At 61.3% G+C, this 114571-nt stretch carries 106 protein-coding genes (2 of these 106 only partly in view); 65 read left to right on the top strand and 41 right to left on the bottom strand.

What is annotated here, in order from left to right; genetic code table 11:
* A protein-coding gene (locus tag KCX70_RS09765; RefSeq protein WP_212620042.1) for an MATE family efflux transporter crosses the window boundary here: on the bottom strand, positions 1-437 show its start. The gene continues 961 nt to the left of window position 1, outside the view; 437 of the gene's 1398 nt are visible here — the first part of the coding sequence; the start codon lies at positions 435-437; its stop codon lies beyond the left edge, outside the window.
* 121 nt (positions 438-558) lie between these two features.
* On the opposite strand from KCX70_RS09765, the gene pdxB reads away from it, so the two are divergent.
* From pdxB to KCX70_RS09805, 8 genes are all read left to right on the top strand, one after another.
* Positions 559-1704: a 4-phosphoerythronate dehydrogenase PdxB gene (gene pdxB, locus KCX70_RS09770; RefSeq protein ID WP_212620043.1), complete on the top strand. Its 1146-nt coding sequence runs from the start codon at positions 559-561 to the stop codon at positions 1702-1704.
* 112 nt (positions 1705-1816) lie between these two features.
* The gene (gene dnaX / locus KCX70_RS09775) at positions 1817-3859 is read left to right on the top strand and encodes a DNA polymerase III subunit gamma/tau (protein ID WP_212620044.1); all 2043 of its coding nucleotides are present in this window, start codon (positions 1817-1819) and stop codon (positions 3857-3859) included.
* 15 nt (positions 3860-3874) lie between these two features.
* Positions 3875-4201: a YbaB/EbfC family nucleoid-associated protein gene (locus tag KCX70_RS09780; protein WP_021207923.1), complete on the top strand. Its 327-nt coding sequence runs from the start codon at positions 3875-3877 to the stop codon at positions 4199-4201.
* A gap of 448 nt (positions 4202-4649) precedes the next feature.
* Positions 4650-5249 (top strand): recombination mediator RecR, encoded by a 600-nt coding sequence (gene recR / locus KCX70_RS09785; RefSeq protein WP_212620045.1) that lies wholly within the window; start codon positions 4650-4652, stop codon positions 5247-5249.
* Positions 5250-5415: 166 nt separating this feature from the next.
* Complete coding sequence (locus KCX70_RS09790) at positions 5416-6405, top strand: ABC transporter substrate-binding protein (protein WP_102850840.1); 990 nt, start codon at positions 5416-5418, stop codon at positions 6403-6405.
* A gap of 95 nt (positions 6406-6500) precedes the next feature.
* Positions 6501-7244: an ABC transporter ATP-binding protein gene (locus KCX70_RS09795; protein WP_212620046.1), complete on the top strand. Its 744-nt coding sequence runs from the start codon at positions 6501-6503 to the stop codon at positions 7242-7244.
* Entirely contained in the window at positions 7244-8017 is a 774-nt protein-coding gene (locus tag KCX70_RS09800; protein WP_021207919.1) for an ABC transporter permease, read from the top strand. The genes KCX70_RS09795 and KCX70_RS09800 overlap by 1 nt, the downstream gene beginning before the upstream one ends.
* A gap of 8 nt (positions 8018-8025) precedes the next feature.
* Positions 8026-8733, top strand: a complete 708-nt coding sequence (locus KCX70_RS09805) for an amino acid ABC transporter substrate-binding protein (protein ID WP_212620047.1) — start codon at positions 8026-8028, stop codon at positions 8731-8733.
* 14 nt (positions 8734-8747) lie between these two features.
* Here the strand turns inward: KCX70_RS09805 and KCX70_RS09810 are convergent, their stop codons facing one another.
* From KCX70_RS09810 to hemN, 4 genes are all read right to left on the bottom strand, one after another.
* Positions 8748-9344, bottom strand: a complete 597-nt coding sequence (locus KCX70_RS09810; protein WP_212620314.1) for an SCO family protein — start codon at positions 9342-9344, stop codon at positions 8748-8750.
* Positions 9345-9363: 19 nt separating this feature from the next.
* On the bottom strand, positions 9364-9912 hold the full coding sequence (locus KCX70_RS09815; RefSeq protein WP_021207916.1) for an adenine phosphoribosyltransferase: 549 nt from the start codon (positions 9910-9912) through the stop codon (positions 9364-9366).
* 17 nt (positions 9913-9929) lie between these two features.
* Entirely contained in the window at positions 9930-10664 is a 735-nt protein-coding gene (gene fnr, locus KCX70_RS09820; RefSeq protein ID WP_102850835.1) for a fumarate/nitrate reduction transcriptional regulator Fnr, read from the bottom strand.
* Positions 10665-10758: 94 nt separating this feature from the next.
* On the bottom strand, positions 10759-12141 hold the full coding sequence (gene hemN / locus KCX70_RS09825) for an oxygen-independent coproporphyrinogen III oxidase (protein WP_212620048.1): 1383 nt from the start codon (positions 12139-12141) through the stop codon (positions 10759-10761).
* A gap of 192 nt (positions 12142-12333) precedes the next feature.
* On the opposite strand from hemN, the gene nadE reads away from it, so the two are divergent.
* The gene (gene nadE / locus KCX70_RS09830; protein ID WP_212620049.1) at positions 12334-13161 is read left to right on the top strand and encodes an ammonia-dependent NAD(+) synthetase; all 828 of its coding nucleotides are present in this window, start codon (positions 12334-12336) and stop codon (positions 13159-13161) included.
* 54 nt (positions 13162-13215) lie between these two features.
* Here the strand turns inward: nadE and KCX70_RS09835 are convergent, their stop codons facing one another.
* The 12 genes from KCX70_RS09835 to ccoN (KCX70_RS09890) form a co-directional block, all read right to left on the bottom strand.
* Complete coding sequence (locus KCX70_RS09835) at positions 13216-13944, bottom strand: sulfite exporter TauE/SafE family protein (protein ID WP_212620050.1); 729 nt, start codon at positions 13942-13944, stop codon at positions 13216-13218.
* Positions 13937-14143, bottom strand: a complete 207-nt coding sequence (gene ccoS / locus KCX70_RS09840; protein WP_021207911.1) for a cbb3-type cytochrome oxidase assembly protein CcoS — start codon at positions 14141-14143, stop codon at positions 13937-13939. Before ccoS ends, KCX70_RS09835 begins: the two co-directional genes overlap by 8 nt.
* A gap of 56 nt (positions 14144-14199) precedes the next feature.
* Positions 14200-16620: a heavy metal translocating P-type ATPase gene (locus KCX70_RS09845; RefSeq protein ID WP_212620051.1), complete on the bottom strand. Its 2421-nt coding sequence runs from the start codon at positions 16618-16620 to the stop codon at positions 14200-14202.
* A 7-nt stretch (positions 16621-16627) separates the two neighbouring features.
* The gene (locus KCX70_RS09850) at positions 16628-17131 is read right to left on the bottom strand and encodes a FixH family protein (protein ID WP_212620052.1); all 504 of its coding nucleotides are present in this window, start codon (positions 17129-17131) and stop codon (positions 16628-16630) included.
* Positions 17132-17142: 11 nt separating this feature from the next.
* Positions 17143-18555, bottom strand: coding sequence for a cytochrome c oxidase accessory protein CcoG (gene ccoG / locus KCX70_RS09855; protein ID WP_021207908.1), 1413 nt, complete (start codon positions 18553-18555; stop codon positions 17143-17145).
* Between the two features lie 136 nt (positions 18556-18691).
* Positions 18692-19609 (bottom strand): cytochrome-c oxidase, cbb3-type subunit III, encoded by a 918-nt coding sequence (gene ccoP / locus KCX70_RS09860; RefSeq protein ID WP_212620053.1) that lies wholly within the window; start codon positions 19607-19609, stop codon positions 18692-18694.
* The gene (locus KCX70_RS09865; protein WP_021207906.1) at positions 19610-19792 is read right to left on the bottom strand and encodes a CcoQ/FixQ family Cbb3-type cytochrome c oxidase assembly chaperone; all 183 of its coding nucleotides are present in this window, start codon (positions 19790-19792) and stop codon (positions 19610-19612) included.
* A 6-nt stretch (positions 19793-19798) separates the two neighbouring features.
* A complete protein-coding gene (gene ccoO, locus KCX70_RS09870; RefSeq protein WP_021207905.1) occupies positions 19799-20410 on the bottom strand; it encodes a cytochrome-c oxidase, cbb3-type subunit II in 612 nt (203 codons plus the stop codon).
* A 12-nt stretch (positions 20411-20422) separates the two neighbouring features.
* Positions 20423-21850, bottom strand: coding sequence for a cytochrome-c oxidase, cbb3-type subunit I (gene ccoN / locus KCX70_RS09875; protein ID WP_102850827.1), 1428 nt, complete (start codon positions 21848-21850; stop codon positions 20423-20425).
* A 357-nt stretch (positions 21851-22207) separates the two neighbouring features.
* On the bottom strand, positions 22208-23143 hold the full coding sequence (gene ccoP, locus KCX70_RS09880; protein ID WP_021207903.1) for a cytochrome-c oxidase, cbb3-type subunit III: 936 nt from the start codon (positions 23141-23143) through the stop codon (positions 22208-22210).
* Positions 23144-23242: 99 nt separating this feature from the next.
* Positions 23243-23854: a cytochrome-c oxidase, cbb3-type subunit II gene (gene ccoO / locus KCX70_RS09885; RefSeq protein WP_212620054.1), complete on the bottom strand. Its 612-nt coding sequence runs from the start codon at positions 23852-23854 to the stop codon at positions 23243-23245.
* 10 nt (positions 23855-23864) lie between these two features.
* Positions 23865-25289, bottom strand: a complete 1425-nt coding sequence (gene ccoN, locus KCX70_RS09890) for a cytochrome-c oxidase, cbb3-type subunit I (RefSeq protein WP_021207901.1) — start codon at positions 25287-25289, stop codon at positions 23865-23867.
* Between the two features lie 83 nt (positions 25290-25372).
* On the opposite strand from ccoN (KCX70_RS09890), the gene KCX70_RS09895 reads away from it, so the two are divergent.
* Positions 25373-26071, top strand: a complete 699-nt coding sequence (locus tag KCX70_RS09895; protein ID WP_021207900.1) for an alpha/beta family hydrolase — start codon at positions 25373-25375, stop codon at positions 26069-26071.
* Between the two features lie 38 nt (positions 26072-26109).
* Here KCX70_RS09895 and KCX70_RS09900 read toward each other — a convergent pair whose 3' ends face one another.
* A complete protein-coding gene (locus tag KCX70_RS09900) occupies positions 26110-27678 on the bottom strand; it encodes a methyl-accepting chemotaxis protein (RefSeq protein WP_212620055.1) in 1569 nt (522 codons plus the stop codon).
* Between the two features lie 230 nt (positions 27679-27908).
* Positions 27909-30584, bottom strand: a complete 2676-nt coding sequence (acnA, locus tag KCX70_RS09905; RefSeq protein WP_212620056.1) for an aconitate hydratase AcnA — start codon at positions 30582-30584, stop codon at positions 27909-27911.
* 294 nt (positions 30585-30878) lie between these two features.
* On the opposite strand from acnA, the gene rlmM reads away from it, so the two are divergent.
* Together rlmM and tusA are read left to right on the top strand one after the other, a co-directional pair.
* Positions 30879-31928 (top strand): 23S rRNA (cytidine(2498)-2'-O)-methyltransferase RlmM, encoded by a 1050-nt coding sequence (gene rlmM, locus KCX70_RS09910; RefSeq protein WP_212620057.1) that lies wholly within the window; start codon positions 30879-30881, stop codon positions 31926-31928.
* Between the two features lie 64 nt (positions 31929-31992).
* Positions 31993-32244: a sulfurtransferase TusA gene (tusA, locus tag KCX70_RS09915; RefSeq protein ID WP_102850821.1), complete on the top strand. Its 252-nt coding sequence runs from the start codon at positions 31993-31995 to the stop codon at positions 32242-32244.
* A 166-nt stretch (positions 32245-32410) separates the two neighbouring features.
* On the opposite strand, the gene KCX70_RS09920 is transcribed toward tusA, so the two are convergent.
* The 3 genes from KCX70_RS09920 to coxB are packed head-to-tail and all read right to left on the bottom strand — an operon-like array spanning position 32411 to position 36191.
* Entirely contained in the window at positions 32411-32770 is a 360-nt protein-coding gene (locus KCX70_RS09920) for a hypothetical protein (RefSeq protein WP_021207895.1), read from the bottom strand.
* Positions 32770-35301, bottom strand: coding sequence for a cytochrome c oxidase subunit I (gene ctaD / locus KCX70_RS09925; RefSeq protein WP_212620058.1), 2532 nt, complete (start codon positions 35299-35301; stop codon positions 32770-32772). The genes KCX70_RS09920 and ctaD overlap by 1 nt, the downstream gene beginning before the upstream one ends.
* A complete protein-coding gene (gene coxB, locus KCX70_RS09930) occupies positions 35298-36191 on the bottom strand; it encodes a cytochrome c oxidase subunit II (protein WP_212620315.1) in 894 nt (297 codons plus the stop codon). Before coxB ends, ctaD begins: the two co-directional genes overlap by 4 nt.
* 147 nt (positions 36192-36338) lie before the next feature.
* Between coxB and KCX70_RS09935 the strand changes: the two genes are divergently transcribed.
* Positions 36339-36803: a DUF2231 domain-containing protein gene (locus KCX70_RS09935; RefSeq protein ID WP_212620059.1), complete on the top strand. Its 465-nt coding sequence runs from the start codon at positions 36339-36341 to the stop codon at positions 36801-36803.
* A 67-nt stretch (positions 36804-36870) separates the two neighbouring features.
* On the opposite strand, the gene KCX70_RS09940 is transcribed toward KCX70_RS09935, so the two are convergent.
* Both KCX70_RS09940 and KCX70_RS09945 read right to left on the bottom strand, forming a co-directional pair.
* Positions 36871-37284 (bottom strand): CopD family protein, encoded by a 414-nt coding sequence (locus KCX70_RS09940; RefSeq protein WP_021207891.1) that lies wholly within the window; start codon positions 37282-37284, stop codon positions 36871-36873.
* A 136-nt stretch (positions 37285-37420) separates the two neighbouring features.
* A complete protein-coding gene (locus KCX70_RS09945; RefSeq protein ID WP_212620060.1) occupies positions 37421-38269 on the bottom strand; it encodes an ion transporter in 849 nt (282 codons plus the stop codon).
* A gap of 243 nt (positions 38270-38512) precedes the next feature.
* Here KCX70_RS09945 and moaA point away from each other — a divergent pair, with 243 nt between their 5' ends.
* The 9 genes from moaA to KCX70_RS09990 all read left to right on the top strand — a co-directional run bounded on the left by moaA (position 38513) and on the right by KCX70_RS09990 (position 52146).
* Positions 38513-39508: a GTP 3',8-cyclase MoaA gene (gene moaA / locus KCX70_RS09950; RefSeq protein WP_102846024.1), complete on the top strand. Its 996-nt coding sequence runs from the start codon at positions 38513-38515 to the stop codon at positions 39506-39508.
* A 360-nt stretch (positions 39509-39868) separates the two neighbouring features.
* On the top strand, positions 39869-43357 hold the full coding sequence (gene smc, locus KCX70_RS09955) for a chromosome segregation protein SMC (RefSeq protein ID WP_212620061.1): 3489 nt from the start codon (positions 39869-39871) through the stop codon (positions 43355-43357).
* Positions 43358-43537: 180 nt separating this feature from the next.
* On the top strand, positions 43538-44359 hold the full coding sequence (gene zipA, locus KCX70_RS09960) for a cell division protein ZipA (protein ID WP_212620062.1): 822 nt from the start codon (positions 43538-43540) through the stop codon (positions 44357-44359).
* 469 nt (positions 44360-44828) lie between these two features.
* Entirely contained in the window at positions 44829-47195 is a 2367-nt protein-coding gene (ligA, locus tag KCX70_RS09965; RefSeq protein WP_212620063.1) for an NAD-dependent DNA ligase LigA, read from the top strand.
* Positions 47196-47812: 617 nt separating this feature from the next.
* Positions 47813-49342, top strand: coding sequence for a flagellin (locus tag KCX70_RS09970; protein WP_212620064.1), 1530 nt, complete (start codon positions 47813-47815; stop codon positions 49340-49342).
* Between the two features lie 69 nt (positions 49343-49411).
* Complete coding sequence (locus tag KCX70_RS09975) at positions 49412-49765, top strand: flagellar protein FlaG (RefSeq protein ID WP_212620065.1); 354 nt, start codon at positions 49412-49414, stop codon at positions 49763-49765.
* Between the two features lie 57 nt (positions 49766-49822).
* Positions 49823-51268: a flagellar filament capping protein FliD gene (gene fliD, locus KCX70_RS09980; protein ID WP_212620066.1), complete on the top strand. Its 1446-nt coding sequence runs from the start codon at positions 49823-49825 to the stop codon at positions 51266-51268.
* Between the two features lie 131 nt (positions 51269-51399).
* Complete coding sequence (gene fliS, locus KCX70_RS09985; RefSeq protein WP_212620067.1) at positions 51400-51786, top strand: flagellar export chaperone FliS; 387 nt, start codon at positions 51400-51402, stop codon at positions 51784-51786.
* A gap of 66 nt (positions 51787-51852) precedes the next feature.
* On the top strand, positions 51853-52146 hold the full coding sequence (locus KCX70_RS09990) for a flagellar protein FliT (RefSeq protein WP_212620068.1): 294 nt from the start codon (positions 51853-51855) through the stop codon (positions 52144-52146).
* Positions 52147-52306: 160 nt separating this feature from the next.
* On the opposite strand, the gene KCX70_RS09995 is transcribed toward KCX70_RS09990, so the two are convergent.
* Entirely contained in the window at positions 52307-52588 is a 282-nt protein-coding gene (locus KCX70_RS09995; protein WP_021207880.1) for a pyrimidine/purine nucleoside phosphorylase, read from the bottom strand.
* Positions 52589-52692: 104 nt separating this feature from the next.
* Positions 52693-53034 (bottom strand): DMT family protein, encoded by a 342-nt coding sequence (locus tag KCX70_RS10000; RefSeq protein ID WP_212620069.1) that lies wholly within the window; start codon positions 53032-53034, stop codon positions 52693-52695.
* A 144-nt stretch (positions 53035-53178) separates the two neighbouring features.
* Between KCX70_RS10000 and KCX70_RS23285 the strand changes: the two genes are divergently transcribed.
* On the top strand, positions 53179-53430 hold the full coding sequence (locus KCX70_RS23285) for a YkgJ family cysteine cluster protein (protein WP_249121736.1): 252 nt from the start codon (positions 53179-53181) through the stop codon (positions 53428-53430).
* A gap of 394 nt (positions 53431-53824) precedes the next feature.
* On the opposite strand, the gene gltA is transcribed toward KCX70_RS23285, so the two are convergent.
* The gene (gltA, locus tag KCX70_RS10005; RefSeq protein ID WP_021207878.1) at positions 53825-55096 is read right to left on the bottom strand and encodes a citrate synthase; all 1272 of its coding nucleotides are present in this window, start codon (positions 55094-55096) and stop codon (positions 53825-53827) included.
* Between the two features lie 363 nt (positions 55097-55459).
* Between gltA and sdhC the strand changes: the two genes are divergently transcribed.
* The 18 genes from sdhC (at position 55460) to sstT (ending at position 78013) form a co-directional block, all read left to right on the top strand.
* The gene (gene sdhC, locus KCX70_RS10010; RefSeq protein ID WP_102850805.1) at positions 55460-55834 is read left to right on the top strand and encodes a succinate dehydrogenase, cytochrome b556 subunit; all 375 of its coding nucleotides are present in this window, start codon (positions 55460-55462) and stop codon (positions 55832-55834) included.
* Positions 55828-56196 carry a succinate dehydrogenase, hydrophobic membrane anchor protein gene (sdhD, locus tag KCX70_RS10015; RefSeq protein ID WP_021207876.1) on the top strand — a complete coding sequence of 123 codons (369 nt, stop codon included), beginning with the start codon at positions 55828-55830 and terminating at the stop codon, positions 56194-56196. The genes sdhC and sdhD overlap by 7 nt, the downstream gene beginning before the upstream one ends.
* A gap of 3 nt (positions 56197-56199) precedes the next feature.
* Entirely contained in the window at positions 56200-57972 is a 1773-nt protein-coding gene (gene sdhA, locus KCX70_RS10020; RefSeq protein ID WP_102850804.1) for a succinate dehydrogenase flavoprotein subunit, read from the top strand.
* Positions 57973-57982: 10 nt separating this feature from the next.
* Positions 57983-58687, top strand: coding sequence for a succinate dehydrogenase iron-sulfur subunit (locus KCX70_RS10025; protein WP_021207874.1), 705 nt, complete (start codon positions 57983-57985; stop codon positions 58685-58687).
* Between the two features lie 286 nt (positions 58688-58973).
* Positions 58974-61805, top strand: coding sequence for a 2-oxoglutarate dehydrogenase E1 component (locus KCX70_RS10030; RefSeq protein WP_102850803.1), 2832 nt, complete (start codon positions 58974-58976; stop codon positions 61803-61805).
* Between the two features lie 67 nt (positions 61806-61872).
* Entirely contained in the window at positions 61873-63099 is a 1227-nt protein-coding gene (gene odhB, locus KCX70_RS10035) for a 2-oxoglutarate dehydrogenase complex dihydrolipoyllysine-residue succinyltransferase (protein ID WP_212620070.1), read from the top strand.
* Between the two features lie 97 nt (positions 63100-63196).
* Positions 63197-64633: a dihydrolipoyl dehydrogenase gene (gene lpdA, locus KCX70_RS10040; RefSeq protein ID WP_021207871.1), complete on the top strand. Its 1437-nt coding sequence runs from the start codon at positions 63197-63199 to the stop codon at positions 64631-64633.
* A gap of 178 nt (positions 64634-64811) precedes the next feature.
* Positions 64812-65978, top strand: a complete 1167-nt coding sequence (sucC, locus tag KCX70_RS10045) for an ADP-forming succinate--CoA ligase subunit beta (RefSeq protein ID WP_212620071.1) — start codon at positions 64812-64814, stop codon at positions 65976-65978.
* Complete coding sequence (sucD, locus tag KCX70_RS10050) at positions 65978-66865, top strand: succinate--CoA ligase subunit alpha (RefSeq protein WP_021207869.1); 888 nt, start codon at positions 65978-65980, stop codon at positions 66863-66865. Before sucC ends, sucD begins: the two co-directional genes overlap by 1 nt.
* A gap of 279 nt (positions 66866-67144) precedes the next feature.
* Entirely contained in the window at positions 67145-68470 is a 1326-nt protein-coding gene (gene brnQ, locus KCX70_RS10055) for a branched-chain amino acid transport system II carrier protein (RefSeq protein WP_212620072.1), read from the top strand.
* Between the two features lie 57 nt (positions 68471-68527).
* Complete coding sequence (locus KCX70_RS10060) at positions 68528-69253, top strand: DUF599 domain-containing protein (protein WP_102850800.1); 726 nt, start codon at positions 68528-68530, stop codon at positions 69251-69253.
* 56 nt (positions 69254-69309) lie between these two features.
* Complete coding sequence (locus KCX70_RS10065; RefSeq protein WP_212620073.1) at positions 69310-69768, top strand: PaaI family thioesterase; 459 nt, start codon at positions 69310-69312, stop codon at positions 69766-69768.
* Positions 69765-70211: a PaaI family thioesterase gene (locus tag KCX70_RS10070; protein WP_021207865.1), complete on the top strand. Its 447-nt coding sequence runs from the start codon at positions 69765-69767 to the stop codon at positions 70209-70211. Before KCX70_RS10065 ends, KCX70_RS10070 begins: the two co-directional genes overlap by 4 nt.
* Positions 70212-70250: 39 nt before the next feature.
* The gene (locus tag KCX70_RS10075; RefSeq protein WP_212620074.1) at positions 70251-71501 is read left to right on the top strand and encodes an MFS transporter; all 1251 of its coding nucleotides are present in this window, start codon (positions 70251-70253) and stop codon (positions 71499-71501) included.
* Between the two features lie 125 nt (positions 71502-71626).
* Positions 71627-73534: a molecular chaperone HtpG gene (gene htpG, locus KCX70_RS10080; RefSeq protein ID WP_212620075.1), complete on the top strand. Its 1908-nt coding sequence runs from the start codon at positions 71627-71629 to the stop codon at positions 73532-73534.
* Positions 73535-73797: 263 nt separating this feature from the next.
* Complete coding sequence (locus KCX70_RS10085; protein ID WP_256437941.1) at positions 73798-74772, top strand: amidohydrolase family protein; 975 nt, start codon at positions 73798-73800, stop codon at positions 74770-74772.
* 178 nt (positions 74773-74950) lie between these two features.
* A complete protein-coding gene (locus tag KCX70_RS10090) occupies positions 74951-76576 on the top strand; it encodes a methyl-accepting chemotaxis protein (protein ID WP_212620077.1) in 1626 nt (541 codons plus the stop codon).
* 198 nt (positions 76577-76774) lie between these two features.
* Entirely contained in the window at positions 76775-78013 is a 1239-nt protein-coding gene (gene sstT / locus KCX70_RS10095) for a serine/threonine transporter SstT (protein WP_212620078.1), read from the top strand.
* Between the two features lie 144 nt (positions 78014-78157).
* Here sstT and fabB read toward each other — a convergent pair whose 3' ends face one another.
* Both fabB and fabA read right to left on the bottom strand, forming a co-directional pair.
* Positions 78158-79375, bottom strand: a complete 1218-nt coding sequence (gene fabB, locus KCX70_RS10100; protein WP_021207859.1) for a beta-ketoacyl-ACP synthase I — start codon at positions 79373-79375, stop codon at positions 78158-78160.
* A gap of 11 nt (positions 79376-79386) precedes the next feature.
* The gene (gene fabA, locus KCX70_RS10105) at positions 79387-79902 is read right to left on the bottom strand and encodes a 3-hydroxyacyl-[acyl-carrier-protein] dehydratase FabA (RefSeq protein WP_021207858.1); all 516 of its coding nucleotides are present in this window, start codon (positions 79900-79902) and stop codon (positions 79387-79389) included.
* Between the two features lie 424 nt (positions 79903-80326).
* Here fabA and KCX70_RS10110 point away from each other — a divergent pair, with 424 nt between their 5' ends.
* From KCX70_RS10110 to KCX70_RS10145, 8 genes are all read left to right on the top strand, one after another.
* A complete protein-coding gene (locus KCX70_RS10110) occupies positions 80327-81349 on the top strand; it encodes an NAD(P)H-dependent glycerol-3-phosphate dehydrogenase (RefSeq protein ID WP_021207857.1) in 1023 nt (340 codons plus the stop codon).
* A gap of 21 nt (positions 81350-81370) precedes the next feature.
* Positions 81371-81709 carry a DUF4389 domain-containing protein gene (locus KCX70_RS10115; RefSeq protein WP_212620079.1) on the top strand — a complete coding sequence of 113 codons (339 nt, stop codon included), beginning with the start codon at positions 81371-81373 and terminating at the stop codon, positions 81707-81709.
* Positions 81706-82164 (top strand): phosphohistidine phosphatase SixA, encoded by a 459-nt coding sequence (gene sixA / locus KCX70_RS10120; protein WP_021207855.1) that lies wholly within the window; start codon positions 81706-81708, stop codon positions 82162-82164. The genes KCX70_RS10115 and sixA overlap by 4 nt, the downstream gene beginning before the upstream one ends.
* Before the next feature lie 62 nt (positions 82165-82226).
* Complete coding sequence (locus tag KCX70_RS10125) at positions 82227-82682, top strand: hotdog fold thioesterase (protein WP_212620080.1); 456 nt, start codon at positions 82227-82229, stop codon at positions 82680-82682.
* Positions 82683-82787: 105 nt separating this feature from the next.
* Entirely contained in the window at positions 82788-83594 is an 807-nt protein-coding gene (locus KCX70_RS10130; RefSeq protein ID WP_212620081.1) for an alpha/beta fold hydrolase, read from the top strand.
* Positions 83591-84448 (top strand): alpha/beta hydrolase, encoded by an 858-nt coding sequence (locus KCX70_RS10135; RefSeq protein ID WP_212620082.1) that lies wholly within the window; start codon positions 83591-83593, stop codon positions 84446-84448. The genes KCX70_RS10130 and KCX70_RS10135 overlap by 4 nt, the downstream gene beginning before the upstream one ends.
* 103 nt (positions 84449-84551) lie before the next feature.
* The gene (locus KCX70_RS10140) at positions 84552-85418 is read left to right on the top strand and encodes a DUF4892 domain-containing protein (RefSeq protein ID WP_212620083.1); all 867 of its coding nucleotides are present in this window, start codon (positions 84552-84554) and stop codon (positions 85416-85418) included.
* A 74-nt stretch (positions 85419-85492) separates the two neighbouring features.
* Positions 85493-86599, top strand: coding sequence for an AI-2E family transporter (locus tag KCX70_RS10145; RefSeq protein WP_212620084.1), 1107 nt, complete (start codon positions 85493-85495; stop codon positions 86597-86599).
* 9 nt (positions 86600-86608) lie between these two features.
* On the opposite strand, the gene KCX70_RS10150 is transcribed toward KCX70_RS10145, so the two are convergent.
* Complete coding sequence (locus KCX70_RS10150; RefSeq protein WP_212620085.1) at positions 86609-87595, bottom strand: patatin-like phospholipase family protein; 987 nt, start codon at positions 87593-87595, stop codon at positions 86609-86611.
* Positions 87596-87803: 208 nt separating this feature from the next.
* Between KCX70_RS10150 and selD the strand changes: the two genes are divergently transcribed.
* The 8 genes from selD (at position 87804) to KCX70_RS10190 (ending at position 95917) form a co-directional block, all read left to right on the top strand.
* Positions 87804-88838 carry a selenide, water dikinase SelD gene (gene selD, locus KCX70_RS10155; protein WP_212620086.1) on the top strand — a complete coding sequence of 345 codons (1035 nt, stop codon included), beginning with the start codon at positions 87804-87806 and terminating at the stop codon, positions 88836-88838.
* Positions 88838-89953: a tRNA 2-selenouridine(34) synthase MnmH gene (gene mnmH, locus KCX70_RS10160; RefSeq protein ID WP_212620087.1), complete on the top strand. Its 1116-nt coding sequence runs from the start codon at positions 88838-88840 to the stop codon at positions 89951-89953. The genes selD and mnmH overlap by 1 nt, the downstream gene beginning before the upstream one ends.
* 11 nt (positions 89954-89964) lie before the next feature.
* Positions 89965-90243 carry a hypothetical protein gene (locus KCX70_RS10165; RefSeq protein ID WP_102850783.1) on the top strand — a complete coding sequence of 93 codons (279 nt, stop codon included), beginning with the start codon at positions 89965-89967 and terminating at the stop codon, positions 90241-90243.
* A gap of 84 nt (positions 90244-90327) precedes the next feature.
* The gene (locus KCX70_RS10170; RefSeq protein ID WP_212620088.1) at positions 90328-90930 is read left to right on the top strand and encodes a flavin reductase family protein; all 603 of its coding nucleotides are present in this window, start codon (positions 90328-90330) and stop codon (positions 90928-90930) included.
* Positions 90931-91098: 168 nt separating this feature from the next.
* Complete coding sequence (locus KCX70_RS10175) at positions 91099-92016, top strand: AAA family ATPase (protein ID WP_212620089.1); 918 nt, start codon at positions 91099-91101, stop codon at positions 92014-92016.
* A 27-nt stretch (positions 92017-92043) separates the two neighbouring features.
* Positions 92044-93006, top strand: a complete 963-nt coding sequence (locus tag KCX70_RS10180; RefSeq protein ID WP_212620090.1) for a DUF58 domain-containing protein — start codon at positions 92044-92046, stop codon at positions 93004-93006.
* Positions 93003-95021, top strand: a complete 2019-nt coding sequence (locus tag KCX70_RS10185) for a transglutaminase TgpA family protein (RefSeq protein WP_212620091.1) — start codon at positions 93003-93005, stop codon at positions 95019-95021. The genes KCX70_RS10180 and KCX70_RS10185 overlap by 4 nt, the downstream gene beginning before the upstream one ends.
* A gap of 98 nt (positions 95022-95119) precedes the next feature.
* Positions 95120-95917: an acyl-CoA thioesterase gene (locus tag KCX70_RS10190; RefSeq protein WP_212620092.1), complete on the top strand. Its 798-nt coding sequence runs from the start codon at positions 95120-95122 to the stop codon at positions 95915-95917.
* A 101-nt stretch (positions 95918-96018) separates the two neighbouring features.
* Here KCX70_RS10190 and KCX70_RS10195 read toward each other — a convergent pair whose 3' ends face one another.
* Complete coding sequence (locus tag KCX70_RS10195; RefSeq protein ID WP_021207840.1) at positions 96019-97491, bottom strand: methyl-accepting chemotaxis protein; 1473 nt, start codon at positions 97489-97491, stop codon at positions 96019-96021.
* Between the two features lie 95 nt (positions 97492-97586).
* Positions 97587-98408 (bottom strand): TatD family hydrolase, encoded by an 822-nt coding sequence (locus KCX70_RS10200; RefSeq protein WP_212620093.1) that lies wholly within the window; start codon positions 98406-98408, stop codon positions 97587-97589.
* Between the two features lie 178 nt (positions 98409-98586).
* Here KCX70_RS10200 and KCX70_RS10205 point away from each other — a divergent pair, with 178 nt between their 5' ends.
* The gene (locus KCX70_RS10205; RefSeq protein ID WP_212620094.1) at positions 98587-99996 is read left to right on the top strand and encodes a transglycosylase SLT domain-containing protein; all 1410 of its coding nucleotides are present in this window, start codon (positions 98587-98589) and stop codon (positions 99994-99996) included.
* Positions 99997-100000: 4 nt separating this feature from the next.
* Here KCX70_RS10205 and KCX70_RS10210 read toward each other — a convergent pair whose 3' ends face one another.
* The 5 genes from KCX70_RS10210 to KCX70_RS10230 all read right to left on the bottom strand — a co-directional run bounded on the left by KCX70_RS10210 (position 100001) and on the right by KCX70_RS10230 (position 106061).
* Positions 100001-101032 carry a lipase secretion chaperone gene (locus KCX70_RS10210; RefSeq protein ID WP_212620095.1) on the bottom strand — a complete coding sequence of 344 codons (1032 nt, stop codon included), beginning with the start codon at positions 101030-101032 and terminating at the stop codon, positions 100001-100003.
* 43 nt (positions 101033-101075) lie between these two features.
* Positions 101076-102017, bottom strand: coding sequence for a triacylglycerol lipase (locus tag KCX70_RS10215; protein WP_212620096.1), 942 nt, complete (start codon positions 102015-102017; stop codon positions 101076-101078).
* 302 nt (positions 102018-102319) lie between these two features.
* The gene (gene greB / locus KCX70_RS10220) at positions 102320-102817 is read right to left on the bottom strand and encodes a transcription elongation factor GreB (protein WP_212620097.1); all 498 of its coding nucleotides are present in this window, start codon (positions 102815-102817) and stop codon (positions 102320-102322) included.
* A gap of 59 nt (positions 102818-102876) precedes the next feature.
* A complete protein-coding gene (locus tag KCX70_RS10225; RefSeq protein WP_212620098.1) occupies positions 102877-105378 on the bottom strand; it encodes an ABC transporter permease in 2502 nt (833 codons plus the stop codon).
* Positions 105375-106061, bottom strand: coding sequence for an ABC transporter ATP-binding protein (locus KCX70_RS10230; RefSeq protein ID WP_021207833.1), 687 nt, complete (start codon positions 106059-106061; stop codon positions 105375-105377). Before KCX70_RS10230 ends, KCX70_RS10225 begins: the two co-directional genes overlap by 4 nt.
* Positions 106062-106071: 10 nt before the next feature.
* On the opposite strand from KCX70_RS10230, the gene KCX70_RS10235 reads away from it, so the two are divergent.
* From KCX70_RS10235 to KCX70_RS10245, 3 genes are all read left to right on the top strand, one after another.
* Entirely contained in the window at positions 106072-106677 is a 606-nt protein-coding gene (locus tag KCX70_RS10235) for an arylesterase (RefSeq protein WP_212620099.1), read from the top strand.
* A gap of 44 nt (positions 106678-106721) precedes the next feature.
* Entirely contained in the window at positions 106722-107003 is a 282-nt protein-coding gene (locus tag KCX70_RS10240; RefSeq protein ID WP_021207831.1) for a hypothetical protein, read from the top strand.
* Between the two features lie 67 nt (positions 107004-107070).
* On the top strand, positions 107071-108033 hold the full coding sequence (locus KCX70_RS10245) for a L,D-transpeptidase family protein (protein WP_212620100.1): 963 nt from the start codon (positions 107071-107073) through the stop codon (positions 108031-108033).
* An 83-nt stretch (positions 108034-108116) separates the two neighbouring features.
* Here KCX70_RS10245 and KCX70_RS10250 read toward each other — a convergent pair whose 3' ends face one another.
* Positions 108117-108371 carry an Lpp/OprI family alanine-zipper lipoprotein gene (locus KCX70_RS10250; RefSeq protein WP_014853168.1) on the bottom strand — a complete coding sequence of 85 codons (255 nt, stop codon included), beginning with the start codon at positions 108369-108371 and terminating at the stop codon, positions 108117-108119.
* Positions 108372-108784: 413 nt separating this feature from the next.
* On the opposite strand from KCX70_RS10250, the gene KCX70_RS10255 reads away from it, so the two are divergent.
* A complete protein-coding gene (locus KCX70_RS10255; protein WP_102846004.1) occupies positions 108785-109078 on the top strand; it encodes a GNAT family N-acetyltransferase in 294 nt (97 codons plus the stop codon).
* Positions 109079-109122: 44 nt separating this feature from the next.
* Here the strand turns inward: KCX70_RS10255 and KCX70_RS10260 are convergent, their stop codons facing one another.
* Entirely contained in the window at positions 109123-110199 is a 1077-nt protein-coding gene (locus KCX70_RS10260; RefSeq protein ID WP_021207827.1) for a 3-deoxy-7-phosphoheptulonate synthase, read from the bottom strand.
* Positions 110200-110464: 265 nt separating this feature from the next.
* Between KCX70_RS10260 and KCX70_RS10265 the strand changes: the two genes are divergently transcribed.
* Both KCX70_RS10265 and cysB read left to right on the top strand, forming a co-directional pair.
* The gene (locus tag KCX70_RS10265) at positions 110465-111418 is read left to right on the top strand and encodes a putative 2-dehydropantoate 2-reductase (protein ID WP_212620101.1); all 954 of its coding nucleotides are present in this window, start codon (positions 110465-110467) and stop codon (positions 111416-111418) included.
* Between the two features lie 322 nt (positions 111419-111740).
* Entirely contained in the window at positions 111741-112715 is a 975-nt protein-coding gene (cysB, locus tag KCX70_RS10270) for an HTH-type transcriptional regulator CysB (RefSeq protein WP_212620102.1), read from the top strand.
* A gap of 152 nt (positions 112716-112867) precedes the next feature.
* Here cysB and KCX70_RS10275 read toward each other — a convergent pair whose 3' ends face one another.
* A complete protein-coding gene (locus KCX70_RS10275) occupies positions 112868-113602 on the bottom strand; it encodes a phosphoadenylyl-sulfate reductase (RefSeq protein WP_021207824.1) in 735 nt (244 codons plus the stop codon).
* A gap of 184 nt (positions 113603-113786) precedes the next feature.
* Here KCX70_RS10275 and thrH point away from each other — a divergent pair, with 184 nt between their 5' ends.
* Entirely contained in the window at positions 113787-114404 is a 618-nt protein-coding gene (thrH, locus tag KCX70_RS10280) for a bifunctional phosphoserine phosphatase/homoserine phosphotransferase ThrH (RefSeq protein WP_102845999.1), read from the top strand.
* 61 nt (positions 114405-114465) lie between these two features.
* Here the strand turns inward: thrH and pabB are convergent, their stop codons facing one another.
* Positions 114466-114571, bottom strand: partial view of an aminodeoxychorismate synthase component I gene (gene pabB / locus KCX70_RS10285; protein WP_212620103.1) — the final stretch only. Its footprint extends 1235 nt past the window's final position; 106 of the gene's 1341 nt are visible here — the last part of the coding sequence; its start codon lies beyond the right edge, outside the window; the stop codon is at positions 114466-114468.

The raw sequence follows: 114571 nt of genomic DNA on the forward strand, positions 1-114571 counted from the left end.
ACGGCGGGGAACCCGCAGGCGACCGCCCTCAGATAGGCCATGGTGGGGTCGATCAGAACCGGCTCGACCTGCAACAGGTGCAGCACCGGCTCGGCATTCCACATCAGGACGGCGAACAGCAAGCCAACGCCGAACCCCATCCATAGCGCCTGGCGCACCAGCGGACCGATCTGTTCGTATTCTGCGCGGCCAAAGCGCTGCGCCACGTTCGGGGTGGTCGCCAGGATGATCCCGGTCACCAGCAGGAACACCGGTACCCAGACCGAATTGCCGAGGGCGACCGCGGCGAGATCGTACGGGCCGACGCGTCCAGCCATCAGCGTATCGACGAAGCCCATAGCGGTGTTGGCCAGCTGGGCGACCATCATCGGCAGGGCAAGGGCGAAGAGGGTGCGCAGTTCAACGCGAACCCGTCTGAGTTTCGACTCAGTGGGCATTGCAGATGTTCCGGATTGTATACAGAAGCGCGCTAGTCTACGCCGCGAATGCGCCTTTCGGGAAGGCAGCAGAGTGGCGCCGCCCGGTCTAGAATGGGCCCATCAATGACGGAGCCCGCTGATGCGAATCCTTGCCGACGAAAACATTCCACTGGTCGACGCCTTTTTTGCCGAGCATGGCGACATTCGCCGCATGCCGGGCCGCAGTATCAACAGAGCAGCGCTGGAGCAAGCCGAGGTGCTCCTGGTTCGCTCGGTTACCCGGGTCGATCGCGAGTTGCTGGAGGGAAGTGCGGTGCGCTTCGTTGGCACCTGCACCATCGGCACCGACCATCTGGACATCGACTACTTCGACGAAGTGGGCATCGACTGGGCGAGTGCGCCGGGATGCAACGCGCGTGGCGTCGTCGATTACGTGCTCGGCAGCTTGTTGGCGCTGGCCGAGGGCGAGGGCGTGGCGCTGCACGACCGTCGTTATGGCGTGATCGGTGCCGGAGAAGTTGGCGGCAGGCTGGTGGAAGTCCTGCGTGGCCTGGGCTGGGACGTGCGTGTCTGCGATCCACCGCGCCAGGCGCGCGAAGTCGGTGAGTTTGTCAGCCTGGATGAAATACTCGAAGAATGCGACGTCATTAGCTTGCATACACCGCTGACGCTGGAAGGCGAGCATTCGACATTCCATTTGTTGGATGGCGCCCGGCTGGCGCAGTTACGTCCGGGCGCCTGGTTGTTCAATGCCGCCCGCGGTGCGGTCGTCGACAATGCCGCCCTGCGCGAACAACTGGCCCGACGGCCTGACATCCAGGCTGTGCTCGACGTTTGGGAAGGCGAGCCACAGGTCGACGTCGAGCTGGCCGAGCTGTGCTGGATCGCAACGCCGCACATTGCGGGCTACAGCCTGGACGGCAAGCTGCGCGGGACGGCCCAGATCTACCAGGCGTTCTGTGCCAGCAAGGGCATCGAACCCAAGGTCGAACTGGCTGAGCTGATGCCTGCCGCGCCGCTGCGCGGGTTGGCGTTCGATGCGTCGGTCGATCCGGCGGAGATGCTGTCGACCATCTGCCGCGCGGTCTACGATCCTCGGCGCGACGACGCCGCGTTCCGGCGCAGCCTGGGTGGCGACGAGGGCCAGCGCCGCGTCGACTTCGATCAGTTGCGCAAGCAATACCCACCACGCCGGGAAATCGACAGCTTGCAGATCGAGATCAGCGCCGCCGAGCCGAAGCTGGAACGGATCGTAGACGCCCTCGGTGCGACCTTGAAGCGCTGACAGAACGATGGAGCGATGCGACGGACGTCGGGTGCCGGATGACAGGCTGGATGCAATTTCCGGCCTGCTCCGCTAGCATTACGCGTCCTCTGCTTTGTCCCGCGATGGTGTTATGAGTTATCAGGTACTAGCCCGCAAATGGCGTCCGCGCTCGTTCCGCGAAATGGTCGGCCAGACGCATGTGCTCAAGGCCCTGATCAATGCGCTGGACAGCCAGCGCCTGCACCACGCCTATCTGTTCACCGGTACGCGCGGGGTTGGCAAGACCACTATCGCGCGCATCATCGCCAAGTGCCTCAACTGCGAGACCGGCATCAGTTCAACGCCTTGCGGCGAGTGCTCGGTCTGCCGCGAGATCGACGAGGGCCGCTTCGTCGACCTGATCGAGGTCGACGCTGCGAGCCGCACCAAGGTCGAAGATACCCGCGAATTACTCGACAACGTGCAGTACGCGCCCAGCCGTGGTCGCTACAAGGTTTATCTGATCGACGAAGTGCACATGCTGTCGTCGCACTCGTTCAACGCGCTGCTCAAGACCCTCGAAGAGCCGCCACCCCACGTCAAGTTCCTGCTGGCCACGACCGACCCGCAGAAACTGCCGGTGACCATTCTTTCGCGCTGCTTGCAGTTCTCGCTGAAGAACATGCCGCCCGAGCGCGTCGTCGAGCACTTGACTCATGTGCTCGGCGTCGAGCAGGTGCCTTTCGAGGAAGATGCCCTCTGGTTGCTCGGTCGCGCCGCTGACGGCTCCATGCGCGATGCCATGAGTCTGACGGACCAGGCTATTGCCTTCGGCGAGGGCAAGGTGCTCGCGGCCGATGTGCGCAGCATGCTCGGCACGCTCGATCATGGTCAGGTTTACGGTGTGTTGCAGGCCCTGCTCGAAGGCGATGCCCGAGCGCTGCTCGAGGCGGTGCGCCACCTCGCTGAACAGGGGCCCGACTGGGGCGGTGTGCTGGCCGAAATGCTCAACGTGTTGCACCGTGTCGCTGTCGCCCAGGCGTTGCCGGACGCGATCGATAACGGGCAGGGCGACCGTGATCGGGTGCTGGCGCTGGCTCAGGCGCTGCCGGCCGAGGATGTACAGTTCTATTACCAGATGGGCCTGATCGGGCGTCGTGATTTGCCGTTGGCACCTGATCCGTGCAGTGGTTTCGAGATGGTCTTGTTGCGCATGCTCGCGTTCCGTCCCGCAGACGCTGAAGACGCACCGCGAACACCGCTAAAGCACTTGGGAATCAGTCCGGCCACGACTGATTCCGGAACGACCAAGGTGGCCGGTCCAGCACCATCGGCTGCGCCGGTTCGTGATGCGCAAACGCCGCGTGCGGTGCCGCCGGCCGCTACGCCCGCACCTTCATCGCGTGAGCAGTCGGACTCGATGCCAGCGACGGTTGGCCCGCGCACCGAGCCGGAGCCAGAGCCCGCGAGGCAAAGCATGCCCGCTGAGCCGCCCGAGCCTGCCGGGCCGAGCTTGGATCCGCCGGTCGTCGACGTTCCCTGGAACGAACCGCCTGCCACGCCTCCCGTCGCAGTCGAGGGCGAGGCGCTGGAACAGCGAACCGCATCCATCGACCCGCCCGAGCATGTGGCCACAGTTGTTGAGGTGAGCGAGCCGGATGACGATGAGCCGCCGCTGACCGACGAGGATTACTTCGAGGTCGAAACGCAAGCCGAAGCGTTCCTTGATGGGCTGGATGACCTGGCCCCCGAGCCGCAGGCTCCTGCCGAGCCGATGCCTGCGGTCGAGCCTGCCACTGGTCTGGCCGCAGAATGGCAAGAGATTTATCTGAAGCTGGGGCTGGGCGGGCTGACAGGAAGCATCGCGGCCAATTGTACGTTGGTGTCCGTTGAGAATGATCGCTGGCTCATGCACCTGGATCCGGCGCAAAGTGCGCTGTTCAACGCCACTCAACATCGGCGCTTGAACGACGCCTTGAATCAATATCATGGACGCACCCTGCAATTGGACATCGAGTTGCAGGCGCCGCAGCAGGAAACCCCTGCTCAGGCTGCATCTCGGCGCCGTGGCGAGCGCCAGCGGGCCGCAGAGCAATCGATTCAAGCCGATCCAGTCGTGCAGCAACTGATGCAACAGTTCGCCGCCGTCATTCGCGACGGTACTATCGAACCCGTCGAACACTCCGAAAGCTGATCCGAGGTATTTCTCATGATGAAAGGTGGCATGGCCGGGCTGATGAAGCAGGCGCAGCAGATGCAAGAAAAGATGCAGAAGATGCAGGAAGAGCTAGCCAATGCCGAAGTCACCGGCCAATCCGGAGCCGGCCTGGTGAGCGTGGTGATGAATGGCCGTCATGACGTCAAACGCGTCAGCCTGGACGACAGCCTGATGCAGGAAGACAAGGAAATTCTCGAGGACCTGATCGCAGCAGCCATGAACGACGCGGTGCGGAAGATCGAGCAGAACAGCAAAGAAAAAATGGCGGGGATGACCGATGGCATGCAGCTGCCGCCAGGCTTCAAGATGCCATTCTAAAAAAGCGTCTTGAAGTCTGCAGGCTGAAGAGAGATGTCGACGGCCCGCATTCGTGGGAGGCCCTACCCCGGGGCGAAGCTTTTTGAAGCACCGAACCCCGTTACTCGCTGCGGGAATGCCTCCCAAGCATGCGCGCCACGCGCGGCCCGCTTTGTGGGAGCCCTAACCCGGGGCGAAGCTGGGAGACCGAACCCACGCCACTCGCTACAGGGCTTCCAGAGCATGCGCGGCACGCACGGCTCGCTTTTGTGGGAGGCCCGGCCTCGGGGCGAAGCCTTTGAGCACCGGGCTCGCACCGCTCGCCGCGGATGGCGCGCTTGCTAAACACGCGCCATATACAGCCTGCTCTCGCAGGAGCGTTGACCCGGAATTGTCGGTGTACTGACCACTTTCGCCTTATAGACTTTGGCTTCCAGCTTTCAGCCTTTACTCCTACATCGAGACCCTCATGAGCTTCAGCCCGCTGATTCGCCAACTCATAGACGCGCTGCGAATTCTGCCCGGAGTCGGCCAGAAAACCGCACAACGCATGGCTCTGCAAATGCTCGAGCGCGACCGTAGTGGTGGTCTCCGCTTGGCTCAGGTGCTCACCCGGGCCATGGAGGAGGTGGGCTACTGTCGCCAATGCCGCACGTTGAGTGAGGATGATCTCTGTCCGCAATGCGCCGACCCGCGCCGGGACGATTCGTTGTTGTGCATCGTGCAGAGCCCCGTGGATGTGTTTGCGGTGGAGCAGACCGGCTTCCGTGGACGCTATTTCGTGCTCAAAGGGCATTTGTCTCCCCTCGATGGCCTTGGGCCCGAGGCCATCGGTATTCCCGAGCTGCTCGCTCGCGTCGCGGAAGGCGAATTCCATGAGGCGATATTGGCGACCAATCCCACCGTCGAAGGTGAGGCGACCGCTCACTATATCGCTCAGCTGTTGATTCCCAAGGGTTTGACATTAAGCCGTATTGCCCACGGGGTGCCGCTGGGTGGCGAGCTTGACTTGGTGGACGGTGGCACGCTTGCTCACGCACTGGCAGGGCGGAAAACCATCACTTTGTAACCATGCCTGCAAAGGCTTATAACCCGGTGTTTATTTCTTATCGCTGCTAAGTAGTGCCGAACTGCCTGAGCTTCGTGTAAAGTTCTAAGCCAGATTAGGTTAATAACCAGAAGCAATTACCTGCTTCGTTTTGGTTATAACTGCATGCTAAGAACGCGAGGTCGAGATGAAGGCGAAACTCTGGCTGGTTCCCGCTCTGTTGTTGTTGAGCGCTTTTGCGCAAGCACAGGAAAAACTCAAGGTTGGTTATATCCGTGTCATGGACGATGCCCAGGCGATGGTGGCTTACGAGGGCGAGTTCTATAAAAAGCACGGTTTGGATGTCGAGCTCGTCGAGTTCAGTTCGGGGACCGATCTGATCAAGGCCATCATTGGTGGCCAGTTGGATACCGGTGTTCTTGGCTTCACCAACGCGGTGGCCTGGGCGTCCAAGGGCGCCGACCTCAAGGTCGTGGGCGGCGCGCAGCAGGGCTATCACTCCATAGTCGCGCGCGAAGGTACCGGCATCGAAAAAGTCGCTGACCTGAAAGGCAAGATCCTCGCCTCGCAGAAAGAAGGCAGCACCGCTGACGCAGTCCTGCGTGGCGTCACCTTGAAGGATGCCGGGCTGTCGCCCAACGATGTAAACATCATGGGGACCAGCCCGGCGGTTGCGGTCCAGTCCCTCGTTTCGGGCCGCACCGATGCAGCGTTCCTCTTCGAGCCCTATGACCGCATTGCCCAGCTCGTGGCACCGGTGAAGCAGATCTATGAGATCGGCGAGGTGTGGCCGTTCCCCTGCATGGTGGTGATCACGTCCGGGGAAACCCTGGAGAAGCGCAAGGACGTCGTCTGGAAATCGCTGGACGCCCAGCGCGACGCGATCGAGTTGCTGGAAAAGCAGCCGGCCGAAGCCGCCAAGCTCATCGCGGACTACTTCATCGCAGAACCGACCTTGAAGACCCTTAACCGTGGTGACCTGCCGCGTGAAGTCGTCATCGAAGAAGCCATCGCCACCCAGACGTTCAGCGCAAAGCTGAACAGTGACGACCTGGCGCGTATCCAGCAGCTGGCCGACATCCTCCAGGACCTCGGCTCGCTGAAAACCCGTGACGGCAAGCCGTTCGACACCAGCGCGATTCTCGACCTGTCGTGGCAGCAATCTCGCGAACTCTGACGCGAGGTGGTTCGTCCATACCTGCCCGGCCCCAGTGCCGGGCAGTGTCATTGAAGCTTGCCGTACCGGCAGATCCTTAAGGACCTCAACGCGTTATGCAGCTCCGGTTTGAAGCAGTAGACAAGCACTTCGGGCAGCTCGAAGTCATCAAAGGGTTTAGTGGGGAGTTCGCCCAGGGCGAACTGGTCGCCCTCGTAGGCCCCTCGGGTTGTGGAAAGTCGACGTTGCTGCACCTGGTCGCTGGGTTGGAGAACCCGACGGCGGGCCGCGTGCTTGCCGACGGCACGCCAATTCCCGGCCCAAGCCCGCGCCGTACCCTTGTGTTCCAGGAGCATGCGTTGTACCCATGGCTTTCGCTGCAAGCCAACGTCGCCATGGCGCTGGAGTTGCAGGGCGTAGCCAAGGCCGAGGCGTTCGACCAGGCCAAGGCATGGCTCGCTCGGGTGAGTCTGGACGGCTTCGAGCAGTACTACCCTCATCAGGTCTCCGGCGGCATGCGTCAGCGCACTGCGCTGGCACGCGCATTCATCGCCAAACCGGAAGTGCTGCTGCTCGATGAGCCTTTCGGCGCGCTCGATGCACTGACGCGCATGGCCCTGCAGGATGTACTGCGCGAACTGATCGACGAGCATCAGCCCACCGTTCTGCTGGTGACCCATGACGTCGATGAGGCACTGTACCTGGCTGATCACGTGCTGGTGTTCAGCGCGCGGCCGGCACGGGTGCTGAAAACGTTCAATTTCACCCATTGCGAAAAAAGCCACGATCTTTCCGAGTTCGCGGCAGAGCGGCGCGAGATTCTGCGCTTGCTGGGTGTCAAGACGGAGGTAGGGCACTGATGAGCCAGGGACGACGTCTTACCGGTCCGAAAAAATACCTCGCCGTGGTACTGGCGATCCTGTTCATCCTGCTGATCTGGCAGATCGCGGCGTGGAGCCTGCCTGCGTTTCTGATGCCCGGCATCCCCGTCGTGTTCGAGCGGCTATTGGCCACGGTCCAGGAGCCGGCGTTTCGCGAGGGACTCTACGGCAGCATGAGCCGGCTGGGCAGTGGTTACAGCTTTGCCTTGCTGTTCGGCATCGGTTTCGGTCTGGTGGGCGGGGTGCTGTTCTTCTTCCGCGAGATCCTCCGCTCGGCCATCGTGATCCTGCAGTCTATCCCGTCGATCGCCTGGGTGCCGCTGTTCTTGATAGTGATGGGCTTCGGCAATCTGCCGATCATCGTGGTGGTTGCGCTGGCCGCATTCTTCCCCATGGCATTGTCGGTGATGAACGCGACAGAAAGCGTTCAACCGGTTCACGTCTCCGCCGCTCGGGTTATGGGCGCCTCGCGCTGGCAGCTGCTGCGTCGGGTCTACCTGCCGGCCGTGATGCCCGAGTTGATCACCGGTGCGCAGCTGGCCTTCGGTAACGCCTGGCGGGCGTTGATCTCCGCTGAGATGCTGATTGGTTTCGGCCAGGGCCTGGGCCGCTCGCTGGCGTACTCCGGCGAGATCGCCGACATGGTCGGCGTCATGATGAACATTCTGGTCATCGCCATCCTGGCGACGATGATCGATCAGGTGGTGCTGGAGAAATTCAAACAACGGATGCTGCGCTACCAGTACGTCTGAGGGGACTTGTGAACGCACGTCTGCTGCGGCTGATACTCCTGTTGTCGATCCCGACTAGCGCGCTCGGGGCGCCGCTACAAGCTGTGCTGGTCGACGGTTATCGACCGCTCAGCGCTGCACCGGCGGAGTCGATGAACGAAGGGTTCGAAGCGGCCTGGCTGAAGGCGATGGCCGACAGGCTGGGGCGGGACATAGAATTGACGGATTCGGCAGCCCAGGCTGATCTGCATATGGGGAGCCTGGCGTCGGGTGCCATCTATTACACCAGCGAGGTCGCAGCGCTCACTTCAACCGAAGCAGGCCCGACCGATTGGGGGCAGCTCGCTGACAAGCCGTTCTGTGTCACTGGCGGGCATCCTTATGCCGCCACGGTGGCTTCTCGCTTCGGCGGTATCGCGCGTGCCTACGACAGCGCAGCGCAGGCCCTGATCGGCTTGAAGCTCGGCGAATGCCAGGCAGTAGTCGGTGATCAGCGATTGCTGCGACAGATTGCCGAGCTGCCGGAATGGCGTCGCTATAACCGGCTATTGCCTGCGCTGGAGGACGTTGCACTGACCTTGCGAATCGAAGCGTCAGACGCAACGCTACAGCAGCGGATCGATCAGTTGGTATCCAATGATCAGGGACATCAGGCCATGGTCGGTGTCACCCAATACTGGATCGACGAAGTCGCGTTTCAGGCCTATGTGCTGGCTGACACGCTGGATTGCCACTGAAGCGGTAAAACGCGTCACTCGCCTTCGATCAGCTGCGCCAAGGCTTCGCGCAACCCGTCCACCTTGAGCGGGGCGCGGATGTGGCCACGCAAACGCCCTTGCGGGTCAACGACCGCCAGATTGCCGCTGTGACTGACGCTATAGTCGCCTTCGGTTTCATGCGCCGGGATGAAAGGCAGGCCAAGCGCCTTGGACAGAACCTGCAGTTGTGCCAGATCGCCCGTCCATCCTTTGAATCCCGCGCGGTAATGACCGAGGTAGCTGCGCAAGGCTTCTGGCGTATCGCGCGCGGGATCGGCGCTGACCAGTACCAACTGCAGCTGCTCGCGGACGTCTGGTGGCAACTGCCCAAGCAGCTGTCGCATGTCACTCAGTGTCGTAGGGCATACATCCGGGCAAGCGGTGAAGCCGAAGAACAACAGGTGCCAGCGGCCACGCAAGGCTTCGGTCGTGACCGCCTCGCCTTGTTCATCCACCAGGCTCACGCTCGGCAGAGGCCGTTCCCGCGGTAACAGCAATAGGTTCGCCTCGTCGAGCAAGGCGTTGCGATCGAGCGCGAACGACGGCGAACCACAGGCCAGCAGCGCCAGCGCGGCGGCACCGATGATCATTGCGGTCGTGCGGCGCACGTTAGCGCTCGTTCAGCTCGAATGCGGTCAGGGTAAAGGTGGGGATGCCCATGTCCTGCAGCTTGCGCGATCCGCCGAGCTCGGGCAGATCGATAATGGCGGCGGCCTCATGGATCTGCGCACCCATCCGGCGCACCAGCTGAGCGGCGGCAATCAGGGTGCCGCCCGTGGCTATCAGATCGTCCAGCAACAGCACCGAATCACCTTCGCAGAGACTGTCGGCGTGCACTTCAAGATAGGCTTCGCCGTACTCGGTGCAGTACGAGGCCGCCAATACGTCGGCAGGGAGTTTGCCTTGCTTGCGAAATAGGATCAGCGGTCTGTTCAGCTCGTAGGCAATGATGGAGCCGATGATGAAGCCGCGGGCGTCCAGTGCGCCAACATGGCTGAAACCGCTTTCGACATAGCGTTGGATCAGGCTGTCCGCCACCATGCGCAGCGCCTTGGGCGACTGCAACATCGGAGTGATGTCCCGAAACACCACGCCTGGCTTAGGAAAGTCGGGTACCGGGCGTATCAGCTTCTTGATGGAAAATTCGTCAAAGATCATTACGGGCTCCAGACGCCTCAGGCGTCCATGTTTCCGCCCGCCAGGGCGCAAAGACGAATGGAATCGAGGATGCGCACTTCCTTGCCTTCGGCTTCCAGCAGGCCGTTTGCCTGGCAGCGAGTGAATACGCGGGACACCGTTTCGACGGCCAGGCCCAGGTAGCTGCCGATTTCATTGCGCGACATGGGAAGGCGGAACTGGTTGGCGGAAAACCCCCGCGCACTGAAGCGTGCCGAAAGATTGACCAGGAATGTCGCAATCCGCTCATCGGCGGTCTTCTTCGACAACAGCATCATCATTTGCTGATCGTCACGAATCTCGCGGCTCATGATGCGCATCAATTGACGACGCAACTGCGGCAACAGCACGCTGAGCTCGTCGAGACGCTCGAAGGGTATTTCACAGACCGATGTCGTCTCGAGCGCCTGGGCAGAAACCGGGTAGGTCTCGGTATCCATGCCGGACAGCCCGACCAGTTCACTGGGCAGGTGGAAGCCGGTGATCTGCTCTTCGCCGGCATCGGTGACGCTGAATGTCCGCAGAGCGCCGGAACGGATGGCGAACACCGAGCTGAACGCATCGCCCTGACGGAAAAGCATTTCGCCTTTCTTCAGCGGGCGGCCGCGCTTGACGATGTCGTCCAGCGCTTCCATGTCCTGCATATTCAATGAAAGCGGTAAGCACAGGCCGGAAAGGCTGCAGTCCTTGCAATGCGCTTGCGGCTGCTTGCGGACCTTGATCGACTCGGACATTGGCGGTTCCTGAAAAAACCCTACGGGACGCGCAAGATTAACTCAGGCAGGGGCCATAGGCCAATTGGCGCTAGGGTCGCAGGCGACGCTTGGGCTAGATCGCACGGCTCATGTATGGAACAGGTTGTGGCGGCAGGTAGTGGTCGAACTGCATGCAGACCACATTGGCCAGCAGACGCCCGGCCGGCAGAATGCGGATGGCCTCGTCCTCGAGGGCGATGAGCCCGTCGGCGGCCATCTGTTCGAGGGCGGGCCAGCTGCTTTGGAAGTAGGTTTTGAAGTCGATTGCATACAGCTCTTCTATTTCACCGAAGCGCAGCTCGAAATCGCAGATCAGCGCCTGGATGACGCGTCTTCTGATGTGGTCGTCCTGGTTGCAGCGCAAGCCGCGCACCGTAGGCAGTTGGCCCTGGTCGAGCGCTTGCTGGTATTGGGTCAGGTCGCTGCTGTTCTGAACGTGCAGGTCGCCGATCTGGCTGATTGCCGAAACGCCCAGGCCGATCAGGTCGCAATGGCCATGCGTGGTATAGCCCTGATAGTTGCGCTGCAACGTGCCGTCTTCCTGCGCCATGGCCAGCTCGTCATCGGGCATTGCGAAGTTATCCATGCCGATATAGCGGTAGCCGGCACCGCCCAGCCGCTTTACGGCGTGCTGCCGCATCGCCAGCAACTGGTCGTCCCTGGGCAGATCGGCCGCGTTGATTCGTCGTTGCGCTATGTAGCGCTCTGGTGAATGCACGTAGCTGGAAACGGATACCCGGTCTGGCTGCAGTGCGATCACCGTCTCGAGCGTTTGCGCGAAACTGTCTGGCGTTTGCAGCGGTAGCCCGAAGAGCAGATCGATGTCTATCGTGCGGAATTGCAGCGTCCGGGCGGCCTCGATGATCGTCTGGGTTTGCCTGAGCGTCTGTAACCGATTGATCGAGCGCTGCACGTCCGGGTCCAGGTCCGGCAGGCCGATGCTGACCCGGTTGAAGCCAAGCTCGCGTAGCAACCCCATCGTTGGCCAGTCCGCCTCGCGTGGATCAATATCGATGCTGAAGTCAGCGTGATCGTCGTCCTGAAGATTGAAATGCTTGTGCAGATGCGCCATCAGCAGACGCAGCTCGCCATGACTGAGAAAGGTCGGCGTACCGCCGCCGAAGTGCAGTTGCTCGACTACCTGATCAGCGCCCAGATGGCAGGCGATCAGTTCGATCTCCTTCTCCAGCCGCTCCAGGTAGGGCAGCGCACGGCTGCGGTCATCGGTGATCACCTTGTTGCAGCGGCAGTAGTAACAGGCCTTGGTGCAGAACGGCAGATGGATATACAGCGAAAGCGGCCGATTGGCCTGCCGGCTGCGACGCATGGCGTGCAACAAATCGAACGACCCCAGCTTGCCGCTGAATTGGAGCGGAGTCGGGTAAGTCATGTATCGCGGCGCAACCTGATCGTAACGATGGATCAGATCGGCATCCCAGCGAATGGCGTCGAGCATCTCACGTTCTCGGTTGAGTGCGGTGACGGGATTCTAGGATGCACGCCGCTGCGCAGACTTGACCTGTATCAAGCGAGTCCGGTCCGACAGGGATGCCACGATTAGTGGTACGTCGCAGGAGATTTATTCGCTCGATTGTGGTCGATTAGTCAAACTAGCATTCCGAATCGCTCACTCGCACAGGAGACACTCATGCACGCCCGCCAGCAAGAGATCGCTGCCGCACTCAAGGTCTGCCCACCCTTCGATGGTCCAGCCGCTGTACAGGCCGAAATCGACAGGCGGGTGGCCTTCATCCAGTCGTGTTTGCGCGACTCCGGGATGAAGACGCTGGTTCTCGGTATCAGCGGTGGCGTGGACTCGACCACCGCAGGGATGCTCGCACAGCGCGCGGTTGAAGGCATGCGTGCCGCCGGGGAGGGCGACGATTACCGCTTCATCGCGGTCCGCCTGCCGTATCAGGTTCAGCATGACGAAGACGAGGCACAGCTGGCGGTCGATATGATCAAGCCGGACGAGTGTCATACAGTCAATATCGGCGCCGCCGTGCTGGGGTTGTCGCGGGCGACCGAGGCGCTTGAAACGCTGACGCCGGAGAAGAGGGATTTCGTGCTCGGCAACACCAAGGCGCGGATGCGCATGGTGGCTCAGTACACGATTGCCAATGCGCGCCAGGGGCTGGTGATCGGCACCGACCATGCGGCCGAAGCGGTGATGGGTTTTTTCACCAAATTCGGCGACGGTGCCTGTGACCTCACACCGCTGGCGGGGCTGGTCAAACATCAGGTCCGTGAGCTGGCGGCCGCGCTAGGCGCACCCGAGCAACTGGTCAAGAAGGTCCCGACCGCCGATCTCGAGGATCTGTCGCCCGGCAAGCCGGACGAAGCCGCGCATGGCGTGACCTACCAGAACATCGATGCCTTTCTGCAGGGCCAGCCGGTACCGGACGAGGCGGCGCAGATCATTATAGACACCTACGACAAATCGGCGCACAAGCGTCAGCTACCGAAAGAACCTTGAGCGAGAGCGGGCAGGCGGCTGGCCGGGGCGTATGCGTCCGCCTGCGCGCGGGCATCAGTGGTGATGCTGGGTGGCGGGCTGCGATTCGACAGTGGCGCCGCCATGGCCCATCAACCATTGCTGATGCGGGCCGGGAAGCGTCCACAAGCCGAAAAGGATTACGGTCACGCCGCCCGCGATTCGCACACCGCGCTTGCGCAGCAAGGCCATGAGTCGTTCAGCGGCCAGGCCGGTGGCCAGGAGCACGGGCCACGTGCCCAGGCCGAAAGCCAGCATCAACAACGCGCTTTCCGTCGCATTGCCCTGGCTTGCCGCCCATAGCAGGGTGCTGTAGACCAGGCCGCAAGGCAGCCAACCCCAGAGCGCGCCGAGCAACAGAGCGCGAGGCACGCTCTTGACGGGCATCAGGCGACTGGCGAACGGTTGGATATGGCGCCACAGGCCTCGGCCTATGGCCTCGACACGCGTCAGGCCGCTCCACCAGCCAGCCAGATAAAGCCCCATGGAGATCAGCAGCAGCGCAGCAACGATGCGCAAGGCCAAGGCTGCCGGGCTGTTGGCTACCGCCCATCCGGCAAGGCCGATGAGCAGACCCGCGGCGGCATAGCTGAGCACCCGCCCCAGGTTATACGCCACCAGCAGACGTAAGCGCTTGGCGCGCTGCTCCGCCGGGATCGCCATGGTCAGGGCGCCCATCAAGCCGCCACACATGCCGAGGCAGTGGCCGCCCCCCAGCAGGCCGAGTACTAGCGCCGAAACCAGCAGTGGCAGGAGGTCAGCCACGATCGGATTTCTCCTCATCGCGTCCGTCGGCCTGTTCGATGCCGGCTCGATGCTTCGGGTCTTCCTCGTCAAACAGGATGCTGTGCGCCGGGCCATCGAGATCGTCGTACTGACCGCTGTCGACCGCCCAGAAGAATATCCAGATGGCCAAAGCAACGAGAATCACGGCGACAGGAATCAGTATGTAAAGCGCGGCCATGGGGCCTCCAGTAACGGTACGGCAGGAGTATCGGAACAGGCCTATCCTACGCCAGGCTAGGCGGACTGTCGGTTGTTGGGCGTGCGGGCCAGGCGCAAGGCATTGAGCACCACCAACAGGGAGCTGGCCGACATGCCCAGCGCCGCCCAGAGCGGTGTGACCCAACCGATGGCCGCGAACGGCAGGATCAAACCGTTATACAGACTCGCCCAGGCGAGGTTCTCGATAATGATTCGGCGGCTGCGGCGCGCTACCACGAAGGCCTGCGCCAGGCTGTCGAGGCGATTGCTGAGCAGGACGGCATCGGCGCTCGTCTTCGCCAGGTCTGTCGCCGAGCCCATGGCCACGCTGATATCGGCGGCGGCCAGGACCGGTGCGTCATTGACGCCGTCACCGAGCATCAGCACCCGGTGTCCTTCGTCTTGCAGCCGCTGCAGATGGTTAAGCTTGTCGGTCGGCGTCATACCACCGTGCGCCGACTCGATGCCGAGTTGTCGCGCGATCTCGCCGACCATTGGCGAACTGTCGCCGGACAGCAGCACGGTCTTCCAGCCGCGGCGCTTGCAGGCTTGCAGCAGGGCAGGTGCGTCCTCGCGCAAACGGTCGCTCAGTACCAGCCACGCCAGCGGCTCTCGTGAGTCGCCCAGCAACAGCCACTGGCCCTCGTCGCCTGGAATGGCCGGAGCGCTCCCGCCATAGCCGGCCGCGACGAAATCGGGCTGGCCAATACGCAGCGTACGGCCGCCGACCGAACCCTGCAGGCCCAGGCCTGGAACGCTCTCGACCATGTCGGCGGCTTGCGGTGCCCGGCCGAATGCCTTGGCGATCGGGTGTTCCGAACGGTTTTCCAGCGCTGCGGCAAGTTCCAGGCAGGTGTCGGCGTTCAGTCCAGCCAAAGGCCGCACTTCGCCCAGGGTCAGGCGGCCATCGGTCAAGGTGCCGGTCTTGTCGAAAATGACCGTGTCGATGTGATTGAGCCCTTCGAGCACATGGCCGCGCGTGAGCAACAGCCCGAGCTTGTGCAGCGTTCCGGTGGCGGTGGTCAAGGCGGTCGGCGTTGCCAGCGACAGCGCGCAGGGGCAGGTCGCAACCAACAGGGCGAGGACGATCCAGAAGGCACGCTGCGGATCGATCTGCCACCAGACGATGCCGACAATGGCGGCACTCAGCAGGACGATGACCAGAAACCACTGTGCGACCCGATCGGCCAGTTCCGCCAGCCGCGGCTTATCCGACTGGGCCCGCTCCAGCAGACCGACAATGGCAGACAGACGAGTATCGTCACCCAACGCCTGGACTTCTACGGTCAGGCCGCCCTCAACGTTAAGCGTGCCCGCAGTCACGGTATCGCCGCTGCTTCTGGCGTGTGGTAGGTATTCGCCGGTAAGCACCGATTCGTCGATGCTCGATTGCCCGCTGACGATACGGCCATCTGCAGGGATCAGTGTGCCGGGCTGCACCAGTACCCGGTCGCCGACCTGTAGCTCGCTGAGCAGAATGCGCGTCGTTTGGCCGTGCTCATCGAGCTTCAGGCAGGACGCCGGTAGCAGGTTGACCAGCTGTGCGGTTGCGGTGGCAGTGCGCTCGCGGGCGCGCCGCTCGAGAAATCGACCGGCTAGCAGGAACAGCGCGAACATGCCCACCGCGTCGAAATAAAGCTCGCCCTGACCGGTCACGGTTGACCAGATACCCGCAACGTAGGCGCCACCGATGGCCAGTGAAACGGAGACATCCATGGTCAGATGCCGGGTCCGCAGGTCTCTCAGCGCGCCCTTGAAAAAATCGGTGCAGCAATAGAAGACGATGGGTGTGGTCAGCAACAGCGCCGTCCAGCGCAGGATACTGGCCATGCCGGCTGACAGATCGATGTTGAACTCAGGCCAGGTGGCCATGGTTGCCATCATCACTTGCATCCACAGCAGCCCGGTCACCCCCAACTGGCGCATGCTGCGCCGGTTTTCCTGGGCGAGACGCTCTGCCGCCTGGTCGGCCTGGTAAGGGTGTGCGGCGTAACCGATGCGTCTCAGCTCGGCGAGCAGCTCGCTGAGCGGCATGGATGCATCGTTCCAGCGTACCCGCAGACGGTGATTGGAGAGATTGAGGCTGGCCTCGGTAATGGCGTCGAGGCCACGCAGGTGCTTTTCGATCAGCCATCCGCAAGCGGCGCAGCTGATGCCTTCAATCAGCAGGGACGTACTGGCCTGCTCGCCTTCGTGCTGCACGAACGGTTGCTGTACATCCTGGCGATCGTAAAGCGCCAGCTCATCAGTCAGTGCTTGCGGCAAGGCGCCTGGATTGGCGGAGGTGTCGCTGCGGTGCAGGTAGTAGCTTTCCAGGCCGCCCTGGACGATCGCCTCCGCAACGGCCTGGCAGCCCGGACAACACAGCGCCCGTTGCTCATCGAGCACACGGGCGTGAAAGGCACTGCCGGCGGGAACCGGCAGCCCGCAGTGATAGCAGGGGGTTGGGCTTGCCATCGACCGGTCAGTAGCTCAGTTCGAGCTTCTGTCCGGTAACGATTTCCTTCTCTTCGAACAGACGCCAGTCCTGGTCGCCCTCACGACCGAGCAGTTCGACGAAACGTCTGCCGGTAACCGGCTCTTGCATCTGGCCTTGGTAAAAGCCGTTGCCCTGGGGCTGGAGCACAATGCGGCGATCGCGTTCGGGCTGCGTCGGCGAAATCAGGTTGAGCACCAGTTGCTGGGGCCCGCTGTTACCACTCAGTTGCACTTCGGCCAGCCCGCGCTCGTCGTTGAGCGTCACCTGCGCGCGCACTTGCAGGCGCTCGGCGAGCTTTTCTCGCTCCAGCGACTGGTTGATGCCCTTGCCGGCGTCGTAGTAATTGTCCGACACCAAGGTGTCGGAGTTGCGGATCGCGACGGTCAGCATCGTCGTGCCGAGGACTACCGAGAGCAGCAGAATGCCAATGACGAACCAGGCCCAGAATTGCGTATACCAACGGGTGTTCTCGTGGTCTGAGGTGCTCATGTACTACCTATTCAGCGAATGCTCGGGCCGATGAAGCGGCTGTCCGATGCATCTTCTATGGATGAGTCATCTGCCGATCTTACGTGGAAGACGATTTCGTTGGTGCTGGAGCGAAGCTGCTCCGGTGCCACCGACAGTTCCACCGGGATGGTGACGAGTTCGCCGGCTTCGGCATGAACTTCGCGGCGCCCTTCGTACTGCAGGCCATCCAGCCCGGTGGCTTCGATGATGAACGTCTGCTCGTTTTGCGCCTTGTTCATGACCTTCAGCGTGTACACGTTCTCGATCCTGCCTTGCTCGTTCTCGCGATACAGCACACGATCCTTGAGCACGTCGAGCTTGACCAGCGAACGGTCGCTGACCGCATAGCCGAACACGCTCATCATCGCGATCAGCGCGACGGCATAGCCGATCAGGCGCGGCCGCACGAGGTGGGTCGTCTGTCCGGACAGGTTGTGTTCCGTGGTGTAGCTGATCAGTCCGCGTGGGTAATTCATCTTGTCCATGATGGTGTCGCACGCATCGATACACGCAGCGCAGCCAATGCACTCGATCTGCAGGCCGTCGCGGATGTCGATGCCGGTAGGGCAGACCTGGACGCACATTGTGCAGTCGATGCAGTCGCCGAGCCCCATGGCCTTGTAATCGGCGTCCTTCTTGCGCGGGCCGCGGCGCTCGCCGCGACGCGGGTCGTAGGAGACGATCAGCGTATCCTTGTCGAACATCACGCTCTGGAAGCGTGCGTAGGGGCACATGTAGATGCACACCTGCTCGCGCAGATAGCCGGCGTTGCCATAGGTCGCCAGGGTGAAGAAGCCCACCCAGAATGCCGCCCAGCCGCCAACCTGAAGCGTGAACAGGTCGGGCACCAGGTCGCGTATGGGGGTGAAGTAACCGACGAAAGTAATGCCGATCGCCAGCGAGACGAAGAGCCAGATCGAATGCTTGGCCAGCTTGCGCAGGAATTTGTTGGCATTCATCGGCGCCTTGTCGAGCTTCATGCGCTGGTTGCGGTCACCCTCGGTGACTTTCTCCGCCCACATGAATACCCAGGTAAAGACACTTTGCGGACAGGTGTAGCCGCACCAGACACGGCCGGCGAAGACAGTGATGAAGAACAGTCCGAAGGCGCAGATGATCAGCAGCGCCGAGAGCAGGATGAAATCCTGCGGCCAGAACGTGGCGCCGAAGATGTAGAACTTGCGCTCCGGCAAATCCCACCACACCGCCTGGCGCCCGTTCCAGGTCAGCCATACTGTTCCGAAATAGAGAATGAAAAGCAGGCCGCCGCCAACGAGCCGCAAATTGCGGAACAGGCCGGTGAAGGAGCGGGTGTAGATCTTTTCGCGAGCGGCGTAGAGGTCGGATGAAGCATTGACCTTCGAGGGGGGCGTCACGTCACGAACGGGAATTTGCTGGGACATCGATTACGTACCACGGCGGAAGGGTGAGTGTCCCGGTCGATACATGCCGACCGGGATCTTTGCTTACCTGCTGCGAATGGTACGCCTCGACAGTCGAAGGCAGGTGCGACCGTCGGTCGCGCCTGGATCGTTCGGATCAGTTCTCCGACTGGTGGGAGAGGCTGTACACGTAAGCGGCCAGCAGGTGCACCTTGTCGTTGCCAAGGTGGTCTTGCTGGGCTGGCATCCGGCCGTTCCGGCCATAGCGCAGGGTCTGTTGGATCTGTCCGAAGCTCGAACCGTATAGCCAGATGTTGTCGGTCAGGTTCGGCGCGCCCATGGCGTGCGTACCTTTGCCTTCAGGACCATGACAAGCTACACAATTGGTTGCGAAGATTTTTTGACCCTGCTCAACGTCGGCGTTGATCCCTTCTGGAATATCACGACCGGAAAGGCTGCGAACGTAGGCTGCCACGTTGCGAATACCTTCCTCGCCGATCACGTCGCGCCATGCCGGCATGGCTGCCTGACGGCCGCCCATGATGGTGGTCTTGATGGTCTCGGGCTCACCGCCGTACAGCCAGTCGTTATCGGTCAGGTTGGGGAAGCCATAGGCACCCTTGGCGTCCGAACCATGGCACACCGAGCAGTTGGAGGCGAACAGGCGGCCGCCCATTTTCAAGGCCTGCGGATCCTGTGCGACTTCTTCCACCGGCATCGCTGCGAACTTGGCGTAAAGCGGACCGTATTGCTCGTTCGCCTTGTCCATTTCGCGTTGCCATTCCTTCACCTGGGTCCAGCCGCCTTCGTAGCCCGGCAGCATGCCTTTCCAGTTACCCAGGCCCGGATACAGCGCCAGGTAGCCGAGAGCGAAAAGCACCGTGGCGACGAACAGCATGAACCACCAGCGTGGCAGCGGGTTGTCGTATTCCTCGATGCCGTCATAGGAATGGCCAACGGTTTCTTCGGTACTGTCGTGGCGTTGTCCCTTGCGAGTCGCGAGCAGCAGCCAGACCAGTGCGGCAATGGTCCCCAGGCTCAGCAGGGTGATGTACCAACTCCAAAACGTGGTCATTTATTTCTTACTCCTGGAAGCTTCTTCATCACGCTTGTTGGTGTCGGGCTCGTCCGCGAAGGGCAGGTTGGCGGCTTCATCGAAGCCTTTCTTGCGCTTGCTGCTATAAGCCCAGAGCACGACACCGACGAAGGCGACGAAAACAAGAACGGTGCCCAGACCGCGAAGAGTCCCGATATCCATGGTGCGTTACCGTTTGTTGGTGAGAATTGTGCCAAGGCTCTGCAGGAAAGCGACAAGGGCATCCATTTCGGTTTTGCCTTTGACCGCGTCCTTGGCACCGGCGATGTCTTCCTCGGTGTAAGGCACGCCAACGCTACGCAGGGCAATCATCTTGTCGCCAGTGTGCTTGCCGTCCAGCTTGTTCTCTACCAGCCAGGGGTAGGAAGGCATCTTCGACTCCGGCACGACGTTGCGCGGGTTGTACAAGTGCGCGCGGTGCCAATCGTCGGAATAACGGCCGCCGACGCGTGCCAGGTCAGGACCGGTACGCTTGGAGCCCCAGAGGAACGGATGGTCGTAGACGCTTTCGCCAGCGACCGAGTAGTGGCCGTAGCGCTCGGTCTCGGCACGGAACGGACGGACCATCTGCGAGTGGCAGCCAACGCAGCCTTCACGGATGTAGATGTCGCGGCCTTCGAGTTCCAGAGCGGTGCGAGGCTTCATGCCTTCGACCGGCTCGTTGACAGCGTCCTGGAAGAACAGCGGAACGATCTGGGTCAGACCACCGATACTTACCGCGAGGACCATGAACAGGGTCAGCAGACCGACGTTCTTTTCGAGTATTTCGTGATTCTTCATTTATCCGTTCCTTCAGGCGATCTGCGCAGCGGCTTCGAATTCAGCCGGCTTGGCGGCACGCACAGTGCGCCAGGTGTTGTAAGCCATCAGCAACATACCGGTGAGGAAGAACGCCCCGCCCAGTGCCCGAACGATGTAGCCGGGATGGCTGGCTTCCAACGCTTCGACGAAGGAGTAGGTCAGGGTGCCGTCTTCGTTGATCGCGCGCCACATCAGACCCTGGGTGATGCCGTTGACCCACATCGAGGCGATGTAGAGCACGGTACCGATGGTGGCGAGCCAGAAGTGAGCGTTGATCAGGCCGATGCTGTACATCTGCTCGCGGGCGAACACCTTGGGGATCAGGTGATACATGGAGCCGATGGAGATCATCGCGACCCAGCCGAGGGCGCCGGCATGTACGTGGCCGATGGTCCAGTCGGTGTAGTGGGACAGCGCGTTGACGGTCTTGATGGCCATCATCGGACCTTCGAAGGTCGACATGCCGTAGAACGCCAGGGACACCACCAGGAAGCGCAGGATCGGGTCGGTGCGCAGCTTATGCCAGGCGCCGGACAAGGTCATCATGCCGTTGATCATGCCGCCCCAGCTCGGTGCCAGCAGGATGATCGACATCACCATGCCCAGGCTTTGCGCCCACTCGGGCAGCGCGGTGTAGTGCAGGTGGTGCGGACCGGCCCAGATGTACAGGGTGATCAGCGCCCAGAAGTGCACGATCGACAGGCGATAGGAGTACACCGGACGCCCAGCCTGCTTCGGCACGAAGTAATACATCATGCCCAGGAAGCCGGTGGTCAGGAAGAAGCCCACCGCGTTGTGGCCGTACCACCACTGCACCATGGCATCGGTCGCGCCGGAGTAGATCGAGTAGGACTTGAACCAAGTGACCGGAACTTCCAGGTTGTTGACGATGTGCAGCATCGCCGTGACCAGGATGAAGCCGCCGTAGAACCAGTTACCCACATAGATGTGGGCTACCTTGCGCTTCATGATGGTGCCGAAGAACACGATCGCGTAGGAGATCCAGACGATCGCCAACAGGATGTCGATCGGCCATTCCAGCTCGGCATACTCTTTCGAGCTGGTGAAGCCTTGCGGCAGGGTGATGACGGCCAGCACGATGACGGCTTGCCAACCCCAGAACACGAACGACGCCAGGCCATCGGAGAACAGCCGGGTCTGCGACGTACGCTGGACCACATAAAAGGACGTGGCCATCAGTGCACAACCACCAAAGGCGAAGATCACCGCGTTGGTGTGCAGCGGGCGCAAGCGACCAAAGCTGGTCCAGGGCAGGTCGAAGTTCAATTGAGGCCATACCAGCTGTGCGGCGATAAACACACCCAGGCCCATTCCGATAATTCCCCAAACCACCGTCATGATGGCGAATTGGCGAACCACCTTATAGTTATATGCAGTCTCACTTATTGCTGTGCTCATGCAAGGCTTCCACGCTAATGGCATATCAAGGGGGCAAAAACGGCGGCAAGTATGGAGAAAGGAGGGGGGCAATGCAATCAACGCCCAGGCCATCTCGTGCCGTTCAGACCCTGATTCCAGGCGTTTTCCATACGCTTTGCAGGGTCGTTTTTCACATCAGGCCGATGTGTCGAGTCGAGGGTTTCGCCTTGTAGTTCTGGGAAGTCCGGCGAATGGGGAAGAACTATAGAAGCCAACAGGCAGAAGGCAAACCGGGGAAGGATTGGACGGTGTGCGACAGAGCGTCGCATGGACGCGTTTTCCAGCGGAAGTTGTTTTCGCGCAGGGCGGCGTATTGCACCGCCCTGGTAAGGGAAGTTACTGCTTCGCCAGCCGTTCTGGCTGTTGCGAGAGGCTGTACACGTAAGCGGCCAGCAGATGCACCTTGTCGTTGCCCAGGTATTGCTCCTGTGCCGGCATCTGACCGTTGCGTCCGTGACGAATGGTTTGTTGCAGCTGAGGCAAGCTGGAGCCGTATATCCAACCCGCCGGATTGGTCAGGTTAGGTGCGCCCATGGCGGCTGTTCCGGTACCTTTTTCGCCGTGGCATACCGAGCAGGTCTGGGCATACACCTGGGCGCCCGCGCCGACATCCGCGACTGTGCCCTCCGGCAGCGGTAGCCCGGCCAGCCCATTACGCACGTAGGCGGCGACGTTCTTCACGCCTTCCTCGCCGATCACTTGGCCCCAGGCCGGCATGGCCGCTACGCGACCGTGCAGGATGGTGGTCTTGATTGTCTCGGCATCGCCGCCCCAGCGCCATTCACGGTCGGCCAGGTTAGGAAAGCCAACGGCCCCCTTGGCGTCGGATCCGTGGCAAACCGCGCAATGGTTGGCGAATAGACGACCTCCGATTTTCAGCGCGCGCTCGTCCTGTGCGACCTGAGCGACATCCATAGCCGAATAGCGGGCGAAAATCGGGCCGAATTTGGCGTCGGCCTGTTCGACTTCGCGCTGCCACTGTTTGGTCTGGGTCCAGCCGTCCTCGTAGCCAGGCAATACGCCTTTCCAGTTACCCAGGCCCGGGTAAAGCGCCAGATAGAGGATGCCGAATACGAGCGTGCCGATGAACAGCAAGAACCACCAGCGGGGCAGAGGGTTGTCATATTCCTCGATACCGTCGAAGGAATGCCCCATGGTCTTGTCGGTCGTACCGGCGGACTCGCCTTTTCGGGTGGCGAAGATCAGCCAGAACAGAGCGACAATGGTGCCCAGCGTCAGCAGGGCGATGTAACCACTCCAGAAAGCGTTCATTTGTTACTCCCGGGCAGCCCGAACGCTCGAGCTGCCCCGCGATGTTTATTCCCTGACGGCTGCCGCTGCAGCGCGTCGTTCTCGATAGCCTGGTCGGTCTCAGCGCTTGCTCTGCAGCGCCGTGCCGAGTACCTGCAAGTAAGCCACCAGAGCGTCCATCTCGGTCTTGCCCTTGACCGCGTCACCTGCGGCGGCGATGTCGTCGTCGCTGTAGGGCACGCCGACCGAGCGCAGTGCTTTCATCTTGCCGGCCGTGTCCTTGCCATCGAGGGTGCTTTCCACGAGCCATGGATAGGAGGGCATCTTCGACTCGGGCACGACGTTGCGAGGGTTGTAGAGGTGCGCGCGGTGCCAGTCGTCGGAGTAGCGACCGCCGACACGCGCCAGGTCCGGGCCGGTGCGCTTGGAGCCCCACAGGAACGGATGGTCGTAGACGCTCTCGCCGGCGACCGAGTAGTGACCGTAGCGCTCGGTCTCGGCACGGAACGGGCGGATCATCTGCGAGTGGCAACCGACGCAGCCCTCGCGGATGTACAGGTCACGGCCTTCCAACTGCAGCGCGGTGTAGGGCTTCACGCCTTCGACCGGCTCGTTGACGACGTCCTGGAAGAACAGCGGGACGATCTGGGTCAGGCCACCGATACTTACCGCGAGCGCCATGAACAGGGTCAGCAGGCCGACGTTCTTTTCGAGTATTTCGTGCTTCTTCATTATCGGCTCCTCAGGCGATCTGCGCGGCGGCTGCGTATTCGGCTGGCTTGGAGGCGCTTACGGTGCGCCAGGTGTTGTAAGCCATCAGCAACATACCGGCGAAGAACACCGCGCCGCCGATCATGCGGACCACGAAGCCCGGGTGGCTCGCTTCCAGCGCTTCGACGAAGGAGTAGGTCAGGGTGCCGTCTTCGTTGATCGCACGCCACATCAGGCCCTGGGCGATGCCGTTGACCCACATCGAGGCGATGTAGAGCACGGTACCGATGGTGGCGAGCCAGAAGTGCGCGTTGATCAGGCCAATGCTGTGCATCTGTGGGCGACCGAAGACTTTCGGGATCAAGTGATACAGGGCACCGATCGACACCATGGCAACCCAACCGAGGGCGCCGGCATGTACGTGGCCGATGGTCCAGTCGGTGTAGTGGGACAGCGCGTTGACGGTCTTGATGGCCATCATCGGACCTTCGAAGGTCGACATGCCGTAAAACGCCAGCGAGACCACCAGGAAGCGCAGGATCGGGTCGCTGCGCAACTTATGCCAGGCACCTGAGAGGGTCATCATGCCGTTGATCATGCCACCCCAGCTCGGAGCGAGCAGGATCAGCGACATCACCATGCCCAGGCTCTGCGCCCAATCCGGCAGCGCGGTGTAGTGCAGGTGGTGCGGACCGGCCCAGATATAGACGGTGATCAGCGCCCAGAAGTGGACGATAGACAGGCGATAGGAATACACCGGACGTTCGGCCTGCTTCGGCACGAAGTAGTACATGATCCCGAGGAAGCCGGCGGTCAGGAAGAAGCCCACCGCGTTGTGGCCGTACCACCACTGCACCATGGCGTCTGTCGCGCCGGAGTACAGCGAATAGGATTTCATCGCGGTAACCGGCACTTCCAGGTTGTTCACCACATGCAGCAGGGCGACGGTCAGGATGAAACCACCGAAGAACCAGTTGCCGACATAGATGTGCTTGACCTTGCGCGTGGCCAGGGTGCCGAAGAAGACGATCGCGTAGGAGACCCAGACGATGGTGATCAGGATGTCGATCGGCCATTCAAGTTCCGCGTATTCCTTGGAACTGGTGTAGCCCAGTGGCAGGCTGATCGCCGCCAACAGGATCACCAGCTGCCAACCCCAGAAGGTGAAGGCCGCCAGTTTGGGTGCGAAGAGGGTGGTCTGGCAGGTACGCTGGACCGAGTAGTAGGACGTGGCGAACAATGCACAGCCACCAAAGGCGAAAATCACCGCGTTGGTGTGCAGAGGGCGCAAGCGACCGAAGCTGGTCCAGGGCAGATCGAAGTTGAGAAATGGCCAGGCCAATTGCGATGCGATGAAAACGCCGAGCCCCATCCCGACGATTCCCCACACCACCGTCATGATGGCGAATTGGCGGACCACCTTATAGTTGTAGGCGGTACTGGTTGCTGTGTTCATGTATGGGCTTCCATCCACGGTAATGAGCATGTTTTTTTGTTGCGTTGAGCAGACAGTTCTTTCATTGAAAAGCGGGGGCAAGGATGGGCAATGGGCAACTGGCCGGTATTGACGCCGATCAATACTCGCAAGGCGGTGAAATCCCGTTCGTCCGGGCCGATCGGCCGCAGGGCGAGACGTTCGCCAGCCTGATATTGGCGCATGGTGCGGGTGCGCCGATGGACAGTCCGTTCATGCAGCAAATGACCGAGCGGCTCGTGGCGCGGGGCGTTGCGGTGCTTCGGTTCGAATTCGCCTATATGGCCGAGCGACGTGCCACCGGGGCCAAGCGACCGCCCAATCCGCAGGCCCAGCTGTTGCAGCAATGGCGGGAGGTTTATCGGGTGGTGCGACAGCAAACCGCGGGTCGATTGGCGATTGGCGGAAAGTCGATGGGCGGTCGCATGGCCAGTTTGCTGGCCGATGAGCTCGTTGCCGATGCCCTGGTCTGCCTGGGTTATCCGTTCTACGCAGCAGGTAAACCGGAGAAGCCGCGCGTGGCCCACCTCGCCGAACTGGGCTGTCCAACGCTGATCGTTCAAGGCGAGCGCGACGCGCTAGGTAACCGGCAGACGGTCTCGCACTACGCGCTGTCACCTGCGATACAGGTCGAATGGCTGGAGGCTGCCGACCATGACCTCAAGCCCCTGAAACGCTCCGGGCTGACCCATGAACAGCATCTGGACCGAGCAGCCGATCTGGTTTCGGCATTTCTACGTCAGCCGCGGCCTGGCCAGACGTAACCGAACGCCTGGCACTGCCCGTCAGTGAACGCAGTGGCTTAGCGGTTGAAGCGCTCCACCAGGCTGTATTGCGACTGCGCGGTTGCTGCCAGATCCTCGGAAAGCAGCGCCGAGCTTTGCGCATCTCCAGACGTCTGGTCGGCAAGGCTGGCGATGTTGCCGACGTTGTGGCTGATCTCGTCTGCCACCGCGCTCTGCTGCTCGGTCGCGGAGGCGATCTGCGCGGTCATGTCGATGATCCGGGCTACGGCGTCGCTGATACCGGTAAGCGCCTTGTCGGCATCGAAGACCCGTTCGACACCGCGGCTGGCCTGGGCGCGACCTTGCTCGGTGGTGTCGACGGCTTGCCGCGCCTGTTGCTGCAGCTTGTCGATCAGCTGGTGAATCTGCCCGGTGGCCGTCGCCGTGCGCTGGGCCAGCTGGCGTACCTCGTCCGCCACCACCGCGAAGCCGCGGCCGCTTTCACCGGCGCGAGCCGCTTCGATAGCCGCGTTGAGCGCGAGCAGGTTGGTCTGGTCGGCAATGCTCTTGATGACGTCGACCACGGTGCCGATCTCGTCGCTGTTCTGCGCCAAGGCATTCACCGCATCGCCGGTTTCTGTCACGGAGTGGGCCAGCAGCTCGATGGCCTTGCGGGTCTGGGCGCTGATCTCCTGCCCCTGAGCGGTAAGCTGGCTGGCCTGCTCGGTCGCCTCGGCCGTCAGCGCTACATTGCCGGCGACTTCCTGTGTGGTCGCGGCCATCTGGTTGATCGCCGTCGCCACCTGCTCGGTTTCATGATGCTGGCGAGCCAGGCCGTCCGAACAGCTGTGCGCCAATTCGTCGGCACGCTTGGCCTGTTGTTGCAGATGAACGGCGCTGTCCTGCAGGCGCGTCAGGCAGGTCTTCAGACGCGCGTGCTCGCTGAGCATGGCCATTTCCAGGCGGGCTTCAACGCCATGGCTGTCGGTATACATCTGAGCGATCAAGGGGTCGCTGGTCGATTGCTCGGCCAGGCGTACCAGGCGGTTCACTCCGCGCATCTGCCAGTGACGACCGGCGAGGCCCAATGGCACGGAAAGCAGCGCCGCCAACGCAAAACCCCAGGCATGATCGAACCATGCGCCGATCATGAAGCCGATCTGGCTGATGACGATGAAGGGTAGCCAGTTAATCGCCACGGGCAGCCACTTGTCACGCCGCGGCACACCGCTCTTGCCTGCATTGAGGCGCGCATAGAGCGCCTCGGCTCGCTGGACCTGCTCGCGGGTGGGTTTGGTGCGCACCGACTCATAGCCGATGACGTTGCGCTGCATGTCGAGCACTGGGGTTACGTAGGCATTGACCCAGTAATGGTCACCGTCCTTGCGTCGATTCTTGACGATGCCCATCCAGGGCCTGCCGTCCTTGAGCGTGCTCCACATGTGCGCGAACACGGCGGACGGCACGTCCGGATGACGTATCAGGTTGTGCGGAGCGCCGATCAGGTCGGCGCGGTCGTAGCCGCTGACTTCGGCGAAGGCGTCGTTGCAGTAGGTGATCTTGCCTTTCAGGTCCGTGGTAGAAATCAGCCGTTGCTGATCGGGAAACGCGTATTCGCGCTGGGTGACGGGTTGGTTGTTTCGCATGAGAGTACGCCTGGCAGTCGAGGTGGCCCTAGCCACGAGATCGGTCCGGGCCGCTCGAAGCGGCACTTCTAGAAATGATGGCAAATTGACGCCAATTTGGTGACCGTTGTGTTGACAAGCATAACGGCCGATTCTTCAAGGACTTAAATGCCAAGGCGCGATCGCACTGCAAAAAAAAGCCCGTTGCAGTCTGGCTGCAACGGGCCTGTCGTGCGGGGTCGAGTTGAGCGTCAACTCTCGATCAGTTGACGAAGCACGTAGTGCAGAATGCCGCCGGCCTTGAAGTACTGGACTTCATTGAGCGTGTCGATGCGGCAGAGCACCTGGAAGTTCTCTCGGGTACCATCCGCCCGCTCGACGTCTACTGTCAGCAACTGACGGGGCTTAATGTCGGCGCTCAGGCCGCGAATCGAGAGTTTTTCGTTGCCGGTCAGGCCCAGCGATTGCCGGTTCTGATCACCAACGAACTGCAGCGCCAGCACGCCCATGCCGATCAGGTTCGAGCGGTGGATGCGCTCGAAGCTTTCCGCGATAACCGCCTTGACGCCCAGCAAGTTGGTGCCCTTGGCGGCCCAGTCACGGCTGGAGCCGGTACCGTATTCTTTGCCGGCAACCACTACCAGTGGCACACCTTCGGCCTGATAGCGCATCGCGGCATCATAGATCGACATCCGTTCGCCGCTTGGCTGATGAAGCGTGTAGCCACCTTCTTCGCCGCCGAGCATCTCATTCTTGACACGGATGTTGGCGAAGGTGCCGCGCATCATCACTTCATGATTGCCGCGCCGCGAGCCATAGGAGTTGAAGTCCTCCGGCTGGACGCCCAGCTGCTGCAGATACAGACCCGCCGGCGAACTCGCCTTGATGTTACCGGCCGGTGAGATGTGGTCGGTGGTGATGGAGTCGCCAAAGAGCGCCAGGATCCGCGCATTCTCCACGTCCTTCGGCGGAGCCGGAGGTTGACCGATGTCTTCGAAGAACGGCGGGTTCTGCACGTAGCTGGAGTTGCTGTTCCACTTGTAGGTGTCGCCTGCGGTCACGGCGATCGATTGCCAATGCTGGTCGCCGCTGAAGACGTCCGCATAGCGCGTGCGGAACATCTGCCCGTCGATCCTGCTGACCGCCTCGTTAACCTCGGCGCTCGACGGCCAGATGTCTTTGAGATAGACCGGCTGATTCTGTTCGTCGTAACCCAGCGGCTCCTTATCCATGTTGATGCGGGTGGTTCCCGCCAGGGCGAAAGCGACCACCAGCGGCGGCGAAGCCAGCCAGTTGGCCTTGACCAGCGGATGGACGCGACCTTCGAAGTTGCGATTGCCTGAAAGCACGGACGAAACGATCAGGTCATTGTCGGTGATCGCCTGGCTGATGGCGTCGGGCAGGGGCCCGGAGTTGCCGATGCAGGTGGTGCAGCCGTAGCCGACCAGATTGAAGCCGAGTTGGTCCAGGTAGGTCGTCAGGCCGGCGCGCTCCAGATAATCGGTGACCACCTTGGAGCCGGGCGCCAGCGACGATTTCACCCAGGGTGCGCGCTTCAGGCCGCGTTCGAGCGCCTTCTTGGCAACCAGGCCTGCGGCCATCAGCACGTTCGGGTTGGAGGTATTGGTGCAGGAGGTGATTGCCGCGATGACCACGGCGCCGTGTTTCAGCTTGAAGGTTTCGCCGGCCACCGGGACCGCGGTGTCGGCTTGCTGCGTCTTGCCGCTGGTATCCAGTAGCAGATCGAAGCTGGCGCCGATGTCGCCGAGCGAGACGCGATCCTGCGGACGCTTGGGGCCGGCGAGCGATGGTTGCACCTGGCTCAGATCGAGCTCCAGCGTAGCGGTGAATACCGGATCGGCTGATTGGCTGTCGCGCCACATGCCCTGGGCTTTGCTATAGGCCTCGACCAGCGCGATGCGATCCGGATCGCGGCCAGTCAGGCGCAGGTAATCGATTGTCACCTGATCGACCGGAAAGAAGCCGCAGGTGGCGCCGTACTCCGGTGCCATGTTGCCGATAGTGGCACGGTCGGCCAGCGGCAGGTGGTCCAGCCCCGGGCCGAAAAACTCGACGAACTTGCCGACCACACCGTGCTTGCGCAGCATCTGCGTGACGGTCAGGACCAGGTCGGTCGCGGTTACGCCTTCGTTGAGCTTGCCGGTCAGGCGCATCCCGATCACTTCGGGTATTAGCATCGAGACCGGCTGGCCGAGCATGGCCGCTTCCGCCTCGATACCACCGACCCCCCAGCCCAGCACGCCGAGCCCGTTGATCATCGTGGTATGGGAATCGGTGCCGACCAGCGTGTCGGGGTAGGCGATGGTTTCGCCGTCCTCTTCTTTGGTCCATACGACCTGGCCCAGGTATTCGAGGTTGACCTGGTGGCAGATGCCCGTGCCCGGCGGCACCACCCTAAAATTGTCGAACGCCTGCTGGCCCCAGCGCAGGAACTCGTAGCGCTCTCCGTTGCGCTGCATCTCGATCTCGACGTTCTGCTCGAAGGCTTGATCGCTGCCGAATCGATCGACCATTACCGAGTGATCGATAACCAGGTCCACGGGTGACAGTGGATTGATGCGCTGAGGGTCGGCGCCGGCGCGCGACACCGCATCGCGCATCGCGGTCAGGTCGACGACGGCGGGTACGCCGGTGAAATCCTGCATCAGCACCCGCGCGGGGCGGTACTGGATTTCCCGTTCGGAGGTGTGCGTCTTCAGCCAGACTGCCAGCGAACTGAAGTCATCGGCACGAACCGTGACGTTATCTTCCCAGCGCAGCAGGTTCTCCAGCAGCACCTTGAGCGAGGTGGGCAGGCGGCTGATATCACCGAGCTGCTTGGCCGCTTCGGGGAGGCTGTAGTAGTGATAGGTTTTGCCGTTTACCTCGAGGCTTCGGCGGCAATTCAGACTGTCCAGGGATGGCATTCGTCTCTCCTTGTGCCCGCACGGTCGGGCTGACTGAGTAGGGAGCGTTCTGTTGAAACTAGCTTCTGGCGATTCGTTTCGCCAAGAAACCGGTTGCCAATTCGGTTGGCAATGGAATCGGGGCCATGGTCGCGATGGGCCAATGCGGCGCAGTCACGCTCGCCGCATTGAACTCGAGCTGACTGTTCACTGGACCGAGGCAGCAAGCCTGGGGTTCCCCACTCGGCTATCATGTGCGGCTTTGGCTGCGGGACGCTTCGGCGCCAGGCCCCTTCGGGACGATAAGGTTTGTACATGAAAACACTGCTGCTGCATTGCCGCCCGGGCTTCGAGAACGAAGTTTGCGCCGAGATCAGCGATCAGGCCGCCCGGCTCGATGTGGCCGGCTACGCCAAGGCGAAACCAAACAGCGCGTGTGCCGAGTTCATCTGCAGCGAGGACGGTGGTCCGGAGCGTTTGATGCGCGGCTTGCGCTTTTCACGGCTGATCTTCGCGCGGCAATGGGCGCGCGGCGAATACCTGGCGCTGCCGGAAACCGACCGCATCGGCGTCTTGCTCGAACAGCTCGAAGGCTATCCGCTGTGTGGCAGTCTCTGGCTCGAAGTCCTGGATACCAACGACGGCAAGGAGCTGTCGACCTTCTGCCGCAAGTTCGAAGCGCCGCTGCGCAAGGCCCTGATCAAGGCCGGACGGCTCAAGGAAGGGCACAACGGGCCACGCTTGCTGCTGACGTTCAAAAGCGGGCGCGAGGTTTTTCTCGGGATTGCCGAAGCGGACAACAGCGCGATGTGGCCGATGGGCATTCCGCGGCTGAAATTTCCCCGTCAGGCGCCGAGCCGTTCAACGTTGAAACTGGAAGAGGCCTGGCATCACTTCATTCCCCGTGAGCAATGGGACACGCGACTGGCCCCCGGCATGACCGCCGTGGATCTGGGCGCTTCACCTGGCGGCTGGACGTGGCAGTTGGTCAACCGCGACATCGAGGTCATGGCCGTCGACAACGGGCCGATGAACGAGCAACTGCTGGAGTCAGGTCTGGTCGGCCACTACCGGGCCGATGGATTCGCCTTCCGGCCCAAACGGCCGGTGGACTGGATGGTGTGCGATATCGTCGAGAAGCCGGCAAAGAACGCCGCCTTGCTGGAAACCTGGGTCGGCGAAGGGCTGTGTCGTGAGGCGGTGGTGAACCTCAAGCTACCTATGAAGCAACGCTATGCCGAGGTGAAGCGCCTGCTGGAACGCATCGCCGATGGGCTTGCCGAACGAGGAGTGAAGGCGAGTATCGGCTGCAAGCAGCTTTACCATGATCGTGAGGAAGTGACCTGCCATGTGCGTCGCCTGTGACGCGCCAGCGGGTGACCGCACGATCTGTCTCGGCGACAATGCCATCCCGTTTTAGGAGCCTGTGATGACTCAATCTGCTGAACTGACTGTCGACGCGGTGCTCGACGCCAGCGGCCTGAATTGCCCCGAGCCGGTGATGATGCTGCACAACAAGGTGCGCGGACTGGGCGGCGGCGAACTGCTCAAGGTCATCGCGACCGATCCGTCCACCCAGCGCGATATCCCGAAATTCTGCGTTTTCCTCGGCCACGAGCTGGTGGAGCAACAGGCCGAAGAGGGCACCTATCTCTACTGGATCCGCAAGAAAGCCGATTGACCCTGCGGGTTGTTTAGATGGATGTGGCCCGCTGAGTCGATGGGTTGCACCTGCGCGGCCCGACCCATCCTACGGTGGGCGTGGTGAGTCGGTTGTCTGGGGCGGCTGACGTAGGATGGATGAAACCCATCGCAGGCCCTCTCGGCGCATCTCACCCTTCGGGCAATCAAACGCAGGGCGGCAGGAACGCCAGCTGCAGACCGACGAATGCCGTTGCCAGCGCGGCGATGAAATGAATCCCCGAGGCCACCTTGGTCACGAATACCTGGCGTTCATTCAGGTCGTGCGGCGGGCGCGAGAGCTTCCACGAACGGCGCCCGAGCCATAGCAGCAGAACGATGACAAACAGCGTGACAGCGCCGAAGCTGACGTTCAGCCAGTTGAAGATGCCTTGGGCCGGATCCGGTGGCGCGATGGAGCAGACCACCGCGTGCGAGCCGTACATGGTTGCGAACCAGACGCTCCAGATGGCGAGCCCGAAGGGGATCTGCATCGGGTGAAAGACCGACGTGCGGCGATACTCCATCAGACACCTCCCAGCGCCGGGGGTAACAGAACGACCGCCGCGTAGGCGCTCCAGACCACCGCCAGGTTGTAGTACCAGAGCTGCTCGACCACGACGATTTCATACGGCGCCTTGTCGCCGACGTAGCCGTATTTCACCCGCAGCGCCTGCAGGAAAGTGAGAATCGTCGCCAGCCCGCAATGGATGAGGCTGTAGGCGAGAATCACGAAGATCACCGCGTCGTGGGCGGTTTCGGTGACGTGCAGGTTCGCGGTCAACAGCAGCCATAACAACATGGCCCACTGCATTGCGCCGATGACCGTGATGGCGCCCAGATTCAACATCAGCCGACCGCCGTTGCCGCGCCGAAGTCGGCCGGGAAGCAGCCGAATCCAGATAGTGCCGAAACTCAGCAACACCGCGCTGGCAAGCATTAGCCAGCCATTGAGGCCGGATTGCGCAGGCACCTGCCATTGTGGCGAGACAGTCCATAGATAGAACCAGCCGAACAGCAGTGATAGATACATGGTGCCGTTTGCCAGCAGGGTTACGCCCATGCCCCACAGCCCGGGGCCGTCGAACGTGCGCGAATGCAGCGGCGGTTCGTCTGGCTGAGTGCGCGCATCCGGTGCCGCCGCCGGGTGTGCGCCATTCTCCCATGACCATCTGAACAGCACGACCAGGGTCGCGACGGTAGCGGCCAGGGCTAACAGGTAGGCCTTGTTCAGGAGGCTCAGGCAAAGCACCGCGAGAAAAACCGAGGCGACGAAGGGCCACCAGCTGTTGCCGGGTAGGTGGATCACCTCGCGCACTTCACCGGTCAGCGGATCGGAGCCCCAGGTTTCCCGACGGCCATGGTCGATGGTTTTCAGTGCGTGTTCGGCCCGGGCGATGCTGTGGGGCAGATCCGGGTCCTGCCAGAGCGGGTGGCGATCTGTGACGTCCGGCAGGCTGACGAAGTTGTACGGACTGGGCGGCAGGGCAGTGGCCCATTCCAACGTGTCTGCGTTCCAGGGGTTGGTCTTCGCTGGCTGGCCGAAACGGAAATGCAGCACGATGTCCAGCAGAATGGTGCCGATGCCGATGGCCATGATGAAGCTGCCAACCGACGAGACCAGGTTGGGTATGTCCCAGCCCAGGCCCGTGTCGTAGGTGTAGACCCGGCGCGGCATGCCCAGCAGACCAGTCCAGTGCATGATCAGAAAGGTGGTGTTGAAGCCGATGAACACCAGCCAGAAACCCCAGCGCCCCAGACGCACCGAGGGCATACGGCCAGAGAAGTGCGGCAGCCAGTAATAGAGGCCGGCCATCAACGGGAAGAACATCCCACCGACCAGAACATAGTGCATGTGGGCGACGACGAAGTGGGTGTCGTGCACCTGCCAGTCGAACGGCACCAGGGCCACCATCACACCGGTCAGCCCGCCGCAGACAAAGACGATCAAGAAGCCCACCAGCCAGAGCATCGGCACGTGATAGACCGGCTTGCCCAGCCAGAGCGTGGCGATCCAGGCGAAAATCTGTACCCCGGTCGGAATCGCTACCAGCATGCTCGCCGCCGAAAAGAAGCCCAGCGCCAGCGCCGGAATACCGACGGTGAACATGTGGTGTACCCACAGCCCGAAGCTCAGGAATCCGGTGGTCAGCACACCCAGCACCACCCAGCGGTAGCCCACCAGCGGCCGCTGGCAGAACACCGGTAGCAGCGTCGAGACGATCCCCGCGCCGGGCAGGAAGATGATGTATACCTCGGGGTGGCCGAACAGCCAGAACAGGTGTTGCCAGAGCACCGGATCGCCACCTTTGGCGGTGTCGAAGAAGGGCAGGCCGGCGGCGCGCTCCAGTTCCAGCAGAATGCTGCCAAGGATCAGTGGCGGGAAACCGAACACGATCATCAACGCCATTACCAGGATGTACCAGGCGTAGAGCGGCATCTTGTGCAGCGCCATGCCGCTGGTGCGGGTGCGCAGGATCGAGACCACCAGCTCGACACCGGCGCTGACGGCGGATATCTCGACGAAGGTGATACCCAGCAACCAGAAATCCGAGTTGACGCCGGGCATGTGTGACGCGCTGGAAAGCGGCGTGTACATGAACCAGCCGGCTTTCGGCGCGACCCCGAGGAACACGCTGGACAGCAGAATGATGCCGCCGAACAGGTAGCAGAAGTAACCCAGCGAGGAGAGCCGCGGGAAGATCAGGTCACGGGCGCCGATCATCTTCGGGATGAGGTATACCGCCAAGCCTTCCATCATCGGCACGGCGAACAGAAACATCATCACCGAGCCGTGCATGGTGAAGACCTGGTTGTAGACCTCGGGCTCCATCAATACATAGCCGGGCATGGCCAGCTGGGTGCGGATCAGCATCGCCATCAGCCCGCCGATAAGGAAGAACACGCCACCGGTGACCAGGAAGCGCAGACCGATGCTGGTGTGGTTGACGATGGTCAGCGCGCACCACCCGCGCGGATTGCCCCAGACCTCGTTGAACTGGTCGTGCAACTGATCCGGATCGGTGCAGGGAGCGTTGTCCCTGATGGATGAATTCATGGGGCTAACGTCTCCAGCCAATCGGCGATCTGGTCGAGGGTATCCGGCGGAATGTCGTCGTGTGCCGGCATGCCATTGCCGAACTTGAGCGTCTTGTGTTCCCGCAGCCAACGGCGCAGGCCCTCGGTGTCGTTCTCGATGACCCCCGCGCCCAGGCTCGGACGGCTTGCCAGGTCGGTGAGATCCGGCGCACGCCCGCCTTGCGAAATACCCGCAACCCGGTGGCAGCGTCCGCAGCGCTCGTCGAACACCCGACCGGCGTCGCCGGGTGCACGCTGTGTGAAGCTGAGGCTGTCCCTGGCGCCGACCCATTCGCTGAACGCCGCTTCGTCGAGCGCTTCGACATGGAGCTTCATGTGGGTGTGCTGCAGACCGCAAAACTCGGAGCACTGTCCATGAAAGATGCCGGTGTGCCCGGCCTGCAGGCGGATGACATTGGTGCGCCCGGGCAGCATGTCCATCTTGCCGCCGAGCCGCGGAATCCAGAACGAGTGGATGACATCGGCGCTGCTGACCTGCACATCGACCAAGCGGCCGGCGGGGATGATCAGCTGGTTGGCGGTGATGATGCCGCTGTCGGGATAACGGACCTCCCACCACCATTGGTGGCCGATGACCTCCACCTTAAGCGGCTGCTCGCCCTGTACCGGTAGCGGCAGCATGCTGCGCCCGGTCGGGATGCCGAATATCAGCAGCACGACGATGCTCAGGCTGGGTAGCACGATGCCCCCGCCGATAACCCAGCGACGATTGATTTTCAGTGCCTGCTGTTCGGAGGTTTCGCGCGGTTTGCGTGCGAGCGCGTAGATCCAGATCGCGCTGACCGCCACCAGGACCAGCGTGGCGAACGCAAACATGCCCCACCAGACGTTCGCGACCTGCCGGGCCATGGGGCTGGCCGGGTTCAAGGTCGATAGCGGCCCGTCACATGCGCTCAATAAAGGAACTGCCAGCGCCAGGATGGTCCATTTCAAGAAGCCTCCGGTTCGTTCCGATCGTTGCGCTGCCTGCTTCCCCATCCGCTGCTGGAGGGCCGAATGGCCAACTACCGAGACTCTATTCATAGCCGCGCGGCGATTGCCGGCCACCCGCTGCACCCCATGCTGATTCACTTCCCGGTCGCCGCCTTGACCGGCCTGTTGCCGGTCGACCTGGCCCATCTCTGGACGCTGGATGAGTTCTGGTGGCGAGCCGGGCTGTGGCTGGCTGGTGTGGGCGCGCTGGGAGGCTGGGTCGCGAGCATTTTCGGTCTGATCGATCTGCTCACGGTGCGTGAGATTCGACAGAAAATCACCGCCTGGTGCCATGCCATTCTGGCCGTGATGATGCTCTCGCTGGCCTCGCTCAACTGGCTGCTGCGCTTTCAGAACCAGGGAGGCGGTATGGAGCTTTGGGCGTTGTACCTCTCTGCCGTCACCGCGGCGATGATCGCCCTGGCGGCCTACCTCGGCGGCCGGTTGGTCTACGAGCATGCCGTTGGGGTCGACCTGGAAAAGGCCTGAATCGGGGGCTGCATGCGGCTTGGATCGTTCGGTCATGAGCATTGATCGGTTCTGTCGAACGTTTGGGCTAGAACGGCTTGGCCAGCACCAGCCATAGGGTTGCAGTGATGAAGGCGGCAATCGCCGCACCAAGGAACAGGCAACGAAGGTTCACGCTCTGCTCCGGTGAGCGCTCGATATGCAGCACCATGACTCCGCAGAGGGCGTGGCAGAGCACCATGCCCGCCACCGTGCTGAGCTTGACCACCAACCAGCCGGCCATGATGCCGTCGCGCAGAAACAACGCCGTACCCGAGCCGATCGTAATCAGCGCGGCGGGGGTGCCGACGAGGGTGAACACCATGCGCGTCAGGTGCGCGTGGTCACGGTAGAAGAGGGCGCTGGTTTGGCGGGTGCCGGCAGCAACGAGCGCCGGCAGATACAGCAGCGTGCCGCACCAGCACAGCAAGCTCGCGAAGTGCAGCAGTTTGAGCAAGGGCATTCGCGTCTCCGTCCGGCCCGCGGCAAGTCAGAGGTTGTGACAGTCCGCTGCCAGGCCGGTTCGGCTGGGGCGCACCTGCAGGTGTGACCGGCAGTGTCAGGTGCCGCTACTCAGCGCGACCGGTGCGTCCGCTCCGTCAGTTGTCCTCGGCGGCGGCCTGCTGGAACAACTGCGTGCCGCAACGGCTGCAGAACGCCGCATTGGGCTCATGGCTGAGTTTTTCGCACGTCGGGCAGCGGTGCTGAAGGCTGTCGGACCGCATGGCGGTGGCCAGCTCTGCGGTGAAGATGCCGGTCGGCACCGCGATGATCGAGTAGCCAGTGATCATCGTCAGGGCCGCCACGGCTTTGCCCAGCGCTGTCTGCGGGACGATATCGCCGAAACCCACCGTGGTGATGGTCACCACGGCCCAATAGATGCTCATCGGAATGCTGGTAAAGCCGTTCTCCGGGCCCTCGATCACATACATGAGCGTGCCGAAGATCAGCACCATGGTGGTCACGCTGAGCAGGAACACCACGATCTTCTGCTTGCTGCCGCGTAGCGCCACCAGCAGAAAAGTGGCCTGGCTCAGGTAATGCGTCAGGGCCAGCACGCGGAATACCCGCAGCATACGGATCGCACGCACAACGATCAGGTACTGGGAGTCAGGCAGAACCAGTGCGATGAAGGCCGGCAAAACGGACAACAGGTCGATGGCCCCGTAAAAGCTGAAGATGTACTTTCGCGGCTCCGGATGGCAATAGATGCGCAGCAGGTATTCGATGGCGAATATCGCGGTGAAGCCCCATTCCAGGCCTGCCATCAGCGCGCCGTAATGTTCCCGATAGCTCGCGACGCTGTCGAGCAACACCACCACCAGGCTCGCGAAGATGATGACGAGCAGCCAGGTATCGAAGCGTCTGCCTGCCGAGGTATTGGTGAAGAAGATGATGACGTAGAGGCGCTCGCGCCAGCCCATCGAGCGGAGGGCTTCATTGTCCATTGCATAGCTCCTGGTGAATCGATTGAAAGCGAGGTTATCCCAGTGTACGAACCCTCGCTGTGAAACATGGTTGCGGTGACAGCTAAGAAAGTGACGGTTTTGTCGTTGGCTCGTTCGCCGCCGCGGGGTGACAATACCGGCCATTGCCGATCTCGCCAGTCGACTGGACCATTCGGCTCCATACCTTTGCCTCGCATCACGTTCCGACATAGTCTTAAGGGGCATCAAGCCTCGGAGAGCGACATGCCAGATTCCCAGTTGGTCGATCCGTTCGGCCGACGCATCACCTACCTCAGGCTGTCGGTTACCGACCGCTGCGATTTTCGCTGCACCTACTGCATGAGCGAGGACATGGTCTTCGCGCCGCGTGCGCAGATCCTCTCGCTGGAAGAGCTCTACGCCGTGGCGGACGCCTTCATCAGTCTGGGCGTAAAGCGCATTCGCGTGACCGGTGGCGAGCCCCTGGTGCGCAAGGGGCTGCCGACCTTGTTGAGTCGTCTGGGTGCGCGTGAGGAACTGGAAGATTTGGCCATCACCACCAACGGCTCGCAATTGCCGACCCTCGCACCGGTGCTGCGCGATGCGGGCGTCAAGCGTCTTAACATCAGCCTCGATTCGCTCAAGCGGGAACGTTTCGCTGAGCTTACCCGGCGTGACAAACTCGATCAGGTCATTGAAGGCATCGATGCGGCGCGCGAGGCCGGCTTCCGCCGAATCAAGCTCAATAGCGTGATTCAGAAAGGCCGTAACGACGACGAAGTGCTCGACCTGGTGAACTTTGCCGTCGACCGGGGCCTGGATATCAGCTTCATCGAAGAGATGCCCCTGGGCAACGTCTCCAGCCACGCGCGCGAGATCACCTTCTGCTCCAGCGACGAGGTGCGCGAGCGCATCGAACTCGGCCACCGGCTGGTACGCAGCAGCCATACCACCGGCGGGCCTTCACGCTATTGGCAAGTCGCGGGCAGTGAAACCCAGGTGGGTTTTATTTCACCGCACAGCAATAACTTCTGCGGCAGCTGCAACCGGGTGCGGGTCACGGCCGAGGGCAAGCTGGTGCTGTGCCTGGGTCATGAAGGCGCCCTGGACCTCAAGACCCTGATGCGCCGTTATCCGGGCGACAGCGAGCGTCTGCGTCAGGCGCTGATCGACGCGCTGCAGCTCAAGCCGGAGAAGCACGAGTTTCGTACCGACGAGCAGGTCCAGGTGGTGCGCTTCATGAGCATGACCGGTGGTTGAGCCCAGGTAGGGGCGGACACCGCACCACCGGACATCCTCTTTCCGCGGTTCCGTCGAGGAGGGCGACGGCGTCCGCATCGGCCCACCAGATGCCCTTCCAATCAGTCATGTGCGTGCTACATCTATCCTCGCGGCCGCCACGACGCGCCTCGCCATTGGTGCTGAAACGGACCATTGCCTCCTGCCTCGGCATCTGATCAGCCCCCGCCTGCCTGCGTTCGGTACTGCGTGCCACGATTGGCCTCGGGCGGCGTGATAAACTCCGCGGCTTTGCGCCAGCACCCACCCGATGTAGGAATTCCGATGTTCACGGCGACCCTGCTTGTTCATCCTCATGCTGATTGCCACGGATAGGGCCTCATGCGACTGAAAAGCATCAAGCTCGCCGGCTTCAAATCCTTCGTCGATCCGACCACGGTCAGCTTTCCGAGCAACATGGCCGCCGTCGTCGGACCCAACGGCTGCGGCAAGTCCAACATCATCGACGCCGTACGCTGGGTAATGGGCGAGAGCTCGGCGAAGAACCTGCGCGGCGAGTCGATGACCGACGTCATCTTCAACGGCTCCAATACCCGCAAGCCGGTGACCCAGGCCAGCATCGAGCTGATCTTCGATAACTCCGACGGCACGCTGACAGGCGAATACGCGGCGTTCGCCGAAATCTCCATCCGCCGGCGGGTCACGCGCGATGCGCAGAACACCTACTTTCTCAACGGCGTGAAATGCCGCCGCCGTGACATCACCGATATCTTCCTGGGTACGGGCCTGGGGCCGCGCAGCTATTCGATCATCGAGCAGGGGATGATCTCCAAGCTGATCGAGGCCAAGCCGGAAGAGTTACGCAACTTCATCGAGGAAGCGGCGGGCATCTCCAAATACAAGGAGCGCCGCCGGGAGACCGAGAACCGCATCCGCCGCACGCACGAAAACCTGGCGCGTCTGACCGACCTGCGCGAGGAGCTCGAACGTCAGCTCGAACGCCTCCACCGCCAGGCCCAGTCGGCTGAAAAGTATCAGGAATACAAGGCCGAAGAGCGTCAGCTCAGGGCCCAGCTGTCGGCGCTGCGCTGGCAGGCATTGAATGCTCAAGTTGGCCAGCGCGAGCAGGTGATCGGTGGCCAGGAAGTCAGCTTCGAAGCGCTGAACGCCGAACAGCGCAATGCGGATGCCAGTATCGAGCGCCTGCGCGACGGGCACCACGAGCTGTCCGAGCGCTTTAACCTGGTCCAAGGGCGCTTCTATTCGGTCGGTGGCGATATCGCACGGGTCGAGCAGAGCATCCAGCACGGCCAGCAGCGTTTGCGCCAGTTGCAGGATGATCTGCGCGAGGCCGAACAGGCCCGCCTGGAGACCGAATCGCATCTGGGCCACGACCGCACCTTGCTTGCTACCCTCGGCGAGGAGCTGGCGATGCTCGAGCCCGAGCAGGACATTGCGGGTGCGGCCGCTGAAGAGGCCGCGGCGCAGCTCGAAGAAGCCGAAACGGCCATGCAGGCATGGCAGGAGCAGTGGGAGCGTTTCAACCAGCAAAGCACCGAGCCACGTCGCGCCGCCGAGGTGCAACAGTCACGCATCCAACAACTGGAACAGAGCCTCGAGCGACTGGCTGAGCGTCGACGTCGTCTTGACGAGGAGCGCGCCTCGCTTGCCGGCGACCCGGAAGACGCCGAACTTTCCGAGTTGAGCGAACAGCTCGCGCTCGGTGAACTGGGTCTCGAAGAGCTGGCGATGGCCCAGGAGCAGAGCGACCAGCAGCTCGAACAGTTGCGCGAGCAGATCCAGCAGGCCAACCGAGATGAGCAACACGCGCAGGGTGAGCTACAACGGCTGAACGGTCGTATCGCCTCGCTGGAAGCGCTTCAGCAGGCCGCGATGGACCCGGGCAAAGGGGTCTCCGAGTGGTTGCAGGAGCAAGGGCTCGACCAGCGGCCACGTCTTGCCGATGGGCTACGGGTAGAGCCTGGCTGGGAGCTGGCAGTCGAGACCGTGTTGGGTGCGGACTTGCACGCAGTCCTGCTGGAGCGTTTCGACGATCTGGACATGAGCGGTTTCGAGCAGGGCGATTTGCGTCTCGTCAGTTCTCAGCAGGCAGCCCGATCAGTCAGCGGCAGCCTGTTGGACAAGGTCACCGCCACCTCGGACCTATCACCCTGGCTGGGCTGCGTCAGACCTGTCGAAGATCTCGATCAAGCGTTGGCCGCGGGCGCTTCACTGGCTGACGATGAAAGCCTGATCAGCCGCGACGGTTACTGGGTCAGCCGCCATTTCTTGCGGGTCCGGCGGGCCGGGGAGGCCGAGTCCGGTCTGCTGGCGCGCAGCCAGGAGCTGGAGCGGCTGCAAGCCGAACGCGACGAAGGCGAAGCGGCCCTTGATCTGTTGGCTGAACAGCTGCTCCAGCTTCGTGAGGCCCAACGCGAATGGGAGGAGCGCCGCGAACAGCAGCGCCGTCAGCACCAGGACCTGTCCCGTCAGCAAGGCGAGCTGAATGCGCGACGTTCCGCCAGCCGAGCCAAACTGGAGCAACTGACCCTGCGTCGCCAGCGTCTGGATGAAGAGTTGGTTGAACTCTCCGAACAGCGGGCCCTGGAGACCGGGCAGCTCGGCGAAGCGCGGTTGCATTTGCAGGATGCGCTCGACGCCATGGCCCTGGTGACCGAACAGCGAGAAGCGCTGCTGGCGAGCCGTGACGGCATTCGCGAGCAGCTCGACCGCATTCGTCAGGAAGCCCGTCAGCACAAGGACCACGCGCACCAGTTGGCCGTTCGGATCGGCTCGCTCAGAGCACAGCACGATTCGACCCGCCAGGCGCTCGAACGCCTGGAACAGCAGTTCGAGCGCGCCCTGGAACGACGCGAGCAACTCAGTCTGAACCTGGATGAGGGGCAGGCACCGCTCGAAGAGTTGCGCATGAAGCTCGAGGAGTTGCTGGAGCGGCGCATGGGCGTCGAAGACGAGCTCAAGCAGGCGCGACTGGCTCTGGAAGACGCCGACCGGGAGCTTCGCGAGGCCGAGAAGCGTCGCACCCAGGCCGAGCAACAGGCGCAACTGCTGCGCGGGCAGCTCGAACAGCAACGTATGGAATGGCAAGCGCTGACGGTACGGCGCAAGGCCCTGCAGGATCAGCTGCACGAGGATGGGTTCGATCTGCATGGTGTGATCGGGACGCTTCCGGCCGACGCCAACGAGTCGGAGTGGGAGGCCGAGCTCGAGCGTCTGGGGGCACGAATCCAGCGCCTCGGGCCAATCAACCTTGCTGCAATCGATGAATACCAGCAGCAGTCGGAGCGCAAACGCTACCTCGATGCCCAGAATGACGACCTAACCGAGGCGCTCGATACGCTGGAGAATGTCATTCGCAAGATCGACAAGGAAACCCGCAACCGCTTCAAAGAGACGTTCGACCAGATCAATAGTGGTCTGCAGGCGCTTTTTCCCAAGGTTTTCGGTGGCGGCAACGCGTATCTGGAACTTACCGGAGAAGATTTACTCGATACCGGGGTGGCGATCATGGCGCGTCCGCCGGGCAAGAAGAACAGCACCATCCACCTGCTATCAGGCGGTGAGAAGGCGTTGACCGCTCTGGCGCTGGTATTTGCGATCTTCCAGCTCAACCCGGCGCCGTTCTGCATGCTCGATGAGGTGGACGCGCCGCTGGACGACGCCAACGTCGGGCGCTATGCGCGCCTGGTCAAGGAGATGTCGGAAAAGGTGCAGTTCATCTACATCACGCATAACAAGATCGCGATGGAGATGGCTGACCAGTTGATGGGGGTGACCATGCATGAGCCGGGTTGCTCGAGACTGGTGGCGGTCGATGTGGAGCAGGCGGTTGCATTGGCGGAGGCCTGAGCGGCGCGCGCTCCAGACAGATTGAGGACAAGCGCAGACCAATAAAAGAGCCGCGCCGGGCGGTGCACATCTACCGTTCGTCGTGCTAGTTTAGGGCGCAATTTTTACGATGCGCAGATGAGCCTGTTCAGCGGCTGTGAATCTGCGTCTTTATCATCGATTTCAGGGGTTTAAGCATTAATGGATATCGGTCTGCGCGAGTGGCTGATCGTCATCGGCATCATTGTTATCGCCGGCATTCTTTTCGATGGCTGGCGGAGGATGCGCGGTAGCAAGGGCAAGTTGAAGTTCAAGCTGGACCGTAATATCGCGAACAACCTCCCGGAGGACGACGATTCCAACGAGTTGCTGGGGCCGCCCCGCGTGGTGAGTCGCAGCAATGAGCCATCGCTGGACGAAGCGGATCTGCCTTCGATGAGTGCCCGCGAAACCGGCAAGCGTCGCCCAACAGAACCTCAGCAAGGAGACCTTCGTTTCTCCAGCGACGACGCGCCGGTGCCGACGTTGCTCGACCCGGTTGCAGATAATGAAGAAGGGAAGCCAGACGAGTCCGGCCAGGATCTGCCGCCGGTCGAAGAGGTGTTGGTCATCAACGTGATTTCCCGTGACCCGCATGGCTTCCGCGGCCCCGCCTTGCTGCAGAACATCCTCGAGAGTGGTCTGAGATTCGGCGAGATGGACATATTTCACCGTCACGAGAGCATGGCCGGTAATGGCGAGGTGCTGTTCTCCATGGCTAACGCTGTCAAACCCGGTACGTTCGACCTGGACGACATCGACCATTTCACCACGCCGGCCGTGAGCTTCTTCCTCGGCCTGCCCGGGCCGCGGTACCCGAAGCAAGCCTTCGACGTGATGGTCGCCGCTGCTCGAAAGCTGTCTCAGGAGCTGAACGGCGAACTCAAGGACGACCAGCGCAGCGTGCTCACCGCACAAACCATCGAGCATTATCGTCAACGTATCGTTGACTACGAACGCCGGCAGATGACTACCAAGCGCTAAACCCAGAACCGCTCTCAGGAGCGGTTCTTATTTGCCGCCAGGCTGCCTAAAGCATCACCCCGGGTCGGGTCTCACACAGAAGAGCAAAAGCGCCACCCGCACCGCTTTTTTGCGGGGGGTGCGCCCCGCGGCGAATAAGAGTTCCTGCCTGCTCGGAAGCAAAAGCTTCGCCCCGAGGCGGGCCTCCCACCAGAGCGCTGCGCGCAGATCACCCCACTGGCTTCTGCTCAGCCAGGGACATCAGACACCCAGCCCAACCGAACTGCATACCCAGGGCCACCAGGCACGCACCAAACCGGTGGGGTCACAACCGCAGGACTGTCAGATCCGTGGGAGGCGCGCCCTGCTGCGAATGCAGGCTGCAGGCCTGCCGTCACTTTCGTAATCGGCTAAAATCTCGCGCCTACATATCAACCAAGGCGTGCAGATACTGTCTGTATCTGCACTGCCACAGCTACGGCTCCGTCATATGCCTTCCGCCCAAACCGCCGCAGAGCGCATCGCCGAACTGCGCAGCGAGATCGACGCCCACAATTACCGCTACTACGTGCTCGACGAGCCCAGCGTCCCCGACGCGGTGTATGACCGCCTGTTCAACGAGCTCAAGGCGCTCGAAGCTGAACATCCTGAACTGGTCACCCCGGACTCGCCCACCCAACGCGTCGGCGGCGCCGCGTTGGCCGCCTTCGGCCAGGTCCGCCATGACGTACCGATGTTGAGCCTGGGCAATGCGTTCGAAGAGCAGGACCTGATCGACTTCGACCGGCGCGCGCGCGAGGGCCTGGATCTGCCCGCGGGCGACCTTTTGGGCGGCGGCGCCGAGCTGGAATACAGCTGCGAGCCAAAGCTCGACGGTTTGGCGGTGAGCCTGCTCTACGAAAACGGCAAGCTGGTGCGCGGCGCTACCCGCGGCGACGGCAGCACGGGGGAAGACATCAGCGCCAACGTGCGCACCATCCGCAATATTCCGCTGAAGCTGCACGGCGACGGCTGGCCCGCAGTGCTGGAGGTGCGGGGCGAGATCTACATGCCCAAGGCGGGCTTCGAGGCGCTCAATGCGCGTCAGCTCGAAGCGGGGGGCAAGCCCTTCGCCAATCCACGTAATGCCGCCGCGGGCAGCCTGCGCCAGCTGGACCCCAAGATAACCGCCAGTCGACCGCTGGAGCTTTGCGCCTACGGTGTCGGCCGAAGTGATGGCGAGTTGCCGGGTACCCACATCGGCATCCTCAACGCACTCAAAGGCTGGGGTTTACCCATCAGTCGCGAGCTGAAGCTGGCCAAGGGCGTCGCTGAATGCCGTGCCTATTACCACGCCATCGGCGAGAAGCGAGATGCGTTGCCCTACGAAATCGACGGCGTGGTGTTCAAGGTCAATTCGACCGAACAGCAGCGCGAGCTGGGTTTTCGTGCACGTGAACCGCGCTGGGCGATCGCCCACAAGTTTCCGGCCCGCGAGGAAGTCACCGAGCTGCTCGATGTGGAGTTTCAGGTGGGCCGCACTGGCGCCATCACACCCGTCGCACGGCTGAAGCCCGTGCAGGTCGCGGGCGTGACGGTCTCCAATGCCACGCTGCACAACATGGATGAAGTGGCGCGTCTGGGCGTGCTGATCGGCGACACGGTCATCGTGCGTCGCGCTGGTGACGTCATTCCGCAGATCCTCGGGGTGATTCCGGAGCGCCGTCCCGCCGGTGCGCGTGAAGTTCAGGTGCCTGAACAGTGTCCGGTCTGTGGGTCGGCTGTGGAACGCACCCAACTGATAAAACGCAGCAAGGGTCGCGAGTCGATCAGCGAGGGCTCGATCTACCGCTGCGTGGGACGTCTGGCCTGCCAGGCGCAGCTCAAGCAGGCGATCATCCATTTCGTGTCCCGCAGGGCCATGGACATTGACGGCCTGGGAGACAAGATCGTCGAGCAGCTCGTGGATACTGGACTGGTCGGCTCGCCAGCCGATCTGTACTGCCTGACCTTCGAGCAGGTGCTGGCGCTGGATGGCTTTGCCGAAGTATCGAGCCGCAACCTGCTCAAAGCCATCGATGCCAGTCGTACGCCGTCCCTGGCGCGCTTCATCTTTGCCCTGGGCATCCCGGATGTGGGCGAGGGTACTGCCAAGTTGTTGGCACGAGCGTTGGGTTCGCTCGACAGGATCAGCCGGGCATTGCCGGATGTGCTGGTCTATCTGCCAGATATCGGTCTGGAAGTGGCGCACGAGATCCACAGCTTCTTCGAGGACGAACATAACCAGCTCGTTATCGCACAGCTGCGCGAGCGAGGCGTGCAATTGCAGGAGGAGGGCGAGGTACACCCTGAGTTCGCAGCCTGCGCAACGCTTTCCGGGCTGCTCGATCGGCTGAACATTCCCTTCATCGCCAGCACCGGTGCGCAACGCCTCGCCGATCGCTTCGGCAGTCTCGAAGGCATCATCGAAGCTGACTGGTTGGATCTGCGCCAGGTCGAGCGCCTCAATGAAAAGGCGGCCCGCGCGCTACGTGACTACTTCGACGACCCGGCCAACGCCGAGCGCGCTCGGACCATCGAAGCCCAACTGCGTGAGTTCGGGATGCACTGGCAAAGCGAGCGCAAGGCGGCGCAAGGACTCCCCTTGGCCGGCCAGACCTGGGTGCTTACCGGCACGCTGGAAAGCATGAGCCGCGATGAGGCCAAGGCAAAGCTGGAGGCATTAGGTGCCAAGGTCTCAGGTTCCGTCTCGGCCAAGACCAGTGTCGTGGTCGCGGGGCCTGGCGCGGGTTCGAAGCTGGCCAAGGCCAACGAGCTGGGCCTCGTCGTGGAGGATGAAGAATCCTTCCTGCAACGGCTCGCTGAACTCGAGCACTGACTCGACACCAGCTTGCCGTATTCGCGCCGAGGTCGGCGCTCCCACGTCAGGCAGAGAGCGCCGGTTGGCATTTGTGCCTTTGTGCTTTGGTGCTTTGGTGCTTTTGTGGGAGCTGCGCCCCCGCGGCGAAACGGACTGTCGCGCCAGTACCAACCCAAAGCTTCGCGCCGAGGTCGGCGTTCCCACATAAGGCCATGGAGCACCGGTAGGCTTTTGTGCTTTTGCAGGGCTGCACTCCCTCGTGGCGGAACGGGCTCTCCTGCCGGTACCAACCCAAAGCTTCGCGCCGAGATCGGCGTGCCTACATCACATTAAGCCAGCACTGGTCGCCCTAGTGGCCGGCTCGCTTTGCGCCTGCTCGCCACGTCTACAACTTTTTCTAAAGAAATTTCCCGTCCGTCCGAAAACCTTTGCAGGCGGACCTGCTCGATGTAGGTCTGCCGGTGTCGCACAGGTTGTTCTCGGGGCTTGCAAAAAATTTCAAATGCCTCCTAAAGCTCACCGAAACGACGCCGATAAGCTAATCGAATGCGAACTCAATGGGTGCCTGGGCAAACAGCCGGCCCGGAGTCGCAAGCTCAGGCAACCAAAGTAACTAGCGCCCTTGGAGGCTCATCATGGCTCTTACAGTCAACACAAACATTGCGTCGCTCAATACTCAGCGCAACCTGCAATCTTCGTCCAACGCCCTCAGCACCTCCATGCAGCGCCTGTCTACTGGCAGCCGCATTAACAGCGCTAAAGATGACGCAGCTGGTCTGCAAATCTCTAACCGTATGACCAGTCAGATCAACGGTCTTGGCGTTGCGGTCCGAAATGCCAACGACGGTATCTCCCTCGCGCAAACTGCTGAAGGGGCGTTGCAGCAGTCCACCAACATCCTGCAGCGTATGCGTGATTTGTCTCTGCAGTCTGCAAACGGAACGAACGACTCGGCTGACCGTCAAGCCCTCCAGAAAGAAGTAAGTGCGTTGCAGTCAGAGCTAAATCGCATCGCCGATACAACCACTTTCGGCGGCCGAAAGGTTCTTGATGGATCTATGGCAAGCGTGGACTTCCAGGTCGGTGCAAATGCTCGCGAAACGATCGGAGTTTCAATCAAAGCCTCGAGCGCCAAAGATATTGGTTCTTATAGTCTGAAGAGCAGTGGTACCAATACTGGTAAGGCAGTGATTGGTACAGCAGCTGGAACAGCTCCAGCTAGCGGTATCGTTAACGTTGCTAAAGATACTATGGTGATAACAGGGCCAGAAGGTCAGAAGGCAACTTCCGAAGCCACTGGAACCTCCGCGCGGGAAATAGCCGCCGCTGTAAATAGTGTAACTTCCGACACGGGCGTAACAGCAACAGCGACCACAAAGACGCAACTTAGCGGATTAGCTGAAACCGGCGTAGTCAGCTTCAATCTGAAAGGCAAAAACGATACTGCTGTGGCAATAGAGGCTACTATTAGCGATAAAACTGACCTTACGGCTCTGGCAGATGTGATCAACGCGCAGTCAGCCTCAACAGGGATTATCGCTGAAGCTTCAAAAGGTGACGGAAAACTAACTTTAACAAGTAAAGATGGCTACAACATCGAGCTTGATAGCTTCTTGGTTGATGAAGGGGATGCTACACCTGCCGCAACTGCAGACATCGTTACCGTCACAGCATTTGACAAAGACGGTAAGGCAGATTCCGCAAACGCCATAAAGCTATCGGAGGTTGCTGCGACAAACCAAGATTCCGTGACTATCACCGGTAACGTTTCTATGTCGGCGCTAGCCGGATTTACGATCGCCGGTTCCGACGCTTCATTTCTTGCTGCGGGTAAGACATCCTCCACGCAGTCGACTGTAAGCGCAATTGACATTTCGAGCGTTGATGGTGCGCAGGATGCTATCTCAGTAATTGATGGCGCGCTGGCTCAGATCGACGACGTTCGCTCTGGCTTGGGTGCTGCGCAAAACCGCTTCGATAATACAATTGCGAACTTGCAAAGCGTGCAAGAAAACGTATCCGCAGCCCGCGGCCGTATTCAGGACACCGACTTCGCCGCTGAAACCGCCAACCTAAGCAAAAACCAGATCCTGCAGCAGGCTGGTACTGCGATCCTTGCCCAGGCCAAGCAGCTGCCGCAGGCAGTTCTGAGTCTGCTGCAGTAATCGAGCAGAAGGCGTTAACGATGGGGGCAGAGCTCGCTCTGTCCCCATTGATTCATGAGAGGTGAATCAATGGACGTCGCAAAAATTTCGGGCGGGGTTACGTCGTCCGTGGCAGCTAGCTCCTCACCCAGCTTTCTTAAAGAGGCTGGGTTTTCTGCGTCTGAAGATTCAAGTCCGCGGAAAGTGACGGATGCGAAATCCCCTGCTGACATGACCGATCTGGTCGAACGGTTTCGTTCGCAGGTGCAGAGCATCCAGCGTGACCTGAACTTCAGCGTCGACGATTCGACGGGTGACGTGATCGTGCAGGTTATCGATGGCGACTCAGGCAAGGTTGTTCGGCAGATACCGTCAGAAGAAATCCTCCGGCTGACCGAGCGGCTGGATGAGATGCGCAGTTTGATGTTCGAAGCCAAGGCCTGACCGGTACGATTCTTGTATATAAATCGCTGATTAACATATTTTTGACGAGGTACGGCTATGGCTGACGTAGGTATTGGTTCCGGTATAAACATCGGGAGTATCGTGTCCAGCATGGTCGCGGCTGAGCGTGCACCGAAAGAAGCGCAGCTCGCCACACTCGAAAAAAAAACCACTACCCAAATCACCGCTATCGGCGCCTTGAAAGGTGCTATTAGCGATTTCCAGACGGCACTTGGCACATTGAACAAGGCCGATCTTTTTCAAGCGCGTTCAGCGACTTCCAGCAAGACGGATCTGGTCGGGGTAACTGCCAGCACGACTGCCGGTGCCGGCACGTATCAGGTTGAAGTTAAAAGCCTCGCAACCAATAGCAAGGTAGCACTTGCCGCAGTTCAGAATTCTGCCGAAGCGCCCGCTGCCTTTGCTAGCGGCACGCTTGATATTTCCCTAGGCGTACCTGGAACTCCGCCCTCAAAAGATACCTTTTCCGTCACGATCGACGAGAGCAATAACAGCCTTGCCGGCATGCGCGACGCTATCAATGAGGCCGGGAAAGACAAGGGCGTAAGCGCGACGATTGTGACTGATGAGTTTGGCTCTCGACTCGTGTTGACCAGCAACAAGACTGGCGCCGGTCGCGATATCACCGTCGCGGTTGCCAATGAGACGGCAGCCACAACTGGCCAGACCGCACTGTCTACGCTTGCCTTCGACGGTACTTCTTCCAGCACTGGGGGCGGAGCGCGAGTGCTTTCGCAGGCGCAAAGCGCTGAGCTGTACGTCGATGGCTTGAAAATCATCAGTGAGAACAACAAGGTCGACGGCGCAATCGAAGGCGTTACGCTCGATCTAAAGGCCAAGACTGTCGCCAGCGAGCCACTGACCATTACTGTCGCGGAGGACAAAGCCGGCGTTAAGAAGCAGGTCCAATCGTTCGTTGATGCGTACAACAAGCTTATTGGCGTGGTCAACGCACAGACGAAAGTAACTCCTGTAGGGGATGGCAAGACGCCGGTCACCGGCGCGCTTGTGGGCGACGCAACGGCCCGCACGCTGCTTGGCACGATCCGCAATGAGCTGGTTAACACACAGGGCGACGGTGCCATTCGTGCCCTGACCGATATGGGGATCACGACCCAGAAAGACGGCACTCTAGCCATCGACAGCACCAAGCTAGACAAGACATTGGCGAACAACTTCGGGCAACTGTCCGGTTTCTTTACTGGCGACACCGGCCTTGCCGCCCGACTCGATGGCAAGCTCAAGGCCTATACCGAAACCGGCGGCATCCTCGAGCAGCGCAACAAGGCGATGACCGAGACTATTACGAAGATCGACAAGCAGAAGGAAGACCTCGATCGACGTATTACGTCATTGCAGGAACGGCTCTTCAAGCAGTTCAACGCGATGGATACCTTGGTGGGCCAGTTGTCTAATACCTCGGCGAGCCTTCTCGCGTCGCTGGAGAATCTGCCTTGGGCTGCAAACAACTCGAAGAATTGATTCTGCTTGTGCGAAACAGACCGCCGTTCAGGTGGTTTTTTTCGTTCTGAAAGCCTGAATTACTATCAAGCTTGAGCGATGACGACCGATAAGCTGTACATGCAAACTGATGTAGCAAGGGGCTCATTCAAATGTACGCTATGACAGCAATGAAGCAGTATCAGCAGGTCGGTGTGAAGGTCCAGGTCAACGAGGCCGATCCTCACCTTTTAATCCAGATGCTGATGCAAGGCGGGCTGGACCGTATAGCTCAGGCCAAAGGCGCGATGGAGCGCGAGGCGTTTGCTGAAAAGGGTGCGTTGATTGGCAAGGCCATCAACATCATCGGTGGTCTGCGCGATGCGCTCGACAAGAGCGTCGGTGGTGAGCTGGCGGAGAACCTCGACAGCCTTTATGAATACATGACGATGCGCCTGTTCGAGGCGAGCCGGCATAACGATGTCGACAAGCTCAACGAAGTGGGCAGGTTGCTCGGCGAGATCAAGCTGGCCTGGGATCAGATCGCACCCAAGGCTTGATTGGGTGATCGTTCCGGCGGCATACCATCAGGCGTATCGCAACCTGTCTACTTAGCGAGGATAGACATGCAATCGAGCAAAGAGGCGTTCGCTACGCTAACTGGCAAGTTGCGCGATGCGCTGGCAGCGAATGACTGGGAGGCCATTGCGTTGCTGGACGGTGAGTGCCGTGCGCAAATGGCGAAATTAAGCGGCGAGGATGCGTTGGACGTCGGGCTACGCGAACAGCTTGCAGAGCTGTCGCACCTGTATCTCGAGCTCCAGCAGTCCGGCCGGGCGGAGCGGGAGCGTTTGGCTGCGGAGCTGACGCGCCTGAACCAATCGAAGCAGGTCAAGCAAGCCTACGAGCCGCTGGGTTAAGCCGCTCATTCCCTCCAAAACTATAGCTGGGAATGACGCTTCGCAGTTTTCCTCAGCCGCTCTTGCCAAATGCTTGAGCCCCTCCGAGCTTCGTGCCGGTATAAGACGGATGGCGCTTCCATCCACCTTGGAAGCGCAGCGCGACGAAGGGGCGTCGTGTTTAACGGTACTCGCAAAGATAAGCCGAGTCCGTCGCGACTTTCAGTTGAAACTTGCTGTTGGCCGGTACGGTGAACTGGCTGCCGGCGCCGAAGGTTTGGTAGTTCTCGCTTCCGGGCAGTTTCACGTCCAGGCTGCCTGCCACCACATGCATGACTTCCAGCTGGTTGGTGCCGAATTCATAGTCGCCGGGCGCCATGACGCCGATGGTGGCCGGACCTGCCGCCATGTCGAACGCGATGGATTTGACGGTGCCGTCGAAGTATTCGTTGACCTTGAACATTCGCAAATCTCGATGAGAAAAGGGGCGGCCAGTATGCCGAAGCGGCGTAGTGGCGTCATCTGATCGTGCGCTTAAAGACGGCAACTTTCAGGTCCGCGTCGCGCTCACGATCGAAAGATAAAGTACACGGCGCCCAGCAGGCAGAGTCCCGCCCAGAGGTAGTCGAGCTTCACTGGCTGCTGCATATACAGCACGCTGAACGGAAGGAATATGCCCAGGGTGATGACCTCCTGCATGATCTTCAGCTGCCCGATCGATAGCTCCGTGTAGCCGATTCGGTTGGCCGGTACCATGATCAGGTACTCGAACAAGGCGATACCCCAGCTGACGAGAGCGGCGATCAACCAGGGCTTGGTACCGAGGGTCTTGAGGTGGCCGTACCAGGCAAAAGTCATGAAAAGATTGGAAATGCAAAGCAGGGCAGCGGTCTGAAGCCAGATGGGCATGGGCGTACTCCGAGACGATGGCGGATCCTATGGCCCGGCACATGGCTTCGCAAGTGCTCGAGGTGATGTCTTGTGGTGTGGGTGCGTTTTGCTTCAGCAGCCATTATTATCGCCGCCCGTTTTTTTCCATCTCGGATGTTTGAAATGGATTGTCGTCCTGGTTGTGGCGCTTGTTGCATCGCTCCATCGATCAGCTCCCCGATTCCGGGCATGCCTTTCGGAAAGCCGGCAGGAGAGCGTTGCATGCATCTTTCCGAGCGAAATCTCTGCGGTTTATTTGGCCTGCCATCGCGGCCAGCTGTCTGTGGGGCGTTCCGGGCCGATCATACGGTTTGCGGTGATAGCCGGCAGGATGCGATTCGCCTGCTTGGCTGGCTGGAGCAGGCGACTGCCTGATCTGTCGCCGTCTTGATCGTTGTTGCGCTACTTCGCACAGCCGCGCCGATGTCGGCGCTCGGGGCAGACCTTTTGTTTTTTGGATTTACCTTTGCGCTGGCAGCACGCTCCGTTCGCCGCCAGGGTGCGCCTCCATTGAACGAAAGCGGCACGGATACAGCTTTCTATAAGGAGGGGGATCCGGCGTTTAGCAAGGCTTTTTGTTTCGTGGGAGCCTCGCCCTCGGGGCGAAGCTTTTGCTCTTGAGTGGGCAGTAGGTCCCATTTCACCGCGGGGCGCGCCTCCCACTAAAAAAGCGGTGCGGATGCCGCGTTCAGTGGTATCTGTCCAAAAAACGAAACCCCGCCAATTGGCGGGGTTCGTCAGTGGCCTAAGCCTATATCCGACTAATGACTCAGCGCGGCAGATCGCGCTTCGGATGGCCGGTGTACAGCTGACGTGGACGGCCGATCTTCTGGCCCATCGCGATCATTTCCTTCCAATGCGAGATCCAGCCGACGGTGCGCGCCAGGGCGAAGATCACCGTGAACATGCTGGTCGGAATGCCGATCGCCTTGAGGATGATGCCCGAGTAGAAGTCGACGTTCGGGTACAGGTTGCGCTCGGCGAAGTAGGGGTCGTTCAGCGCGATTTCTTCCAGCTTCATCGCCAGCTCGAGCTGTGGATCGTTGATACCCAGCTCGCCGAGCACTTCGTCGCAGGTCTGCTTCATCACCTTGGCGCGCGGGTCGAAGTTCTTGTAGACGCGATGTCCGAAGCCCATCAGCTTGAACGGATCGTTCTTGTCCTTGGCCTTGGCCAGGAATGTCTCGATGTTCGATACGTCGCCGATTTCGTCCAGCATGGTCAGAACGGCTTCGTTCGCACCGCCATGTGCCGGGCCCCAGAGCGCTGCGATGCCGGCAGCGATACAGGCGAAGGGGTTGGCGCCGGTGGAACCTGCCAGACGAACGGTGGAGGTAGAGGCGTTCTGCTCGTGGTCCGCATGAAGGATGAAGATGCGGTCCATCGCCTTGGCCAGAACCGGGCTGATCGGCTTCACTTCACACGGTGTGTTAAACATCATGTGCAGGAAGTTTTCGGCGTAGTTCAGGTCGTTGCGCGGGTACATCATGGGCTGGCCCATGGAGTACTTGTACACCATGGCGGCCAGGGTCGGCATCTTAGCAACCAGGCGTACCGCCGAAATCTCGCGGTGGTGTGGATCGTTGATATCCAGCGAGTCGTGGTAGAAGGCCGAGAGCGCGCCGACAACGCCGCACATGATGGCCATTGGGTGCGCATCGCGGCGGAAACCGTTGAGGAAAGATTTGAGCTGCTCATGAACCATGGTGTGGTTCTTCACGGTGCTGATGAACTGCGCCTTTTCTTCGGCAGTTGGCAGCTCGCCATTGAGCAGCAGGTAGCAGGTCTCGAGATAGTCGGATTTTTCCGCCAGCTGCTCGATGGGGTAGCCGCGATGCAGCAGAATGCCCTTGTCACCGTCGATGTAGGTGATCTTGGATTCGCAAGAGGCAGTAGACATGAAGCCGGGGTCGAAGGTGAAGCGACCCGTGGAGGTCAAGCCCCGAACATCGATTACGTCAGGCCCTACGGTGCCGGTTAAAACGGGCAGTTCGATGGCGTCTGCGCCTTCGATGATCAACTGCGCTTTGTTGTCAGCCATGTATGGCCTCCTGTTTTATGCTTGGAATCATCATGGCCCCCCACGCAGGGCCCGCATCACTATAGTGAGATAAATCTCAAAGTCAATTTGCGCGGGCACCCCGCAGCAGAGGGGGTTTAGGGGTGAATTCACAACACGGAAACGCTTATTTACGGCATTTATAACCGGAGGCGCCATGCGCCTTTAGTGGCACTTCACCACATTGTCATTAGCGACCTAACTGTTTATACTCGGCGACCGACCGGCAGGGGCCTAACAGGCAGTTTCCTGTGGGTTGTCACTCGTGGGTGGCGGGTACCGCTGCGTGCTCTTCCCAACAACTTTGCCCTGCGTCTTAGGGGCTCTCAAGTGTGAAAAAAAGCCGTGAAAAGCCAACGACCTGTAAACCTAGATCTTAGGACTATAAAACTCCCGATCACTGCTTACACCTCGATCCTCCACCGCATTTCCGGCGTGATCCTGTTTGTAGGCGTGGCCATTCTGTTGCTTGCGCTGGATACATCGCTTTCTTCGGCCGAAGGCTTCGAAGAGGTGAAGGCGTACCTCAATAGTCCCCTGGCCAAGCTGGTGATCTGGGTGCTGCTGTCTGCATTGCTGTACCACCTGGTGGCCGGTGTGCGTCACCTGATCATGGATTCGGGACATGGCGAGACGCTGGAAGGCGGCAAGCTGGGCTCGAAAATCGTTCTGGCCGTCTCGGCGGTGCTGATCGTTCTGGCGGGAGTGTGGATATGGTAACTAATGTCACGAACTTCTCGCGTTCGGGTCTTTACGACTGGATGGCTCAGCGCGTTTCGGCAGTGGTCCTCGCGGCTTATTTTCTGTTTCTGATCGGATACCTGGTCGCAAATCCGGGGCTGGATTACGCACAGTGGCAGGGGCTGTTTGCCTCCACCTGGATGCGCATCTTCAGTCTTCTAGCGCTCGTCGCGCTGAGCGTGCATGCATGGGTTGGTATGTGGACGATTTCCACTGACTACCTGACCAACATGGCGATCGGTAAGTGGGCTACCGGTGTGCGTTTCCTCTTCCAGGCAGTGTGTGGCATCGCCATGTTCACATTCTTCGTCTGGGGTGTGCAGATTCTTTGGGGTATCTGATCCATGGCTAGCATTCGTACTCTTTCATATGACGCCATCATCATCGGTGGTGGCGGCGCAGGCATGCGTGCTGCGTTGCAGTTGGCCCAGGGTGGGCACAAAACTGCGGTGGTTACCAAGGTTTTCCCGACACGTTCACACACCGTATCGGCCCAGGGCGGCATCACCTGCGCGATCGCTTCGGCCGACCCGAACGACGATTGGCGCTGGCACATGTATGACACCGTCAAGGGCTCCGACTACATCGGTGACCAGGACGCGATCGAATACATGTGTTCCGTTGGCCCTGAAGCGGTCTTCGAGCTCGAGCACATGGGGCTTCCGTTCTCCCGTACCGAGCAGGGTCGCATCTACCAGCGTCCGTTCGGTGGCCAGTCGAAGGACTATGGCAAGGGCGGGCAGGCCGCGCGTACGTGCGCCGCGGCGGACCGTACTGGTCATGCGCTGTTGCATACCCTTTATCAGGCCAACCTGAAAGCCGGCACCTCGTTCCTTAACGAGTGGTACGCAGTCGACCTGGTCAAGAACCAGGACGGCGCCATCGTCGGTGTGATCGCGATCTGCATCGAGAATGGCGAGACCGTCTACATCCGCTCCAAGGCCGTCGTATTGGCGACTGGTGGTGCGGGCCGCATCTACGCATCGACCACCAACGCGCTGATCAATACCGGTGACGGCATCGGCATGGCGCTGCGCGCCGGTGTGCCGGTGCAGGACATCGAGATGTGGCAATTCCACCCGACCGGTATCGCCGGTGCCGGTGTGCTGGTAACCGAAGGTTGCCGCGGCGAAGGTGGCTATCTGATCAACAAGCACGGCGAGCGCTTCATGGAGCGCTACGCGCCGAACGCGAAAGACCTGGCCGGTCGTGACGTGGTCGCTCGTTCCATGGTCAAGGAAATCCTGGCTGGCAACGGTTGCGGTCCGGATGGCGATCACGTGATGCTGAAGCTCGATCACCTGGGCGAGGAAGTGCTGCACAGCCGCCTGCCGGGCATCTGCGAGCTGTCCAAGACCTTTGCTCACGTCGATCCGGTCACGGCTCCTGTTCCCGTGGTGCCGACCTGCCACTACATGATGGGCGGCGTCGCCACCAACATTCATGGTCAGGCCATCACTCAGGACGCCAGCGGCAACGACAAGATCATCGAAGGGCTGTTTGCGGTGGGCGAAGTGGCTTGCGTATCCGTCCATGGCGCCAACCGCCTTGGCGGCAACTCGCTGCTGGATCTGGTCGTTTTCGGTCGCGCGGCTGGGTTGCATCTCGAGAAGGCTCTGAAAGACGGTATCGAGCACCGCGGTGCCACCGAGACCGATCTGGACGTGGCGCTGAATCGTCTGTCCAGCCTGAACGAGCGCACCACTGGCGAAGACGTCGCTTCGCTGCGCAAAGAACTGCAGAGCTGCATGCAGAACTACTTCGGTGTGTTCCGCACGGGCGAATACATGCAGAAGGGCATCGCGCAGCTTGCCGATCTGCGTCAGCGTATCGCGACCGTCAAGATCTCCGACAAAAGCCAGGCTTTCAATACCGCGCGTATCGAAGCGCTTGAGTTGCAGAACCTGCTCGAGGTTGCCGAGGCGACTGCCATCGCTGCGGAAACACGCAAGGAGTCTCGCGGTGCCCATGCCCGTGAAGATTTCGAAGAGCGTGATGATGAGAACTGGCTGTGCCACACCCTGTACTTCCCGGGCGAGAAGCGCGTGGCCAAGCGTGCCGTGAACTTCTCTCCGAAGACAGTTCCGACTTTTGAACCCAAGGTCCGGACTTACTGAGGTCGCCGATATGTTGCAAGTGAGCGTTTATCGCTATAACCCGGATAAAGACGAAAAGCCCTACATGCAGGACTTCCAGGTCAATACCGACGGAAAGGACCTGATGGTCTTGGACGTCCTGGCGCTGATCAAGGAACAGGACGAGGGTTTCTCCTATCGTCGCTCCTGCCGTGAAGGGGTATGCGGTTCCGACGGCATGAACCTGAACGGCAAGAACGGTCTGGCCTGCATCACGCCGCTGTCATCTGTCGTCAAGGGCAATAAGCTGGTGGTTCGTCCGCTGCCTGGTTTGCCAGTTATTCGTGACTTGGCCGTGGATATGGGCATCTTCTATAAGCAGTACGAGAAGGTTAGGCCGTATCTGATGAACGATACGCCGGCTCCGGCTATCGAACGTCTGCAAAGCCCGGAAGATCGCGAGAAGCTTGATGGCCTGTACGAGTGCATTCTGTGTGCTTGCTGCTCGACCAGCTGCCCGTCCTTCTGGTGGAACCCTGACAAGTTCCTCGGTCCCGCTGCACTGCTGCAGGCCTATCGTTTCCTGGCCGACAGCCGTGATACCGAAACCGAGAGCCGTCTGGCATCGCTGGACGATCCGTTCAGTGTGTTCCGCTGCCGCGGCATCATGAACTGCGTCAGTGTCTGCCCGAAAGGGTTGAACCCGACCAAGGCGATTGGTCACGTGCGTAACATGTTGCTGCAGAGTGCAACCTGATGAGCAACGGCCTGTAACTATTTGCGTAATTGCGGGTCGGTAATGCTTCACCGCGACACCTTCGGCGCCAGAGCTCAAGCTCGGCGCCGAAGTTTTAGCAGGAATCTCAGCTCACAAAGCCGGATTCCGCTCTGAAAATTTGTTGACCAGCAGGAGCATCCGGGGTGGTTCTCGGAAACTATCTGCGCGGTCCGTAGTGGCTTTACCTGGGTCGCTGCTTCAGAACTTGGGAAGTCATGCTGCGGTCTCCACGCTGGTGGTGTCTCCTTATCGAAGGTGACCAGACATGCAAGAAAGCGTAATGCAGCGCATGTGGGACAGTGCCCACCTATCCGGTGGTAACGCTGCCTATGTGGAAGAGCTTTATGAGCTCTACCTGCACGATCCCAACGCTGTGCCCGAAGAGTGGCGCACCTACTTCCAGAAGCTGCCCGTCAGTGGTGGCGCTGCGGCCGATGTTTCGCATTCGACGATTCGCGATCACTTCGTCCTGCTGGCCAAGAACCAGCGGCGCGCTCAGCCCGTTTCGGCGGGTAGCGTCAGCAGTGAGCACGAAAAGAAGCAGGTCGAAGTCCTGCGTCTGATCCAGGCGTACCGTATGCGTGGCCATCAGGCTGCCCAGCTCGATCCGCTCGGTTTGCAGCAACGCCCGGTTCCGGCCGATCTGGCCATCAACAACTATGGTTTGACCGATGCCGACCTGGATACGGTTTTCCGTACCGGCGATCTTGCCATGGGCAAAGATCAGGCAACCTTGCGTGAAATCCATCAGGCGCTGCAAGAGACGTATTGCCGCACCATCGGTGCCGAATTCACCCATATCGTCGATTCGGATCAGCGCAACTGGTTCATCCAGCGCCTTGAAAGCGTCCGTGGCCGTCCGGCCTTTTCGGGCGAAATCAAGTGCCACCTGCTCGAGCGGTTGACCGCTGCCGAGGGCCTGGAAAAGTACCTGGGTACCAAGTATCCGGGCACCAAGCGCTTCGGTCTGGAAGGCGGCGAGAGCTTGATCCCATTGCTCGACGAGATCGTGCAGCGTTCCGGTTCCTATGGCGCCAAGGAAATCGTCATCGGCATGGCTCACCGCGGCCGCCTGAACGTTCTGGTCAACACCTTCGGCAAGAACCCGCGTGATCTCTTCGACGAGTTCGAGGGCAAGAAGGTCGAAGGGCTCAGCTCCGGTGACGTGAAATATCACCAGGGTTTCTCCTCCAACGTGATGACGCCCGGCGGCGAGATTCATCTGGCGATGGCGTTCAACCCATCCCACCTGGAAATCGTTTCTCCGGTGGTCGAAGGTTCCGTGCGCGCCCGTCAGGATCGTCGCAACGACCCCGCAGGCGACAAGGTTGTGCCGGTCACCATTCATGGTGACGCCGCTGTCGCGGGCCAGGGCGTGGTCATGGAAACCTTCCAGATGTCCCAGACCCGTGCCTATCGCACCGGCGGGACGATCCGGATCGTGATCAACAACCAGGTTGGTTTCACCACCAACAAGCAGGAAGACGCACGCTCGACCGAGTACGCGACCGACGTGGCCAAGATGATCCAGGCCCCGATCTTCCATGTGAACGCCGATGATCCCGAAGCCGTGCTGTTCGTCACGCAGCTGGCTGTCGACTATCGCATGCAGTTCAAGCGCGACGTCGTCATCGATCTGGTCTGCTACCGTCGCCGTGGCCACAACGAGGCCGACGAGCCGAGTGGTACTCAGCCGCTGATGTACCAGAAGATCGCCAAGCAGCGCACCACCCGTGAGCTGTACGCCGACTCGCTGATCCAGTCCAAAGTACTGGAGGAAGGGCAGGTACAGTCGAAGGTCGACGACTATCGCACCGCGCTGGATAACGGTCTGCACGTGGTCAAGAGCCTGGTCAAAGAGCCCAACAAGGAACTCTTCGTCGATTGGCGTCCCTACCTGGGGCATGCCTGGACTGCCCGCCACGATACTCGCTTCGATCTCAAGACCCTGCAGGAGCTGTCCGGCAAGATGCTGGCCATCCCGGAAGGCTTCGTGGTTCAGCGTCAGGTATCGAAGATCCTCGAGGATCGTCAGCGCATGGGCGCCGGCGCGCTGGCAATCAACTGGGGTTATGCCGAAACACTGGCCTACGCGACCCTGTTGTTCGAAGGCCATCCGGTGCGTATCAGCGGTCAGGACGTAGGACGCGGCACCTTCTCGCACCGCCATGCCGCGTTGCACAACCAGAAGGACGGCAGTACCTACATCCCGTTGCAGCACCTGTACGAAGGCCAGCCGCGTTTCGATCTGTACGACTCCTTCCTCTCGGAAGAAGCCGTGCTCGCGTTCGAATACGGTTATGCGACCACCATGCCCAACGCCCTGGTGATCTGGGAAGCGCAGTTCGGTGACTTCGCCAACGGTGCCCAGGTCGTCATCGACCAGTTCATCACCAGCGGCGAGCACAAGTGGGGCCGTCTGTGCGGTCTGACCATGCTGCTGCCGCATGGCTACGAAGGGCAGGGACCGGAGCATTCGTCCGCACGCCTGGAGCGCTACCTGCAACTGTGCGCCGAGCACAACATTCAGGTATGCGTGCCGACCACGCCGGCGCAGGTCTATCACATGCTGCGTCGCCAGGCGATTCGCCCTCTGCGCAAGCCGCTGGTAGCCCTGACGCCGAAGTCGTTGCTGCGTCACAAGCTGGCGACCTCGACGCTCGAGGAGCTGACGCAGGGCTCGTTCCTGACCGTGATCCCGGAAATCGATCAGATCGAGCCGAGCAAGGTCGAACGCGTGATCATGTGCAGTGGCAAGGTCTACTACGATCTGCTGGACAAGCGTCGTAACGAAGGCCGCGAAGACATCGCGATCATTCGTCTCGAACAGCTCTATCCATTCCCGGAAGATGATCTGGCCGAGGTGCTCGCGCCGTACCAGAACCTCAAGAGCATCGTCTGGTGTCAGGAAGAGCCGATGAACCAGGGCGCCTGGTACTGCAGCCAGCACCATATGCGTCGTGTTGCCGTCGCGCACAAGAAGGAATTGTTCCTGCAATACGCGGGTCGTGAAGCTTCCGCCGCTCCAGCGGTCGGCTACGCCTCCATGCATGCCGAACAGCAGGAAAAGCTGCTGCAGGACGCGTTCACCGTTTAACTCATTCTTGCAAGAGGCCGCGCTCACGCGGCCTCGATGTAGAAACCGAATCAATAGGACCCAGCTAATGGCTATCGAGATCAAAGCCCCTCAATTTCCGGAATCGGTTGCCGACGGCACCGTTGCTACCTGGCACAAGCAGCCGGGCGAAGCGGTCAAGCGCGATGAACTGATCGTCGATATCGAGACCGACAAGGTCGTGATGGAAGTGCTGGCTGAAGCCGACGGCGTGTTGACCGAGATCGTCAAGAACGAGGGCGACACGGTGCTCAGCGGCGAACTTCTCGGCAAGCTGGACGTCGGCGCAACCGCCAGCGCTTCGGCGCCGGCCTCCGCTCCGGCCGAAACCCCAGCCGCTGCGCCGGCAGCCGCGCCGGCTGCCGGTGGTGAGGATGCCATCCTCGCACCTGCGGCTCGCAAGCTTGCCGAAGAGAACGGCATCGACCCCAACAGCGTCAAGGGCACTGGCAAGGACGGACGAGTCACCAAGGAAGATCTGGTTGCCGCCATCGAAGCCAAGAAGTCCGCGCCGGCTGCGGCCAAGCCTGCCGCCAGCGCTGCTGCGGCGCCGGTCGTTACCACCGGTGGTGATCGTACCGAGAAGCGTGTGCCGATGACCCGCCTGCGCGCCAAGGTTGCCGAGCGTCTGGTCGAAGCCCAATCGAACATGGCGATGCTGACGACCTTCAACGAAGTCGACATGACCGAAGTCATGGCGCTGCGCTCGAAGTACAAGGATCTGTTCGAGAAGACCCACAACGGCGTGCGCCTGGGCTTCATGTCGTTCTTCGTCAAGGCATCGGTCGAGGCGCTCAAGCGTTTCCCGGCGGTCAATGCTTCGATCGACGGCAGCGACATCGTCTATCACGGCTACCAGGACATCGGTGTAGCGGTCTCCAGCGATCGTGGTCTGGTCGTGCCTGTGCTGCGCAACGCCGAGCTGATGAGCCTGGCCGAAGTCGAAAGCGGCATCGCCACCTTCGGCAAGAAGGCCCGTGATGGCAAGCTGTCGATCGATGAAATGACTGGCGGCACGTTCACCATCACCAACGGCGGTACCTTCGGCTCGATGATGTCGACCCCCATCGTCAACCCGCCGCAAGCCGCCATCCTCGGCATGCACAACATTCTGCAGCGTCCGATGGCCGTCAACGGGCAAGTCGTGATTCGGCCGATGATGTACCTGGCGCTGTCCTACGATCACCGTCTGATCGATGGCAAAGAAGCGGTCAGCTTCCTGGTGACGATCAAGAACCTGCTTGAGGATCCGGCTCGCCTGTTGCTGGACATCTGATAAAGCAGCTACAGGCTGCAAGTGAAGAGCGGCGGTTACCGCAGCTCTGCTTGCGGCTTGTGGCTTTTTTTGCTTCTGCTTGAATGAGGGATTCGTAATGAGCGATAAATTCGACGTCGTCGTCATCGGGGCCGGCCCCGGCGGTTATGTGGCAGCCATTCGTGCAGCCCAGCTGGGCCTGAAGACCGCCTGTATCGAAAAATATCAGGGCAAGGAAGGCAAGACCGCGTTGGGCGGTACCTGCCTCAACGTCGGCTGCATCCCGTCCAAAGCGTTGCTGGACAGCTCCTACAAGTTCCACGAGGCTCACGAAAGCTTCAAGGTGCACGGCATCAGCACGGGCGAAGTCGCCATGGACGTCCCGACCATGGTGGCCCGTAAGGACCAGATCGTTAAGAACCTCACCGGCGGCGTAGCCGGCCTGATGAAGGCAAATGGCGTGACCGTTTTCGAAGGTCACGGCAAGCTGCTCAGCGGCAAGCAGGTCGAAGTTACCGGCCTCGACGGCAATACCCAGGTGCTGGGTGCGGAGAACGTGATCCTCGCTTCCGGCTCCAAGCCGGTGGACATTCCGCCTGCTCCGGTCGATCAGAAGATCATCGTCGATTCCACCGGCGCGCTGGATTTCCAGAGCGTACCGGCCAAGCTGGGCGTCATCGGTGCCGGTGTAATCGGCTTGGAACTGGGCTCGGTGTGGGCGCGTCTGGGCGCTGAAGTCACCGTCTTGGAGGCCATGGACAAGTTCCTGCCGGCCGCTGACGAGCAGATCTCCAAAGAAGCATTCAAGGTGCTCAGCAAGCAGGGCTTGAAGATTCTGCTGGGCGCCCGCGTAACCGGCTCGGAAGTGAAAGGTGACCAGGTCACCGTCAACTTCACCAACGCCGAAGGCGAGCAGCAGCAGACGTTCGACAAGCTGATCGTTGCGGTCGGCCGTCGACCGGTCACCACCGACCTGTTGGCCGCCGACGCTGGCGTCGACATGGATGAGCGTGGCTTCATCTTCGTCGACGACTATTGCGCCACCAGCGTTCCCGGCGTTTACGCCATCGGTGACGTGGTGCGCGGCGCGATGCTGGCTCACAAGGCCTCGGAAGAGGGCGTGATGGTCGCCGAGCGCATCGCGGGCCACAAATCGCAAATGAACTACGACCTGGTTCCGTCGGTCATCTATACCCATCCGGAAATCGCGTGGGTCGGCAAGACCGAACAGGCGCTGAAAGGCGAGGGCGTGGAAATCAACGTCGGTACCTTCCCGTTCGCCGCGAGCGGACGTGCGATGGCTGCCAACGACACCGCCGGTCTGGTCAAGGTCATCGCTGACGCCAAGACCGACCGCGTGCTGGGCGTCCATGTGATGGGGCCGGCTGCGGCTGAGCTGGTTCAGCAGGGCGCGATCGGTATGGAATTCGGCACCAGTGCCGAAGATCTCGGCATGATGGTCTTCTCCCATCCGACCATGTCCGAAGCGCTGCACGAAGCAGCATTGGCTGTGAATGGCCATGCCATTCACATTGCTAACCGCAAGAAGCGCTAACGGCGCTGCGGTAGAGAGGCGACCTGCGCCGGTTCCTCTGGAGCCGGCGCTGGCCGTCGATACCTTCAACGCAAGGTATGACAGGTCTCTGAAAGGTATTTTTGATAGTTTTCAGGGACTTGAGGCGACGCGGCATACATGCAACGTCTGATGCACATCAAACCGAACGGTAGCTAAGATGAATCTTCACGAATATCAGGGTAAGCAGCTGTTTGCCGAGTACGGATTGCCGGTTTCCAAGGGTTACGCGGTCGATAGCCCCAAGGAAGCGGCTGAGGCTTGCGACCACATCGGTGGCACCGAGTGGGTAGTCAAAGCTCAGGTACACGCTGGCGGTCGCGGCAAGGCAGGCGGCGTCAAGCTGGTGCGTAGCAAGGATGAAGCCCGTGCATTCGCCGAGCAGTGGTTGGACAAGCGCCTGGTGACCTACCAGACCGACGCCAACGGTCAGCCGGTCAGCAAGATTCTGGTCGAAGCCTGCACCGACATCGACAAGGAGCTCTATCTGGGCGCCGTGGTCGATCGCGCGACTCGCCGGGTCATCTTCATGGCGTCCACCGAAGGTGGCGTGGACATCGAGAAGGTCGCGCACGACACGCCTGAAAAGATCCTCAAGGCCACGATCGATCCGCTGGTTGGCGCTCAGCCATTCCAGGGCCGTGAACTGGCGTTCAAGCTGGGTCTGAAGGGTGATCAGGTCAAGCAGTTCACCCATATTTTCGTAAACCTGGGCAAGCTTTTCGTCGATTACGATCTGGCACTGCTGGAGGTCAATCCGCTGGTGATCAAGAAAGACGGCAACCTGCACTGCCTGGATGCCAAGCTGAACATCGATAGCAACGCTATCTACCGTCAGCCCAAGCTGCGCGGCATGCAGGATCCTTCCCAGGACGACCCGCGCGAAGCGCACGCGGCGAAGTGGGAACTGAACTACGTGGCGCTCGACGGCAACATCGGTTGCATGGTTAACGGTGCCGGTCTGGCCATGGGCACTATGGACATTGTCAACCTACACGGCGGTCAGCCAGCCAACTTCCTCGACGTAGGCGGTGGCGCGACCAAAGAGCGCGTGACCGAAGCGTTCAAGATCATCCTCTCCGACGACAACGTCAAAGCCGTTCTGGTGAACATCTTCGGCGGGATCGTCCGTTGCGACATGATCGCCGAAGGCATCATCGGCGCGGTCAAGGAAGTCGGCGTGAAAGTGCCGGTGGTCGTCCGTCTGGAAGGCAACAATGCCGAGCTTGGCGCGAAGATGCTGGGTGAAAGTGGTCTGAATATCATCGGTGCGACCAGCCTGACCGATGCGGCCATTCAAGTCGTTAAAGCCGCGGAGGGCAAGTAATGAGCGTCCTGATCAATAAAGACACCAAGGTTATCTGCCAGGGCTTTACCGGCTCGCAGGGTACCTTCCACTCCGAGCAGGCTATCGAGTATGGCACCAAGATGGTCGGTGGCGTCACCCCGGGCAAAGGTGGTACCACTCACCTTGGCCTGCCGGTGTTCAACACCGTCAAGGAAGCGGTAGACGCTACCGGTGCCGATGCCTCGGTCATCTATGTGCCGGCGCCGTTCTGCAAGGACTCGATCCTCGAAGCGGCCTTTGGCGGCATCAAGCTGATCGTCTGCATCACCGAGGGCATCCCGACCCTCGACATGCTCGAAGTGAAAATCAAGTGTGACGAGCTCGGCGTTCGCCTGATTGGGCCGAACTGCCCGGGCGTGATCACTCCCGGCGAGTGCAAGATCGGCATCCAGCCAGGCCATATCCACCTGCCTGGCAAGGTAGGCATCGTTTCGCGCTCCGGCACGCTGACGTACGAAGCGGTCAAGCAGACCACCGATGCTGGTTTCGGTCAGTCCACCTGTGTGGGCATCGGCGGCGACCCGATTCCGGGTTCGACCTTCATCGATATCCTCAAGCTGTTCCAGGAAGATCCGCAGACCGAAGCGATCGTGATGATCGGCGAGATCGGTGGCTCTGCCGAAGAGGAAGCGGCCGCCTACATCAAGGCCAACGTCACCAAGCCGGTGGTGTCCTACATCGCTGGCGTGACCGCGCCTGCCGGTAAGCGCATGGGCCATGCCGGTGCGATCATCTCCGGCGGCAAGGGGACGGCTGACGAGAAGTTCGCCGCTCTGCAGGATGCCGGCGTCAAGACCGTGCGCTCGCTGGCCGACATCGGCAAGGCGCTTGCCGAACTGACCGGTTGGGCAGTCAAGCAGGGCTGATTCCTCGCCTGCATGCGATAAAGAATGCCAGTCAGCTCGCTGACTGGCATTTTTGTTTTCTGGCGTGTTAGCCCTCCAGCCTTGCAATTAACACTAGGCGGGTACCAGAGGTGCGGACCTTCACGCGCCATCCTGCCAAAACGGCTGCAGATCCTCGCGCTAAAGCGGAATTTCCATTAAGGTGCGTGCTTTTTTTCGGGGCGGCAAGGCCGCAACCGTTCGTGAGACACACTTGGGTGCGTTCGCCGTACCAGAACCCTCCTGCCGTGGTAATTACCGATGACTCGATTGAAAGGCCTGGATCTACTGGCCCTCGGATTCATGACGTTCGCGCTGTTTCTGGGTGCGGGCAATATCATCTTCCCGCCCAGCGCCGGGATGGCTGCCGGGCAGTCCATCTGGGCTGCTGCGACAGGCTTTCTGCTGACTGGCGTCGGCTTGCCGTTGCTTACTGTGGTCGCGCTAGCCAGGGTGGGCGGCGGAATGGATCGGCTGACAGCGCCACTGGGGCGGATTGCCGGTACGCTGCTGGCGGTGGCGGTTTACTTGGCCATCGGCCCGTTGTTCGCCACCCCGCGCACCGCGGTAGTCTCTTTTGAGATGGGCGTGGCGCCGTTTACCGGTAACTCCGCCACGCCGTTGCTCGCCTATACGGTGGTGTTTTTCGCGGCGACCCTGTTCCTCGTGTTGAATCCCGGTCAGCTGGTCAATCGCGTCGGCAAGTTCATCACTCCTGTCCTGCTTGCAGCCTTGCTGGTACTGGGCGGCGCAGCACTCTTCGCACCGGCCGGCGAGATTGGCGCAACGGCTGAAAGCTACCGCAACGGTCCGCTGCTCAAGGGGTTCCTGGAGGGCTACCTGACCATGGATACGCTGGGGGCGCTGGTGTTCGGTATCGTCATCGCGACCGCAATCCGTGATCGCGGGGTGTCGGCTCCAGCGCTGGTCACCCGCTACTCGATGATCGCCGGGGCCATCGCCGCTGTCGGCCTTTCCCTCGTTTACCTCGCGCTGTTCTACCTCGGCGCCACCAGTCAGGGCATCGCCGGCGATGCGCAAAACGGCGTACAGATCCTGACGACCTATGTTCAGCATACGTTCGGCACCACCGGCAGTTTGTTGCTGGCGATGGTGATCACCCTGGCGTGTCTGACCACTGCGGTCGGGCTGACGGCAGCCTGCGGCGAATTCTTCAGCAGCCTGCTTCCTGTTGGATACCGTACGGTGGTAGTGGTGTTCACGCTGTTCAGCCTGGTCGTGGCCAACCAGGGGCTGACCCAGCTGATCAGCGTTTCGGTCCCCGTGCTGGTTGGGCTCTACCCGCTGGCGATCATGCTGGTTTCGCTGAGCCTGCTCGACCGATTCTGGCTGGTGCCGAGCCGCATATTCATCCCGGTCATGGCGGTAACCTTGGTCTTCGGCGTCGCGGACGGTCTCTCGGCTGCCGGCTTCTCAGACTGGGTGCCGGAACTGTTCACGACCTTGCCCTTGGCGGCCCAGAGCATGGGTTGGCTGGTGCCGGTGCTGGTGACGCTGGTCGCTGCGATCGTTGTCGACCGCGTCCTTGGTACCCCGCGGGACGCCAACGGAGCGAGCACGTCCTGAGCACGAAGCGGACCGATCGACGCGCTATAATCCGATGCGATTGCCACGGGGGCTTATATGTCAATTCCGAGTCACCTATTACCGCACCTGATTGCCGTCCTTTGGTTCGTGATGTGCTGGGCTGGCTATACCCGCTACGCCAGTTGGCGCGGCAGAGACACCGCGTGCCTGGCCAGCGTGCTGCACCTCTATCGTCAGGACTGGATGCGGCGAATGCTGTTGCGTGACAACCGGATCGCCGATGCCAATGTAATCGGCAACCTCGAACGTAACGCCGGTTTCTTCGCTTCCAGCACGTTGATCATCCTTGCCGGTGTCCTCACCGCGCTGGGCGCTTCGGAGCGGGCGGTCTCGTTGCTGGCCGATCTCCCGTTTGCTCAGCCGGTAAGCAGGGGGCTTTCGGAAATCAAGCTGCTCGCGCTTGCGGTAGTCTTCGTCTATGCCTTTTTCACCTTCAGTTGGTGCATGCGGCAATATAATTTCGCGGCGGTACTGGTTGCCTCTGCGCCGATGGCCGGCGAGCGCAATGTCAGCGACCTGGAGCGTAAATCCTTCGCTGAGCGTGCCGCGCGGGTCATTTCGATGGCGGCCAACCAATTCAACTTCGGCTTGCGTGCGTACTACTTCGGGATGGCGACGCTGGCCTGGTTCATTCACCCCTGGTTCTTCATGGTCGTTACCGCGGGTGTGGTGCTGGTGCTGTATCGGCGCGAATTCCACTCCGATGTGCTCGAGGTCATGGTGTTTACGCCAACCTTGCCTGTCGACTCGCCCAAGGAATAGGGCCGCTCGAATCGGCGGGTTAGAATGTTCGGCTTGATTGCAATTCGAGAATCCGCATGAGCGATAGTCTGATACTGGAGCGCACCCAGCGCTTCCTCTCCCTGTTACGCCACTGCCAGGTCCTGGGGATGCGTGTCGAACATGCAGACGCCAAGGGGCTTACCCTGCGTCTTCCCTACAGCGAGAAGATTGTCAGCAACCCGGAGAGCGGACTCGTTCATGGTGGCGCCATCACCACCTTGATGGATACCACCTGTGGCATATCGACGGCATGCGCATTGCCCGAGCTTGAGATCTGCCCAACGCTGGACCTGCGCATCGACTACATGCATCCCGCCGAGCCGAACCATGACGTGTTCGGCTTTGCCGAATGTTATCGCGTCACGCCGACGGTGATTTTCACCCGCGGAGTCGCCTATCAGCGCGACATCAATGAGCCGATCGCACACGTCGTCGGTGCCTTCATGCGCATGGGCAAGGGCGCGATGGTGAGCGAATCGCAGGTGCGCCAATGAGTGGCCTGGATCTAGACGCGCTGGTCAAGGAAGCGCATGCGAGTAACGACTACGATGCGCTGCTGAAGATGGTGCCGTACGCGAGATTGATCGGCATCGAATGCCTGCGGCTGGGAGACGAGATGGTGTTCCGGCTGCCAAAAAACCAGGACAACATCGGTAATCCGATGCTGCCGGCCATCCATGGCGGTGTGATCGCCGGATTCATGGAGCATGCCGCAATGCTGCATCTGCTGATGTTCATGGGTGCGCCACATTTGCCCAAAATCATCGACTTCTCGATAGATTATCTTCGTGCTGGTCATTATCGTGACACCTTTGCCGCCTGCCAGGTTTGGCGTCAGGGACGTCGCGTAGCCAACGTCGCGGTGACCGCTTGGCAAACCAATCAGGCCGAGCCCATCGCGACTGCCCGTTGCCATTTCAAGGTCAACGAGCCCTGACTCCTGGCGGCGACCACTTAGTCGTTTCAAGGATCTCGAATGGATGCGTTGCTGATACTGGGCGGGCTGCTGCTGATCGTCTCGGGGCTCGTCTGGTTGGTCGTGCTGGCCTTCGGCACCAGCCTGCTGTGGGGTGTAGGTAGCCTGCTTCCGCCGATCAATCTGATCTATGCCGTTCGGCACTGGCACGTGGCGCGCAGGGCGATCGGCCTGTCCAGTCTAGGCTTCATCCCGCTGGTTATCGGATTCTCATTGCTGGCCAGCCACGAGCCGGAGCGGCTTGCGGCCATTACCAGCCTGAAGTGGCTGGAACCGGATGAGCTGGCACAAAGCCACAGCCTGGCTATCGAGCTGCAAGGGCAGCTTGATGGTCGCCCTTTCGTTCCCAAAACAGGTCGTCTGGTAGACGGCGTGCTGACGCTGCGTGAAGGGGACGACCTCTTCGCTCGGCAGGAAGTGAACATTCGTCTAGGCGCGGTTTCGCCCGGCGCAGTGCGGGTCGATGTTCTCCCCGAGGATGTCGGCCCGGTGCCGGAAATCGAAATCAACTGGATGCGTCCGGAGCAGGAGCTTCCCGAGGCGCGTCGCGTAAAAAGCGGCTACACCTTGCATCTGGATCTGCAGGCAGTGCCGCCGAACAGGCTGGCCGGCGATTTTCACCTGGTATTGCCTGCGCATTACCACACGAGCCTGAGTGGCCAGGTAGAGCTGTTCACCGACGGTCTGCGATATCGCGCGGGGCAGGTGGATCTCAACCACGATTCGAACGATACCCTGGCGTACCTGGCCAGGGATTATCTGCAACGACGCTTCAATACGCGGCTGGTCGAGATCGAGTCGGTGGCACCTGTGGATTTTCGCCTGCCGACCGCGGTTTTGTCGGTGCAGGCGAAGATTAAGGGCGCCACGGATCGGTACCCGTTGAATATCCGCAAAGGGGAGCAAGGCTGGGCGATAGAAGGCGACGACTATCCTCCGTTACCCGAGCTAGTCGAGACGCCGCCTGCACCTGCGATCGTTCAACGCGCGCCGCAGCCGCAGAGCGAGACATCGCCTGGTCTGGAGCGGCCGCAACGGTTTTCCCTTGCTCTCTTGCTGCAGCGCCCCGCGCGTTACGAGCAGCAACTGTTGCGAGCGCACACCAGTCGTGGCGGGGTGGCGCAAGGGCGCTTCCTTGGGATCGATGCCGATGGCAACCTGGCCATTCGCCGGATTCTCAAGGGGCCGGGTGAGGCCATCTACAATCTCGCCCCCAGCGACATCGTCCGGCTCGAACTGCTGGAACCATAGCCTCGCCCCGGGGGCTCGAGCGCACCCTTCGGTTTGCGCCACTTGAATTCCCGCACCAAGCCCCCATCTGTTCGTCATCGCCGCACTTGCGGCATGGCCATTGACGATGTGGAGTTAGCAAGACGATGAGTGTGGAGACTCAAAACAAAGAAACCCTGGGCTTCCAGACCGAAGTGAAGCAACTGCTTCACCTGATGATTCATTCCCTGTATTCAAACAAGGAAATCTTTCTTCGCGAGCTGATTTCCAACGCATCCGACGCGGCTGACAAGTTGCGCTTCGAGGCGCTGGCCAAGCCTGAGTTGCTCGAAGGCGGTGCGGATCTCAAGATCCGCGTGAGCTTCGACAAGGACGCCAAGACCGTGACCCTCGAGGACAACGGTATCGGCATGAACCGTGAAGACGTGATCACCCATCTGGGCACCATCGCCAAGTCGGGTACCGCTGACTTCATGAAGCACCTGACCGGTGACCAGAAGAAGGATTCGCACCTGATTGGGCAGTTCGGCGTAGGCTTCTACTCCGCATTCATCGTGGCCAACCAGGTCGAGGTGTTCAGCCGTCGCGCGGGCACGCCGGCCGAAGAGGGCGTGTACTGGTCCTCGAAAGGCGAGGGTGATTTCGAAGTCGCCACCATCGACAAGCCAGAGCGTGGCACCCGTATCGTCCTGCACCTGAAGTCCGGCGAAGAAGAATTCGCCGATGGCTGGCGGCTGCGCAACATCATCAAGAAATACTCCGACCACATCGCGCTGCCGATCGAGTTGCCGAAAGAATTCCATGGCGAGGAGAAAGACAAACCGGCTGAGCCCGAGTGGGAAACAGTCAACCGTGCCAGCGCGCTCTGGACTCGTCCGCGTACCGAAATCAAGGACGAGGAATACCAGGAGTTCTACAAGCACGTCGGCCACGACTTCGAGAACCCGCTGGCGTGGAGCCACAACAAGGTCGAGGGCAAGCTCGAGTACACCTCGCTGCTTTACGTGCCGGGTCGCGCGCCGTTCGACCTGTATCAGCGTGAAGCGCCCAAGGGGCTCAAGCTGTATGTCCAGCGCGTGTTCATCATGGACCAGGCGGACGAGTTCCTGCCGCTGTACCTGCGCTTCATCAAGGGCGTCATCGACTCCAACGATCTGTCGCTGAACGTCTCGCGCGAAATCCTGCAGAAGGATCCGGTCATCGATTCGATGAAGTCGGCGCTGACCAAGCGCGTTCTGGACATGCTGGACAAGCTGGCCAAGGACAAGCCGGAGGACTACAAGAGCTTCTGGAAGCAGTTCGGCCAGGTGCTCAAGGAGGGCCCGGCAGAAGATTTCGCCAACAAGGAAAAGATCGCCGGTCTGCTGCGCTTTGCCTCCACACAGGACGCGTCAGGCGAGCAGAGCGTATCGCTGGCCGATTACCTGGCTCGCGTCAAAGACGGCCAGGACAAGATCTACTACCTCACCGGCGAATCCCACGCGCAGGTCAAGAACAGCCCGCACCTGGAAGTCTTCCGCAAGAAGGGCATCGAGGTGCTGCTGCTGACCGATCGCATCGACGAGTGGCTGATGAGCTACCTCACCGAGTTCGACAGCAAGCAGTTCGTGGACGTTGCACGCGGGGATCTGGATCTCGGCAAGCTGGACACGGAAGAGGACAAGAAAGCGCAGGAAGAAATTGCCAAGACCAAGGAAGGCCTGGTCGAGCGTCTCAAGACCTCGCTGGGCGACGCCGTGGCTGAAGTCCGCGTATCGCACCGGCTGACCGACTCGCCGGCGATCCTTGCCATCGGCGAGCAGGACCTTGGCTTGCAGATGCGCCAGATCCTCGAAGCGAGCGGGCAGAAGGTTCCGGAATCCAAGCCGATCTTCGAGATCAATCCGCAGCATCCGCTGATCGAGAAGCTCGATGCCGAGCCGGACGAGGATCGCTTCGCCGACCTGTCGCACATCCTCTTCGATCAGGCCGCGCTCGCCGCTGGCGACAGCCTCAAGGATCCGGCCGCCTATGTGCAGCGGTTGAACAAGCTGCTTGTCGAGCTTTCCGCCTAACTCGCAGCGACACGAAAAAGGGCTCGTCATTGACGGGCCCTTTTGCTTTGGCCCGGCGCCGTTTCGTTGATGAGCGTCTTGCTCGCGCGGTATCTGCGATGCGGTCCTCGAAGCGGCGGGTAGCGGGTCATCGCAAACCGGAACGGCTACCATGGCGAAACGACCACGGCTACTGAACCGCCAAGCGCGGGAGCGGTCTATCCGCTTGGCTGTCAGGAGGTCATTGGTTGTTCAACTTAAGAAATTGTCTTACCGCCTTGTGCCTGGTCGCGTCGATCGCACCGGTTCACGCGCGGGACTATCGCTACAGCGATGCGCACCTGCATTTCGTTGATTTCTTCCAGGAAAGCGACGGCATGCGCAAGCTGCTCGAGGCCATGGACGCTGGCGATATCGATCACGTGATGATCAGCGGAATCCCGGTAGCCAAGAAGTGGCACGAGAACGAACCCAAGCGACCTCGCTACTATGCCGGCGACGACGCACCTGTCTATTGGTACAGCGCAACCGACGTCGTGGTCGCCGCGGCATTGAAGGAACTGGACGAAGAGCAGCGCCAACGCTTCCACCCGTTTCTCTCTGGCTTCAATCCCAACGACAAGAACGCCGACGCACACATTCGACGAATGCTCGACCTAGATCCGGGGCTCTGGCAGGGGCTGGGGGAGGTCTTCACTCGTCATGACGACGTGACGGCCTTGACCGAGGGCGATACGCCTCGCGCCAATAACGAGGCCTTGATGCGCGTCTATCACTTGGCGGCCGAGTTCGACCTGCCGGTAATGCTTCACTCCAATATCACCTCCAAGCGTGAGCGTAACCCGCTATACCTGGCCGAACTGGAAGAGCCACTGCGCAATCATCCCCATACCCGCTTCATCTGGGCGCATGCCGGCACGAGCATGGAGTTGCACCGCCATCAGGAAAAGCTCGATTTTCTGCTGCCGACGGTCACCCGCTTGCTGGAAGACTATCCCAATCTGTTCATCGACCTGTCCTGGACGATGCTAAGGCCGTACCTGCTGAACGACGCTGGCGTGGCCGATAAAGATTGGCTGGCGCTGGTCGAACGCCACCCCACGCGCTTCATGATCGGTACCGATGTGGTCGGGCGATTCGACAGCCTGGCCGAGAGTATCCGTGCGTTCGACCCCTTTCTCGATGCCTTGCCGGAGAAGGTTGCTCGTCAGGTCGCACGCGACAACTTCCTGGCTGTACTGCCTCGCAAACAACGGTGAGAGCCCTGGATAGCGGTTCGCCGTAGTTAATGGCCATTTGCTGGCTGCCGTGTCGTTCGTCGCTGGCCCGCCCCGCAGCGCTATTTTTTGGCGTCAATTCTTCAAGCTTTTCCCGCCGACTCCGCTATTAGGCTGTCAACGCTGATCAATACAGCGCTTCTATGGAGTGCAAGACCCTATGTCGATTCGACGTTTGAATATTTCGAGCCGCTCTGCGGCTGGCTTCGGCCTGATTGGCCTCATGGTTCTGGCCCTTGGCTTGTTCGCCCTGAAACAAATGGCGGAGATGCGCAAGGAATCGAATGAAGTTGACCAGAACTGGCTTCCGAGCATTGTGAGCTTGAGCAGCCTTAACGCCGGCATGCAGCGCACCCGCGCGCTGACGATGCGCATGGTCATGCTGAATAGCGATGAGGCGCGTTCCGCAACGGCCCAGATGCTTGGCAAGCTAATCGATGACGTGAACCAGGCCAAGGCCGAATACGAAAAGCTGCTGACCACGGCAGATGAGAAAGCGGCCTATGAGCGATTCAAAACGACTCACGCGCTGTACATGGTCGAGCAGCGCAAGGTCGTTGAATTGGCCACTCAGGGCGCTCGGGAAAAAGCCATGGACGTCATGAATGGCAGCATCAGCCAGCATGCTGACGGCATGACCAAGGCGCTGCTCGATCTTCAGCGCATCAACGGCGAGGAGGCAGGGCATGCGGCGGATCGCGCGCGTGCTGCGTACGAAACCGCATTCAGTTGGGTGGTCGTCACCATCATCATGGCGGCCTTGGTGACTGTAACGCTGGCTGTCCTGTTTACCAGGAGCATCGTTCGGCCTTTGAATCAGGCGCTCCAGGTGGCCGAGGCAGTAGCTGCAGGTGATCTCACCCGAGACGTCGCCATCGAAGGGAACGATGAGCCGGCACGTCTGCTCGTTGCACTCAAGGCGATGCAGACCAATCTGCGCAATACCGTCCAGGGCATTTCCGATTCGTCCAACCAGCTGGCTTCGGCGGCCGAAGAACTCAACACCGTCACCGAGGATTCAACCCGCGGCTTGCATGAGCAGAACCACGAAATCGAGCAGGCAGCCACAGCGGTGAATGAAATGACCGCGGCCGTGGATGAAGTCGCCCGCAATGCGGTGGCGACGTCCGAGGCCTCGCGTGAGTCGGATGTTACGGCGCAGCAAGGCCGTCAGCAGGTGATCAGGACGGTCGAATCGATAGACCTGCTGGCAGGTGACGTGACCACCACTGCCACTCAGGTCGAGCAGCTGGCCGGTCAGGTGCGGGACATCAGCAAGGTGCTGGACGTGATTCGCTCGATTGCCGAACAGACCAACCTGCTGGCGCTGAACGCGGCCATCGAGGCGGCACGTGCAGGCGAGGCGGGCCGTGGTTTTGCTGTGGTAGCCGATGAAGTGAGAGCGCTGGCACATCGCACCCAGCAATCCACGCAGGAGATCGAGCAGATGATCGGCGACGTACATCAGGGCACCGATCGGGCAGTGCAGGCCATGCAAGCCAGCAACCAGCGCGCGCGTAGCACCTTGGACGTCGCCCGTGCGGCCGGCGAGGCGCTCGATGACATAACCCGGGCGATCAGTCAGATCAGCGAGCGTAACCTTGTGATCGCCAGTGCGTCGGAGGAACAGGCCCAGGTAGCACGTGAAGTCGACCGTAACCTGATCAACATCCGGGACCTGTCGTTGCAATCCTCGGCCGGTGCCAATCAGACCAGCGCGGCCAGCCAGGAGCTGGCGCGACTAGCGATCAGCCTGAACGAACTGGTGGCGCGCTTTCGCATCTGAACGAGAGCCGCAACGCATGCCCGGTTGTTCCGGGGGATGCCATGGGGCCTGCCGTAACGTATGCGGCCCCCGTTTGTTCGGCGCTGGGCATAACGGGCCGATATGCGTACCATCCGGCGTTTTTAGTCGGCCCTCGCCGTGACGCTCATCAGCGCCAGGCGTTGCGCCCGGTCCAGCCTCTTACGCCGAGACTCCGCAATGTCCAACCTCTCAAACCGCCTTTTCAGAGCCTATAGCCGTGTCAGTTTGGTGACTCAGATCGCTATCGGCTTGGTCGCCGGTTGCCTGCTGGCATGGTTGTCCCCGCAAACCGCTAACTCGGTCAGCCTGTTGGGCGATCTGTTCGTCGCGGGCTTGAAAGCCGTTGCCCCGGTACTGGTCTTCGTGCTGGTCACCGCGTCGCTAGCCAACCACAAGCGCGGGCAGCCGACGCACATCCGTCCGATCCTGGGGCTTTATGCGCTGGGCACCCTGAGCGCCGCCGTGGTGGCTGTCATCGCCAGTACGCTATTCCCAACGCACCTTACATTGATCAGCCAGGCCAACGACGTCGTGCCACCGTCCGGGGTAGGCGCCGTTCTGCATACCCTGCTGTTCAACATCGTCGACAACCCGGTGCATGCGGTTATCGAAGGCAACTTCATCGGCATATTGGCTTGGGCCATAGGCCTCGGAATCGCGTTTCGCCATGCCCGTGAAAGTACCCGCGACCTGATCGCGGATATCTCTGAAGGGGTCACGCTGATCGTCAAAGTGGTCATTCGCTTCGCGCCGCTGGGTATCTTCGGTCTGGTTGCCGGCACGCTCGCCACGTCCGGCTTTTCGACGTTGGCCGGCTATCTCCAGTTGCTGCTGGTGCTGGTGGGCAGCATGGTCTTCATGGCACTTGTAGTGAATCCGCTGATCGTGTTCTGGCAGATTCGCAAAAACCCTTATCCGCTGGTTTTCACCTGCCTGCGGGAAAGCGGTATCACCGCATTCTTCACTCGCAGCTCGGCGGCGAACATCCCGGTCAACATGCAGCTTTGCGAGCGTCTCGGCCTGCATAAGGACACCTACTCAGTGTCGATTCCCCTGGGTGCGACCATCAACATGGGCGGGGCGGCGATCACCATCACGGTGCTGACCCTGGCGGCCGTCCATACGTTGGGTATCGACGTCGACATGCCCACTGCCATCCTGCTCAGCCTGCTCGCCGCCATCTGCGCCTGCGGTGCCTCTGGCGTGGCCGGCGGCTCGCTGTTGTTGATTCCGCTGGCGTGCAGCCTGTTCGGCATTTCCAATGACTTGGCCATGCAGGTGGTAGCGGTCGGCTTCATCATCGGTGTGGTGCAGGATTCGACAGAGACTGCGCTGAATTCGTCCACCGACGCGCTGTTCACGGCGGCGTCCTGTATTGCGCATGGCGATGTAGCGGAAGAGGGCGTGGGCGTCTAATCAAACCCGCCCTCCGGGTGTGCCGCGGGCTAGAGGATGGGGCTCGCTCGGTAGCCTAGGCGGTGATGCGGTCCGCGATGAGGTGGTCGAAGACACAAAAAGCAACGGCGCCCTGGGGCGCCGTTGCTTCATCAGGCTTGTTGATCAGCCTTTCCAGCGCTTGAGAACCAGCGTGGCGTTGGTCCCGCCGAAGCCGAAGCTGTTGCTCATGATGGTGTCGATCTTGGCATTTTCGCGGGTCTCGCGAACGATCGGCATGTCGGCGACTTCCGGATCCAGCTCTTCGATGTTGGCCGAGCCAGCGATGAAGTTGCCCTGCATCATCAGCATGCAGTAGATCGCCTCATGCACGCCCGCGGCACCCAGCGAGTGGCCGGACAGGCTCTTGGTCGAGCTGATGGCCGGGATCTTGTCGCCGAACATGTTGCGCACGGCCTTGCTCTCGGCAACGTCACCCACCGGCGTGGAAGTGCCATGGGTGTTGAGGTAGTCGATCTCGCCGTCTACCGTCGCCATCGCCTGTTGCATGCAGCGCAGTGCACCTTCGCCGCTCGGCGCTACCATGTCGTAGCCGTCCGACGTCGCGCCATAGCCGACGATTTCGGCGTAGATCTTGGCGCCGCGCTTGAGCGCATGCTCCAGCTCTTCGACAACCACCATGCCGCCACCGCCCGCGATGACGAAACCGTCACGCTTGGCGTCGTAGGCGCGGGAAGCCTTTTCCGGCGTGTCGTTGTACTGGCTGGACAGGGCGCCCATGGCATCGAACAGGCAGCTCTGGCTCCAATGCTCCTCTTCGCCACCGCCGGCGAAAATCACATCCTGCTTGCCCATCTGGATCTGCTCCATGGCATGGCCGATGCAATGCGCGCTAGTGGCGCAGGCCGAGGCGATGGAATAGTTGATGCCTTTGATGCGGAACGGGGTGGCCAGACAGGCCGATACCGTGCTGCTCATGGTGCGTGGTACGCGATATGGGCCAATGCGCTTGACGCCCTTCTCGCGAAGGATGTCGATGGCTTCCATCTGGTTGATGGTCGACGCGCCACCGGAGCCGGCGATCAGGCCGATACGCGGATTGGATATTTCGTCAGCGCTCAGACCTGAATCTTCCAGCGCCTGTTGCATGGCCAGATAGGCGTAGGCCGCCGCATCACCCATGAAGCGCAGGACCTTGCGGTCGATCAGCTCTTCGAGGTTCAGGTCGACGGAACCCGAAACCTGGCTGCGCAGACCCATGTCCGCATAGGCCTGGTTGAAGCGTATGCCAGGACGGGTGGCACGCAGGTTGGCGGAGACGGTGTCTTTGTCATTGCCGAGGCAGGAAACGATACCCAGGCCGGTGATCACGACGCGACGCATGCGGAAGTCCTTCAAAAGCTATCGGTAGAGGTAAACAGGCCGACACGCAAACCTTCGGCACTGTAGATCTCGCGCCCATCCACGCTGACGGTGCCATCGGCGATGCCGAGGATCAGCGAGCGATTGATGGTGCGTTTGATATGGATGTTGTAGGTGACCTTCTTGGCGGTTGGCAGAACCTGGCCAAAGAACTTCACTTCGCCGGAGCCCAGGGCGCGGCCCCGGCCTGGATTGCCTTGCCAGCCGAGATAGAAGCCTACCAGCTGCCACATTGCATCGAGGCCCAGGCAGCCGGGCATGACCGGGTCACCTTCGAAATGACAGGCAAAAAACCAGAGATCAGGATTGATGTCCAGCTCGGCGACCAATTCGCCCTTGCCGTACTTGCCGCCTACTTCGCTGATATGAACGATGCGATCGACCATCAGCATGTTGGGCGCGGGCAGTTGCGCATTACCGGGACCGAACAGCTCGCCGCGGCTGCAACGGAGCAGATCTTCCCGAGTAAAGGCCTGTTGTTTGGTCATGCGTATTCCTCAATGGTCCCTTTATGGAGGGCTTGCTGCTTTTCATCTGACTCGTAAATCGAGAGTCTGATCACAAAGACTAGTCATAGACTGCCACCCTGAGCTGAAAGTCACAGCGCAAGGAGATGGATACCGCTCGTTTCGACCGACTACGAGAAGACCATGGCAGAAACGGGCCGATACTTTAACACTCCTCACCTGCTACAACGACCATGTGACGTCCTGTCCCTTATAGACCATCGAGGGATGTCTCGCGAAGACGAGCCTCAAACCGGGCCGGGCAGAGAGATTCTTTCAGCCAGCAAGGGTCGCAGGAAGCTGTAACCTTATGATTCCATTGGCCAGAGGGTTGGCGCTGGCTGTGCCGGAAGCGCTACGCAATAATGCAGAACACTGCCACCGAGTGGCTTGAAGCGGATACACCATGATTGAACAGCAACCCATAGCGGTGCTTGGCGGCGGTAGTTTCGGCACCGCTATCGCGAATCTGCTGGCCGAGAACGGCCACGACGTCCGCCTCTGGATGCGTGACAGCGAGCAAGCCGAGAACATTCGCACCCATCGCCAGAACCCGCGTTATCTCAAAGGCGTGACGGTGCTTCCCAAAGTCGATCCGGTGACCGATCTGGGGCAGACGCTAACGGATTGCGAGCTGGTATTCGTCGCGCTGCCGTCCAGTGCCCTGCGCCAGGCGCTGTCACCATTCGCCGCTCAGCTGGCGGGCAAGATGCTGGTCAGTACGACCAAGGGCATCGAGGCGCAGAGCTTCATGCTGATGAGCCAGATTCTCGAGCAGATCGCACCACATGCCCGCATCGGCGTGATCTCGGGGCCGAACCTGGCACGAGAAGTGGCCGAGCATGCGTTGACCGCGACCGTGGTCGCCAGCAATGACGAGACACTGTGCCGCAGCGTACAGCAGGCGCTGCATGGGCGTACCTTTCGCGTCTACGCCAGTGCCGATCGTTTCGGCGTGGAGCTCGGCGGCGCCTTGAAAAACGTCTACGCGATCATGGCCGGTATGGCCGCGGCACTTGGCATGGGCGAAAACACGCGCAGCATGCTGATCACCCGGGCGCTTGCCGAGATGACCCGCTTCGCCGTCAGGTTGGGGGCGAACCCGATGACCTTCCTGGGGTTGGCCGGGGTCGGCGATCTGATCGTGACCTGCACCTCCTCGAAAAGCCGCAACTTTCAGGTGGGATACGCCCTTGGCGAGGGCTTGAGTCTCGATCAGGCCGTGTCTCGCCTGGGAGAGGTAGCCGAAGGTGTCAACACCATCAAGGTACTCAAGGCCAAGGCGGAGGAGTTGCAGGTCTACATGCCGCTGGTCGCTGGGCTGCATGCCATTCTGTTCGAGGGGCGTACGCTGGAACAGGTGATTGCGCTGCTGATGCGCGGCGAACCGAAGACCGATGTGGATTTCATTTCCACCGACGGCTTCTGACAAACCACAGGGGATACATCGATGAGCACACCACAACACGGTGCCGATCGCGAATCACTGATCTTGCGCGCCATCTGGATGCTGGTTTTCTTTTTCGTCTGGCAGATAGCCGAGGTGGTACTGCTGATAGTCGTGGTCGCGCAGCTGGTCCTGCATGCCATAAGTGGCAAGGGGAGCGACAGCCTGCAGGGGCTGGGTGACAGCCTCAGCCAGTACGTCGCGCAGATCGGCCGCTTCGGCACATTCAATACCGATCGCAAGCCCTGGCCGATGTCCGACTGGCCTACGCCACGCCCGGCCGATCGCGAGACGCCGCCACCGGTGGCACCCGTCACGCCTGCCCAGGAGTCGCAACCATGAGGTTATGGCTGTTGCGCCATGGCCAGGCCGAACCCAAGGCTCGTACCGACGCGCAGCGCAATTTGACGGACGTTGGGCGCCGGGAAGTGGAGGGCGCCGCCGCGCCGCTACAGGACCAATCGCTACAGGTGATCCTGGTCAGCCCCTATCAACGGGCCCAGCAAACCGCCGAGATCGTTCGCCAGACGCTCGGCTTCACAGGGCCGGTGGAGACCGTTCCCTGGCTGACGCCCGACGCCGACCCGGCCGACGCGATGCTTTATCTGGACCGACGTACCGAGCAGCGCCTGTTGCTCGTGACCCATCAGCCCCTCGTCGGTGCGCTGGGCGGCTGGCTGGTCAGCGGTCATCGTGACGCACCGCTGCCCATGGCGACCGCCAGTCTGGCCGAGCTCGAGGGCGAGCACCTGGCAGCCGGTTTGATGCACCTCGTCGGGCTTCGGCATCCCTCATAAGCCGCACGGCCCACCGCTTTTCGTTTCCATAAGAATAAATACGAACCACTGGAGCACGTCCCTTGAGCATTTGGCACACCCCACCGCAAATCGAGCAGCTCAACGCGCATCGCCAGCACACCATTTTGGAATTGCTCGATATTCGCTTTGAAGCGGTCGGCGACGATTCACTGACCGCGAGCATGGTGGTCGATTCCCGCACTCATCAGCCGTATGGCTTGCTACATGGCGGCGCTTCGGTGGTGCTTGCCGAGACGGTCGGCTCCACGGCCAGTTACCAATGCATCGACCCGAGCCGTTTCTACTGCGTGGGGCTGGAAGTGAACGCCAACCACATTCGTGCCTTGCGCGATGGTCGTGTGACGGCGACCTGTAGGCCGGTTCACCTGGGGCGTTCCAGCCATGTGTGGGACATACGCCTGAGCGGGGAGGACGGCAAGCTCAGCTGCATTTCTCGCTTGACCGTGGCGGTCATGCCCGTCGGCGAGAACAGTCCGCGGCGTAAAGAGGCGCCGTAGGCGCGTTGTTTGGCAGGACTGCCTTGGGTTCTGCCGCGCAGACCGATTGCCGTAAAGGGAAGGCGGCCAGACAATGACTGCCTTTTCCTGAATCGTCTAGAGTTCATGACGCAGCGCATTTTTTTCGCCCATGCCAACGGTTTTCCTTCGGCAACCTATCGCAAGCTTTTCCAGGCACTGGGGCTGGAATACGAAGTCAGCCATCTCGATCGGCACGGACACGATCCGCGGTTTCCGGTCGACGATAACTGGCAGAACCTGGTGCAGGAGCTGATCGAGCAGCTGGAGACATTCAACGAGCCGATCTGGGGCGTCGGGCACTCGCTGGGGGGCATGCTTCACTATCACGCTGCCCTGCAGCGGCCAGCGCTTTACCGAGGTGTCGTCATGCTCGATTCGCCCATGACCACCTGGTTCGATCAGACGCTGATCTGGGCGGCGAAGCGCTTCGGCTTCATTGACCGCCTTACGCCTGCCGGGCGCACGCTGGGGCGTCGCGAGCAGTTCAGCTGTACGGACGAAGCACGCCGATACTTTGCCAGCAAAGCGTTGTTTCGCTCGTTCGATCCCGAATGCCTGGAAGCCTATATCGAGCACGGGCTCGAGCCGACGGCGCAGGGCTTGCGCCTGCGTTTCGACCCCGAAACCGAGATTCGCATCTACCGCAGTGTGCCGCATACAACGCCTGGCTGGCCGCATGCGCTGGAGATGCCGCTGGCCGTGGTGCGAGGTCGCCAGAGCCGGGTGGTATTGCCGCATCATGCGTATCTACTGCGGCTGGTGACTCACGGTGAGTCGCACACCCTGCCCGGTGGGCATATGTTTCCGCTTGAACAGCCTCACGCCACGGCCCAGCTGCTCAAACAGCTATTCGGTCGCTGGAGCGAGCTGCATCGAAGAGGTGCCGCATGAGCGTCGCGTTCGAAGAGGTCCGTTTGAGCCTGCCGCACATCGAAGTCGCGGCGCATCTGTACGGGCCTGAAGATGGTCGTCCGGTCATCGCGCTGCACGGTTGGCTGGACAACGCCGCTACCTTCTCCCGTCTGGCACCGTTGCTCGAAGGCGTGCGCATCGTCGCGCTGGATCTGCCGGGGCACGGTCATTCGGATCACCGGCCGGCCGGCGCGGCATACAACATCTGGGACTATGCGCACGATGTTTTGCAGACCGCCGAGCAGTTCGGCTGGAAGCGTTTCTCCCTGCTCGGTCATTCGATGGGGGCCATCGTCTCGGTACTGCTCGCTGGGGCCATGCCCGAGCGTGTCGAGCGGCTGGCATTGATCGATGGCGTAATCCCTTATACCGGCGAGGCCGATACCGCGCCGCACAAGCTCGGCGAATTCCTGGAGGCCCTGCTCACGGTGGATGGCAAACGCAAGCCGGTCTACGCCCGCTTCGAGCAGGCCGTGGAGGCGCGCATGAAGGGTGTCGGCGCTGTCTCCCGCGAGGCGGCGGAGCGGCTCGCCCAGCGCGGGTTGATGCCGGTGCCGGGTGGCTATACCTGGCGCACCGATGCTCGCCTGATGTTGCCGTCACCGATGCGCTTGAGCCGTGCGCATGCACTGGCATTCGTGCACCGGGTGGCTTGCCCGGCAAGCCTGATCTTGGCGGAGCAGGGCCTGCTCGCGCAGCAGTCGATGCGCGAGCTGTGCGAGGCCTTGCCATTCCAACTGCACCGGTTGCCCGGTGGCCACCATCTGCATCTGGATGATCAGGCCGGCGCGGAGGCGGTGGCGGCCGTTTTCAAACCGTACTTCGCCACCTGAGGTCAGTAATCGCGCGGTCGCGCAAGAATCTGTCGCAAAGCGCCGCTTGACTTGCTTTTGCCAACTGATGAGGCTGGGCCATCACTTCAGCAGGAAGACATCGATGATCCACCACCGTGCCACCACCGTGCTAAACGGTAGATTTGCACAGCCGGCACGGGGCGCTGTGCTCGGGGTCCGTTTCGTCGCGCTGGCATTGCTCGCTAGTGTCGCCAATGCTGCCGATTTGCCGGGTAGCCGGGATTTGGAGTCACTTCCGAGATACCCGCAGGCGCAGATCGTGGGTTTCAAGGAGGAGCGGGTCCCTGAGCGGATCTATCCGCTCGACTCGATCCGCCGCATCAGCGGTCGTTTACGCATGAGCAGCCAGATCAGTTCGGGCGGTCAGCTCACGGCCATCACCTATCGGCTGCCGGAGGTGCACACCGGTATCGACGCTTTCGAGCAGGCGCGTAATCGGTTGATGAAAGACGGCGCCGAGATGCTCTTCTGGTGCGAAGGACGCGAGTGCGGCTCCAGCAGCCTGTGGGCCAACGAAGTATTCCAGCGTTCGACCTTGTATGGCCCCGATGCGGGACAGGCCTATCTGCTGGCGCGATTGCCGGGTGACTCTGACCGGCTCGTAGCGCTCTACGGCATCACGCGTGGCAATGGACGCCCTTATCTGCAGGCGGAGCAGTTCACGCCTGACGAGGCGTTGGGCGTCATCCTGCCGAACCCCGCCACTCTTTTGCGTCAATTGAAGTTCACCGGCGCGCTTGATCTGCCTCGCTTGCCGCAGGTTCCGACGGCGGAGTGGGGCGCCTTGCTGGCGAATGTGCTGCGGCTCGACAGTACCATCCGGGTGCTGTTGAAAGGCAAAGGGGTGGCGGCCTGGCATGAAGCGTTGACGCAGGAACGCATCAAGGCGCGACGGCTGGAGGCCGAGACCTCCGAGGACGATGGTCTGCGCATCGAGTTGTTGCGCTGACGGCGCGTTTCAGACTGCAATAGAGCACTCGCGCCTGGTTCACGGGCGCCGCGAGTTCCTTCATAGGTATCCCAATGCTGAACAATGATCGTCTGCTGGTGCAGATTCTGCTCCTGGTGCTGCTCGGTGCCTGCGTGTGGGTGCTGGCTCCGTTTGCTTCCGCGCTGTTCTGGGCCGCGGTGCTGGCGTTCGCCAGCTGGCCGGTCATGCGGGTGCTGACGCGTTGGCTGAAGGGCAACTCCACCCTTGCGGCAACCCTGCTGACCTTTGGCTGGATGGTCCTGGTGGCGGTCCCCCTGGTCTGGCTGGGGTTCAACATCGCCGACCAGATTCGAGAGGTCAACGTGCTGGCCCACAACCTGCAGGTCCAGGGGCTGCCGGCGCCTCCCGAATGGCTGGGCCAGGTGCCCCTGGTAGGCGATCGCCTTCTGGCGCTATGGGACACCCTGAACGAGCAAGGCACGGCCTTCTTCGCCACCATCCGCCCCTACGTAGGCCAGGTCGGCAACTGGCTGCTGGTCCGTAGTGCACGGATCGGCGGCGGCATGCTGGAGTTGGCGCTCAGCCTGGTACTGGTGTTTTTTTTCTATCGAGATGGGCCGAAGCTGGCGGCATTCGTCCACAGCCTGTTGCATCGATTGATCGGTGATCGTGCCGATCATTACCTCGAATTGGTAGCCGGCACGGTTCAGCGAGTGGTCAACGGGGTGATCGGCACCGCCGCTGCCCAGGCGCTCCTGGCCTATGTGGGCTTCAGCATCGCCGGTGTTCCGGGCGCGCTGATCCTCGGCTTGCTGACCTTCGCCTTCAGTTTCCTGATGGTCCCCCCGTTGATCTGGGGGCCGGCGGTCGCCTGGCTGGCCTGGCAAGGGCAGTACGGGATGGCGATATTCCTCGGCGTATGGGGAATGTTCATCATCAGCGGGGTGGACAACGTGCTCAAGCCTTACCTGATCAGCCGCGGCGGCAACCTGCCGTTGGTCGTGGTGCTGCTGGGTGTGTTCGGCGGAGTGCTGGCGTTCGGCTTCATGGGGCTGTTCCTCGGGCCGACGCTGCTGGCTGTCGCTTACAGTCTGCTGGGCGACTGGTTGATCAAGGAAGTGCCGCACGCGGCGAACCCGGAACGAGCACTGGGTGCGCCGCTCGAGCCGGTAGGCCCGACCGACGAGGGAGGGCGTTGACCGCAACGGTTACGCCTGTTCTTCCTCGTACTTGTCGAGTGCATCGCTGGCGATGATCTGCCCCAGCTTGATCAATTCAGGCGCCTTGTAGAACTCGTAGAACCGGCAGGCACGTTTGGGAATGTTGATCAGCACGTTGGGCGGATAGCCGGCAATCTTGTATTGGGTCAGCGAAGACTGCATCACTTCGAAGCTCTGGTTGATCAATTCCAGGAGCGACGCCGGGCCGCCGACGTCTACCACCATCGACCCCTCCGCCGATTTCGGCGCGCTTTGCCCAGTGGGAGCGGCAGGCGGCTGCTGCTGGTCGGGCGCGCTGTCGTTCTGAAGCTCGGCGATATGCTCGTCCAGGCCCTTGCTGCGCCAGAACGGGATATGCGAGCTGATCGAGCTGACCATCGCGTCGAAGCGGCCGGGGCGGATGATCTCGGGCAGCGGGTATTGCCGATGATTGTTAGCGTTGAGGTTCACCGCGATGATGATGTCGCTGTGACTTGAGACGACCGGGACGATCGGCAGCGGATTGAGAATCCCGCCGTCGACCAGCATTCGGTTGCCCTGCATGACCGGTGTGAACAGGCTGGGAATAGCCGCCGACGCGCGCATCGCCAGTTCCAGGTTGCCTTCCTGAAACCAGATTTCCTGCTGGTTGGTGAGGTCGGCCGCGACCGCTGTGAAGGGGATTGGCAGATCCTCGATGTTGACCGAGCCGAGCATGTCCCGGATGCGCCCGAAAATCTTCTCGCCGCGAATCGCGCCGAGGCTGAAACTCGGATCGACCAGTCGCAGCATGTCGAAGTAGTCCAGACTCTCGATCCAGTCCCGGTATTCGCCCAGCTTGCCCGCGGCATAGATGCCGCCGACCACTGCGCCCATCGAACAGCCGGCGATGCAGTTGATCTCGTAACCCCGGGTGGTGAGCTCCTCGATGACCCCGATGTGCGCGTAGCCACGCGCGCCACCCGATCCCAATACCAGTGCAACCTTGTTGCCCATGTGATTCTCCCTGTTGGCAAGGGTGATAGCTTCCAGCCTCGGACGCGGAGCATCAAGCCCCGTCGTCAGCTAATTCGAGCGCCGCCGAACGCCGATACTTCTCCCGGCCTGTAGCATCGTTACCTGCCGATCGGAGCAACCGGGAATACCGCGAGCCTTCTTGCTACAATCGGCGCCCGTTTTGCCAGCGTCATGAGAGCCCTTTCAGATGAGCGAACCCATCCGCCTCACCCAATACAGTCATGGTGCCGGCTGCGGCTGCAAAATTTCGCCGAAGGTGCTGGACGTGATCCTTGCCGGTAGCGGCGCGCAAAATCTCGACCCGCGCCTGTGGGTCGGCAATGCCTCGCGAGACGATGCCGCCGTCTACGGTATCGATAACGAGCGCGGCGTGGTTTCGACCACCGACTTCTTCATGCCCATCGTCGACGATCCATTCGATTTCGGACGGATCGCCGCCACCAATGCCATCAGCGACATCTACGCCATGGGCGGCGACCCGCTGATGGCCATCGCGATCCTCGGCTGGCCAGTCAATGTGCTGCCGCCGGAAGTCGCCCGCGAAGTGATTGCAGGCGGACGCGCGGTTTGCGATGCGGCAGGAATTCCGCTGGCTGGCGGGCATTCGATCGATGCCCCCGAGCCGATCTTCGGCCTGGCGGTGACCGGCCTGGTGAACAAATCTCAGATGAAGCGCAACGATACGGCGACAGTGGGATGCAGGCTTTATCTGACCAAGCCGCTGGGCATCGGCATCCTCACCACCGCCGAGAAGAAGGCTAAGCTTCGGGCTGAGGATGTCGGTCGCGCTCGCGACTGGATGTGCACGTTGAACACCCCCGGCAGCCGCTTCGGCAAGCTTGCTGGGGTTCGCGCCATGACCGATGTCACCGGTTTCGGCCTGCTCGGGCATCTGGTCGAAATGGCTGACGGCAGCGGCGTGACCGCGCGCCTCGACTACGCCCGCGTGCCGCGTCTCGAGGGCGTCGAATATTACCTGGAGCAGGGCTGCGTTCCCGGCGGCACCGGACGCAACTTCGACAGCTATGGCGAGCGTATCGCCACCCTCGACGAGGCGCACAAGCAGTTGCTCTGCGATCCGCAAACCAGTGGCGGCTTGCTGGTGGCGGTTGCACCGGAAGGCGAGGCGGAGTTTCTCGCGGTCGCGTCCGAACTCGGCCTGGACCTCGAGCCAATCGGCGAGCTGACCGAAGCCGGCGCCTTTGCCGTCGAGGTGCATTGATGCGCCGCGATACCGATAACTACCGCGAGCTGTTCCTCAACGATGTGCCGATGATGGATGCGCGGGCACCGGTTGAGTTCGCCAAGGGTGCTTTCCCGGGTGTGGTCAATCTGCCGCTGATGAACGATGTCGAACGGCAGAAGGTCGGCACCTGCTACAAACAGCACGGTCAACAGGCCGCCATCGAGCTTGGCCATCGGCTGGTCAGCGGCCAGCTCAAGGCTGAGCGCATCCAGGCCTGGGCCGACTTCGCGCGCAACCACCCACAGGGTTATATCTACTGCTTCCGCGGTGGGTTGCGGTCGCAACTGGTCCAGCAATGGCTGAAGACCGAGGCGGGGATCGACTATCCGCGCGTGACCGGTGGTTACAAGGCGATGCGCCATTTCCTGCTGGAAACCATCGAACATGCGGCTGCTCGTGATGATTTCGTGTTGGTCGGCGGCATGACCGGCACCGGGAAAACCGAGGTGCTGGCGCGCCTGGACGACAGTGTCGATCTGGAAGGCATCGCCAATCACCGCGGTTCGAGCTTCGGTAAACGTGCCACACCGCAACCGGTGCAGATCGACTTCGAGAACGCACTGGCGATTCGTTTGCTGAAAATGCAGCACGCCGGTGCCAGCCAATTCGTCCTCGAAGACGAAGCGCGGCTGGTGGGGCGCTGCTCGATCCCATTGCCATTGTTCCAGGGCATGCAGCGTTATCCGCTGGTGTGGCTGGAGGACAGTCTTGAAAGTCGAGTCGAGCGCATCCTCAAGGACTATGTGACCGATCTGTGCGCCGAATTCGTCGCCGAGCAGGGCGAAGGTGGCTTTTCGGCATTCGCCGAGCGTTTACAGCAAAGTCTGGTCAATATCAGCAAGCGGCTCGGCGGTGAAGCCTACAAGCGTCTGGCTGCGATCATGGATCAGGCGCTCGCTGAACAGGCCAGTAGCGGGGCGGTTGATCTGCACCGCGGTTGGATAGAGGCGTTGCTGGTGCAGTATTACGATCCGATGTACGCCTATCAACGCGAGAGCAAAGCCTCCCGTATCGAGTTCGCGGGCGAGCAGGACGCGGTGGTCGAGTACCTGCGTGAGCGAGCTGCAGGATTGAGCAAGGCCCAACAATGAGGGATGTATCGATGAAAAATCTGATCTGTTTGTCCGTGCTGGCGCTGGCAATGACCGGCTGCGCGGCGAAAACCGCTTATCGTGACAGTTGCGCATCGCAGCTGAACGCGGCCTGGGAAGAGCAAAGCCTGGCGGAGGCAGAGGGCTTCGCCGGCACGGTGAGCTATTCCAAAGCCATGGCGCTGTTGACCGGCGCGAAAACCCAACAGCAGTTCGAGGCTTACCAGGGCTGCGTCAAAAAAGCCAAGAAAGCGCGCTTCTATCTACGCGAGTCCCGCGCAGGGCGCTGATCACTCTCTCCAGGTGGCATCTCACCGGTGCCACCGCCTTATCGCCTGGGCCTGATAGGCCGAGCAGTTCAGCAGGATTTCTTCATGCAGCTCGACTTTTCCGCACTGACGCCGGCCGAGCGCTATCGCTGGCTCACCTCGACCGTTACCCCTCGCCCGATTGCCTGGGTGTCGACCCGCTCCCGTGAGGGTATCAGCAATCTCGCGCCTTTCAGTTTCTTCCAGGTGATCAGCAGCGACCCGCCGACACTGCTGATTAACGTCGGCCTGAAGGACGGCATGCCGAAGGATACCGCGCGCAATGCACAGGATACCGGCGAGCTGGTGGTGCAACTGGTCGGTGCCGAGCAGGCCGAGGCGATGAACGCGTCTGCCGCCGCGTTACCCCACGGCATCAGCGAATTCGAGCACTGCGGCATCGGCAGCGAACCAGCCCAGCTGGTGAATGTGCCCCGGGTATGCGCCGCGCCGATTGCCTTCGAGTGTCGAGTCGCGCAAATCCTGCCGTATCCGGCAGAGTCACCCAACTGCCAGCTGATTTTCGCCGAAGTGCTGCTGGCGCATGTCGATGACAAGGTGCTCGATGAGCGCGGTCGCATCGATCCGGCCCGCCTCGATCTGGTCGGGCGACTCGGCGGTATCAGTTATATCTACACGCGCCAGCGTTTCGAGATGATCCGGCCGTAGAGGCGTTCAGTCGATCTTCGGCTGAAGCGGTCGAATATGACGGTCCATCCTCGTCGGGGCCAGAACTGAGCAAGCGCCGGGTCACAACTTCGTCAACAAAGATTTCCGCCGGCTTTGCCTGCGCGCATCGGGTCAGTAGCATCCTGGGACGAACCGAAGGAGAGTGGCATGCGCGCTAGATTGGATGTCTGTCTACGGGCGGTGAACGATGTGCTGCTCGGCAAGCAATCACAGGTGCGATTGGCCATGGCCTGCCTGCTGGCGAGAGGGCACCTGCTTATCGAGGACCTGCCCGGCATGGGCAAGACCACCCTCAGCCATGCGCTCGCCAGGGTGATGGGGCTGGAATTCCAGCGGATCCAGTTCACCTCAGACCTTCTGCCGGGCGATATTCTCGGCACCTCGGTGTTCGATAAGGACAGCGGCCAGTTCGCTTTCCATCCAGGGCCCATCTTCGCCGAGCTGATTCTGGCGGACGAGATCAACCGGGCCACCCCAAAAAGCCAAAGCGCCCTGCTCGAAGCCATGGAAGAAGGGCAGGTGACGATTGAGGGCGCCACACGGCCGCTGCCCGATCCCTTTTTCGTCGTCGCCACGCAGAACCCGGTCAGTTCTGGCGGTACGTTCTCCTTGCCCGAATCGCAACTGGACCGCTTCCTCATGCGCCTATCGCTGGGTTATCCCGCGAAAGCCGCCGAAAAGGCCCTGTTGCTGGGCGATCCCCGTCGCGATCTGCTGGTGCGGCTGGAGCCATTGCTCGACCGGGATACGCTGGTTGATATTCAGGATGCGGTGGCGCAGGTTCGGGTCAGCGATGCACTGGTCGATTATGTGCTGCGATTGGTCGAGGCGACCCGCACACAGCCGCAGTTCGCCTGGGGACTGTCGCCGCGTGGCAGCCTGGCAATGCTGGCAGCGGCGCGCGCCTGGGCGTTTCTCGATGGCCGCGATTACGTCATCCCCGAAGACGTCCAGGCGGTGTTGCCTTCGGTGGCTGGCCATCGTCTGCGCGAGCGTGCCGATGCAACGGGTCACGGGGGTGGCGCACTGGTGCAATGGCTGTTGCGCGAAGTGCCAGCGCTCTGATTCGCAAGACCTGCCGAGAGGATCAGCATGCGACTGTTGCCACGGATACGTGAGCGTTGGTTGTTGAAGCGTATCCCGCCGGGGCCGAGTATGCGGCTCGACCAGCGGCGGATATTCATCATGCCGACGCCGGTGGGCATGACCTTTCTGGCGGCCTTGTTGCTGATGCTGGTTGCGGCAATCAACTACCAGAACAGCCTCGCTTATGCCCTGACGTTTCTGCTCGGCTCGGTTTATCTGGTCGCGATCCTGCATACCTGGCGCAACCTTGCCGGCTTGACTCTGCAGGCTGGTAGCTCGCAGGCGGTCTTCCTCGGAGAGCAGGCGCGGATGCAGGTGCGACTGGAGAGCCGTGGACGCCTCTATCAGGCCGTCGCACTGGGCTGGCCGAAAAGCGGCCTGCAGCTGGTCGACGTGCCGGCAGGCGGAACCTGCGAGGTCGAACTGAGCCTGCCGACCGAACACCGAGGCTGGTTACGGCCGGGCCGTCTGCGCGTCGAGAGCCGCTTTCCGCTCGGGATTCTGGTGGCCTGGAGCTGGGTGGACCTGCAACTGGCGGCCCTGGTCTATCCAAGGCCAGTTGAGGGTGAGTTGTTGCCAGCCAGTGGGGCAGCTGAAGAGGAGCGCGAGGGCAGCTGCGTGGCGGGGCCTAGCATCGATGATTATCAGGGGTTGAAGGCTTGGCAACCGGGAGACTCGCGGCGACGCCTCAATTGGAAAGCCTATTCCCGCGGGCAGGGCCTACTGGTCAAGGACTTCACCGCTCTGCTTGGGCAGGAACCGCTGCTCGACCTGGACGCACTCGACGGTGACATCGAGGCGCGACTGTCCGTGCTGTGCCATTGGGTCGTCGAACTGTCAGCGCGTCAGCAGCCCTTCGTCTTGCAGATCGGCGGGACAGTCATAGGTCCGGATGCCGGGGTCGATCACCGCAATCGCTGTCTGCGTGAGTTGGCGGTGTTCGCCTTGGATCGGGATGACGGTCGATGAGCGCTCAGCAGACGATTCCGCGCAACAGCCTGGTCTGGCTGCTCGTCGCGCAGGTAGCGGTGATCCTGCCGCACCTGGGGCATCTGCCGCTTTGGGTCATCGGCCTCTGGCTGGCTTGCGCCAGCTGGCGCGTGCAGATTTTCCGCATGCGCGCCCGCTATCCGCGAAGCTGGCTGAAAGTCCTGATGATGATTGGCGTCGGCGGCGGCGTGTACCTGTCACGCGGTAGCCTGATCGGTCTCGATGCCGGCGTCGTGCTGCTAATTGCCGCGTTCATTCTGAAACTGGTGGAGATGCGCAGCCGGCGTGACGCCTGGGTGCTGATCTTCCTCGGTTTCTTTGCCGTGGCCACGAGCTACCTGTTCAACGACAGCCTGCTGGCCGGCGTGTACAGCCTGTTGCCTGTCGCTCTTTTACTGGCCGCCATGATTGGTCTGCAGCAAAGCAGCACCGATACCCACCCCTGGCCGACGCTGCGTCTGGCCGGCTCGCTGCTGCTGCAGGCCGTGCCGTTGATGCTCGTTCTTTTCGTACTGTTTCCACGCATGGGGCCGCTCTGGTCGTTGCCGCAGCCCCGTGATCGCGGGGTCACGGGCCTTTCCGACAGTATGTCACCGGGCGATATCGCGCAGTTGAGCCGGTCCGCCGCATTGGCGTTCAGGGCCAGCTTCGAAGGCCCCATCCCCGAAAGAAACCAGCTCTACTGGCGGGCCGTCACGTTCGAGCGTTTCGATGGTCGGCGCTGGTCGCAATCGCTCGCTGCACAGGTCCCAGGCGCGCCGGACTGGACGCCCGGAGGCAGCGCGGTGAGCTATTCGGTGGTCATGCAGCCCAGCGGGCGTCCGTGGTTGTACGTGCTGGATGTGGCTCAGGTCGCTGCTGTAAACGTGCGGCTGATGCCCGACTTCCATTTGCAGCGCCCGCGCCCCATCGATCAGGCGTTGATGTATCAGGCCACCTCATGGCCCGACTCGCTTCGCGAACCTGCAGCCAGCGCTGCCACGCTGGAGCGTGCCCTGCAGTTGCCGGCACAAGGCAATCCGCGCAGTCGTGCCTGGGCTGCACGGTTGCGCCGCGATCACCCGGACCCGGCGGCCCTGGTGCAGGCACTTTTGCAGCATTTCAATCAACAGCCGTATCGATACACGCTGCAGCCTTCATCGGTCGGGGCCGATATCGTCGATGGCTTTTTGTTCGATACGTTGAACGGCTTCTGCATTCACTACGCCGGCGCGACGACGTTCATCTTGCGTGCCGCGGGTATTCCCGCCCGGGTTGTCGCGGGATATCAGGGCGGGGAGATCAATCCGACGGGCAACTACCTGTCAGTCCGCCAACTGGACGCTCACGCGTGGGTGGAGTACTGGAGCGCGGGGCGCGGCTGGATTTCGATCGACCCCACGTTCCAGGTCGCGCCGGAGCGCATCGAACGCGGCCTTGAAGACGCGCTTTCCGACGAGCAAACGCTGTTCGATGATTCTGCGCTGGCGCTGCGGCGCTATCGTGACATCGGCTGGCTGAACCAGCTGCGATTCGGCTGGGACAATCTCAACTACGGGTGGCAGCGATGGGTGCTCGGCTACCGGGGTGAGCGCCAGCTGGACGTACTGAAGCGGCTGTTCGGCGAACTCGACGCCGGCAGGCTCGGGTTGCTGAGCGTTGCCGCGGCCGCACTGCTGATGGCGATCCTGGCGTTGATGCTGCTTAAACCCTGGCGTCGCGAGCAGGATCCGCAGCTGCGTCTGTTCCAGAAGTTTGAACGTCTGCTCGCTCGACAGGGTATCGAGCGGCAGGCGGGCGAGGGCGCGCGGGATTTTGCCGAGCGTGCGGCGGTGTCGATACCGGCGGTTGCCGAACCGATTCGGGATTTTGCGCGGCTCTACGAGATGGCGCGTTATGCTGGCCAGCCTGTGGATAGACGCGACATGCACGCGTCGCTTGCCAGACTGCGCCGTCAGCTGCCATGGCGCTCCGGTACGCGCGGAAAACGGCAAACTCAGCCCGGCGATCGATAGCTGCGTGCGATGGTGGCCTATCACCAAAGCCCAGTTGCACGCCCGTGGCTGCATGTCAGCGATAAGATGGTCACCGATAAAAACGATCCGAGGTGGGCATGACCCTTTCCGAACTGATACGAGCCGTGCGTGACAATCCCGCGAACATCGTCGTGCCCGCTACCTGGGGCCAGGGCCGGGCGGGTTTCGGTGGTGTGGTGGCAGCGCTGGTCTACGAGGCCATGCAGGCGCAGGTGCCGGACGGCCGTCCGGTACGCTCTTTAGCCATCACTTTCGTTGGTCCACTGGTGGTCGACACGCCGGTCAGCTTCGAGGCTGAGGTGTTGCGCGAGGGCAAGGCGGTCAGCCAGATGCTCGGCCGTGCGGTGCAGGACGGCCAGGTGGTCACCATCGTCCAGGGCAGTTTCGGTGCGCCCCGCACGTCTGCGGTCCGGGTAGCCGCGGAGCCGGCTCCGCCGATGCCGCCCGTGGAGGATTGTCAGGAACTTTCTTATATCCCTGGCGTTGCGCCGGAGTTCACGCGCTATCTGGCGATGCGCTGGGGCGTCGGTGGGCTGCCGTTCAGCGGCAATACCTCACGCGAGATGGGCGGTTGGGTACGCTTGCGCGGGAAGGTCGAACGCGAGCCGGTGACCGTCTCGTACCTGCTGGCGCTGGTAGACGCCTGGCCGCCAGCAGTGCTGTCGCACCTGAAGGGTTTCGCCCCTGGCAGCTCACTGACCTGGACCATCGAATTCATCCAGCCCACACCGTCACTCGACACCCATGACTGGTGTCAGTACCGCGCGGTGATCGAGCACGCTCAGGACGGTTATGGCCATTGTGCCGCTGCACTCTGGACCCCGGCGGGCGAGCTAGTGGCGTTGAGTCGTCAGACGGTGACGGTATTCGGCTAAGCGAAGGGCCGATCAGCCTCGGCCTCGGTCGAAGGCAGTCGAGGCCCTTTAGTTGAAGAGCCGTCGGCACGAGACCTCGGTCTCGTGCCGGCAGTGGCGGTTCACAGTTTGAATTGCTGAATCGCTTTGCTCAGTTCTTTGGAGAGCGCTGCCAGCTCGGAGCTGGTGGCGGCAGACACCGCGGTCTGCTCAACGGTCTGTTCGGTGACGTCACGGATGCCAGTCACTGAACGATTCAGCTCTTCGGCTACACCACTCTGCTGCTCGGCAGCGTCCGCGATCTGGGTGTTGCTCTCGCGCATCTGCGCTACCGCGGCGGTGATCGCTTCCAGTGCCAATCCCGCCTCGCGGGCTTCGCTCACGCAGTCGTCGGCCTTCAGCGAACTCTCCTGCATGAACTCCACCGCGTCGCGTGTCATGCCTTGCAGCCCGGAAATCATCTGGGTGATCTCATCGGTCGACACCTGAACACGCTTGGCCAGATTGCGTACTTCGTCCGCTACTACGGCGAAGCCGCGGCCCATCTCGCCAGCCCGGGCCGCCTCGATCGCGGCGTTCAGCGCGAGCAGGTTGGTCTGCTCGGCAATGCTGTGAATGACGCTGACCACGCCGCTGATCTTCTGGCTGTCGGCGGCGAGCTGACCGATCGTCTCGGCTGTCTGCTGCACCCCTTGGGACAGGCTGGAAATGGATCGCTCGACCCGCGCCACGACGCTGTGACCGTCACCGGCGAGACGGTCGGCTTGCTGTGACTGGTCACGGGTTTCCCGCGCGTGGTCGGCGATGTGGTGCACGGTCGAGCTCATTTCGGTGATCGCCGTGGCGGCCTGATCGGTTTCACTCTTTTGCCCGAGCATGCCCTTGCGTACCTCGCCCATGCTCGAGGCCAGGCGGCTGGCGCCTTCATCGAGGCGTGATGCTGCTTGCGTTACAGTGCCGACGATGCGCTGGTAGCCGGCCTGCATGGCATTGAAAGCACCGGCCATTTGCCCCACCTCGTCACGGCTGTCCAGTGGCACGCGTACCGTGAGATCACCGCTGCGCTCGACATGCAGCATGACGTCCTTGAGCGTGTTGAGATGGCTGAGCAGGAATCGGATCATCACCTGCGAAGCCGCCAGCAGCGCCAGCATCAGGACTGCGACGGCCAACGCGTAGCTGAAAAAGTGCTGCGTCAGCAGTTGCCAGACGCTAGGCGTGCGGGCCACAACGGCAAGGTTCTCACCGCCAGCCCGCGTGATCCGCTGCGCGCCGATAACCGGTGTGGTGGCGAAGAAGCGATCGTGATCGATTGCGATCCAGCCCTGGCCGGGTGCGATATTTCGACCTTCGATGACTAGCCCCTGACCGGCAGGCGCCGTCAATAGATCGGGATGGCGGGGAAGCGCACTGCCTTGCGGCCAATCCTGCAGCACGCCGGCCAACTGCTGAGCGCTGGCTTGCGCATCCTCGCTGCGGGACCGTTGTTCCAGTTGCAGGGCAAACAACACCAGCAGCAACGTGGTAACGAAGGTCACCATGTTCAGTGCCCAGAACTTGTACTTCAGGGAAAGATCACGAATCCAGAGAACCATGAGTGCGCTTCTTATCGAGTAATTGGCGAAGACCGCTGCAGACCGGCTCGATGCCTTTCCGCTAATTCGTTTTAACGGCGGCAAACGGCTGGGCTTTAGGCCTGTTCTGAATGTTCCAGGGGGGAGATGCCGAAGAATCGCTGAGCGCATGCCGTGCTGGAGGCAGCCAGTTCGGCTTCGCTGACGCCGCGGTGGCGTGCAACCTCTCGCAGCACTTCCACCAGAAACGCCGGCTCGTTCTGGCCACCCTTAGGCTTTGGCCGCAGCGTGCGCGGAAGCAGGTAAGGGGCGTCGCTTTCGAGCATCAGGCGTGACGCCGGTATTTCACGAACAAGGGGATGCAGGTGCGTTCCCCGGCGTTCATCGCAGATCCAGCCGGTGATGCCAATGTGCAAGTCAAGATCGAGGTAAGCGTAGAGGGCGCGTTTCTCGCCGGTGAAGCAATGCACGACCGCTGCGCTGAGTCGATCCCGCAAGGGCCGGATGATCTCGACCAGACGCTGGTCCGCGTCACGTTCATGGAGGAACAAAGGCAGACCGGTCGCTATCGCCAGCTCCAGATGCTCCTCCAGCACGCGCTCCTGTTGTGGCCGCGGCGACAGGTCCCGGTTGAAGTCCAGGCCGCACTCACCAACCGCGCGCACCTCGGGCTCGGCGAGTAGCTGCTTGAGATGCGCAGCGCTGTCGCTCGTCCATTGGTCAGCGTCATGCGGATGGATCCCCGCCGTGCAGAACAGGCGTTGCCGGCGCTCGTCCAGCTCGCGGCAGAGGGTCAGCGCCGCTTCGCTCTCGGTGAGGCTGGTGCCAGTCAGCACCATCTGAGCGACGCCGGCAGCAAAGGCGCGGTCCACCACTGCACGCGGATCCCGAGCAAAGGTTGGATGGGTCAGGTTGACGCCGACGTCGACGAGCTGCATGGAAGTACCTCTGCTATGTTTCAAAAAGATATAACCTGTTTAATCAATAAGTTATATATCAAACCTAAAGCTGGATAGTAGCTCATGCTGGCGGCGGGGGTGCCGCTTGTGAGAATCTTCGCCACCCTGTGGCTGGATGGCCGCGTTGCGTGCTGTCCAATCGAGTCGATACGTTGTGATGATCCGGCTACTGTCACTGCTGTTATGTCTGTGGGTGCTGACACCCTTGCCGGTTGCCGCGCGTGTCATGGGCCCACCTGCCTGGCAGCCATCTGATAAGGTACGCGATCTGGCCGAGATTCGCCGTAGCGGTGTGCTGCGCGTGCTGGTCAACCAAAGCCGTAACAGCTCGGGGGAGATCAAGGGCGAGGCCATCGGCGTCGAGTATGTGCGGCTGCGTGCATTCGAGCAGTTTCTCAATCGCAGCTCGAAAGGGCCGCAGCTGACGCTGGAAATCATCCCGAAGGCCAAGGACCAGTTGCTCGGTGCGCTGCAAAGGGGCCAGGGGGACCTGGTGGCGCCCGGCGAGCTCATGAGCCAGCAACTCGCGGGGCGCACCAGCCGTAGCCGGGCCGTTGTCAACAGCGTCCCGCTGGTGCTCGTCAGCCGGCAAGGCGCCCGTCGCTATACGAACTATGAACAATTGTCCGGACGTAGTCTGGCCTTGCCGGCCGGCAGCGCGGCCGGGCCTGCGTTGGAGCAGATCAATCGGCAGCTGATGCAGGCCGGGCGAGCGCCGATCGTCGTCGAGTGGGTCGACCCGACCTTGGCGGTCGAAGACGTGCTGGAAATGGTCCAGGCGGGCATCTATCCGGCGACCGTCGTCGAGCAGACGATTGCCGAACGCTGGGCAAAGGTACTGCCCAAGCTGCGTATCGAAACCGGCCTCGTGCTCGGCAAGACCGCGGACATGCACTGGTACCTGCGAAAAGAGGCCAGCATGCTGCTCGCCAGCGTCGATCGCTTTCTTGCGAGCTACAGCGCGCCGGAGAACCAGGATGCGGCCTTCGTCCGGGTCTATCGGCGGCTCTATCGGGTGCAGTACCCGCTTGACCGCGTCGGGCGGCAGCGTCTGGAAAAGGTACGGCCGACGCTGCAGCGACACGCCCAGCAGGAGGAGATTGACTGGCTCAATCTGGCGGCGCTGGCATTCAAGGAATCGACGCTCAATCCGGCCGCTCGCGGTGCGTCCGGCGCGACCGGCTTGATGCAGGTGACGCGCGCCACTGCTCAGAGCATGGGCGTGAGCGATATCGGCAAGCTGGATAACAATGTGCTGGCGAGCGCGAAGTATCTGGCGAACCTTCGCCGTCGTTATTTCGCCAGTCCGCGGTTGAACGAACGCGAACGTATGGCGTTCGTCCTGGCTGCCTACAACTTGGGGCCGCAGCGGGTACAAAGCATGCGGGCCGAGGCCCGTCGTCGTGGCCTGAATCCGGATCAGTGGTTTTTTCAGGTCGAGCGCGTCGCCATGTCCACGGTCGGCATGGGCGTGGTCAGCTATGTCAACGCAGTCAACAAGTACTACCTGGCCTACACCCGGGAGCGCTATCTGCTGGAAGGTGAGTTGCAGAGCGCGGGTAACTGAGCGCTCATTCGCTCTGTCTGGCGAGCAGCTCCTCGGCCGCAGGCAGGCGTTGACGTTCGTGCTCGTCGAAGCGGTCGGCGGCCAGTCGAGCGATCGCTGCCCGTTTGTCCGCATCGCTAAGCCCTCGGCTGTTTTCGATGCGCGCTTTCTCCTGGCGGTAGACGGCAATCCGGTTTCGCCATTGCTGTCGCGCTCCGTCGAGTTTTTCCAGCCGAGTGGTTGCGGCGTTGCCAACCAGTAGTTGGCGCAACTGGCGCAGATCGGTCGCGGTGCCGCCGTTAGCCTGTAGCGCCCTGGTCTGCTGGCGCAGTTCACTCTGCAGTTGCGGCGCCAGCGTGGCGCGCAGTTCGGGTGGCAGGTCATTTTGCAAGCGATCCATCGCGGCCCCTTTGGCGGCGGCGTCGAGCGTTGGATCGAGGCGAATCGCCAGTCTTTCCAGCGTGAAATCGTCGGCGGCTTCTTCGAGTGCGAAGAACGCGACATTGGCCTGCTCATCGAATATCGCCGCGCGCAGTTGCTTCACGGCGCGCAGCCGCTCGCGCATGGCGCCGATGTCGGCCTGCTGCGTATGGGCCTGTTCGAGCGCCAGGAGTTGGCGCTTATAGTCCAGATACTGACCCAGCAAACGGTAGGCCTGGCCTCTCGCGGGCTGCGAGAGCTGTGCCTCGATATAACGGCGCAGGCGATTGACGCTGGTCTCTATAGGTTCTTCGCCGATCGAAGCCAGGAAGTAGTCGAAGACGCGACGGATGTCGGGCTCGATGATCAGTCTGCCCTGCGAGTCAGCGCGAAGCCTGCCATCGACCTGGGTGCCGGCAAACGATGGTGGTAGTCGGTGAAGCGTCTCGGCTGCGGTCGGTGGTGCTGGCGGTGATGCCTGGGCCAGGGTCGCAGTCTGCTGTTTGGCCGTTGCCGGGGCGGATGGGGCCGGGGAATGCGCTTGCGTCTCGTCGGACGGAAAGAGCCAGTACAGGGAGACGCCGATGGCCAAGGCCAAGGCCAAGGCCAACAGCGGTAGCGTGGCGAGCTTTTTCATGAGTGATCCTTGCCAGTGCCGGGGCCAGCGGCCCCGGCCGTTCTTAGAGGCCCGCGTTCTTCAGGCGGTTGGCATGCTGCCGGTACACCGTCAGCGGATCGGTTTCGAACAGGCTGGTCAGTCCGAACACCTGGTTGACTTCGTCCAGGTGATTCATTCGATAGTTGTCCCGAATGACCATGCCCAGATGAGAACTGCAGCGCCCAACCAGGCCGTCGTTCGCGCCGTTGAATGCAAGCGAGCCCGCGCCAAGCATGGCGTCGCTGACGTCCAGAGGGTTGGTGAGCGGGCTGGTGCCGCTCCATGAGTAGTAGCGCACGCCGTTGACCTTGTAGGCGCCTTCGCCGCAATCGCTGGTCGGTATGCCCTGCGAATATTTGGCATTGAAACGTGCGGCGCCTTCGCTGTTGAGCGATTCGAGTGAGCCCAGCGCGTTCTGCGGTTCGGTGCTCGGACTGCCGGACAAGGCATGGATCAGCGCGCCCATGCCATTGACCAGACCCGCGACGATGGCTTCGCCGCCGGAGCCTTCCGGAATCCTGCGGATCAGGTCGGCGACGTCCGAGCCTTTATGCGGGGCGCCGACGCTGGTGACGGAGGCGACCAGGTCCGGGCGCACGGCGGCCACGTAGCGCACGGTAGGACCGCCGTGGCTGTGACCAATCAGATTGACCTTGGGCTTGCCGCTGATTGCGACGATTTCTTCGACTTGCTCCAGCAGCTCCTCGCCTCGAAGTTCCGAGGTATTGAGCTGGCTGACTTCGGTCACGTAGACCTGCGCGCCGTCGCGGCGCAAGGCGTGCGGTATGCCGTACCAGTAATCGATGCCGAGAATGCTGTCGAAGCCCAGCATGCCGTGCGTCAGGACGATCGGGTAACGCGTCTGGGTATAGCTGCTCGAGCTGAACAGGCCAGCTTGCAACTGGCTGGACATGGCCATGGCGGAGCCGAGGCATAGAGCGATCAGAGTCTTCTTCTTATTCATGGATGCACTCATCGTTGGGTGAATCGGGCTTTGGGCAATCCCTCGCCATTCACCGCGCACTGCGCGTACTGCCGCACGACAAGCGCAGCAATCGTGCCATTTGACGGTGGGTATGGCCTCCCGCGCTCTGGTACGCCGATTTCGGCTCGATCGATAGCAATTGGCTATAAGCCGTTCACGCCGCTGCTGTTACCAGGCGGAACGGATGAATGTGTAGGAAAGTTATATGTCGTCTATTTGCCAGCTGAATCGCCGGTATTCGGGGATTTTATCGACTATTCAGTCATTTGGAAACCGACTGGTCACGAGTAGTCGATCGCCACGATGTACCAGCACTTCGAGCCGGTGGGCGTTTGCACCTGCACCTCCGCGTCGAGTGGCTTGCCCACCAGCGCCCTGGCCAGCGGCGAGTCGATGCTGATCAGGCCTTGGCGCAGGTCCAGTTCGTCCGGCCCGACAATGCGATAGCGAGCCTGCTCGCCGTCTTCGTCTTCGACGGTAACCCAGGCGCCGAAATATACCTTGCCCGGATCGCTTGGCTTGTCACTGACGACCTTGAGCTTCTCCAGGCGCTTGGTGAGAAAGCGAACCCGGCTATCGATCTCGCGCAGCATCTTCTTGCCATAGGTGTACTCGGCGTTTTCGGAGCGGTCGCCTTGAGCGGCTGCCTCGCTGACCGCCTGAGTGACCTGAGGACGCCGGACGTGCCAGAGCTCGTGCAACTCTGCGCGCAGTCGGGCTTCGCCCTCGGGAGTGATCAGGGGCGTGCCGGCAGGGCGGGGCGGGCGGTAGCGGCTCATGGACAACTCCGGTCAGAAAAGGGCAAGCATTCTAAAGGCACTGGCTTTCGTTTCTACACTCAGCTCTCACGGAGCACGTTGAGCGGGCTGGCGTTCAGGGCTCGGCGTGTCCCCAATATCCCGGCCAGGCCGACCAGCAGCGCTCCGATCAATGGCAGCGCCAGCAGCCAGGGGTGTGGCTGCCAGCGCAAATCGAAGACGAAGTGATACAGCAGGGCGCTGACCAGTTCGCAGCCGAGAGCGGCAAGCAGGCCGCTGCTGGCGCCGAGCACACCGAACTCCGCGCGCCTGGCCTTGAGCAACAGACGGCGCTCGGCGCCCAGCGCCCGCAGCAGTGCACCTTGGTGAATGCGCTCGTCAAGGGTCGCCTGCAGACCGGCGAACAGCACGGCCAGTCCAGCGGCGAGCACGAACAGCAGCACGTATTCGACCGCCAACGAAACCTGCGCCAGGATGCTGCGCAACTGATCGAGCAAAGCCTGGACCTGGAGAATCGTAGCTGCGGGAAAATCACGGGCTAGCTGGACCAACTCACGATCCTTGCCGGCGGGCAGGTGAAAGCTGGTCATGTAGGTGCTGGGCAGGTCCTGCAGCGTTTCCGGTTCGAAAATCATGTAGAAATTGGGTTGAAAGCTGTCCCAGTTGACCTCCCGCAGGCTTGTCACACTGACGTCTCGCGTGAGGCCGCCGACCGTGAAACTGAGCCGGTCGCCCAAGCCGATCTTGAGGCTGTCCGCCAGTTCGGCTTCAACCGATACGCCAGGCAGCTCCTGGTGTTTGCCGCTCCACCATTGACCGGCCGTCAGGCGGTTGTCGGACGGCAGCTCGCGAGCCCAGGTCAGGCTCAGGTCTCGGCGAGTCGCCCGTTCACCCTGGCTGTCCTTGCTGACGACCTGGCGAACTGGCTCACCGTTGATTGCCACCAGGCGTCCCGGTACCACCGGATACAGCGGCGCGGCGTGATCCGACAGCGTCTCGATGCGCTGCGCAAACGCGTCCCGGTCGCTGGGCAGCACGTTGAGCACGAAGTGGTTGGGCGCATCATCCGGTAACTGGTTCTGCCAGGTATCGAGCAGTTCACCGCGCAGCAGGGCGATCAAGGCCATGGCCAGCAATATCAGGCCAAAGGCCAGGGCCTGACCGGCAGCCGCCAACGGATGACGGAGCAGCTGTCCGAGGCCAAGGCGCCAGCTCAGCGACGCTCCCGAAAGCGAGCGGCGCAGCGCCCGCAATGCCAGCAACAGCAATCCGCCCAGAATGACCGTGGCCAGCAGGCCGCCACCGAGCAACGCCAGGGTGATTTTCAGATCCAGACTCAGGCGCCACATGATCAGGCCCAGGGCAGCCACCGCCGCGCCGTAGACCAGCCAGGTGCTCGGCGGGACCGGCAGGATGTCTCGGCGCAGCACCCGCAATGGCGGCACGCGACCCAGCGCGGCCAACGGTGGCAAAGCGAAACCGGCTAGCGCGACCAGGCCTGTGGCAATGCCCGCAAGGGCTGGCCAGAGCGTGGCGGGCGGAACCTCGCCGACCACCAGATCGCGGAGAAGGAAAAACAGGCCATGTTGCGCCGTCCAGCCCAGTAAAGCCCCCGCCACGCTGGCCGCTACCCCCAGGTAGCCAAGCTGCAAGCCATAAAGCGCCAGCGTCTCGCGTCGTGACAGCCCCAGGCAGCGCAGCAGGGCGCTTGCGTCGAAGCGGCGAGCGGCAAAACGTGAAGCCGAAAGCGCTACCGCGACGCCCGCCAGCAGCACGGCGGCCAGGCTGGCCAGATTGAGATAGCGCTCGGCACGCGACAGTGCGCCGCCGATCTGGCGATTACCGTCTTTGGCGGTTTCGATGCGCTGGTGAGGCTGCAGTTCGGGTTTGACTGCGTTCTCGTAGGCCTGTAGATGCGCAGGCGAACCGCGCCATAGTTCGCGATAGCGAACCCTGCTGCCGGGTTGCACCACGCCGGTGGCGTCGAGATCGTCGAGGTGCATCAGCACGCGTGGCGTCAGGCTGTAGAAATCGCCCACGCGATCGGGCTCGTAAGTCAGTACTCGGGTCAACTGCAGCTGCTTGTTGCCGATCTCGATCTGATCGCCGATCCGCAGGTCGAGCGCGGCGAACAGACGCGCTTCGGCCCAGGCTTCCCCTGGCCGCGGGCCCGCGCCGGGCTGTTCGGGTTGGTAAGGCGCCGCGGCGCTGCGCAAGGTTCCGCGCAGTGGATAGTGGTCGTCGGCCGCTTTGACGCTGGTTAGCTGCAGGTTGTCGTCGGTCGCCACGACGCTGGAAAATTCGACCACGCGGGCATGGTCGAGCTGCAACTCGGTGCCGGCCTCGATCTGCTCGGACGCGGCAGGCGCGCTGCCAGTGAGTACCAGGTCAGCCCCCAGGAATTCGTTCGCGCGCAGCAGCATGGCGTCATTCAGACGGGCACCGAAATAACCGATGGCGGTGCTCGACGCGACGGCGATCAGCAGCGCAGCGAAGAGTATGCGCAGCTCACCTCCGCGTGCATCACGGAGCAGCTGGCGCAGCGCCAGGGCAGCCAGTCGCGTGGCAGGCACACGCTTCATCGCGTCTGCTCGTCGCTGAGCTGACGACCGCCTTCGAGTCGCAGCAGGTGCTCGCAGCGCTGGGCCAGACGTTCGTCATGGGTAACCAGCACCAGGGTGGTGCCGCGCTCGCGGTTCAGCTCGAAGAGCAATTCGATGATGTTGGCGCCGGTGTGACTGTCGAGGTTGCCGGTGGGTTCGTCGGCGAAGAGCACCTCGGGTTCGGCGGCAAACGCGCGAGCGACCGCGACACGCTGCTGTTCTCCGCCGGACAACTGCCTGGGATAATGATGCAGGCGAGCGCCAAGGCCCACGCGCCGGAGCAGCTCGGTGGCTTTCATCTGCGCGTCACGCTGGCCATGCAGCTCAAGGGGCAGCATGACGTTCTCCAGCGCGTTGAGGCTGTCCAGCAGCTGAAACGATTGAAAGACGAAACCGACATGTTCGGCCCGCACTCGCGCGCGCTGGTCCTCATCCAGGTCTCCGAGCTGGTGGCCGGCCAGGTGCACCTCGCCTGAACTGGGCAGATCCAGGCCAGCCAGCAGGCCGAGCAGCGTCGACTTGCCGGACCCGGACGTGCCGACAATCGCCAGGCTGTCACCCTTGTTCAAGCTCAGCGACACTTCATCGAGGATGGCCAGCTCGCCTTCCGCGCTGGGTACCGCTTTGCTAAGGTTCCGTGCGTAGAGAATTCTGACCGTCATGGGAGTTCCGATGCGAAATTGGCTGCGAAGTGGGGCGTTGGTGCTGCTGTGTTGGGCTCAGGGAGCCGTGGCGGGAACAGTGCTGGTGGTCGGCGATAGTATCAGCGCCGCTTTCGGCCTGGAAACCAACCAGGGGTGGGTGCACATGCTCCAGCAACGCCTTGATACAGAAGGGTTGGATCAGCAGGTCGTGAATGCTTCCATCAGTGGCGATACCAGTGCCGGAGGGCTGGCCAGACTGCCCGCTCTGCTCGACGAGCATGAGCCCGGCGTGGTGATCCTGGAGCTCGGTGGTAACGACGGCCTGCGTGGCCAGCCTCCAGCGCAGCTGAAAGACAATCTCGCGGCGATGATCGACCAATCGCGCGCGGCTGGTGCTCGCGTCCTGTTGCTCGGCATGCGCCTGCCGCCTAATCTCGGGCAGCGATACACCACGGCGTTCGCTCAGGTATATGACGCCCTCGCCGAGGAAAAGAGCCTGCCGTACGTACCGTTTTTTCTGGAGGGCGTGGGCGGGGTCGAAGGCATGATGCAATCCGACCGCATCCACCCTGCGGCGGGTGCCCAGCAACGTTTGCTGGATAACGTCTGGCCGGTGCTCGAGCCCTTGCTTTGAAGCTTGCGCGCGGCTACTGTCGCGCCCCTCGATCGGAGCCTCAAATGCCGCGCCCAGCCTGGACCCTGTTTGCCTATCGCCTCATTGTGCCGGATGAGCAGTTCGACCTGTTCGCGTGTCGCGAAAATCGTCTGCACCTGGCCCTGCGGCAACTGGAATTGAACGGACAGGTCGATCGTACGCTTTGCGGTGGCTTCCTACCGGCGCGCCCCCGTTGGCAGGATCTGGACCGGCCGATGCTCAAGGATCGGCGGCTCTGTTCGGCCTGTCGTGATGCGCTCAGTGCCCAACGCAAAGGCCTTCCGTCTGCCGTAAGCGCCTGGTAGCTCGGCGGCTGCCGTCGCTTCGAGTACAATGCCGGTCACACAAATATCATCCCCAAGGAAACCCTCAATGCTTTCGCGTGCGTCTGCAGTCGCCTCCTGTATGTCATTCGCTGCTCTGTTGCTGGCTGGGCAGGCCACGGCGCTGGAACTGCCGCTGCCTCCAGAAGGCGAGGACGTGGTCGGGCAGATCCAGGTCATCAAGGCGAAGTACGAAGACACGTTCGCGGCGTTGGGCGAAGCGCATGATCTGGGCTATCTGGAACTCGTGGCGGCCAACCCGGGCGTGGATCCCTGGCTGCCGGGAGAAGGCACGGACATCATTCTGCCGACGCGTTACATCCTTCCTCCGGGCCCGCGCGAAGGCATCGTTATCAACCTGGCCGAATACCGCCTGTATTACTACCCGAAAGGTGAGAAGGTGGTGCACACCTTTCCGCTCGGCATCGGCCGGGAAGGGTGGGGCTCGCCGGTTGGCAACACCCGTATTTCGGCGATGACCAGCAAGCCGGCCTGGTATCCACCTCAGTCGATTCGAGACGAGCATGCGGCCGATGGCGATCCGTTGCCCAAGGTTGTACCGCCAGGTCCGGACAACCCGCTTGGTCCGTACAAGATAAACCTGGCACTACCGGGCTATCTCATCCATGGTTCCAACAAGAAGTTCGGTATCGGTATGCGCGTCAGTCACGGCTGCTTTCGCATGCTCAACCACGACGTGTTGGAGCTTTCGGGGCTGGTCAAGGTAGGGACTCCGGTGCGTATCATCGACGAACCCTACAAGTTCGGTGTGAGCGAGGGTAAGGTCTATCTGGAGGCGCATACGCCCTTGCAGGACGAGGACAAGCACATGACGCTCATGGACAAGCACGCGGTGGTGATCAATACGCTGCTCAAGCGTGACGAAACCGCTGGCGTACTGGAGCTGGATTGGGAGATGGTGCGGGAAATCATTGCCGGCGAAGATGGCCTTCCGATCCAGATCGCCGAGCAGGGGCAATCCCTGGCCAATCACGCGGAGCCGATTTTCTGAGACTCTGCTGTCGGCAAATCGCTGCGTTCCGATCGCCCATAAAAAAGCCGACCTCGTGAGGTCGGCTTTTTTTCGCCTGAAGCTTACTTGCGGCTGGCGCGTTCCAGCATACGCAGTGCACGCTCGTTGGCTTCGTCAGCGGTTTGCTGAGCCTTTTGAGCAGCCTGCAGAGCCTCGTCGGCTTTGCTGTACGCTTCGTCCGCACGAGCCTGGGCACGGGCAGCGGCGTCTTCGGTCGCAGTCAGACGGGCTTCGCTTTCTTTGGTCATGCTGTTGCTGCAACCAGTAGCCAGAACTGCGGCGAAAGCCAGAGCAGAAAATTTCAGAACGTTGTTCATCGTGTTCCCCTTAAGGATGAAATCCATGGCAACTTCCGTTATGGAAAGTTGGCGCGCACATACTACCTATATGTTGCGCTAAGTAAACTGAGCCAAGCAGCCATTACCACAATTTTTCTGCCAGCTCATTTCTTTTCAGGGTGCCGAACAGCCAGGTTGATTGAAAAACAATCAAAGCGGCCGTTGCACTCGTTAAATGGACCGGCGCGGTACCCCAAAAGTTGCACTTGGCAGGGCTTGCACAGAGGAACGTCATGTCGATCAAGCCCGATCCCGGTACTTGTGCTTAGAGCAATTGAAGCAAGGTCTTACATGGCGGTAGCATGCAGCGTCCACTAACAACAATAGGATCGTGCGGGCTATCGTGCGCACCTCCAATCAAAAAGGGCAGGCATGCCTGCAAAGGAGGCGAGATGATCGACAAGCTAACCGTCCACCATGATCGAACGGGCCACCAGTTCGAAACTACCGTGGACGGCTATCGCGCCTATTTGGCTTACGTCGATTTGGGCAAGCAGACCCTGGATATATACCGGACGTTCGTTCCCGATGCGCTTCGTGGGCGCGGAGTCGCCGCGGTGCTGACGCAGCACGCTCTCGATTACGCTGCGCGGGAAGGCTACACGGTCATCCCTTCATGCTCTTACGTGGAGTGGTATATCGAGCGCCAAGGTGATGCGGCAGAAGATATCGATCGCGAGCCATAGGAAAACGCCGACCTGGGCGGCGTCTTCTCTGGTTCGAATCTGCGTCAGCCGCGAGCGCGGCTGGGCAGGACGGTTTTCAATTTAGCGTGCATGCCAAGGATCGCCTTCTCGGTGGCGCCCCAGTCGATGCAGGCGTCAGTGATGGAAACCCCGTACTGCAAGTCAGCCAGATCCTTGGGAATTGGCTGGTTGCCCCAACCCAGGTGGCTCTCCACCATCAGCCCAACGATCGAATTGTTGCCTTCGAGGATCTGATTGGCCACGTTGTCCATCACCAGCGGTTGCAACGCCGGGTCCTTGTTGGAATTGGCGTGACTGCAATCGACCATGATGTTGAGGCCGATGCCGGCCTTGCTTAATTCCTGTTCGCACACCGCGACGCTGACCGAGTCATAGTTCGGCTTGCCGTTACCGCCGCGCAGTACCACATGACCGTAGGCATTGCCTTTGGTGGTGACGATCGACACACCGCCGGACTGGTTGATGCCGAGAAAGCGATGCGGGCTGGACACCGATTGAAGCGCATTGATGGCGACCGTCAGGCTGCCATCGGTCCCGTTCTTGAAACCCACTGCCGAGGAAAGGCCGGACGCCATCTCGCGGTGGGTCTGGGATTCAGTGGTACGTGCGCCGATGGCCGACCAACTGATCAAATCCTGCAGGTACTGCGGAGAAATCGGGTCCAGCGCTTCGGTAGCGGTCGGCAGGCCCATCTCGGCAAGGTCGAGCAGCAGCTGGCGTCCGATGTGCAGGCCATCCTGGATCTTGAACGAGTCATCCATGTACGGGTCGTTGATCAGGCCTTTCCAACCGACCGTGGTACGCGGCTTCTCGAAATACACCCGCATGATCAGGAACAGGCTGTCGGATACCTTGTCGGCCAGTACCTTGAGGCGTTCGGCGTATTCGTGCGCCGCCTTGAGGTCATGAATCGAGCAGGGGCCTATCACCACGAACAGTCGATGGTCCTTGCCGTCGAGGATGTTGCGTACTACCTGGCGTCCTTCGGAAACCGTCTTCAGTGCGGTGGGTGTCAGCGGTATTTCGCGCTTCAACTGTTCCGGAGTGATGAGTGTCTCGTTGGAGGAAACGTTAAGGTCATCGATCGGTAAATCAGCCATCGTGTTCTCGTCAGGGTCGCAGATGCCGTCCGCCAGCCATCCCGGTGCGGCGGAAGGGCTCAGGGCGCAGCGGGGAAGCGGAACCTTATCGCGTATTGCGTTGCTTCGACAATGCTCTTGAAGTCGGACTGCTGCCTCTATGGCAGTGAGCGCCGGAGGCACCCGTACGGGACGGCTGTGCGCTGCTCCGGGACGCTGATAAGGTGGCGATTCAAGCGCGCCCGTGGCTAACGGCGCTCCACTGACCTGTGGCTGGAGTTTTTGCATGACCGCATCCAAACCTCGAATCGGAATCATCGGTACTGGCGCTATCGGCGGCTTCTACGGCCTCATGCTCGCGCGGGCGGGTTACGACGTGCATTTTTTGCTGCGCAGCGAGTATGAGACCGTCATTCAGAACGGGCTGCAGGTGAACAGCGCCGTGCATGGTCCGTTGCATCTGGATGCGGTACAGGCCTACCGCAGCGCGGCGGACATGCCCAAGTGCGATTGGCTTTTGCTGGGTGCCAAGAGCACCAGTAATCCCGAGCTGGCGCCGCTGATCGCCACGGCGGCGGGGAGCGATGCCAAGGTCGTGGTGCTGCAGAACGGCCTGGGCATCGAAGAGGATTTGCGTCGATCGCTGCCCGACGACGTTCACCTGTTTGGCGGCCTGTGTTTTATCTGCGCGCACCGCTCCGCGCTCGGCATTGTCGAGCATCAGGCGCTTGGGGGAATAAATATCGGCTACCACTCGGGCCCCGCAGCAGGCATGGAACAACAGCAGACGTTGGTCGAAGAGAGCGTGGCGATGTTTCGTGCCGCGGGCGTCGACGCCAACGCGGCGACCAATCTTGCCCAGGCGCGCTGGCAGAAATTGGTCTGGAACATGCCGTACAACGGCCTTTCCGTGCTGTTGAATGCCGGAACGGCACCTATGATGGCCAACCCGGACAGCCGCGCCCTGATCAGGTCGATCATGCTGGAAGGCCAGGGTGCGGCGGCAGCTTGCGGCCACCCGCTGCCGGAAGCGCTAGTGGATCGTATGCTGATGGCGACCGATCACATGCCCAATTATCTGCCGAGCATGTACCACGACCATGCGAACCGCCGTCCGATGGAGCTCGATGCGATCTACGCCGCACCGTTGGCGGCTGCCGCAAATGCAGGGTTTGCGATGCCCAAGACCGAGGCGCTGTACCAGGCTCTGCGTTTCATCTCGGAGGCGGCGAACCGCTAGATCATGCGGACGCGTGCATGAGGCGAACCGATTGCCGGATGAGCGCCCGAGTCGATAACTGTTCGTTTCCGGGGTGCTAAGCTCAAACGGGCCGCGTCATCTTTTTACCGTGCATTCACATGCTCGCTTGGCGTTGTGCTGGCCAAAGCACGGGTACCTTGGGCGCGCCTTGTTTTTTACGTCGCGAATGTGGCAGTGGGGTGACGGGCGCTGGATTCGTGACGAGCGGTACATAGGGAAATGGCCTAGAATTCCCACGTTCTGGTGCACGAAGTTATAAAAGTGGTGGCGTTCAGGCGCCATTGGCCTTTGAGGGAACTCTATGAAGCTTCAGCAACTGCGTTACATCTGGGAAGTGGCGCACCATGACCTCAATGTCTCGGCTACAGCGCAGAGCCTGTTCACGTCGCAACCTGGCATCAGCAAGCAAATTCGGCTGCTCGAGGACGAGTTGGGAGTGGAAGTCTTTGCTCGTAGCGGAAAGCATCTGACTCGCGTCACTCCCGCTGGCGAACGCATCATCACCACAGCCGGCGAAATTCTTCGCAAATGCGAAAGCATCAAACAGATCGCTCAGGAATTCTCCAACGAAAAGCGCGGCACCTTGAGCATCGCCACCACCCATACGCAAGCTCGCTATGCCCTGCCTCAGGTCATCAGCGCCTTCATCAAGCAGTACCCGGACGTGTCGCTGCATATGCACCAGGGCACGCCCACACAGATCGCGGAAATGGCCGCCGACGGTACCGTGGACTTCGCGATTGCCACCGAGGGCCTGGAGCTGTTCGGCGATCTGGTGATGATGCCGTGCTACCGCTGGAATCGCTGTGTGGTCGTGCCGCAGGGGCATGCGCTGGCGAAACTCGAAAAGCTCACGCTCGAGGCGTTGGCCGAGCATCCTATCGTGACCTATGTGTTCGGCTTCACTGGTCGCTCGAAACTCGACGAGGCCTTCAGCCACAAGGGGCTGTCGCCGAAGGTGGTATTTACCGCCGCGGATGCGGACGTCATCAAGACCTATGTGCGTCTCGGGCTGGGAGTGGGCATCGTCGCGCGGATGGCGGTCGACGCCAAGCTCGATCCGGATTTGGTGGTGCTCGATGCCAGCGAGCTGTTCGAGCCCAGCGTCACCAAGATCGGGTTTCGCCGGGGAACCTTTCTGCGCGGTTTCATGTGCGATTTCATCGAGACATTCGCCCCGCATCTGGATCGGGAAATGCTCGAGAAGGCGGTGCAATGCCGAAACAAGGCCGAGTTGGACCAGTTATTCGAGCACGTCGAGCTGCCGACCTTTTAGCGCAGCGAGCCCTGGCCGGCGTAAATTCGCTGCGATCCGGCCCGGCATCGCAGCGGCGGCTAGAGCGAAACCTGTCATTGCGGGATGACTGACGGTGCGCCCCTGAGCTGACTCGCAGAGCCAGCTCAGGGTGCCTGGCTTACCGCGACGGTTCAGGCTTTGGCAATCAGATTCCCGGCATGCAGGCCGCATTCTTTCTGCGTCGCCTCTTCCCACCACCAGCGGCCCTCGCGTTCATGCTGGTTCGGTAGTACCGGACGGGTACATGGCTCGCAGCCGATGCTGATGAAGCCGCGCTCGTGCAGGCTGTTGTAGGGCACTTCCAGCATGCGGATGTAGGTCCAGACGTCCTCACTGCTCATCTGCGCCAGCGGGTTGAATTTGTAGAGCGTGTGCTCAGGGGTCGAGAAGGCGCTGTCGATCTCCAGCACCGATACCTGGCTGCGAGTACCGGGGCTCTGGTCGCGACGCTGGCCGGTCGCCCATGCGCGCACGCCAGACAGCTTGCGGCGCAGTGGTTCGATCTTGCGGATTCCGCAACATTCGCCGTGGCCGTCGCGGTAGAAGCTGAACAACCCCTTTTCGTTGACCATCGGTTGGAGCAGGGCAGGGTCCGGCGTCATGATTTCGATCGGGATGCCATAGTGCTCGCGAACCTGTTCGATGAATCGATAGGTTTCGCTGTGCAGGCGGCCGGTATCGAGGCTGAACACCTTGACGTTCTTATTCAGCTTCCAGGCCATATCGACCAGCACTACGTCTTCGGCGCCACTAAAAGAAATCCAGAGGTCGTCACCGAACAGGTCGAAGGCAAGCTTGAGGATGTCTTGCGGGGATTTGCCGGCATAGGCGGCTGCCAGCTCGGCTACATCAATTGATTGGCTCATCAGGCGGCTTCCTTGGTTGGCGCTTCGGCGCTCTGCTGGCCGCGGATGTTAACAAATAGGTGTTATGTCTCTAAATAATGTTTAAGGTGAACGGCGCTAACTTTAACGAATAAGGGTTCGCGTTGCGCCACTTAACCCTTGTCGTTAGAGTGCCCATCCATTTTTTTGCTTTGAGGAGTGGCCCGTGGAAATAGCTTGTCTCGACCTGGAAGGTGTGCTGGTTCCGGAAATCTGGATTGCCTTTGCCGAGGCCACCGGAATCGAATCGCTCCGGGCGACCACGCGGGACATTCCTGACTACGACGTGCTGATGAAACAGCGCCTGCGTATTCTCGATGAGCATGGCTTGAAGCTCTCGGATATTCAGGCGGTGATCGCCACCCTGAAACCGCTCGATGGCGCCGTCGAGTTCGTCGACTGGCTGCGTGAGCGCTTCCAGGTGGTGATCCTGTCCGACACCTTCTATGAGTTCTCGCAGCCGCTGATGCGCCAACTGGGTTTCCCCACGTTGCTCTGCCATCGCTTGATCACCGATGAATCGGGGCGTGTCGTCAATTACGAGCTGCGTCAGAAGGATCCCAAGCGCCAGTCGGTCATCGCGCTGAAAAGCCTGTATTACCGCGTGATTGCGGCAGGGGATTCGTACAACGACACCACCATGCTGGCCGAAGCGCATGCCGGCATTCTCTTCCATGCGCCGGACAACGTCATTCGTGAGTTCCCGCAGTTCCCGGCTGTGCATACCTTCGCCGAGCTCAAGCAAGAGTTCATCAAGGCTTCGAATCGCCCGTTGACGATATAAGCGGCACCGGCGCTGGAGCTCGGTTGGGGCGCGCATCGAGCCCAACGGACCTCCAGCCCAACTACAGGGCTTCCAGCGTCTCCATCAGCACTCGCACCTTGTCGAGGGTCTCCTGGTATTCGGTCTGCCAGCGCGAGTCCGCGACGATGCCGCCGCCACCCCAGCAC

Origin of the sequence: Stutzerimonas stutzeri (assembly GCF_018138085.1) — a bacterium.
Classification (GTDB): domain Bacteria; phylum Pseudomonadota; class Gammaproteobacteria; order Pseudomonadales; family Pseudomonadaceae; genus Stutzerimonas; species Stutzerimonas stutzeri_AI.

Bases quoted from the DNA above. Each gene is read 5' to 3' on its own strand.
- KCX70_RS10185 (WP_212620091.1), top strand. From the start codon at position 93,003: ATGAGCGCTCAGCAGACGATTCCGCGCAACAGCCTGGTCTGGCTGCTC.
- KCX70_RS10135 (WP_212620082.1), top strand. From the start codon at position 83,591: ATGAGCGTCGCGTTCGAAGAGGTCCGTTTGAGCCTGCCGCACATCGAA.
- KCX70_RS10130 (WP_212620081.1), top strand. From the start codon at position 82,788: ATGACGCAGCGCATTTTTTTCGCCCATGCCAACGGTTTTCCTTCGGCA.
- KCX70_RS10255 (WP_102846004.1), top strand. From the start codon at position 108,785: ATGATCGACAAGCTAACCGTCCACCATGATCGAACGGGCCACCAGTTC.
- ccoS (WP_021207911.1), bottom strand. From the start codon at position 14,143: ATGGCCGCGCTTTACATACTGATTCCTGTCGCCGTGATTCTCGTTGCT.
- KCX70_RS10260 (WP_021207827.1), bottom strand. From the start codon at position 110,199: ATGGCTGATTTACCGATCGATGACCTTAACGTTTCCTCCAACGAGACA.
- KCX70_RS09990 (WP_212620068.1), top strand. From the start codon at position 51,853: ATGCAATCGAGCAAAGAGGCGTTCGCTACGCTAACTGGCAAGTTGCGC.
- KCX70_RS10180 (WP_212620090.1), top strand. From the start codon at position 92,044: ATGCGACTGTTGCCACGGATACGTGAGCGTTGGTTGTTGAAGCGTATC.
- fabA (WP_021207858.1), bottom strand. From the start codon at position 79,902: ATGACCAAACAACAGGCCTTTACTCGGGAAGATCTGCTCCGTTGCAGC.
- KCX70_RS10150 (WP_212620085.1), bottom strand. From the start codon at position 87,595: ATGGGCAACAAGGTTGCACTGGTATTGGGATCGGGTGGCGCGCGTGGC.
- brnQ (WP_212620072.1), top strand. From the start codon at position 67,145: ATGACTCGATTGAAAGGCCTGGATCTACTGGCCCTCGGATTCATGACG.
- hemN (WP_212620048.1), bottom strand. From the start codon at position 12,141: ATGCTCGACGCCATTCGCTGGGATGCCGATCTGATCCATCGTTACGAT.
- ctaD (WP_212620058.1), bottom strand. From the start codon at position 35,301: ATGAATTCATCCATCAGGGACAACGCTCCCTGCACCGATCCGGATCAG.
- KCX70_RS09920 (WP_021207895.1), bottom strand. From the start codon at position 32,770: ATGGAGTATCGCCGCACGTCGGTCTTTCACCCGATGCAGATCCCCTTC.
- ccoN (WP_102850827.1), bottom strand. From the start codon at position 21,850: ATGAGCACAGCAATAAGTGAGACTGCATATAACTATAAGGTGGTTCGC.
- KCX70_RS09940 (WP_021207891.1), bottom strand. From the start codon at position 37,284: ATGCCCTTGCTCAAACTGCTGCACTTCGCGAGCTTGCTGTGCTGGTGC.
- gltA (WP_021207878.1), bottom strand. From the start codon at position 55,096: ATGGCTGACAACAAAGCGCAGTTGATCATCGAAGGCGCAGACGCCATC.
- KCX70_RS10065 (WP_212620073.1), top strand. From the start codon at position 69,310: ATGAGCGATAGTCTGATACTGGAGCGCACCCAGCGCTTCCTCTCCCTG.
- KCX70_RS10195 (WP_021207840.1), bottom strand. From the start codon at position 97,491: ATGGTTCTCTGGATTCGTGATCTTTCCCTGAAGTACAAGTTCTGGGCA.
- fabB (WP_021207859.1), bottom strand. From the start codon at position 79,375: ATGCGTCGCGTCGTGATCACCGGCCTGGGTATCGTTTCCTGCCTCGGC.
- KCX70_RS10070 (WP_021207865.1), top strand. From the start codon at position 69,765: ATGAGTGGCCTGGATCTAGACGCGCTGGTCAAGGAAGCGCATGCGAGT.
- KCX70_RS09935 (WP_212620059.1), top strand. From the start codon at position 36,339: ATGGCCAACTACCGAGACTCTATTCATAGCCGCGCGGCGATTGCCGGC.
- KCX70_RS09810 (WP_212620314.1), bottom strand. From the start codon at position 9,344: ATGATCATCGGTGCCGCCGCGCTGGCGCTGCTGGCCTGTGGTTCGCCG.
- KCX70_RS09975 (WP_212620065.1), top strand. From the start codon at position 49,412: ATGGACGTCGCAAAAATTTCGGGCGGGGTTACGTCGTCCGTGGCAGCT.
- acnA (WP_212620056.1), bottom strand. From the start codon at position 30,584: ATGCCATCCCTGGACAGTCTGAATTGCCGCCGAAGCCTCGAGGTAAAC.
- KCX70_RS10215 (WP_212620096.1), bottom strand. From the start codon at position 102,017: ATGAATAAGAAGAAGACTCTGATCGCTCTATGCCTCGGCTCCGCCATG.
- KCX70_RS10075 (WP_212620074.1), top strand. From the start codon at position 70,251: ATGGATGCGTTGCTGATACTGGGCGGGCTGCTGCTGATCGTCTCGGGG.
- moaA (WP_102846024.1), top strand. From the start codon at position 38,513: ATGCCAGATTCCCAGTTGGTCGATCCGTTCGGCCGACGCATCACCTAC.
- KCX70_RS09995 (WP_021207880.1), bottom strand. From the start codon at position 52,588: ATGTTCAAGGTCAACGAATACTTCGACGGCACCGTCAAATCCATCGCG.
- sdhD (WP_021207876.1), top strand. From the start codon at position 55,828: ATGGTAACTAATGTCACGAACTTCTCGCGTTCGGGTCTTTACGACTGG.
- KCX70_RS10060 (WP_102850800.1), top strand. From the start codon at position 68,528: ATGTCAATTCCGAGTCACCTATTACCGCACCTGATTGCCGTCCTTTGG.
- ccoP (WP_212620053.1), bottom strand. From the start codon at position 19,609: ATGACCACGTTTTGGAGTTGGTACATCACCCTGCTGAGCCTGGGGACC.
- KCX70_RS10170 (WP_212620088.1), top strand. From the start codon at position 90,328: ATGCAGCTCGACTTTTCCGCACTGACGCCGGCCGAGCGCTATCGCTGG.
- KCX70_RS09845 (WP_212620051.1), bottom strand. From the start codon at position 16,620: ATGGCAAGCCCAACCCCCTGCTATCACTGCGGGCTGCCGGTTCCCGCC.
- KCX70_RS10030 (WP_102850803.1), top strand. From the start codon at position 58,974: ATGCAAGAAAGCGTAATGCAGCGCATGTGGGACAGTGCCCACCTATCC.
- ccoN (WP_021207901.1), bottom strand. From the start codon at position 25,289: ATGAACACAGCAACCAGTACCGCCTACAACTATAAGGTGGTCCGCCAA.
- tusA (WP_102850821.1), top strand. From the start codon at position 31,993: ATGACTCAATCTGCTGAACTGACTGTCGACGCGGTGCTCGACGCCAGC.
- KCX70_RS09865 (WP_021207906.1), bottom strand. From the start codon at position 19,792: ATGGATATCGGGACTCTTCGCGGTCTGGGCACCGTTCTTGTTTTCGTC.
- KCX70_RS09790 (WP_102850840.1), top strand. From the start codon at position 5,416: ATGAAGGCGAAACTCTGGCTGGTTCCCGCTCTGTTGTTGTTGAGCGCT.
- cysB (WP_212620102.1), top strand. From the start codon at position 111,741: ATGAAGCTTCAGCAACTGCGTTACATCTGGGAAGTGGCGCACCATGAC.
- htpG (WP_212620075.1), top strand. From the start codon at position 71,627: ATGAGTGTGGAGACTCAAAACAAAGAAACCCTGGGCTTCCAGACCGAA.
- sucD (WP_021207869.1), top strand. From the start codon at position 65,978: ATGAGCGTCCTGATCAATAAAGACACCAAGGTTATCTGCCAGGGCTTT.
- KCX70_RS10230 (WP_021207833.1), bottom strand. From the start codon at position 106,061: ATGACGGTCAGAATTCTCTACGCACGGAACCTTAGCAAAGCGGTACCC.
- ccoO (WP_212620054.1), bottom strand. From the start codon at position 23,854: ATGAAGAAGCACGAAATACTCGAAAAGAACGTCGGCCTGCTGACCCTG.
- sucC (WP_212620071.1), top strand. From the start codon at position 64,812: ATGAATCTTCACGAATATCAGGGTAAGCAGCTGTTTGCCGAGTACGGA.
- nadE (WP_212620049.1), top strand. From the start codon at position 12,334: ATGCACGCCCGCCAGCAAGAGATCGCTGCCGCACTCAAGGTCTGCCCA.
- lpdA (WP_021207871.1), top strand. From the start codon at position 63,197: ATGAGCGATAAATTCGACGTCGTCGTCATCGGGGCCGGCCCCGGCGGT.
- KCX70_RS10210 (WP_212620095.1), bottom strand. From the start codon at position 101,032: ATGAAAAAGCTCGCCACGCTACCGCTGTTGGCCTTGGCCTTGGCCTTG.
- KCX70_RS09795 (WP_212620046.1), top strand. From the start codon at position 6,501: ATGCAGCTCCGGTTTGAAGCAGTAGACAAGCACTTCGGGCAGCTCGAA.
- greB (WP_212620097.1), bottom strand. From the start codon at position 102,817: ATGAGCCGCTACCGCCCGCCCCGCCCTGCCGGCACGCCCCTGATCACT.
- KCX70_RS09815 (WP_021207916.1), bottom strand. From the start codon at position 9,912: ATGATCTTTGACGAATTTTCCATCAAGAAGCTGATACGCCCGGTACCC.
- KCX70_RS23285 (WP_249121736.1), top strand. From the start codon at position 53,179: ATGGATTGTCGTCCTGGTTGTGGCGCTTGTTGCATCGCTCCATCGATC.
- KCX70_RS10115 (WP_212620079.1), top strand. From the start codon at position 81,371: ATGAGCACACCACAACACGGTGCCGATCGCGAATCACTGATCTTGCGC.
- KCX70_RS10190 (WP_212620092.1), top strand. From the start codon at position 95,120: ATGACCCTTTCCGAACTGATACGAGCCGTGCGTGACAATCCCGCGAAC.
- rlmM (WP_212620057.1), top strand. From the start codon at position 30,879: ATGAAAACACTGCTGCTGCATTGCCGCCCGGGCTTCGAGAACGAAGTT.
- fliD (WP_212620066.1), top strand. From the start codon at position 49,823: ATGGCTGACGTAGGTATTGGTTCCGGTATAAACATCGGGAGTATCGTG.
- sdhA (WP_102850804.1), top strand. From the start codon at position 56,200: ATGGCTAGCATTCGTACTCTTTCATATGACGCCATCATCATCGGTGGT.
- smc (WP_212620061.1), top strand. From the start codon at position 39,869: ATGCGACTGAAAAGCATCAAGCTCGCCGGCTTCAAATCCTTCGTCGAT.
- KCX70_RS10235 (WP_212620099.1), top strand. From the start codon at position 106,072: ATGCGAAATTGGCTGCGAAGTGGGGCGTTGGTGCTGCTGTGTTGGGCT.
- KCX70_RS10225 (WP_212620098.1), bottom strand. From the start codon at position 105,378: ATGAAGCGTGTGCCTGCCACGCGACTGGCTGCCCTGGCGCTGCGCCAG.
- coxB (WP_212620315.1), bottom strand. From the start codon at position 36,191: ATGGCCCGGCAGGTCGCGAACGTCTGGTGGGGCATGTTTGCGTTCGCC.
- pdxB (WP_212620043.1), top strand. From the start codon at position 559: ATGCGAATCCTTGCCGACGAAAACATTCCACTGGTCGACGCCTTTTTT.
- ligA (WP_212620063.1), top strand. From the start codon at position 44,829: ATGCCTTCCGCCCAAACCGCCGCAGAGCGCATCGCCGAACTGCGCAGC.
- KCX70_RS09945 (WP_212620060.1), bottom strand. From the start codon at position 38,269: ATGGACAATGAAGCCCTCCGCTCGATGGGCTGGCGCGAGCGCCTCTAC.
- fnr (WP_102850835.1), bottom strand. From the start codon at position 10,664: ATGTCCGAGTCGATCAAGGTCCGCAAGCAGCCGCAAGCGCATTGCAAG.
- KCX70_RS09800 (WP_021207919.1), top strand. From the start codon at position 7,244: ATGAGCCAGGGACGACGTCTTACCGGTCCGAAAAAATACCTCGCCGTG.
- KCX70_RS09900 (WP_212620055.1), bottom strand. From the start codon at position 27,678: ATGCGAAACAACCAACCCGTCACCCAGCGCGAATACGCGTTTCCCGAT.
- KCX70_RS10140 (WP_212620083.1), top strand. From the start codon at position 84,552: ATGATCCACCACCGTGCCACCACCGTGCTAAACGGTAGATTTGCACAG.
- sstT (WP_212620078.1), top strand. From the start codon at position 76,775: ATGTCCAACCTCTCAAACCGCCTTTTCAGAGCCTATAGCCGTGTCAGT.
- ccoO (WP_021207905.1), bottom strand. From the start codon at position 20,410: ATGAAGAATCACGAAATACTCGAAAAGAACGTCGGTCTGCTGACCCTG.
- dnaX (WP_212620044.1), top strand. From the start codon at position 1,817: ATGAGTTATCAGGTACTAGCCCGCAAATGGCGTCCGCGCTCGTTCCGC.
- KCX70_RS10205 (WP_212620094.1), top strand. From the start codon at position 98,587: ATGATCCGGCTACTGTCACTGCTGTTATGTCTGTGGGTGCTGACACCC.
- KCX70_RS10090 (WP_212620077.1), top strand. From the start codon at position 74,951: ATGTCGATTCGACGTTTGAATATTTCGAGCCGCTCTGCGGCTGGCTTC.
- KCX70_RS10240 (WP_021207831.1), top strand. From the start codon at position 106,722: ATGCCGCGCCCAGCCTGGACCCTGTTTGCCTATCGCCTCATTGTGCCG.
- fliS (WP_212620067.1), top strand. From the start codon at position 51,400: ATGTACGCTATGACAGCAATGAAGCAGTATCAGCAGGTCGGTGTGAAG.
- mnmH (WP_212620087.1), top strand. From the start codon at position 88,838: ATGCGCCGCGATACCGATAACTACCGCGAGCTGTTCCTCAACGATGTG.
- KCX70_RS09850 (WP_212620052.1), bottom strand. From the start codon at position 17,131: ATGAGCACCTCAGACCACGAGAACACCCGTTGGTATACGCAATTCTGG.
- KCX70_RS10025 (WP_021207874.1), top strand. From the start codon at position 57,983: ATGTTGCAAGTGAGCGTTTATCGCTATAACCCGGATAAAGACGAAAAG.
- KCX70_RS10000 (WP_212620069.1), bottom strand. From the start codon at position 53,034: ATGCCCATCTGGCTTCAGACCGCTGCCCTGCTTTGCATTTCCAATCTT.
- KCX70_RS10110 (WP_021207857.1), top strand. From the start codon at position 80,327: ATGATTGAACAGCAACCCATAGCGGTGCTTGGCGGCGGTAGTTTCGGC.
- ccoG (WP_021207908.1), bottom strand. From the start codon at position 18,555: ATGTCCCAGCAAATTCCCGTTCGTGACGTGACGCCCCCCTCGAAGGTC.
- sixA (WP_021207855.1), top strand. From the start codon at position 81,706: ATGAGGTTATGGCTGTTGCGCCATGGCCAGGCCGAACCCAAGGCTCGT.
- KCX70_RS10275 (WP_021207824.1), bottom strand. From the start codon at position 113,602: ATGAGCCAATCAATTGATGTAGCCGAGCTGGCAGCCGCCTATGCCGGC.
- ccoP (WP_021207903.1), bottom strand. From the start codon at position 23,143: ATGAACGCTTTCTGGAGTGGTTACATCGCCCTGCTGACGCTGGGCACC.
- selD (WP_212620086.1), top strand. From the start codon at position 87,804: ATGAGCGAACCCATCCGCCTCACCCAATACAGTCATGGTGCCGGCTGC.
- KCX70_RS09970 (WP_212620064.1), top strand. From the start codon at position 47,813: ATGGCTCTTACAGTCAACACAAACATTGCGTCGCTCAATACTCAGCGC.
- KCX70_RS10265 (WP_212620101.1), top strand. From the start codon at position 110,465: ATGACCGCATCCAAACCTCGAATCGGAATCATCGGTACTGGCGCTATC.
- zipA (WP_212620062.1), top strand. From the start codon at position 43,538: ATGGATATCGGTCTGCGCGAGTGGCTGATCGTCATCGGCATCATTGTT.
- KCX70_RS09895 (WP_021207900.1), top strand. From the start codon at position 25,373: ATGGGCAATGGGCAACTGGCCGGTATTGACGCCGATCAATACTCGCAA.
- KCX70_RS10245 (WP_212620100.1), top strand. From the start codon at position 107,071: ATGCTTTCGCGTGCGTCTGCAGTCGCCTCCTGTATGTCATTCGCTGCT.
- recR (WP_212620045.1), top strand. From the start codon at position 4,650: ATGAGCTTCAGCCCGCTGATTCGCCAACTCATAGACGCGCTGCGAATT.
- KCX70_RS10145 (WP_212620084.1), top strand. From the start codon at position 85,493: ATGCTGAACAATGATCGTCTGCTGGTGCAGATTCTGCTCCTGGTGCTG.
- odhB (WP_212620070.1), top strand. From the start codon at position 61,873: ATGGCTATCGAGATCAAAGCCCCTCAATTTCCGGAATCGGTTGCCGAC.
- KCX70_RS10250 (WP_014853168.1), bottom strand. From the start codon at position 108,371: ATGAACAACGTTCTGAAATTTTCTGCTCTGGCTTTCGCCGCAGTTCTG.
- KCX70_RS09780 (WP_021207923.1), top strand. From the start codon at position 3,875: ATGATGAAAGGTGGCATGGCCGGGCTGATGAAGCAGGCGCAGCAGATG.
- KCX70_RS10165 (WP_102850783.1), top strand. From the start codon at position 89,965: ATGAAAAATCTGATCTGTTTGTCCGTGCTGGCGCTGGCAATGACCGGC.
- KCX70_RS10200 (WP_212620093.1), bottom strand. From the start codon at position 98,408: ATGCAGCTCGTCGACGTCGGCGTCAACCTGACCCATCCAACCTTTGCT.
- KCX70_RS10175 (WP_212620089.1), top strand. From the start codon at position 91,099: ATGCGCGCTAGATTGGATGTCTGTCTACGGGCGGTGAACGATGTGCTG.